The sequence below is a fragment of the Niallia sp. XMNu-256 genome (assembly GCF_036670015.1).
Lineage (GTDB): Bacteria > Bacillota > Bacilli > Bacillales > Cytobacillaceae > Bacillus_BD.
Window position 1 is genome coordinate 3,383,605 of sequence record NZ_CP137636.1, and the last position, 115,343, is coordinate 3,498,947.

The following is a 115,343-nucleotide window of genomic DNA, read 5'->3' on the forward strand; positions in this document are numbered from 1 at the left end:
CGATGTATCATATGTACGAAGGACGAATATGTAATGGACATTTACCTAGTTTTTTGAAAAAAATCTTAAAAAACCTTTCCAATTAATTTGTTAGCGGACAAATTTATGTTATAGTTATCATTGTTGTTTGTACGAGATTAAACTTCAGCAAAGACAACTGTATGAAATTAAGCCTCCGATGGGCCTTTAGTTTTTTAGGCGTAAATCAGGCAGGCGAATTTGATCAATAGGAGTGTTAAATACGTGAAAAAATGGATATTGCCAATTACGATGGCAGTCGGAATCCTCTCTTTAACAGCTTGTAATAATGGAGATGGATCAGATCTCATTGTAGAATCAAAAGCGGGAAATATAACTAAAGATGAATTTTATGCTGAAATGAAGGATATGGCCGGACAACCTGTCTTGCAGCAAATGGTTTATGAAAAGGTTTTAGCAGATAAATATGAGGTTTCAAATAAAGAATTAGATGAAAAAGTTACGGAAATGAAGGAACAGTACGGAGATACATTTTTCCTTCAGTATGGTTTCGAAAGTGAAGAATCCTTTAGAGATGACTATTTAAGACTAAATCTTTTATTAGAGAAAGCCGTTAGTTCAGATATTACAGATAAAGATGTAAAGAAGTATTATGAGGAAGAATACCGTCCTGACATTAAAGCAAGACATATTCTTGTTGAAGATGAAGAGAAGGCTAAAGAAGTTAAATCGAAGCTTGATGCTGGTGAGAAGTTCGAGGATTTAGCAAAGGAATACTCAACAGATGGAACAGCTGAAAAAGGCGGAGATCTTGGTTGGTTTGGACCAGGAGCAATGGTGCCTGAATTTGAAGAAGCCGCTTATGCTTTAGATGTGAATGAAATCAGCGAGCCCGTCCAATCACAATTTGGATTTCACATCATTCAAGTAACGGATAAAAAGGAAAAAGAACCTTTTGAAGAGGTTAAAGGTAAAATGAAAGAAAACCTTTTGAACTCTCGGTTATCGGATATGGAAACCATTCAATCTGTCATTGATCGTGAGCTGAAAGACGCTGGCGTTGAGGTTAAGGATAAAGATCTTCAAGGGATCTTAGGCACTACAGAAGAAAAAGCTGAAGAAAAATAACTTTTTCTATATAATGTCATAAAAAAACACACGACTTCGTGTGTTTTTTTATGATTAAAAGTGAAATCCTTTCAAAGCCAATTTTGCCTTTTCATATGCTTCAGGCGTATCAATGTCAGATAGAATTCCTTCGTCTTCGACTTCAATCGTCATTTGATGAGAAATCTGCTTCATGATCATCTTCCCTCCATGATCTCCTTGAAGACTCGAAAATAATTTTACTTGTAATCTTCCGAAAAATACGGGATGTCCTTTGATGTCATTATATTGAGGACGAATCACAAAAGGCTCGTTGAATATACTAAGTTGTTTCTGTCCCATTTCATAGACCCTTTTAATGGTTGAGCATGAAACAAATGGCAGATCTCCAAGAAAAACCATAACATTACGATCAGTTTCTTTTAAATTCTGGAATCCACATCGTAAGGATGAGCTCTGACCTGATCGATACTCAGTATTCTCCACCCAACGTATACGCTCATCTGTAAACGCTATTCTCCTTTTAATATTTTTGCTTTCATAACCAATTACTACAATAATTTCGGAAAAATCCTCAGCGGTTACTTTATCGATTACATGTTTCAATAAAGGTTTATTGCCAAGTGGCAGAAGTTGCTTTACAGATCCCATTCTTGAAGAGGTTCCTGCGGCAAGAATGATGGCACTAATATTATTCATTAGTTAACTATTCCATGGATTCTCTGAGAACCTTGAAGAAATCCTCCATGATGACCTGTTCTGACAGCAATAATCTCTGCTAGAATACTAATGGCAATCTCTTCAGGTGTCACAGAACCAATATCCAGGCCAATTGGACTATGTAGTTTAGCAAGCTTATTGTCGGAAACCCTGATTCCTTCAGTTTCAATTGCATGAATTAGTTTGTTTCCTCGGGATCGCGGTCCAAGCAGACCTATATATGCAGCGTTTGAAGGTAAAACAAACTTCAATGTTTCAATATCTCTATCAATATGATGATTCATAATTACAATATAGGTGCGATTCGTTATTTTGATTTGTTCGTTAAATTTAGCTGGATTGATAACCAACCTTTTCATACCTGGAAATCGTTCTTCGTTGTTAAATGCAGGACGCTGATCGACCACAACTGTTCTCATCCCTAATGAAACACCTAATTTAGCTACTGGAAGGGCATCATGACCTGCGCCAAAAATCAACAAGGTAACAGGCGGGATATATACATCCAAAAACACAAGAAGTTCCACTCCGTCACTTCTTGTCATTAAAATGCTTTCTGACTTAGGATTCGATTCATTTAATTTAGCTAATCCAATCGTGGCTGCCTTTTCATTTAAGAAGCGATCACCAAGTGAACCAATTGGACTTCCTTCCTTAGGTATAAACATTCTGCCCCCATCAGCATATCCTTCCGTTTGAAGAATGGTTACCAAAACTCCTTCTTCTTGATTTTTTACACAATCAAGCCAACGATTAAAAGATCGACATTCAGTCATTTCATCCCTTGTTGGAACAGGTTCGATATAAATGTCTACGATTCCAGGACACCCAAGACCTAGTCCCCATACAAGATCTTCATCCAAATCATACGTTTTGAGAATAGGTTGTCCGGAAACTATAACCTCTTTTGCTGTTTCTGCAACATCTGATTCAAGGCAACCACCCGAAATCATTCCTGTTGTTTTTTCAGCTCCATCTATAAGCATCATGGCACCTTCACGACGATAAGCAGACCCCTTTACGCTTACAACTGTAGCTAAAGCCGCTTTTATACTAGATTCTTGCGCTTTCTTAATCGCTTCCATCACTAATGCATTTTCAGACATTCCCATTCACCTCGAAATTTATACTCTTTTTGCCTACCTTTGGAAGGATTCAGCCTTATATGCCTCCATAAACAGATCAATATACGGAAGCGCCGCCTTCATCCCTCTCGCCTCTGCTCATATCCTGAAATAGAGAGCAATGGATTCAACCAAATAACATCGGATGAACGATGTTGAATTTCTTTCATGGCCCAATCCATGTTGGATAAGTCCCCTGTATCTAGACCATCACTGAAAATCGTGACGACCGTGTGCGAGTACTTTAGTTAACTCTGTTTTTCCAACTCCTGCAGGTCCCTCAATCAATAAGGGTTTTTGCAAGGCTTGGACAAGGTGCAAGGCGATAACGGTCGGCTGGTCTGTAATATAGCCGTTTTGTTCAAAATTGTCTTGTATGGACCTCCTCATATTAACGTTAATTTCTAATCACCTCTCTTAAGTTTTATGTATTTATGAGTGGATGGAGGTTAAACTCAACGGGCGAATTGGAATAATAATGAAACATGGGGCCAGCTCACTTCACTGGTCCCACATGATTCATTTTCTAAAAACTATTATAAATATTATGAAATTTTATAATAGTACACTACTTAAAGCGCGTTCCGTATACACTTTACATAAATTTTCCCGATATTCTGCTGAAGCAAATAAATCACTGCCCATTTCAGCTCCTTCTGCTGCAAGCTTGGATGCCTCATGAATCAACGCTTGTGTTGGCTTTTGGCCTAAAAGGGTTTGTTCAACAGCTTCTGCACGAAACGCCACATCCCCTACGCCAGTAACCCCGATTTTGACGTAATCAATCGTACCATCTTTATCTACACCCGCTACGGCTGCCACGCCGACAACTGGATAGCCCGAGGCAGGGTGGAAATACTTCAAATAAACCGATTTCGTATGGGATGGAGGGATTTGGAACGATACAGACTTTACGATGCTATCTTCAGGTAAAGCAGTAATAAGCGGCCCAATAATAAAGCTATGGACATCCATTGTGTCTACGCCATCCTCACTAATCATTTCAATTTCCGCATCTAGAGCCACAGCTGCTGCTGGTATGTCTGCTGCCGGGTCTGCATGGGCAATATTTCCTCCGACTGTGCCACGATTACGAATTTGTATATCCCCAATTTGGCGTACGGTATCAGCAAGTACCGGAATATACTCTTTAATGATCGGATCGTTTGCGGCCTCATAATGAGTAGTTAAAGCCCCAACTACGATACGATCTCCTTCCTTATTGATCCCCTTTAGTTCACTAACTCGACTAATATCAATGAGTACACTTGGTTCTGTTAATCTAAATTTCATTAACGGCAATAAGCTATGGCCGCCGGCAATTAACTTGCCCTCTCCGTCACTTTCTTGCAGTAACTTAATCGCTTGTTGGATTGATTCTGCATGTACATAATCAAATTTGACAGGTATCATTCGTTCTCCTCCCCACTTTGAATCACACGCCAAACTTTTTCTGGTGTAATTGGCATTTCAACATCTGTTACATCGTATGGAGCTAATGCATCAATAACAGCATTTGCTACAGCTGCAATAGAAGCCGTTGTGCCTGTTTCACCAACTCCTTTTGACCCGATTGGATTTACTGTTGTAGGAGTTACTGTAAACTCTGACTCAATATGTGGGAAGAAACGTGCTTTTGGTAATGCATAATCCATTAACGTTCCAGTTAACAGCTGTCCTTCTTCACTGAAAATAGCCCCTTCCCATAAAGCTTGCCCAACACCTTGTGCAATTCCTCCATGTACTTGTCCTTCAGCAGTTAAGGGATTAATTACATTTCCTACATCATCCACACATACATAACGTTTTAACTCAATTTCACCTGTTTGCTTATCAATTTCTAGGACAACAATATGTGTACCGAACGGATAAACAAAATTCTCAGGATCAAAGAATGATTGCCCTTCTAGAGAAGGCTCCATCCCTTCGGGTAAATTCCATGCATAGTTAGCACTTCTAGCAACCTCTTGGAATGTACGTTGATGACCTGGCACTCCTTTTAATTGGAAAATTCCATTTTCAAATACAATATCTTCCTCTGCTGCTTCTAATTCATGGGCAGCAATTTTCTTTGCTTTTTCAACAACACGATCCGCAGCATAAGCAATAGCCCCACCTCCGACTGCAGTGGAACGAGAACCATATGTGCCCCATCCCATCGATACTGATTTTGTATCACTGAAAACAAACTCGATATCATCTAATGGGATGCCAAGCTTATCTGCTACGATTTGGCCAAATGTTGTAGCATGTCCTTGACCGTGTGGTGAAGTTCCACAAAAAACAGTTGCTTTTCCAGACGGATGAATCCGAACCGTTGCATTCTCCCAAACACCGCCTTGGAAACCGATAGCCCCTGCCACCTTTGAAGGTCCAAATCCGCATAACTCTACATAGGTTGAAAAGCCAATTCCAATTAATTTCCCTAGTTTCCTTAATTTCTCTTGCTCTTTACGTAAGCTCTCATAATTAATGATGTCTAAAGCTCTTTGCAGCGGCTTTTCATAATCTCCACTGTCATAAAGTAACCCTTGCGCATTTGTATAAGGAAAAGCCTCTTTTTTCACGAAATTCTTTCTTCTAATTTCAACCGGGTCCATAGCTATTTTCTTAGCAAATAAATCAATCATCCTTTCAATTTGATAAGTCGCCTCTGGCTTACCTGCCCCACGATATGCATCAATTGGAGTTGTGTTTGTATAAACACCGATCGTTTCACATGAGGCATGCGGGATATCATAAGCTCCAGTAATCATTAAACCAAAGTCAATCGTCGGACACCCTGGACCAAACGTAGATAAATAAGCACCTAAATTAGCTGTGTTTTTCACCCGAATGGCAGTAAGGGTCCCATCTTTTTTTCCAGCAAGTTCAACGTCAATGATCTCATCCCGTCCAGCATTTGCCGCAATAAAGTTTTCACTTCTAAGCTCAATCCATTTAACTGGTCTGTTAAGATCACGAGCAGCATAACCAACTAACGCTTCATCAGGGTGTACGCCAATTTTACCACCAAACCCTCCCCCCATATCTGGAGCTATTACGCGCAGCTTTGATTCTGGAATGTTCAGTACCTCTGATAATACCATTCTATGAATATGTGGATTTTGGGAAGAGCACCAAAGGGTTAAATCACCACTACCTGCATCATATTGTCCGATTGCGGCACGAGTTTCAATAGCACTAGGAAAAACCCGCTGCAAATTAAAGCTTTCTCGAACAACCACTTCAGCACTTTCAATCAGTTCATCTGCTACTTCACCCGCTTTCCAGTGAAGGGCAATATTATTTTCAATATCCTCATGAATGACTAGTTGATTGTCTTTAATTGCCTCTTTTTGACGGACAACAGCAGGAAGAACTTCATAGTCTACTTCAATTAAATCGACTGCATCACGAACGGTATAACGGTCATCAGCAATAACTAATACAACTCCATCACCAACATAACGCACAGTATCACTAGCTAATGGATAATGTGGTGCCTCTTTTAAATTACAGCCAGGTACACGCCAGGTTGTTGGAATTGGACCGATTTTTCCTTCTAGATCCTTCCCTGTATAGATGGCAACAACGCCTTCTAACCTCAATGCATCGTCGATTAGAATATTTTTAATCTTTGCGTGGGCATGAGGACTTCTTATGACTGTTGCATATAACATACCTGGTAATTGAATATCATCGGCAAATCTTCCATTTCCCGTTAATAGCCGAGGATCTTCTTTTCGTTTTACTGGAGTACCAACTATTTTAGCCATTCATTGATCCCTCCCCAACTAGTGCATTTCCGTTTTGTAATTGGTCTCTTTCAGCCATAATCTTGGCTGCTTTTTGAACAGCACTGACGATAAACTGATAACCTGTACAGCGACAAATGACTCCTTCCATCCCCTCTCGAATCTCTTCCTCTGTCGGATTTGGGTTATCTTTTAATATAGCAATCATGGCCATCATGACTCCCGGTGTACAGTAGCCACATTGTAAACCATGCTCCTCCCAAAAACTTTGCTGCATTGGGTGAAGATTTTCAATCGTTCCTAGTCCTTCGACTGTTGAGATTTTAGCCCCCTCTGTTTGAACCGCAAGCATCGTACATGACTTAACTGCATCTCCATTTACCAAGATCGTACAAGCCCCACATTGGCTTGTGTCACATCCGATATGTGTACCTGTCAATCCTAGATCATCACGTAAATAATGCACAAGTAGTTTCCGGGGCTCCACTTCAGCACTTCGTTCAGCACCATTCACGTTTACGGTTACTTTTTGCTTCTTAATTTCCATCTCTCGAACACCCCCTATAATTTATAAAAATACCTTTAATCAATTCGCTATATCCACCTAAGGCTCATTTCTTTGTAATGGGATTAGACTCCCACTGATCCAGAATTAAATTTAAACTCGCCTCCCAGTTATAGAAGTAAAAAGAATATATTAAATGCAATTAGAGCTTAGCCATTTCTTTCGTTTCTTTTTCAATATCTTTAAAAAACTTGCCTAATACGACCTTAGCCACACCTCCCATAACCCGTTGCCCAACGGATGCAAGTGTACCTGTAACTTTGACTTCTGCCTTACAAGTAAGCGTCGCTCCTTGCTCAGATTCCTCTAGAATCATAGAAGCATCTGCATCAATCTCACCTGGCTTCCCTTTTCCTTGTACAAGCAATCGATATGAATAGGGTTCAATTATATCAACTTGGCGAACGACAGCTGTGAATACCCCCTTGACCGGGCCAATATTAATTCCAAGCTCTGTGTTATAAACCTTTTCCTCTACTTCTTCAAAAACCTTGCAGCCTGGTAAAGATCGTTGTAGACATCCTTGATCCTGAAGGGTTTGCCAAAGCAACTCTCGTGATACATCTTTAAACGTATAAGTTTGTTCAATATTCAATCTGTTTCTCTCCTTTATGAAAAAATGGCTTTTTTATTCTATAAAATATAGGGATCTACTAAACTATGTTTTTAATTGAAGTAATTTCTACTTCAGCAGCATTTAATGCTCGAACAATTGCCTTTGCAAGGATGGGTGCTCCTGGTGTATCCCCATGAATACATACAGTCTGAGCTTCAATTGAAACATCGTTGCCATCATAAGTAAGGACTTTTCCCTCTTTTACCATCCGAACGACTCGTTGTGCCATTTCATCATAATCCTTTATCTCTGAGCCTTTTCTTGTTAAGACAATGGAACCTGTCTCTGTATGTTCTCGATCGGAGTAAACCTCCTTAGCCACAGGAATGCCCATTTTGATCGCCTCTTCATATACCTCGGATTGATTGAGGGCAAAAATAATCATATTTGGACCTGCATCATGTACTGCTTCTAAAATCGATCGCGCAAGCTGTTTATCTTCCATCGCTTTCATAAAAAGAGCGCCATGTGGTTTGCAATGCTGAATTTGTACATCTTGAGCACGACAAAATTCACGTAAAGCGCCAAGTTGGTACGTGACATAATCCCTTACCTCATCAGGAGTACATGTCATATAGCGGCGACCAAACCCTAATAAATCCGGGAAAGCTGGATGGGCGCCTATGCCCACCCCGTATTTTTTGGCAAGAGCCACTGTTTTTTTCATCACATAAGGATCACCACCGTGAAATCCGCAAGCGATATTAGCAGAAGTGATATACTGCATCATTTCCTCGTCATTGCCGATTTCATATAAACCAAAGCTTTCACCCATGTCACAATTTAAGTCGATCTTTACCACGTCATTCACCTCTTATGACTTGATTTCCTTTTTCTCTAATATCTGTGTTGTGTAGTTACCGGATACAAACTGCTTCATTTTCATAATTTGATCTAAGAGGGCAAGGTTCGTTTTAATGCCTTCTACCTCTATTTTGTTAAGTGTGTCAATCATTTTTTTAATGGATTCACTTCTCGTATCAGCGTGTACAATAATTTTTCCAATCATCGCATCATAAAACGGAGAAACAGCACTGCCTTCTTCTACACCAAAATCAAGTCGTACATTCCCATTAGGTAGTTTCAAGGTTGTTAGCTTTCCTGGAGAAGGAAAGAATGTGACAGGGTCTTCCGCATATAGACGACATTCAATGGAATGACCCTTTCGTGTGATTTCATCCTGATTAAGCGGAAGTTTGTCACCAGCAGCAATCATTAATTGCCATTCAACTAAATCAATTCCCGTTATCTCCTCTGTAACGGGATGCTCAACTTGTAATCTTGTATTCATTTCTAAAAAGTAAAAATTATGATTCCCATCAAAAATAAATTCCATCGTTCCGACATTCGTATAACCAATTTCTGCTACCCCTCGGACAGCTGCTTCTAATAATTTGGCTCTTAAAGACTCATCTAAAAATGATGAAGGACTTTCCTCAACCACTTTTTGATTTCTACGTTGAACAGAGCACTCTCTCTCAAATAAATGAACAACATTTCCAAAACGATCAGCTGCTACTTGGACTTCAATATGATGGGAATCGGATATCCACTTTTCTAAAAAGACGGTTCCATCATTAAAAAAGGATTGTGCTTTCTGAATCGTCGTATCATAAGCTTTAATCATTTCTTCTTCATTTTGAACAAGCTGCATGCCAATTCCACCGCCGCCTGCACTCGCTTTAAGCATAAGTGGATAGCCTAGTTTTTCAGCAATGGCAAGGGCCTCGTCTAGTGAACCAAGCTTTCCTGCTGAGCCTGGAACTACTGGGACGCCGGCCGCTTGCATTTGAGTTCTAGCCTCAAGCTTGGAACCCATGATCTTCATAATGTTGGCAGCGGGTCCGATAAAGACAATATTTTCTTGTTCACAACTCTCAACAAAAAGGGGGTTTTCTGATAAAAACCCATAGCCTGGATGAATGGCATCTACTTTTGTTTCTTTAGCTGCTTGGATGATGTTTTCAATATCCAAATAACTTTTTTTAGCTTGTGCAGGGCCAATACAGACCGCCTCGGTTGCTTCACGAACAAAAGGTGCATCGGCATCTGCTTCTGAATAAACCGCGACCGTCTCAATGCCGAGACGATGACAAGTACGGATAATCCTTCTAGCAATCTCTCCTCTGTTTGCAATGAGTACTCTATTGAAATAAGGCATTCTTGTCCTCCTTTATACCAAAATGCTTTTCTACTATTTTATTTTTCTACGATAATGGCTAGCTCTTGACCTGCATCAATCATATCCTCGTTCTCAACGAGAAAACTTTCTAAAACTCCGCTAGCTTCGGCTTTAACCTCATAGAAACTTTTCATTACTTCAATTAATCCGATGACATCCCCCTCATTAACTAAGTCTCCTACATTAACAAACACCTCTTTATCAGGTGCTGGTTTACGGTAAAAAACTCCTGGAATTGGTGATAAAACTTTTTTATTCGTATCTGTCATGAATGATTCCCCCTATACTTGTAGTTCTTGTTTTATTCTTTCTACTTTTTGTTTGTATTCTTTTCGAATCTCTAAGGCTTCTTCAATATTTACTGCTTTAAAGCGGACCTTTTCATTTGTTTTTATTTGTGCCATCTTATTTAAATCCGTCGAGATGATCGTACAAATGGTTGCGTATCCCCCACCAGTCACAGCATCATTTAATAAGGCAATCGGTTCAACACCATCTGGCACTTGAATTGAGCCAATTGGATAACCGAGATCTACTACGTTTGATGGATTGCTTCCTGCACCAAATGGCTGTTCGCGCTCAACAAATTGTAAACGCTCTCCTTTAAAACGGTAGCCTACACGATTAGCCTCAGTAGTAACCGTCCAATCAATGGAGAAGAACCTTTCCTTGCTTTCTTCGGTCAAACGATAACTGCATAGTCCTACAACCACACGGATTTCATTCACCTTTGAGAAGGTTGGAAGATATTCTTCACGGATCCGTGATCCAATCCTCACTGCATTCTTTACATCCTTTCCAATGCCCAAAACATCCCCTTCTTGTAATGCTCTTCCTTCGTGGCCACCGATTCCACATAACGTATAAGTAGAACGGGATTCCATGATCAGTGGGACATCAATTCCTCCTGCTACAGCTAAATACACACGAGCACCTTGCTTAACAAAATCAAAAGAAAGTTCATCTCCAGCCTTAACGGAAATGGTTTCCCACATTGGAACAGATTCACCATTTACTTTTGGTGGAATCTCTCCTCCTGTTATCGCGATCATTGCATCTTGTTGAAATTGAAGAACGGGGCCTATATAAGTAATTTCTAGCGAAGCAGCATTTTCCCCATTTCCAACAAGCAAATTCCCTACTGAATAGGAAAACTTGTCCATGGCTCCAGAGGGAGGCATTCCAACTTCATAATGGCCGATTCTTCCAAAATCTTGAACAGTTGTTTGTAGCCCGGGTTTTATTACTTTAATCATGAGTACAACCTCCTTAACACGTCCTCAGAAAACGCTTTTGGATTGTCCAGCACCTCTTGCGGTTTAAAAGTTATCTCCTTCGTTAAATAACGGAAAGTACCTTCTTCTACTTGTTTTTCGATAGATTGAAATTCATCCATAGTAATACTGCGATAGCGGAAAATATCCCCTTGTCTAGGGAATGTCATCGAATCCTTAAAGTCATATAATCGCTGTTCTTTTTGATAAATCGGTGCTGCAGCAGTTCCAAATAATTGATATCCGCCTGCTCCTTGAACCGGATAAATAACAGCAAAGGCTCCACCAAATCCGAATGCTCTTTCTGGGGTGTATGTACGGGGTCTAACATATTTTGGCACTTCAATTTGTTGTTCACGCGGAACCATTTGATAGCACCATGGCAATCCTGGAACAAAACCAATCATAGATACTAGATAGGGAGAATCGGTAATTGCCTTAATAAGGGCTTCCTTTGAGTCGAACCCATTAATTCTTGCAGCATATTCTAAATCTGTTGAATTTGGATCTTGATGGCGGTCTCTAAACCGCATTAAAGCTTCATTTGTCCACGGGTCATCAAATAAGACTGGAACATCTACAATTCGTGAGGTAATTTCAAAGTTGTCAACCGATACGGTTTGCTCTAGTTCTTTCAACTTTGTAATTAAATCATTAGGATGGATTTCTTCAGGAATAAAGCGGACCATGTAGGAGGCATTTGAGGGACAGACATCTACAATTCCTTGTAAGTTTTCCTCTCTCAACCGCCTTGTAATAGCCATCGCTTGAAAATTAGCTTCAAGACTCATCGACTCAGATAACTCAACGAAAATAAATTCATCGCCACCGTACTCGTAACGTGTCAATAGAATCACCTCGGAAATATAATGATTTTTCAATTATAAATAATGCAATATTCGTGCCAAAGTGTCTGAACTCCAAACAATGGTTAATTAAACGTTTGCAACAATAGTACAAAAACAAAATTTCAATTTTGAAATAAACTTGCAAATTTGAAAGCGCTTATATTTTATGCAGACATTCCAACACAATATAGGAGAAATTTAACATTCCCCACACATCATTCTAAACGGATAAGAAAAGAGGCACCCCAAAAGAAAAACTGTTGACAACTACTATTAGTTGCCAACAGTCTCTCGAGATTGCCCTGTACATTTTATGAAGTTAAACTCCCATTGATTTTTCTACTGACTGCTTTTCCTCGCGTTCTTGTTCTAGACGCTTCATATAAACTTCGCCTTCGCGTTCAATTATCTCATCCTCGATTTGCTTCTCCTCTTTACCGGTTTTATATACCATAAATGCACTAAAGACAATTCCCATTACCACTAAATACATCCAAAAAGGAACATCCATTTCTATCCACCTCACATAATCAATTCGCTCGTCGAATTTGCGCCCGGATTTTTTCACGCTTCAAAACGCCACTTCCTGGGGTTTCGCCTCAGTAGGACATCCTGTCCGTTTCGAGACTCTTGATAAATCTTTAAAAAATCCCAGGCATCCGCCTTGTCCATACATTTTATGAACCGATCGATGGAGTTATGTCACTAAAAGGCAGAAATATGAAATTTACAGACGATGTTCCCTTATTCCGATAGCCTATGATACTGCATTTTCTTTTTCAATTTTGATGATATTTTCCGATTGAAAATGACTTAATAGATGTTCATGACAGGTGAAAAATAGGACTTGATAATCGTCTAGATTAGTTAATAATTGAATTACTCTATGCGTTCGAACACGGTCAAAGTTAACAAAACTATCATCGATGATAATCGGAAACTTAAATTTTTCATATACGGTAAGAGCTAAGGCCAGACGAATGGATATATAGATTTGTTCAGTCGTTGCCTGACTTAACTCATTTGCTTCAAAGAGAAGGTGGTCTTTGCTCTCAATGATAAAGCCGCTGCTATCTTGTTTTGGAAGAATTCGAATATAATTTCCACCTGTGAGAAACTGCAAAAACTCTTCCGCTTTAACAAGCATTTTCGGGAACCAAAGCTCTTTAAAGTTATTAATTGTTCTTTGGAGAATTTCCTTAGCGGCTGCAAACTTAGCCCATTCCAATGCTTCTGATTGGAATTCAGATTTTTGCTGTTTATAACGATGGAGAAGGTCTGCATACGTTCCCCCTTCTTCAATCAGAGAAATTTGATGTCTAACAGAAGCCAACTCCTCATTAAAATGAGTGATTCTCTGCTCGAGAGCTTGCTTTTCAACTTGAATTTCTTCAATTCTCTCATCGATGGTTTGTTCTTCAAACGAATCAATGTCAGTTATATCAATGGTTGATAATTTAAGTTGAATATTTACCTGATTCCATTGCTGTAACAAGTTGTCCTTTATCCCTGCAATCCTTGCCTTCTCTCTAAAGTCTTTTTCATCTTGAACCCCTGCTTTCTGATAAAGCAAATCGATTTCTGCTTGCAGTCCCTTCCATTCAATCCGATCGTTATTCCATTCTCCCTCCAATTCACGATATTGTTCTTGTTTCTCTTTATATTGAATGTGTTTTTCTAATTCTTCTCGTAGACTTCTTTTTAACATAAATACGGCCTCATGATACGAAGGGGCCTTTTGGGAAAGCAAAAAAGATAGTTCTTCAATTGCAGCAACCATTTCTTTCATACTATTTTCAGTGGTTACGATCTCTTTAACAATCAGGTCCTTTTCTAAGGTTACTTTTTTCAGTTCATCAATCATTTGAAAAGCATCCAATAGATGATGGAGCGCGATATTGTCAGGCAGCTTCAGCTCTTTTCCAACCCTTAGTAACTCTTGCCGAAGCCCCGCTTCATTGTGCTCCCATTGTTCAAATAAATCGACAACATGGTTGTACTGGTCCTGCTGTCTTTCAATCATTAAAGATAACTGATTTACTTGATCCCTAATCCCTTGGTCTCTCTCAAACCTCTGACGGATCCCTTCTATTTGATTTGATGGCATATTTAATTCTTGCTCCAATATAGCCTTTTTTTCCTGCAATGTAGTCGATTCCTTTTGCATAGACTCGATATCTTTTGAAAAAGATGCTTTAAAGAATGACCAAAAAATAAAGAGAAGTCCTAAGCCGCCTAAAAATAGAAATGTAAAGGCTTCTGATAGAAGACCCCAAGCACTTAAAGCACTGAAAAGAATTGCTAGTATAAGATGCTGAACTTTATGTTGAGCCTTTCTATTTTTTTCCTTTTGTATTGAAGAGTGCAACCCTGTTAGTCTTTCTTCAAGGTACTCGATTTGAAACAAAATGGTCTCTTTAGCCTTCCAACGGGATAACGCCTCTTCCATTTTATTTTTTTCTTCATCAGAGACTAACTCTTCTTTAAGTTGGATTTCTTTTGATTCTAATTCTTCTAGCCTGTTTTTTTCCTCTTGAAATCGCTCATCCAATTCCAACTTTTTTGCTGTTAAACTTTTTTGTTTGGCAGCTAAATTCGCTACCTTTTCTTTTATAAAAATACTTGTGTTACTATTAATAATATCTTGTTGGGAAAGTGGCAAATGAACTTTATTGTGTAATAACTGTAACTCTTCATCTAACTTTTTTATTTTGATTTGTAGTCCATTGATTTCTTGTTTTGTCCGATCAATTAGAGGCAGACTTTCAACAGCTGCATTAATTTCATGTTCTTTTTCAATCAAGGTAAAGTTTGGTGTTAATTGGTCCAACTCAACCTTTAAGCGTTGTAAACGCTGTTCAGTTGTATGTAGTTTTCGTTGAACTCTGTTCTGCAAACCTGTTAATTGGTCCAGCTTTTCTAACCCTTGTTCAGGAAACGTAATGCGATCGTATTGAGCTAGTTCGTTTTCAAGGACCTCCCTTCTTTTATAAAGCGGTAAAGTTTTTTTCCACTCTTCCCATTTTGCTTGATTACGGCTTAATCCAGTTGCACTTGCTTTTAATTGCTGGATTTCAGCTTGTAACTCTTCTCTTTTCTTTAGTAAAGATACGTATTGTTCGTTATTTCTCTCTGCTTTTCGCAGCTCGCCCCTTAATTGCTGTAATTCCTTTATTTTTATATTTAATAGCGGATTTCTGCCATTATACTTAAAACGGCTTTCAAGCTCTTTAGATAACTTATTTTCAGCTTTTAAAAGTTGATCGGTCCCAACAGTGCCGATTGAAAATAAAAATTTCCCTAAATCCTGTTCTTTGACTAAATGAATATTCTGCAACCCGTGAAGATTAAACGAAAAAATGGAGGTATATAATTGTTTATCAATGGAAGAAAGCAATTCTCCAAGAAGGTCTTCTCCCCCGATTCTTCCACTTTCTAATTTGACGATCACATCTCCAGTTGCCTTCCCTTTTACACGTTCAATAACTACTCTGCCATGATCAGGGAAATATACAATTAATTGCCCTCCATATTTGGCCCCTTTTTTCGGCTCATAGCGCAGCTCAGATTGCTGCTTCGTCGGAAACCCAAATAAGATACTGTGAACAAACGACATGATGGTTGATTTTCCCGCTTCATTGCTACCAAAGAAAATTTGCTTATTTCCTAAATTTGTATATCTAGTGTTTTCAAACTTTCCATAACCATAAATATGAATTTCTTCAATCTTCATCGCTTTACCCTCCCTTCTTTAATAGGGAAACCAATAAGTCTAATGCCTCTTGTTCCATATCCTTCTTTTCTCTGCTGGATAGTGGATCTAAAAACTTTGCGGCAATCGGATGATCATACAATGGTTTAATACTGTCTCCAATTGTTTCGGTGTCATCTACGGTTTGAAACATTTCTTTAAAAAATTGAGATTCTGCTTCCAGCTCGCTTCTTTCCCATTCCATCGAGTGGCCCGTATGGATAGCAATCGGCCAAACAAATGAATCTTCGTCCTTTTCATCATCTTGTAAGGCTTGGAGAAGTTCACCATTTTTGACAGGCAGCCATTCTTTTTCATCCAACCGAATGTTTGATAGTGATATGGTTAATAATACTCCATCGTCTAGGAGACGTTTTTCCTCCATTGTTTTTCGCAGCAGAATATAAAGTTCTTGAAAGCTTTTTAAAGGAGTGCAATCCACTTCAACCGAATCCCAAATAATATCAGCCGTTCTAATAAACTCTATATTTGTTTCTTCTTCTGTCATTTTGACAAGAAAGCAGCCTTTTTCACCAACTTCTTTACTATTTCGACCTTGAATATTTCCCGGGTAAGAAATTATTGGCGAATGGTGAATGATTTGTCGCTTATGTATATGTCCTAACGCCCAATAATCAAAGTTTTTTTCGATTAATTCCTTTGTAGTAAAAGAAGCGTAACGGCTGTGATCGCTATTTCCCTCATAATGACCGTGAAGAATTCCAATATGAAAGTCGGCTCCTTCTTTTTTTGTATACTGTGTTAAATAGTTATTTTCTAAGTGCCGTGTTGGATAACTGAATCCATATAAATGTGCGACTGTATGGTTTTTTGTTGTATGGGGTTTTACTACGACCCGATCTGGAAAAATATAGACATTTTGAGGCATATCTAAATGCACCCATTCACCATTTAGATGATCATGATTCCCATGGATAACATAAACAGCGATCCCCTTTCCCTTCAATCTTTCCATTTCTTTTCGCAGCCTTGTTTGCGCTCGGACACTTCGATCTTGCTCATCAAATAAATCCCCGGCTAAAATGACAAAATCAACTTCGTTTTCAATTGCAGCATCGACTAACCGGGTTAGCGCTGTAAAGGTGCTTTCTTTCAACCGTTCAAAAATCGCTTTTGGTAAATAAGATAGACCTACCATCGGGCTATCTAAATGTAAATCTGCACCATGGATAAAGGATATTTGCTTCATAAAATCTCTCCCAGCTATACTCCATATGAACAGAGTAAGATGATAGTTATATATTACCATCACTAAAAAGCGAATGCACGTTCTATCGAGTAAAGTGAGTAATATCTATAATGAATGAGGTTAAAGTCAGGATATTTGATTCTTTATTGAGGGCATCCACCTAATGTGAAACATTCTTGCTCTTTCGCTTCCTTTCCATTTATCTTCACTTTCACAAAGGAAGCGAACCACGTTTTTCAACAATAGAGTGATTTAAAAAGTCCTTGAGAACACATCTCAAGGACCATTCAAAGACTAGTCTTCTTTTGTTAGCTGCAAGGCTTTTTTAATATCTTTGAAGGAGTTTGATTTTCCATACATCAATACCCCGCCTTTGTACACGCGAGCACCAAAAATGGCAAGAATCACAATTGATACTACTAAAATAACAATCCCTAGAATCGGCTCCCATACTGGAAGATTAAGCATTCCTACACGCATAAACATCAGCATCGGTGTGAAAAATGGAATATATGAACTAATGGTCATAAATGTTGTATCTGGTTGACCAAGTCCAAACATCGCAATCATGAACCCTGCAATCACTAGGAACGTCATCGGGGTAATCATTTGATTAACATCTTCGATGCGACTGACAAGCGAGCCCAGAAATGCTGCTAGTGTCGCATATAGGAAATACCCTAAGATAAAGAAAATAATTGCATAAATGACAGTGGACAGAGGGACATTTTGAAAACCAAGGAATTCAAAAAATCCACCTTGCATTTCCTCTAGATTCCGTTTGACAAAAAAGTACCCGACCCCTAGTAAAAAAGCTAGTTGTGTTAAACTCAATAGCGCAATTCCCAAGATTTTCCCAAACATTTGCTTAACTGGAGAAACACTGGAAATCAAAATCTCCATGACACGGGAGGATTTTTCAGTTGCCACTTCCATTGCAATCATATTTGCATACATGATTACAGCAAAATAAATGACAAATAGCAGGACATACACAAGACCTCTAGCTTCACTTAATTCCTCTAGTGTCTTGGCATTTTCCTTTAAGGCAACTTGTTCAAATGGGACAGGTTCCGATAGTTTTGCTAGTTGGTCTGGTGATAATTGAAGTTGAGTCGCAGCAATTTGACTTTTTATCCCTTGTAGGGCGAATTGTAAATCTGTCTGAATCACATAATCAGCGACACTTAATGATTTATAGGTAGCAATCGGTAAACCTTCATCATCAACATTGATAATAAGCAATCCCTTATAATCTTCATTTTCAACAGCGGCCTCTGCATCTGCTTGTGACCCTGAATATAACTCAACTTGAAGCTCCTGATTAATTGTTTTTAACCCTGCTTCTAACGATGGATATAAGTCGCCAGATTCATCAATAACAGCCACTTTATTTCCTTCATCACTATTAAAAAATTGGATGATATTCGTTAAGTTTGTTAATCCAATCATTAATACAGCCATAATGACCGTTGTTAAAATGAAAGATTTAGTTTTCAATTTACTAGTGAAAGTATGTATTAAAATAATCCAAAAATTATTCATAAGAGGCACCTACCTTTTCAATAAAGATGTCATTTAATGAGGGCTCTTCCAATTCAAATTTGGAAATAAACCCCTTATGAACAATACTCTTTAAAATATCTGAGGCAATGGATTCCTTTTCAATTTGAAGGCGTACCCCTTCAGTTGTTTTCTTGCCACGAATGACACCTGGGAATTGAATTAAGTATTCCAAATCGAAATCACCATGAATGACTAAATTCTTTTTTCCGAAAGCTCGCTTGATTTCTCTTAGCGCTCCATGAACAACAGGCTTTCCTTTATGCATAATGCAAAGATGCTCACACATTTCCTCTACATGCTCCATCCGATGACTTGAAAAAACAATCGTTGTACCACTTTCTTTTAAATCCAATACAGCTTTCTTTAATTGTTCTACATTGACAGGGTCTAAGCCACTGAATGGCTCGTCCAAAATTAACAGTTTCGGTTTATGCAGAACAGCCGCAATAAACTGGATTTTTTGCTGATTTCCTTTTGAAAGTTCCTCTACTTTTTTATCCATGTATTCAGGTACTTTAAATCGAGTTAGCCAATATTCCAGCTCTTTAACCGCCTCGTTTTTATTCATCCCTCTTAATCGAGCTAAATAAACGAGTTGCTCGCGTACCTTTAGCTTTGGGTATAACCCTCTCTCTTCCGGCAGATATCCAATTATCCTGCTTGTTGAATAATCAATCCTATCCCCATCCCACGTAATGTTTCCACTGCTTGGATTCAATAGTCCTAAAATCATTCGAAATGTGGTTGTTTTCCCTGCCCCATTGGCCCCTAAAAAGCCAAACATCTCTTTTTCAGGAATGGAAATGGATAAATCGTCAACTGCCGTAAACTTCCCAAAATTCTTTGTGACATTTTTGATATCTAAAACCATACTTCTCCTCCTTCTTTTAGTCCATATTACGTTATTTAAACGTATAAAGATTCAAATAAAATCGTTTTTTACAAAAAGTTAATAAAAACTCCAAAAAGGGCTCTTGGCAGAGTCCCTTATAATATGATTCTTTATCTCCCTGTATAACTAGGCTTTCGATTCTCCTTTCGTGCCTGACAACATTCTTGATAGTCTCCTCGGTTTGCATCATCCGATAGAGAGCATACTTTTCCAGTTCAAGCATTTTTAATAAGTGTGGGCGATTTTTTTCTCCGAGGATTTTTTTCGTTTTAATCATCGCTAATATTGGTTTAAGAGTCCATTGCTCCACTTTCTGATCGATTGCTTGTTGCAAATTCCCTGAGGCAATTTCGTTTATTAAGTATAATTGTTTAGCATCGATTGCGGACAGTGTTCTTGTTTCCCATATTAAGTGTCTAGCCCTATCCTCACCTAATCTTCTTTCAAGAAAGAAATGAGCGCCACCGACAGGAATGATTCCCTGTTCCAACGTATTTAAAACGATTTGACTTGATTCACTAACAAGAATGTGATCTGTTGCTAACGCCAAACTCAATCCTAGACCAGAAGCTTTGCCATTAATTCCAGCGATTGTAATTTTCGGCATATTATATAAGGTAATAATCAATTCATTAATTAATTCCATTGTATAATAGAAATCGTTTTCATCATTTATCTCATTAAATATACTGTTTTGAAATTCGGTAAAAAAAGCATCTTCTTTACCAGTCACAATGACGATTTGAATGTCATCCGATAGACTGATTTCCTTAAACTTTTGAATCAATTCCTTAAGTATAACCTTTTTGATTCCATGTAAAATGTTTGGTTTATCCCACACTATTTTTGCCACTCGCCCGTTAACCTCAACTGCAACGTATCTTTCAGTTCACTGACCATCCCCTGATTCCTCCTCCAAGTCATCTTAACCGGTTCTATCATACCATGGCAAAACCTCATTTTCAGTGTTTTCAAAAAAGTTTCACAACCGATCACAATAAAAAAACCCCTAAACCAACAAACCATCAGGGGTCAAGGAATAAAGAGGATGTTCAATAACTATGCTATTTTATCAGGCATAACGAGCTGAAAGAACCCCCAACTGATAGAGGTTTTACTTTATGATGTTCAATTTACGTAAAAATTCAATTTGCGGCTGTTTACGAAAATGTTCTTTTACTACATAGGCTACACCATGCTGATTTTGGGAACGTGTGATCCAATCTGCAGCCCGTTTGACCTCAAACGGAGCATTTCCCATTGCCACCCCAAGTCCCGATGCTTGAATCATTTCCATATCGTCCATATCATCCCCAATGGTGACAATTTCATTTCGTTTTATTCCTAGTCTTTCCGCTAAATAAAGCAGACCAGTTAATTTGGAAACTCCGGTTGGAACAAGGTCCATCCTTAAATCATTTATAGGCACACATTCTACTTCATGATACATTTTACTAATGGCTTCTTGAATATCCTTTAGATCTTCCTTAAATTCAAAATACACCTCAATATTTATAGGATTCGCTGATTCATCGGCAATCGCGTCTCCAATCGAATCGACAAACTGTTGGGAATAGACGATGGGATCCCCTGTTGTAAAAACGGTTTTAGACAATAAGTTATGATTTAATTTATACTTATTGGCTAGTGAAAAATGTTCATGAACAAGTCGAATTTGACAAGGAAAACCTTCCAGCAATCGAACGATATCATAAGTGACCGTATCCTTAATTCTTGAAGAATGTACCGGTCTTGAAATTTCTTTAGCTATATAAGCGCCTCTGTGGGTAATTAAATTATTATTAATTTTTAAAGCTTTAGCGATTTTTTTGGCTGATGGGAATGTTCTAGAAGTTACTAAAGTAACATAAATCCCTTTCTGCTGTACATATTCAATCGCTTCACGTGTTGATTTATGAAGTTTTCCATTTGATTGGAGTAAAGTACCGTCAATATTGATTGCAAGCATTCGATAGATCATACTCTTTTGCCCCCTAATCTTGGTGTAAAAATGATTCCATATTAAAGACTATGGAAAAAAGGAGCTGATTAGAACATTAGCTTTTTTAACACGTATATCCGAGGTTATTAAATTTCACAAAAAAGAAAAAGACCTCAATCTGAGATCTTCTCTATCTTTAGTTCATTGAACTATATAGGTCTTCTAGTGGTTTTAAAACAACTTGGTTGATTTGAACGATTACATTGTTTAATGTTTCTTCTGCCTGCATTAATCGGTTAATTAACTCGTTCTTTTGAACATCTGCGACAATGATTTGAGCATTGGCAATTTCTTCTGGACTGATATCTTGACCAGACATTTGTTTCTCTTGCATTTGAATTTGCATATTGCGGAATTTCTCAAATAAACTTTTAGCCGCTGAATCCGCTTGAACTTCAGTATATAGTTTCTTTAGTTCTTTATATTCATCACTATTTTGGATAGCATTTCCTAATTGAACAGCACTTTCGTTAATAGTCATTATTTCACTCCTTTAAATTTTGACAGTCTGTTAACTATAACAAACTATATGCCCGAATGCCACCATTCTATGTGAATTTTTATTAGATCAAAACGGCTATCAAACCTTGGAAAATTCCAATCATGCCTCCTATTAAAGCTCCTAAATAGGTAATCATTCTTAATTCACTACTAATAATGGATAGCAGCATTTGCTCGAGCCGTTCGATTGGGAATCGTTCAACATGTTCTCTAACTATATCTGCAAGTTTTAATTTCTCCATGATCGGTTCAACTTGATTGGATAGGAAAGCACACGCCTTTTCTACTCCTAGAGGAACGATTTTTAAAACTGGTTCTTGAACCGTACTTGCTAATTGTTGTAAAGGCATATTCATAACCTTTTCAAGTCTGATCATTTTGTCTATAGACCTTTTCAATAGGTCGAGAATCGTTTGCTTCTCGAATTTCTCTTCTAGCTTTTCTGCTTGCCAATCGAGAATTTTATCCCATTCTGTTTTTAACACGCCTGTAACCAGCTCTTCGGTTCCTTTATTTTTCAAAAACTTAATGATTTCAGGTTGGATTTTTTCGGTTAAATTGACGTTTCCTAATAACATTTGCAGCATGTTTTTCAGCATACCACTTCTTTGATCAATAAAATCATTCGTTAAACTTTCAATACGCTTTTTCCCTTCTTCACTGGAGAAGTAATCGATTCCTTTTTGCAGAATAAATGCACTTACAAAAGGCAATTTACTTTCAACCTTGGCATTTATTTCGGCGGGTACAAGATCTCGAATAGACTGGTCACGATATTCCCCCATCCATTGATCGTATTTCTCTTCAATTAATCCATGTATTTTGAGCTGTATTTTATCTTGTCCGTCTGTGATTCCCCAACTTTTTAATAAATCATTTATACTTTGTTGGGAGTTGAACAGCTTCAATAATTCATTTTGTATATATGTACTTACTTCTAGTTGAAATTCACTACTCAAAAGTTTTTTTCTAAAACTGTCTGGCGTGAGTAAATAATTCACGACTAGCCTTCCTAATTGTATCGCTAATTCCTGACGCCTTCTGGGGATAAGTCCTGGTGTAAATGGTAGTCGCCAACCTCGAATATAAATCGGATGATAAGGGTGAAATAACATTTTAATCGCTAACCAATTCGTTGCTCCACCAATAATAGCACCAACAGTCACCATAAATAAAATCGTTAAAAATGCTTCCATAATATGATAATCAACCTTCCGTTCAATATTACATTCCTTACTATTATAAATATCTGCAGGAACACTGGCAAATATATTCTTAGGTTAATTAGATTTGTATGTCTTTGTCTATATATAGCTAAACTAAAGAAAGATATTGATGAAAGGGGGGAACTTATTGATGAGGAAAGAAAAGAATGATTTAGAGTATGAAGGTAGGGATGAGGTCTTTTTGGACATTGATCGAATCATCAATGAAGGCTTAGCAGGTGGAACTGTCCACTCCCGAGAAGAACATACGAATATTGAAGAGGCTCGAAATCTTGAGGAAGAGACTCCTCCAAATAAATAAATAAATAGACGTAACACTCGGTGTCCGGCATCTCTACAGATGTCGGATACTTGTTTTTGCACATTGAACTTTACTGTTTTTAGGTAAAAGTTACCTTTATCATTTATCGAATAGGATTTGTGATTTTAACCATAATAATGATTACAAAGCAGCAACCAAGCAAAAAAACACAGCGCAACACCAACAGAAAACACAACTATAAAAAAGTATCTCGCAAAACTTATGGACTATGCATGGTTGCATGGATGAAACTTCCAATTTGGTTCAATCCCAAAATAGTCCACCAAAATTCTAAAATAATGAAGGAGAGTGTTTTCAACATGCCTAACAACAATTCTTCAAACAATTTATTAGTACCTGGAGTAGAACAAGCTTTAGAGCAAATGAAGTATGAAATTGCAAATGAGTTTGGTGTAAACCTAGGAGCAGAAACAACGTCTCGTGCTAACGGATCTGTTGGTGGAGAAATCACAAAACGCCTAGTTCAAATGGCTGAACAACAACTTGGCGGAACTCGATAAGCAGTGTTATTTATATAAGACAACTTAATAATATGGCTTAAGCCCTCCAAATTTTTGGGGGGCTTTTATTTATTCAGATTTTCAGCACTGGAACAATGATCTTCTATTTAAAGACATCCCTTCGACGAATACCTATACATTGGTCTTATACTTCTAGCATCATCAAAAGGCAATCCCTTTAATTGAAACCTCACTTCCTTTTCTAAGTCCCAAAATGAACAAGCATAAGTATGCAGTCCCTAGATAAACCAAAAATCTTACTTATTCACCTACTTTAAATCACCGTTTCTAAAAATATAGTCATAGACAAACTTAAATTATGTCTGTTCAAGAGTCAAAACTTTTGAACGTAAGTCGAACATTTTTTCTTATGAATCGCGTTAGAGAGCCTCATTCAAAAACAAGAATGGAAACATCCTTCTAGATAAATACCAAGCGGGAAACTGGGATCGATTTATCTTTTTTATAACAATTCCCGGACTTTTAACATATAATTTGGATTATATGATTTACTTAATAAATGAAAGGTTATGTTTTTTATTTCTAATATTGCTGTTTAGCATGTCGCTAATTGTTAAATGCAATAACATTACATGATTAAAGGGGATTGGAAGAAATGTTTACCATTAATGTTGACCAGGAAATTCAATTACATTTGTTCCAATTACAAGATAGCGGACCTTTATTTCAATTAGTCCATAGAAATCGAGAGCACTTCCGCCAGTGGCTTCCCTGGATTGATAGTATTTTTTCACCAGCTCAGTTTCAAAGCATTATTTCCGGTTGGCTTAGACAGTATTATGATAAAAACGGCTTTCAATTAGGAATTAGGTATCGTAATCATTTAATTGGAGCAATCGGATTACACTCGATTGATTGGTATAATAAACAAACAACCATTGGCTACTATTTAGCCCAGGGATTTGAAGGAAAGGGAATAATGACAAAATCGGTGCAAGCTTTACTCGATTATATATTTCATTCTCTCAAGCTTCATCGAGTAGAAATTCGCTGTGGGGTTAATAATCACAAGAGCCGGGCAATTCCCATTCGCTTGGGGTTTAAAGAGGAAGGAGTCATTCGTGATGGTGAATTCCTGTACGATCATTATCATGATTTAGTCGTATACGGAATGTTGGCACATGAATGGCATAGCAAAAGTAAAAAGCACCATCTCATATAAGGTGCTTTTTTTTGCTTTTATGTAAAAATGATTATTGAAATTGCCTATGGAGGCGTTTTCAACTCAATTTTGTTTCCAAGCCGTGTCGTTTACTAAGGGCAGCTTAATGATAAAAGTTGTGCCATCATTTGGTTTGGACTCGATTGATATGCTGCCATTATGCTCTGAAATGATTTTTTGACAGACCATTAAGCCAAGGCCGTTTCCTTTCTTCTTTGTAGAAAAGAATGGTTTACCGAGTTGATCTAAATATTCTTCAGGAATGCCACAGCCTTCATCGGTAATTGCAATTTGCACTTCATCCTCTTGTTTAGATAATGAAATCGTAATGATTCCTGGTTTTTCCATAGCCTCAATCCCGTTTTTAACCATATTAATTAAAACTTGTTTTATTTTATTTCGATTACAAAATAACAAGTATGATTGACCGTCTGAAATAAAATGACACTGGATACTTTTTTGTAGTGCTTCTGCTTCCATTAAAAAAACGACTTCTTTAGTAATAACAGTCAAATCATGTAAATCCTCTTCATGGTGTTGTGGTTTTGCCAAGACCAATAATTCACTTGAAATATTCTCTAGCCTTTTAATTTCGCCTTCTATAACTTCCAAGTATTTCCTATTTACGATCGTCTCCGTCTTCATTAATTGAATGAAACCTTTAATGCTTGTTAAAGGATTTTTTATTTCATGAGCAACACCTGCAGCTAACTGACCAGCCACCTTTAATTTTTCGTTATCAAGTAAATTTGAATCAATGATTTTATTATTACTTCCATTCTTTATTATAACGATTGTTTCTTTTATTTCTTGAGAATCTCTAACATGATTAAATATAGCTTCACAGTATAATAAATCCCCTGCTTTATCTCGTAGACGCAACAATGCAGAAAATCCCTCTTCTCTTCCTAAAGGCCAATATCCGCTTATTTTACAATAGTCTTCTCCATACAAAATCTGTCTTAAATGGGTTCCGATTAACTCTTCTGGCTCAAAATCGATGATGTCTTTCGAATTTCGGGATGAAAATGTAATAAAACCATCTATTGAAAGTTTTAAAATTAAGCATTTTTCTGTTCGTTCATCCCACTCACCAAAAAGATTCATTTGGTCCTTGTTTATAATTCCCAACATCATCCCTCCTATCGGTGACCTTTATTTTAATTTTACAGAATATTCTAAAATAATACAATTAATTTTTACTATTTAGATGATTTAAACATTATAATTATAGTAAACTTTAAAAGAGAACTGTGAATATTTAATAAAATAAATACATAGGATTTCATATTTCTTCATATGAATGACTATAATCTTAACGTATAACCATAACGTTTGACTGTATAGTTTGTTCTACTTTATAATTTATAAAAAAGCACACAAGAAATGGAGTGGTTTGATGGGGTATTTTACCGTATTGGGGAATTAGCCAAAGCCGCCAATGTTTCCAAGCGAACAATTGATTATTATACTAGCTTAGGTCTATTACAAGCACAACGGTCAGAAAGTAATTACCGAATTTACGACGAAGAAGCATTAGTCCTTCTAAAACAAATCGAAGAATATAAAAAAATGCATCTACCCTTACATGAAATAAAAAGAAAACTGCAATTGAAGGAAAATAATCAATCCTTGGAGAAAAATGAAGTAGAGAAACAAATGGAAACGGTAACGATCCAAATTAAGCAGTTAAAAAACGATCTATCCGATCTATTACCGATTATCCATCAATACAAAAAAGACCCGATGTCAAAGGAACTAAATGAAGAAGGCGCTGCGCTTATACAATCGCTTTTGAGAATAACAAGTTGACTTCATTCAGCGGAAGTACCTAACTTCTGTAAGCAAATAATTCAACGGAGTATACACCCCTGCTGAATGAAGTCAAGCCACCGGCGGATGCCTCGGATTTTATTATTGGCATTTTAACAAACAGGCACGTCGACGGACAGGACGTCCTAGTTAGGCTAGACATAAGGATGTAGCGGTCTGAGGCGTGAAAAAATCCATGTGCAAACTTGTCGGTGTGAATTTGATTAATTATTTTTATATTATCAGGAGGTGACTCCTTTCCTGTTATCAGGATAAGGAAATCTATTTGGACATATTAAACTTGGTTATTATAGCCATTTTAATTGCTTTAACGGCATTCTTCGTAACTTCTGAATTTGCTATTGTTAAGGTAAGAACGTCAAGAATTGATCAATTAATCGAAGAAGGAAATAAAAAGGCGGTCGCAGCCAAAAAAGTAATTTCAAATTTAGATGAATACCTATCTGCTTGTCAATTAGGGATTACGGTTACGGCTCTAGGAATAGGTGCGCTTGGAGAACCAACATTCGAACACATCCTGCTTCCAATTTTACAATTCTTTCATCTTCCTAGTTCATTAACAACTATCTTATCTGTTGCGATTGCCTTTGCGATCATGACCTTTTTACATGTGGTTGTCGGGGAAATGGCCCCTAAAACAGTAGCAATTCAAAAAGCAGAGATGATGACTTTATTATTATCACGTCCATTAATTGCTTTTTATAAGATGATGTATCCGTTTATTTGGTTATTAAATGGTTCAGCTCGAATGATTACTGGCTTTTTTGGGCTGGAACGTATTTCGGAACATGAAGTAGCACATTCAGAAGAAGAACTTAGAATGATCTTGTCGGACAGCTATAAAAGTGGCGAAATCAACCAATCTGAGTTTAAGTATGTTAACAAAATTTTCGAATTTGATGATCGAATTGCAAAAGAAATTATGGTTCCAAGAACAGAGATCGTTTCCTTTTCAAAGGACCAGACATTAGAAGAGTTTCTTTCGATCGTCCATGTTGAAAAGTTTACTCGATATCCAGTCATTGACGGAGACAAAGACCATATTATTGGATTAATTAATTTAAAAGAAGTATTAACCGATATTTTAAATGTTCAAGACCTAAAGTCAAAAACCCTTCAACCTTATATACGGCCTATTATTAGGGTGATTGAGAGTGCTCCTATCCATGATTTACTTGTTAAGATGCAAAAAGAACGCATCCATATGGCAATTCTAATGGATGAATATGGTGGTACTTCAGGTCTTGTTACTGTCGAAGATATCATTGAAGAAATTGTGGGCGAAATTCGTGATGAATTTGATACAGATGAAATACCGGAAATTCGAAAACTTAAAGATGAGCACTTTATAATCGATTCAAAAGTACTTATCAGTGAGGTAAATGACCTACTTGGCTTAGATATTAATGATGAAGATATTGATACAATCGGCGGTTGGATTTTAACAGAGAACTATGAAGCCAAACAAGGAGATATGATCCAGCTTGGTGACTATTCCTTTAAAATTATTGATATGGAAGAGCATCATATCAAATATGTCGAAGTGACAAGAACGCAAGCACAAGAGGAAAAAGATCATCTATCCATTACGATAAATGGTGATAACAATCTCTCCTCTCATGTTCCATTAGCTCAATCAAAAGCATTTTAATAGATGAAACAACTTGCTGTTGCTAGTATCATGCAAATTCTAATTCTATATGAAAATAGTAAAACCTCCTTTAACCAATATGGTTAAAGGAGGTTTTTTGTTTTTCCTAAGCATGACTCAAAATACACAAAATCAGCATCCGTCAACAATCATCGTCACTTTCTCTACGATTTGCCAAATTTGTAAAAATATATTCGCAAAGTGTTCATAAAGTCGCATGACCTTTTTGCTATAGTAAAGATAGAAAAAATTAAAATTAAAGATTGTAAGGAGGTAAAAAGAAATGGAAAGTCTTATGTTAGCAAGGATACAGTTTGCATCAACAACTATTTTTCACTTCATTTTCGTACCATTATCCATTGGTTTAGCATTCATTATTGCAATTATGCAAACATTGTATCTCGTCAAGAAAAAAGAGGTTTACAAAGAAATGACACAATTTTGGGGGAAATTCTTCCTCATCAACTTTGCTGTCGGAGTTGTAACTGGAATCATCCAAGAGTTTCAATTTGGGATGAACTGGTCCAGCTACTCTAGATTCATGGGGGATGTATTTGGGGCTCCACTCGCCATCGAAGCACTCTTAGCTTTCTTTATTGAATCTACCTTCATTGGACTATGGATTTTCGGCTGGGACAAATTATCTAAAAAGTTACACTTAGCCTGTATATGGCTTGTAGCAATCTCTACAATGCTCTCGGCTTTTTGGATCTTAACAGCAAACTCGTTTATGCAAAATCCAGTTGGCTATGTGATTCAAAACGGACGTGCTGAAACAAATGATTTCTTAGCAATTATAACAAATCCTAAATTATTAGTCGCTTTCCCACACGTTATTTTTGGAGCATTAGGTACTGGGGCGTTTTTTGTTGTCGGAATTAGTGCATGGTATTATTTGAAAAAACGGAATCTTGATTTCTTCAAACGTTCCATGACCATTGGATTAATTGTTGGTATGGTTTCAAGTCTAGGAATCGCCTTTTCTGGACACTCTCAATCAACCTATCTAATGAGCGCACAGCCAATGAAAATGGCTGCAGCTGAGGGTTTATATGAGGATAGTGGCGATCCGGCTGCTTGGACAGTATTTGCCAATATTGATACCGAAAACAAAGAATCATCAATGAAATTAGAAATCCCTTATGCACTGAGCTATTTAGCCTATGGTCAGTTTAAAGGAAAAGTTGAAGGAATGAATTCACTTCAATCCCAATATGAGGAATTATATGGAGAAGGGGATTATATTCCACCAGTAAAAACAACTTTCTGGAGCTTTAGAATTATGGCAGGAATTGGCGGACTCCTCATCTTATTAAGTATCATCGGACTTTATTGGAACAGCCGAGGTACACTTGTTCATAAAAGCACATATTTAAAAATCATGTTTGGAACCTTATTTTTACCATTTATCGCTAATACTTTTGGATGGATTATGTCAGAAATTGGCCGTCAACCATGGATTGTTAATGGATTAATGAAAACAGCAAATGGGGTTTCACCAACAGTCTCAGCGGGTTCTGTTCTCTTTTCACTTGTTGCTTTTTCATTAATTTATACCCTCTTAGCAGCTGCGATGGTTAAATTATTTGTGAAAGTAGTACAAGATGGACCTTATGAAAAACAAAAAGTGGACCATGGCACGACTGATCCATTTAGTACGGGAGGGTTTGAACATGCAACTGAGTGAGTTATGGTTTATTCTTGTCGCTGTCCTATTCATTGGATTTATGTTTTTAGAAGGATTTGATTTTGGGGTAGGAATGAGTACAAAGTTTCTCGCTCAAAATGAACTTGAAAAACGAATACTAATCAATTCGATCGGACCTTTCTGGGATGCGAATGAAGTATGGCTAATTACTGCTGGGGGAGCCATGTTCGCTGCTTTCCCACATTGGTACGCTACTCTTTTCAGTGGTTATTACTTGCCTTTTGTTGTTTTATTACTAGCCCTTATCGCGCGTGGGGTCGCCTTTGAATTTAGAGGAAAGTTAGAATCTTTAAAATGGAAAAAAACTTGGGACTTATCGATCCTTTATGGCAGCCTATTACCACCATTTTTAGTAGGGGTTCTTTGCTCTAGCTTAATTAAGGGTGTACCTATTGATGCCGAAATGAATATGACGGCTGGATTTTTTGATATCGTTAACCTTTACACCGTTGTTGGCGGAATTGCCGTTGTGTTATTAAGCTATATGCATGGCTTAATGTTTATCCAGTTGAAAACTGATGGAGACATTCGAAAACGTGCGAATGACCAAGCGAAAAAAATCTACTTGCCGCTGGGAGCAGTCATTATTTTATTTGTCGTGTTAACTGGCGTTTATACAAATGCCCTTGCTGAAAGAGGAAATATCTTAATTCCACTTTATGGAGTTGCTGTTATTCTATACTTAGCCCTATTCACATTACTAAAGAATAAAAAAGAAGGGTATAGTTTTACAGCTACTGGTTTAATTATTATTCTTGTCACAGCATCGTTCTTTATTGCATTGTTCCCGAATGTCATGATTAGTTCAACAGACATTGCCAATAATATAACGGTTTATAATGCAGCTTCTGGTGAGTATTCACTTAAAATCATGACGATTGTCGCTTTAACAATGGTTCCCATTGTTCTTGCTTATACTATTTGGAGTTACTATGTATTCAGAAAACGCGTAACTCCTAAGGAGCATTTAGAATATTAATGGATAAATATCTTTTTCGCTATAAAGGGATTAAACCTCATATGTTCATCGTTGGAATATTAACGGTGTTACAAGGGATTACCATTATTGCACAAGCCGTATTTTTGGCAAAGGCGATTTCATATATGTTTGATGGGACAGCATCATCTGCTGTCCTTCCCTTATTTCTAGGTTTTGCCTGTTCCTATATCATCCGGCATTTTATTCAATGGATAAAGGAAAGACTGAGCTACCGGTTTGCTGAGAAAACGGCTAGTAATATCCAAGGCCAATTTATTCGCAAATTATTCGAATTAGGGCCGCGTGGAATCCGCGAAAAAGGATCAGGAAACATGATCACCCTTGCTCTAGAGGGAATTCCCGGATTTCGAACCTATTTGGAACTTTTTATTCCAAGGGCCATTTCGATGATGGTCATTCCGATTGCCGTTCTTATTTATGTATTTGCATTTGATGTGCTATCTGGTATTGTTCTCTTGCTGACTATGCCTATTTTAATTGCTTTCTTAATCTTACTCGGTCTTGTTGCACAGAAATACGCGAATGCACAATGGGGTTCCTATCAATTATTGTCACGCCATTTTGTTGATTCTTTACGAGGACTCTTAACGTTAAAATACTTAGGAAGAAGTAAATCACATAAATATGCAATTAAAGCCGTCAGTGAAAAGTACCGAATTGCTACGAATAAATCATTAAGACTTGCCTTTTTATCTTCATTTTCACTTGATTTTTTCACTAGTTTATCTGTTGCGGTCGTAGCAGTAGAACTTGGAATTCGTCTCATTGATGGCGTAATTGGCCTCCAAGCAGCCTTAACGATTCTTATTTTGGCACCTGAATATTTCCAACCAATCCGGGATTTGGGAAATGATTATCACGCCACAATGGATGGGAAAGATGCCGGAAAGCAAATCAACCGAATGTTGTCTGTTCCGGCACAGGGTCAATCATCAAATACAGAGATTCCTCAATGGAATGAAAAAAAGCAAATTAACGGTTCAACAAGCAACTAAACAAGGTGATGAACAAGACAAGTTCATTTTACAGGAGTTAAACTTTGAAGTGCTTGGGAACCAAAAAGTAGGAATTATCGGACCATCTGGTGCAGGAAAATCGACTCTCATCGACCTTTTATCAGGATTTACGAACATGACTAGTGGTTCAATTACAGTAAATGGAACGAACATAGACTCTTTTACAAATCAGAATTGGCAAAACCAACTAACTTACATTCCCCAGCATCCCTATATATTTGCCGGAACGATTGCGGATAATCTCCGTTTATACGCACCTGATGCTAAAGAAGATGAAATGAATCAAGCTATAGGGATAACGGGGCTTTCTACTTTAGTCCAACAATTGCCAAATGGATTAAACGAACGAATTGGTCAAGGCGGAAGAACATTAAGCGGTGGTGAGGAGCAAAGAATTGCCCTGACTCGTTCTCTGCTTTTAAACCGTCCGGTTATGCTTTTTGATGAACCAACTGCACATTTAGATATTGAAACTGAGCATGAAATTAAACGTTTAATCATGCCGCTTATGGCCAATAAGCTCGTCTTCTTTGCAACCCACCGTCTACATTGGATGCGTGAAATGGATGTTATTTTTGTGATTGAAAATGGAAGAATTGTTGAAAAGGGAACACATGAAGAGTTATTAACGAGTAAAGGTGCATATTTCCGGCTCATACAGGCACAGCAAGGAGGGATAATGGAATGAAGCTTTATCAAAATTATATTCTTCCCTATCTTAAACAATATCAAAAATCCATTATACTGGCGATTCTCTTTGGATTTCTAACGGTATTAGGAGCATCATTACTCACCTTTACCTCTGGATACTTAATTTCCCGTGCTGCCGAGCGGCCTGAAAATATTTTAATGGTTTATGTACCGGTTGTCCTTGTGCGCACATTTGGTATTTCTCGTGCGGTCACCCATTATTTTGAACGATTAGCAGGTCATAATGCGGTTTTAAAAATCCTTTCCCAAATGAGGGTGAAATTATATTCAATTATCGAGCCGCAAGCCTTATTTATTCGCTCTCGTTTTCAAACTGGAGATTTACTTGGGACATTATCTGACGATATTGAACACTTGCAGGATGTCTATATACGGACGATTTTCCCAACATTGATCGGATTAAGCCTATATGTAGCCGCGATTATCTCACTAGCCGTATTCGATTGGTTATTTGCGTTATGGATTGCCTTTTGTTTAGGGATTATTGTTTTCCTCTACCCACTGCTATCCCTTTACCTACTTAAAAAGCGACAGATCCAACAAAAACAAAAAAGAGCCAAGCTTTATCAAACGTTAACCGATACGGTCTTAGGTCTGGGTGATTGGATAATTAGCGGTCAAAAAGAGCGCTTTATAAAGCAATTTACTAAAGATACCCAAGAAAATAATGCAATCGACAGAACGATTAGATATTGGAATCAATCTCGTGCTTTTCAATTGCAAGTGATCACAGGGATTATATTAATCTTTATGGGAATTTGGTCAGGAAATCAAGCTCATGCAGGTTTAATTGCCCCAACCTATATTGCGGCATTTACCCTTGTTACAATCCCTATTGCCGAGTCACTAATCCCGATTTCCCATGCGATTGAACGGTTTCCAACTTATACGGAGTCATTAAAGCGAATCGAACAGATTAAGAAATATGTCCCTGAGAGTTCAGACATTGAAGAGAAAGCCCCTGTATCATCAAGTGCTACAATTCAATTAAACGATGTACATTATCGGTATGAAGGAGAACAAAAGGATACTCTCCAACAAATTTCAATAGTGATACCACAAGGCAGGAAAATTGCAATTCTAGGAAAAAGTGGAGCAGGAAAATCAACACTTATTCAATTGTTGTTAGGTGCCCATACTCCTACAAGGGGACGGGTTGATATTAATGGTTATACCCCTAGGCAATATGGCGAAGAGATATTCCAAATGGTGAGTGTGTTAAACCAGAAGCCTTATTTATTTGCAACAACGATTAAAAACAATATTCGATTAGGGAATCAAGATGCAACGAATAAAGAAATCGAACAGGTCATTAAGCAAGTTCAGTTGGATCAATACATTCATTCACTGCCAAGGGGTTACAACACAAATATGGAGGAAAGCGGCCAACGTTTTTCAGGTGGGGAAAGACAAAGAATTGCACTAGCTCGAATCTTATTAAAAAATACACCCATCGTCATTCTTGATGAACCAACCGTCGGGCTTGACCCACAAACAGAAAGACAGTTGCTAGATACCATTTTTACAACACTACAGGATAAAACAATCATCTGGGTGACCCACCATTTAATAGGAATTGAAAAAATGGATGAAGTACTGTTTTTTGACAATGGTCACATCACGATGAAAGGATCTCATGAAGAACTGCTTCAAACAAATGAACGGTATCGTCAACTTTACCAATTGGATAAAGGGATTTAAAAAAAGCTGAGTAGATCCCTCAGCTTTTTTATTTATTTACGACTTTATCTTCTTCCTTATTGGTCACTTCTAATACATCAAGCAAGAAAACAAAAATTGGAATCCCGATGATTAGTCCCCAAACACCAAAGAAATGCTCGCCAAAAATTAAAACAATAAATGTATAAAAGATGGGTAAATCCGTCTTTGAGCTCATCAGTTTAGGGTTTAAAATATAAGCCTCAATGGCATGAATTACGGCTATGGTAAGCAAAACATAAAACACCTGGATAAATCCCCCGATACTATAAGCAATTAAGCTTAGAGGGATAAGTGATATAATGACCCCTGCAACGGGTATAAGTCCAAGGAAAAAAATCATAATTCCTAAACCCAATAATTGAGGAAAATCCATAATCCATAAAGAGATTAATGTTAAAATCGTATTTACGATAGCAATAATAAATTGTGCTTCAATGACCTTGCCAAACGTTCTGACAAATTTTCCTCCAAAGAAGGAAATTTCCTGGTAAAAAGGCGCTAATTTACTATCTTTAAACTGACTTGTAAAGCTCTGTAGTCTAGGCTTTTCTAATAAGAAGAAAAGACTAAGCAGAATGGCTAAAAATAATTGAAGAGCAAAATGGCTAAAGTCTGAAAAATATTTCATGACAAAGGCAAGCCCTTGTTCAATATATTGAGAAATCTGGTTGCCATCAACCAAACTGACGATATAATTAATCACGATATTATCTTCTTGTGGTTGTTGATAAAAAGTTGTAACTTGTTTGATCAATTGGGTAATCTCGTTAATAATCATTGGTAAATATTTCACAATTCCTAAAACTAAAATACCAACAATAATCGTATATAGAAGCAAAACAATGACATTTCGATTAATCGGAATTCTTTTTAAAACGAAGGAAGAAAGTCGATCCATAAGAAAGGTAAAAATAAAAGTAAGGAGGATAAAATCAATCATACTTCTCATGCTATATAATACAAGTGCAATGAGAAGAAAGATAAGTACACGTCTTACCCCTTTATTTTGGAAAAAGTTTGCCAATTCATTCATGATTGATTATACTCTTTTTTCTTCTTAATCTAAAAAGCTTATTATATTAATATTAGCTTATTTCAGCCTGTTAGTATAGGAAAAATAAATGAATAAATGATAACAAAAAAAGAGATGAACCTTTATTTCAGTCCATCCCTGTTCTTAATTTAGATAAATTTCCTCTGAATGTTTTTCCCATCATACGTAAATAATATCGTTCTTTCTTCACTAATCGTTTCCAAATGGATGGCCCTTCCCCAAAGTTGATAAATATAAGGCATTACCTTTTCTAAATAACGTAAATCTAGTTCAATCCCCTCATACCAATGTTTCAAATAAAGCTCTCCACTTTTTATATAATCGCCGTCATTGACGGTTATATATGGAAATCCTCCATTCACACGGGAATTGACGAGCTGATCGCGAACATTTTCCCATGATTTATCAACAATTTTATATTCCTTTCCTTGCTTTTGGAAAAGATACATATCTTCACGCATAACGAGGTCTTTCGTTAAATAGTTACGTAAAAAGGAAATATCCGATTCAATTTCTCGAACTTCAAAGATTTTATCCCGACCAGAGCCTGGTTCTACTCCTCTTAATTTCATCTCTTCTGTTGGATTATTAAAACGCTCTTCAATATCCTCAAAAATTTTCAACCCTAAATAATAGGGGTTAATGCCTGTTTTGGAAGGCTGCACAACCCCCGCATTTAGCTTGGCAAATTCAATGGCTTCATCACTTGTGAGATCCATCGCTCGGAGAATTCGTTGATGCCAATAAGAAGCCCAGCCTTCATTCATAATTTTCGTTTCCAATTGCGGCCAAAAATATAGCATTTCCTCGCGCATCATCGTTAAAATATCTCGTTGCCAATCGTCTAGTTCCCGACTGTATTGTTCAATAAATAATAATATATCTTTTTCAGGTCGTGGCGGGAGCTTTTTAATTCTTTTTTTCTTCTCCGTTTTTTCCGCTCTTTCATCTAAACCCCATAAATCATCATATGGAGATTGCTTTACCTCTTCCTCTTCAAACTCCACATCATTCATATCCCATGCAAGTTTTGGCCTCATTAAAGATGGATCAATATGCTCTTCGATTGCCAACACCGCATCTAAAAAGACTTCTACTTCATGCTTTCCATGTTGGATTTCATATTGACGGATACGGTCAGCCGTTGCAGCCATACTTTCAACCATCTCACGCTTTGTATTTCTAAAACGAGAGTTATTTTTGAAGAAATCACAATGCGCTAACACATGGGCAACAATTAATTTATTCTGAATGAGTGAATTTGAGTCAAGTAAAAATGCATAACATGGATCAGAGTTGATTACCAGTTCATATATTTTTGATAAGCCTAGGTCATAATGAAGCTTCATCTTATGAAATTGCTTTCCAAAACTCCAGTGAGAAAAACGTGTCGGCATTCCATATGCACCAAATGTATAAATAATATCTGCAGGACAGATTTCATAACGCATTGGATAAAAGTCTAACCCAAAATCTGTCGCAATTTCAGTGATTTCATCAATCGCATACTCTAACTTTTTGCGATCTGTCTCATTCATCCACTTCTCCCCCTTCATACTCCCTATCACAATTGTATGAAAAAACAAGTAAAATCATGATAGGAAAAGCGGAAGCATACAGGTAAAACAGTACTTGCCTTAAGATGTGAGGGTAAAAAGCCATTATTCCAATTTAACTTTAGCAATATGACCAACATTTTCACAGTAAGTTTTATGTTAATGGTCATATACTATCTTTAACTCCTTAGAGTAAAGGAGGCAAGTAGATGTTAAAAATGGATTACGATCGGGCTTTGTACTATACACACCGCTCAGAATGGGACAACTTATTAATTCTCATGGTTCGAACAAAAGACCATTTTTTAGCAAAAAAAATTGAGCATTTTCTACACGCTTACAATTTTGAAAAAGATTATCGAGTCATTGAGAAACATTTATATTCTTTACTAAGATACATCGAACATGCAAATGGAATCATAGACCAAGAAATGGGTTATGGTTCTATGTATGAAACCATGTATTAATTTTGAATAAAGTGAAACTTCCATCATTGGAGTGTTTCTTTCATCCCCCACTGATGGAAAGCTTTAGGCCACAGCATGCCGGTCACGCAGACGTTGCCGTAGGCGCACTTAGTCTGTGTTCAACTTCTGGAGCTTTACGGGCAGTTGATTCCCCATCTATCTTCTTTTAATACTAAGACCTTTAGGTGGGAGTAATTACTTCCCGTTAGCCTGATAAATAAAAGGTGTCGGTCACACATTTCTGTGGTACCGACACCTTTTATGTTAATTTGAAAGCTCAGCAATTTTCTGGTCAACCAATTCCATAAATTGACTTTCTACTGTTGCTAACTTCTCCTTACTTTCATTTAGACTCGAACCTGTAACGCTAAAGTAAAACTTCATTTTAGGCTCCGTGCCAGATGGTCTTAAACAAACCCAAGTGCCATCTTCAAAATGGTATTTAATAACATTCGACTTTGGAAGTTCTATTGGCTTCTCTGTTCCATCCATTTCAGTTTTTACACTTGATAAATAATCCTCCACAGCGGTAACCTCCAGACCAGCTAATTGTTGAAGAGGCTGTGCTCGGAATGACGCCAATATTTTTTGAATTAATTCAGCGCCATCCTTCCCTTTTAATGTTAGAGAACGTAACCCTTCTAGGAAATATCCATACTGTTCAAATAGCTCCATTAAAGCATCATAAAGACTTTTGCCTTGTTTCTTGTAATAGGCACTCACCTCTGTTGCCATAATGGCCGCTTGTACTGCATCTTTATCACGGACAAAGTCACCGATTAAATATCCATAGCTCTCCTCATAGCCAAATAAAAATTTATATTCGCCCGTTGTTTCATATTCTTTTATTTTTTCACCAATAAATTTAAATCCTGTTAGAACATCTAAGGTAGTTACACCAAATGAATCCGCTATTTTTCTGCCTAGTTCACTTGTTACGATTGTTTTTATCATCACTCCGTTTTTAGGCAATGTTTCTTTTTCTTGTTTTTGTGTCAAAATATAATGTAATAATAATGCCCCTGTTTGGTTACCAGTTAAAACAACATATTCCCCTTGATCATTTCTCACTGCAATCCCTAGACGATCTGCATCAGGATCAGTCGCAATTAATAAGTCTGCATTAACTTTATGGCCTTCTTGAATGGCTAATTTGAAGGCAGCATGCTCCTCAGGATTCGGACTTTTTACAGTTGAGAACTCGGGATCAGGTAACTCTTGCTCGTTTACAATAAATACATGTTGATATTTTAATGCTTTTAACCCATCACGTACCGGTATATTTCCAGTTCCATGTAATGGAGTAAAGACGACTTTTAGATCCACTTCATCTGAAATCGTTGGGTTTTCAGAGATGGTAGTTAGTTTTTGATTGTAGGCTTGATCGACTTCAGGTCCGATGATTTTAATTAATCCTTTCTCCTTGAGAACCTTCTCATCGAGAACTTCGATTAATAATTCGTTTTCAATTTCGTTTACTTTCGAAATTATGACATCTGCACCTTCAGGCGGTAATTGTCCACCGTCAGAACCGTATACTTTATAACCATTATATTCTGGCGGATTATGACTAGCCGTTATAACAATTCCTGAAAATGCTTGTAAATAACGAACTGCAAATGACAGCTCTGGAGTTGGACGTAAAGAATCAAATACATAAGCTTGAATTCCCTTGGATGCTACTGTTTTCGCAGTCTCCATCGCAAACTCTGGTGAGAAATGACGAGAATCATACGCAATGACAACCCCGCGTTTTTTTGCCTCTTCCCCATTTCCTTCAATATATGAAGCTAAACCTGCTGAAGCTTTACGAATCGTATATATATTCATTCGATTTGTCCCAGCGCCTATTTCACCACGCATGCCACCTGTACCAAACTCTAAATCTTTATAAAAGGCTTCCTCTAAGCTTTTTTCATCATCTTTTATTTGATCTAATTGTTTTTTTACTACTGAATCTATTCCTTCAAACTGAAGCCATCTTTCAGCCTTCTGTTTCCAATTCATCTATGTACTCCTCCTTAAATTAAAGGGATTCTTTAGCTTAAAATATACCGTAAATCTAACAATTAATAAAGGACGTAAGAGCTTATAATCATTTGGATATTAAAAGAAGTTCTAATAGAAGAAAGCTTATTAAACTGTTTTTTAGGTAAATAAAAAATCCCTCTTAAACGGAGGGATTTTTTTAAGTCTTAAACTAATAACTCATTAGCTACTTTTGTGTAGACACTTATATTTTCATTTTTATCCATTCTAGAATCAACAAACTGCTTCAATTCGAATGGGAATTCAACCCCATAGTCTTCTAAAATGGAAATGTTTTTATAATAGGTGTCCATGTATTGACTCACATTGTCACTTTGTAAAACATGAATGATCGTTTGCAAGCTTGCAATGACTTGATAAGCATCTTTCAAAGTATCCATTTGTTGAAATTGATTTGACGAAAAACGAAGGATGTTATCCTTTTCAAATTCTCTAATTTGTTTATCTGTAAAATAATTTGGGAAAACGTCACAATAGATTTGTTTCGTTAACTCCATGATTTTCGTTCTCTGCTCTGGAGTTGAGGCAAATACTACTTTCATTATAACCCACCTTTAAGCCCTTCATAGTTAGTAATAGAATAACATATTTTTGTGTGCTATTATGGTGGTAATTATCACCACAATTATATGCTATAAACGCTTACTTTGATGGAGTTAAAGGAGAATTTATGATTGAAACAAAACGAAATGGGGAATGGTTCCAGATTACGATTCCTAACGAATGGGAAAATTACACCGTTCAAGACTTATTTCGAAAAGTGTGGCAAGCCCCCAAAAAACAAGTACATGCTTTAAGAATGGAAAAAAGAGTGTTCGTAAACGAAAAGGAAGCCGATTGGACACAACTCCTACGCAAAAAGGATACATTGGCGATTCGTTTTTTTCAAAATGAAGCTCTTCCTTATGAAGCAAAGTTTTATGATATCACCATTTTATATGAGGATGATCACCTCTTAGTTGTAAATAAACCAGCTGGAATGGATACTCATCCCAATTCGCCAGAGCAAAACGATAGTCTAGCAAATGCAGTCGCTTATTATTTGCAAAGTAAGGGCGAGTTCCGCGCGTTCAAACATATCCATCGATTGGATCGGGATACAACGGGTGCGGTTTTATTTGCCAAGCACGCTTTTGTTGGCGCTCTTCTAGATAACATGCTTGAAAAAAGAGAAATTAAAAGGACTTATTTAGCCCTAATTCATGGAATCCTCAAGAATAAAAAAGGAACCATCCACAAACCAATTGGCCGTGACCGACATCATGCCACAAGAAGGAGAGTATCATCTAGCGGGCAAGACGCGATTACTCATTATCGATTAGTAAAGGTCGATTCTAAGCGAAACCTATCGCTTGTTCAATGTATGCTTGATACCGGAAGAACCCATCAAATCCGTGTCCATCTAAGTCATATTGGTCATCCACTTGCTGGAGATCTTATATACGGTGGAAAACCGCTTTTTTCTAGGCAAGCTTTACACGCAGTCAAACTCCAATTGACACATCCATTTACACAAGAATCAATTACATGTTTCGCTCCCTTTTCAGATAAACCAGAAATTTTCCCGGATATTGATCCGCATCAACTCCCTTAATTGTCCTTCATCACAACGATGAAGGACTTTTTAATTAATCATTTCAAAAATATTAAAGTTTTATAAAAGTTCAATGGGATCCCTTTAATTATTCATTTTTTTACTTTAATATAATATTTTATCTACACTAACATTCTTAACAATAGAAAAGGAGTAGGTAATCGATTAGAGAGGGGTTTACAGATGTTTTTTAAGAAGAGATATAAATTTTCGCCTTTACTAATGGATATTTCTTTAAATTTAAAGGAAGCCACTCGTTTCTTCTCCGATTTTGAAATTAAAAATATTAGCGACTTAAAAGTATTAGCTGAAACGATGAAGGAATATGAAACAAAAGGGGATACCTATATTCACGAGGTGATTGTTGAGCTCAATCATACATTAATGACACCCATTGATCGCGAAGATATTCTTGCATTAGCAATGGGGATGGACGATATATTAGATGAGTTGGAACATTGCTCTGCTTTATTTGAAATGTATTCTATTACGAAGTTTGATGATTTTATGAAACGTTTCATTGATAGCATTCAAAAATGTACCATTGAAATTGAAATGGCCATCGATTTATTAACCAAAAGAAAACTTGTGCAAATTCGAGATCATGCCATCAAAATTAAAGATTATGAAGCAAAATGTGATGGCATCCAACGTCAATCAATTAAACATCTTTTCTCGATTGAAAAGGACCCGATCGTCCTTATTCAATATAAGGAGATTTATGAGAATTTTGAAAATGTCGCAGATCGCTGTCAGGATGTCGCCAATACATTAGAAACCATAATTATGAAAAATGGATAAGATTTAAGATCAGATTGGATTTATCTCCCACTCATTTTAAATTTAATTTATTACACAATAACTATGTACGGCCATGAGCTGCCTACAAAACTTGAGTGGAGGGATATGGCTATGATGCAACCACAAAATAATATGAACCAAGGGCAAAATATGACTATGACCGGTATGCAACCAACTGATACAAAGCATGGTGGCCATGAATTAATGGATGTTCATGAAGTATTAAGTTGTACCGTATCTACATTAGATCAATATTTACTTTTCGCACAAATGGCGAAAGATCCGGAATTACAGGCGATGATTAATCGTCAGCATCAATTCTTGCTGGATTCATATAATCTTCTTGCGCAATGTTTTAAAACGGGGATGAACCCATCTCACCATACAACAAGATATGCCATGACGCAAAGTAACGACGTTGTGTATGGATTAACAGCTAGTCAACCGAAAAAACCAAAAATGAATGCATCGGAAATCGGTGATCAATGTATTACAAATTATATGCTGGGGTTAATGAAAGCCGATGCACAGGCCTTAACCAAAGGGGCACTTGAAGTGACCAACCCTGTAGTAAGAAGGGTAATGGCGGATTCGGTACCAAACTTTGTAGAAATGGCTTATGAAATCTTCCAATACCAAAATAAACGTGGCTATTACCAAGTAGCCCGATTGGATCAGCAAGATATGGAGACGCTGATCAATAGCTATGCACCAACAAATGCTCCGTTACAATAGGTGTGAAACTTGATGGTTAGTTGAGGCCAGCAACATGCTGGTCACGTAGATGTTGCCAAAGGCATATTTAGGTTCAACGTTCGGAGCTTTACGGTCAGTTGATACCCCGCCTTATTTACAAAATCTAGGTGGCATTCATACTGTCCGTTAAGCCTAAAAAAGAGGCTTTCGATTTAATTCGATCGACAGCCTCTTTTCCTTGAGCAAATATCGGATTATCGAAATGAAAAATGATATACCTTAAAGGCTAGTCCATTAAAGTATTGAATAATCGTTCCGATGGTAAGGACGAGTACAATTGTCCCTGCTCCTATTTTTCCGCCGATGAGAATTCCCATTAAAATAAAAATCCCTTCTAATATCGTTCGAGACATCATTAAATTAATCTTAAACTTTTCACATAACCCTACCATAAGACCATCATACGGCATCGCAGGTAAATTAGCGGTTAAATAAATTCCAACCCCAATTCCAATGAACAAAACACCCATGAGAAAGCAAATCCAACGCAAAAAAGGAGTATGAAGCCATATGGACAAATCACGAAAAATAATTTCTCCCCAAAAATCCACAATCACTCCCCAAATGATCATGGTGATGATGGATTCAAATTGAGGCCTTTTCTTTAGTATTATGGCACCAACAATTAAAAATACAGCTTGTGAAAGGATCACCCAAGTCCCAAAGGTAAGTCCTGTTTTTTCAGCGAAAACTAATAGCACAACATCCTGTGGTCCAGCCCCCGCATTTGACTTAATAATGAATGTGACTCCTAAACAAGCAATTGCAATCCCAATTACATAGAACATTAATTTCTTTCCCATTTACAAAACCTCAACTCTCCATTCAACTGATTTCATTAGAAGATAAAGTAGTTATAATCAGGATATTTACAAACATTTTAATTTCCTCAAAAAAATGATAGGTGTATGGGATCACCTATCATTTTTGTATTAAATTCGCCAGTCGAATTTGCGTCCAGAGTATATCACTCTGCAAAACGCCACCTCCCTCTCCCCCACTTGTAAAAGCAGGGAATGATTGGTGAATGGGTTAAGCATTTTGTTTTGTTTCTTCTTTGTGAAAGAAACTTTTCATCGCGTGGAAAACATCAGCTTTTTGTTTGAGGATATAATGTTTGAAGTGCTCATTTTTAATGTTTTTATAAGCGGACATTAAAGTCGAGTGGCGGTTATATTGGTTGACTTCGCCGTATCCAAACATGCTGGATACTTTAATCAATTCTTCCACTAATTTAACACAGCGAGCATTATCTGAAGTCAAGTTATCTCCATCAGAAAAGTGGAATGGATAGATATTATAGCGATTTGGCTGATATTTTTCCTCAATTAACTCGAGGGCTTTACGATAAGCCGAAGAACAAATCGTTCCACCACTTTCTCCTTTTGTAAAGAATTCTTCCTCCGTAACGACCTTTGCCTCGGTATGATGAGCAATGAATTCAATTTCAACCGTTTCATATTTCGAACGTAAAAATCTTGTCATCCAAAAGAAAAAGCTTCTCGCCATATACTTCTCCCAGACTCCCATTGAACCACTTGTATCCATCATTGCAAGAACTACCGCTTTGGAATCGGGCTTGATAATTTCATTCCAAGTCTTAAATTTCAAATCTTCCTGATAAATCGGATGAAATTTTGGCTTTCCACTCATGGCATTTCGTTTAAATGCTGACATCATTGTTCTTTTCTTATCAATATTCCCCATTAAACCTGTTTTACGAATGTCATTGAACTCAATATCTTCAATAACATCTTCTTGTAATTCTTTACGTTTTAAATTTGGAAGCTCCAACTGTTTGAATAAGGCTTCTTCCAAGTCCATCAATGATACTTCTGCTTCAAAATAATCTTCGCCAGCCTGGTCACCTGCACCCTGCCCTTTACCTGGCCCTTTTTGACCTGGGGATCCATCACGAGCAACAACATCCCCTACTTTACTCTCTCCGTCGCCTTGGCCCACATGTTTGTTCTTATCATAATTATAGCGAATTTTGTACTCATCAAGAGAACGAATCGGAATCTTTACCACTTCTCGACCGTTTGACATCACAATATTTTCCTCTGTAATTAAATCGGGGAGATTATTACGAATCGCTTCTTGAACCTTTTCTTGGTGTCTCTGTTGGTCATCGTGGCCTTTGCGATGGAGGGACCAATCTTCTTTCGAAATTACAAATTGATGTTTATTATTATCAGTCACTTCTACCCCTCCTTAAAATAAATCAAATTAGCTCCAGTGAATTTGCGCCCGAATTTTTATCGAGCTCGCTTTAAGTTTCCTTTAAAAATCCGAGGCATCCGCCGGAGGCTTTTCATTCAACAGTGGTTTAATCATTATTGAATCCGAGAATTTTTTGTATTCAGACTCCACTTTTAGAAACTGATACCCTTCGGTTGAATGAAATCATTTTTATTTGCACACTTCAAGATTAGGAACATAGAATATCTTGAGTGCAAAAAAAGTGAAAAATAATGGATTACTCTATCATATGCAAGAAGACAAAATAGTTTACAAATAATTTCAATATTGAGCCAAATGCCCACTAAAAATAGACAAGCAATATAAAAGCTCGGATCATGTTCCTTTTACCGTCCCTTATAAAAAAACAAAAGGACTATCAGCAAGAATAGTCCTTTTTCGAAAAGATTTATCGGTTTAATAAGCTTCCTACATAACGCAGTAATTCATTGGCCGAAGTCGAATTATACCCATGCTCATCAATTAATCTAGCTACGACTTCATTCACTTTCTTTAATTGCTGTTCATCAGGAGTTTTCGTAGAGGTTGTAATTTTAACCACGTCTTTTAAGTCGGCAAATAGCTTCTTCTGGATCGCTTCACGGAGGCGATCATGAGAATTATAATCAAATCGCTTCCCTTTACGAGCATAAGCAGAAATTCGAATTAAAATTTCTTCACGGAATGCCTTTTTCGCATTTTCAGAAATTCCAATTTGTTCTTCAATGGAACGCATTAACTTTTCATCTGGATTAATTTCTTCCCCTGTAAGTGGGTCGCGAAGCTTATTTTTATTGCAATAGGCTTCAACGTTGTCTAAATAGTTATCCATTAACGTTTTAGCTGATTCTTCATAAGAATAGACAAATGCTTTTTGTACTTCTTTCTTCGCAATATCATCATATTCTTTACGTGCTAACGAAATAAAGTTCAGATAACGTTCACGTAATTCTGCCGTAATCGATGGATGCTGATCAAGCCCTTCTTTTAAGCTGCGGAGAACATCCAAGGCATTAATGCTTGTCATTTCTTTGCGGATGATCGTCGAGGAAATACGATTGATTACATAACGCGGGTCAATTCCACTCATCCCTTCATCTGTGTGTTCCTTTTTCAATTCATCTACATCTGCTTGATTATAACCTTCAACACTTTCACCATCATAAAGACGCATTTTCTTTACTAAGTCAATGTCACCTTTTTTCGGCTCTTTCATTCTAGTTAAAATCGTAAACATTGCCGCTACTCGTAAAGTATGCGGTGCAATATGAACATCCGAGACATCACTTTCATGAATCATTTTTTCATAGATTTTTTCTTCTTGTGTTACTTTTAAATTATATGGAATTGGCATAACAATAATCCGCGAGTGTAAAGCTTCATTTTTCTTATTAGAAATAAATGAACGATATTCAGTTTCATTCGTGTGAGCCACGATTAGTTCATCCGCACTAATAAGTGCAAATCGACCCGCTTTAAAGTTTCCTTCTTGAGTTAATGAAAGCAAGTGCCATAAGAACTTTTCATCACATTTTAACATTTCTTGGAATTCCATCATTCCACGGTTCGCTTTATTTAATTCCCCATCAAAGCGATAGGCACGCGGATCTGACTCTGAACCATATTCTGCAATGGTTGAGAAGTCAATACTACCTGTTAAATCAGCAATGTCCTGTGATTTAGGGTCAGACGGACTAAATGTCCCAATCCCTACTCGGCGATCCTCTGAGAAAAAGACTCTTTCAACCATTACATCTTCTATTCTGCCGTCATACTCCTGTTCAAGTCGCATCATATTTAGTGGGGAAAGATTCCCTTCAATTCGAATTCCATATTCATCATAAAAGTCTTTTCGTAAGTGATGCGGAATTAAATGGAGGGGATCTTCATGCATTGGGCAGCCCTTAATGCCATAAACAGCCCCTCGATCCGTAAATGAGTAGGCTTCCAAACCTCTTTTTAACATGGTGACCAATGTCGATTTACCACCACTAACAGGACCCATTAATAGGAGAATCCGTTTACGTACATCTAATCTTTTCGCAGAAGGGTGAAAATATTCCTCTACTAATCTTTCTAATGCTTCTTCTAGACCAAATAGTTGGTTAGAGAAAAATTTATATCTTTTTTGTCCATTAATTTCCTCTACCCCAGCATCTTTAATCATATTATATACCCGGGAATGTGCTGACTGAGCTACCCACGGTCTCTCTTTAATAATCTCTATATACTCTCCAAATGTCCCTTCCCATTTAAGCATTTCCTCTTCTTGGCGATATAATTGAACTTTTTTTAATATATCCATATGAACCTCCCCTGTAGCTTTATCCCATTTTACTAGCCATAAGGCTCACTCCTGAAGATGTAAAAGATACAATAAAAACAGTAAGCTAGTAATTCCGATATTCATAACAGCCCTAAACGATAGATAACAAATTCGCCCGTCGAATTTCCGTCTGGATTTTTATCACGCTTCAAAACACCATATTCTGATGTCTATCCTAACTAGGACGTCCTGTCCTCGTCGAACTCGCTCGATAAATTTCCCTTAATAATCCAAGACATTCGCCGGAAGCTTAACTTCATTCAGCTGGGATTTTCTCCCTCATTTGTAGAAGGGCTTCTGTACCTGTTTAAACTCTCGGTACAAGAAGAATTTGCTCAATGAAGTTAAAGTAGTAAGGAGCAACTACTAACACGATGACATGGTTGGACTTAGGTGAAACTTATTATTATAATGTATGCTTTATCTTGAATGAACATGTCAAAAAGGATTGTCAACTCCTTTAGGAAATGGAACAGGAAAAGCTATAATAATGATTAATATGAATTAAAAAACAAAATATACCATGTTCTTTCAATTATTTAGCTAATCTCTTTTCAAGGGAAAAGCTTCCCAGTGACATGAGATTAAGGTATAATAAAATAAATATTTAAATTTATCTGTCTATTTGGGAGGCTTGAATAAATGGGGATAATTTTGATTCTAGGAGTAATGGTCGCTTTTCTTACTTGCATCTTTACAGCTGGATATAATGACAAGCCAACAAAATAAAAAGCCGCAATTTGCGGCTTTTTATTTTCCGTTTAATCCATGTTGTTTAATAAATTCATGCATATACATTCTTCGTGGCTGACTAAGCATATTGGCCATTTGACCTGTCCAGGTTTCCTGACGCTTACCACCTGTTCTTTCATTATAGTAATGAGAAATGGTTTCGTTATATTCTTTTAATTGCCCTTTGATAACCGAAACATCCTGCTCATATTCATTTTCATGATAAATATGTGAAAACGGAAGTCGTGGCTTTTTGTCATTTACCTTTTCTGGGTAACCAACAGCCAGTCCAAAAAGTGGAATCACACGTTTTGGTGTTTTTAATAGTTTACAGACTTCCGGAAGATTGTTGCGTAGTCCACCAATATAACAAATTCCTAGACCTAGCGACTCCGCTGCAACCGCTGCATTTTGGGCTGCAAGTGCGGCATCAATGACCATCACCATAAATTTTTCCGTACTTTCCAAAGACTCATCTACATCCGTTTGTTCCATTTCACCAATCAATTCATGGCGATATAAATCTGCACAGAAAACAAAGAAATGTCCATTTTTTGCAACATAACCTTGATTTCCAGCAAGTTCCGCTAGCTTCTGCTTCTTCTCTCCATCGGTTACACCAATAATGGAGTAGGCTTGTATATAACTAGACGTTGATGCTGCTTGAGCACTTTGAACAATGACTTCAATTTGTTCTTTTGACAGTGGCTTATCTTCAAATTGTCTAACCGAACGATGATCTAGAAGAGTTTCAATAATGGAATTCATCGAATCCTTCCCTTCATACATAATTTATTAATTTAATGATAACGAATATCGATGGAAAAATCTAATCATTGTCGTAGACGTTATTTAGTCTGGTTCAACTTTCGCGGCACCTATTCTCTTTGATTGTACTCAGAATCTTGAGGTGGGGCCCTACTGCCAGTTTAGGCTGATAAAGTATAAAAAGGAGTTTAGTATCTCAATGGATACCAAACTCCTTTTTTGGTTATCTTACCTTTTCATCTAATCTAGGGCCCTGTTTAGCTAAGTGCGCATAGTTTTGTTGCCTTAATGCTTCGTATACAAGGATTGCCGCTGTGTTAGAAAGATTTAAGGCCCTGACATTTTCGGTCATTGGGACTCTTAACGCTCGATCTCGATTATTTTCAATCACTTCTTTTGGTAGACCGTTCGTCTCTCTTCCAAAAACGAAATAAATATTTTTTTCTGAATCACTATAATCAAAATCAGAATGAGGTTTCTCCCCATATTTCGTTAAATAATAAAATTCTCCACCTTGATTTTTTTCATAAAATTCATCAAGAGAATCGTAATAATGAATGTCAACGTATTCCCAATAATCGACTCCAGCCCGTTTTAACGCTTTATCATCAGTAGAGAATCCGAGTGGACGAATTAAATGTAAGGATGTATCAGTTGCTGCACAAGTACGTGCGATATTACCTGTATTTGCAGGGATTTCTGGTTGATATAAGACTACATGGATTGCCAATTCTTTCACCTCTAAATGGAAAATCTAACTTTATTATTATACCACTGCGACCATGAAACAAAAACCTAGGCATCATCCACAATGGTAAAAAATTTATACTGGATATTTGGTGTGTAGGCAGTAGAATCCTCATAAGCCCAATAACGCATACGACTGTTGGCTGTATGAGCATTAACAAGCGGCATTCCATTAGCATCTTTTCCGGTGACAATCGTTGTATGATTAAAGCGGCCATCACCCTCAAAGTCATAACAGATGACATCCCCTAGTAACAGCTCCTCAGGACTGGAAACCGCTTTTGCTCTCAACCCTTTCTTAGACGTTCCCAAAAACAAACGGAAAGCATGGGCCACTGACCAACTATAACTCCAATTATTTTTTTGCATCCACCAACCATGACTACGGTTCGGATGCCCTCTCATTGATGCCCCGCCTTGGTGAAGACATTGAGAAATATAGTTGGTACAATCAACTTCAAACTTTTTATAGGCTGGGTTGTAGGAGTTCCACCATCTCTCTGCATATTGGACCGCTTTCTGGCGATCATATTGAAATTCCGCTCGAATGTTATTGTCAGTGAATTCCTCTTGGGGAATTTCTAATTCTCGTGATGTTTCCTCTATTATAAAAGGATTAATCTCACGGTCATCAACTAATACCCCTTTGTAAAACTCTGCTTGTCTCGCTTCTATTTCCTCTTCTAATAATATGAGCCTTTTTTGTTTGATTAAGTATTGGAGATGAACATGGTAATAAACATGCTCAACATCCTCCTGCTTTTTTTCAACTTTATCGATATATCCCTTCGCCTTCACCTTTACCATTTCTGCCTGTCTTTCGTTTAACGAAGCTTTTTTCTTGTATATTTTTTCATCCTGATCCTCTGAATGTCTTGAAAGGGAAATACATTCTTGTACCCGTTTTTTTAAATAATCTTGAAGCTGCTTACGCATGTTGTCACTCCTTCCTTATAGAAATATATGAAAGGAGTGAGAAGATTTTCATGAAAAATTATTTAGGGCTTTTTGTATTTCCGTTTTTACGTCCTCATCAAGCTCGTTATTATAGGCCTGCCGTAAGATGGCAGCTGAATTTTTCCCATTCATTTTTCCAATCGCCCATGCAGCCGTTCCACGTATCATCGGGCGGGGATCATTTCTTAATAACTCTGTCAAATCCTCTAACGTTGATTCATCTTTAAAGTGAGCTAGAGCCATAATGGCATTTCTTTGAATCGGATTTTTCCCTCGCCAAGCTCCAGATACATGACCAAACTTTTCTTTGAATTGTCGATTCGATAATGTAAGAATCGGTTGTAATAAAGGCTTTGCAATCTCAGGCTCCGGCTCGACCTCAGGATGAAGGTGAAAATCCTTCCCTTTATTAACCGGACAAGCGGTTTGACAAGAATCACAGCCATAGAGGCGATTGCCGATTTTGTCACGGAATTCTTCTGGTATGATTTCCTTTGTTTGTGTTAAAAAAGAAATGCAGCGTTTGGCATTAATTTGTCCCCCTTGAATTAAGGCGCCCGTCGGACAAGCATCCAAACATTTTGTACATGTACCACACTGGTCCTCCATTGGGGTATCTGGTTCAAACGGAAGATTGGTTATCATTTCACCTAAATAGACATACGAGCCAAACTCAGGTGTAATAATCGAACAGTTTTTTCCGCTCCACCCTATTCCTGCTCGTTCCGCTACAGCTCGATCTGCTAACTCCCCCGTATCGACCATTGATTTGCATTTGGCCTCCGGAACTTTTTCCTGAATAAAAGTCTCGAGCTTTTTCAATCGTTCACGTAGGACAAGGTGATAATCTTGCCCCCAAGAAGCACGCGAAAAGATGCCTCTCCGTTCCCCCTTTTTACTTGTGACCCGTTCTTTCATTTTTGATGGATATGCGACTGCAATTGAAATAATCGAAGAGGCCCCCTCCATTAACAGACGGGGATTCGTTCTTTTATCAATATCAGGTTCCTCAAAGCCAGATTGATATTGCAACTCTTTTTGTCGTATGAGTCGATTTTTTAATTCATCAAACGGGGAGGCCGTTGTGAATCCAATCTTATCGATACCGATCGTTTGACTGTATTGAATAATTTCCTGCTTTAGTTGGGTAACATTCACAGTAGGTACCCCCTTTCATTTGATAAAAATAGTCATACATGTGATAGTAATATAAAGTGAAACTTCCATCATTGGGAGGGGTTTTTCATCCCCCACTGATGGTTAGCTTTAGGCCACAGCTTGCTGGTCACGCAGACGTTAAAGATTTTATTGGTCAGTGGGAGATGGAAAAATTGGAAATGAAAATAGCATCTGAAATCTATGAGTACATACCAGATTTTAAAATCGGACTTATTAAGTATCATAATATTACAGTTGGAGAATCCCCACAAATGTTAAAAGGACGGCTTCAACTTTTCCAGGAATCGCTCTTTTTTGAAATGGAAGATAAAAAAGCAACTGACTTTCCTAGTATTCAGGAGTGGAGACAAGTATTTAAACAAACAGGTAAAGACCCTAATCGGTATCGCCATTCTGCAGAAGCGTTATACCGTAGAGTTCAAAAACAAGACTATTTGCCGTCCATCCATAGTGCTACAGATTTAAATAATTTCTTCTCTTTACAGTATGGAATCCCGTTTGGCATCTATGATCAAGAAAAGATCCAAGGGGATGTAATCACGGTTCGATTAGGCGAAGATGACGAAGCTTACCTTGGTCTGAATGGTCGCGATAATTCATTGCATCGCCTTCTGTTATCAGCCGATGATGCTGGTCCATTTGGGACCCCGTTTGTTGATTCAGAACGAACCGCCGTTACTAAAAATACGAAACATGCGGTTCAAATTGTTTATTTACAGCCTTCTATGCCATTATCTCAAGCGGAGAAATTAGTTACTGCTGTTGCTGATATGTTTACAGGTATTAATGGTGGAAATAGTATGTGTAAGGTCGTATAGATAAATTGTTATTTTTAAAGTTGTGTTGCGTTTATCGTAGTGATGATAAACGCAATTTTTGTCTGTTTACTCGATTTTTGCTGTTATCAACATTAAGTATTTGTATCAGTAAATTAAAAAACGCAATACTTCGTTCTCTCTGAAACGAAATACTGCGTTGATAGAGTGGTTTTTACTAGAGCGGGTGAAGGGAATCGAACCCTCGACAACAGCTTGGAAGGCTGTGGTTTTACCACTAAACTACACCCGCAATGAATCAATGAATTAATCATAACAAAACATTTACATTAATTCAACAAAAAAAACAAAAAAAATACATAAATCTGTCGAACGATGTCATCATAACGCTTTTAGTGTAAAAAAATATTAATTTTTTCCATTAATAAGTACTCTATCTACATGTTATCCATAAACTTCTATCTTTATCCACGAACTCTAATCTGCATGATGATTTGATTTTATATCTTTATAGACGAATAACGTGACCGAACCCTATCCAACATCATATACAACAATATAATATAAAGTGAACTTCCATCATTGGGGTTTGCTTTCATCCCTCCACTGATGGAAAGCTTTCGGCTACAGCGTACTGGTCACGCAGATGTTGTCGTAGGCGTATAGTATGGTGTTCAACTTAACAATCTAGAAGGAGACAGCTTATGAAAATTCGTAAAGCCATTATCCCTGCCGCAGGACTAGGAACCCGATTTTTACCAGCAACTAAAGCACAACCGAAAGAGATGCTGCCAATAGTAGATAAGCCGACCATTCAATACATTGTCGAGGAAGCTGTGGCCTCCGGGATCGAAGAAATTGTCATTATTATTGGTCGTGGAAAACGCTCGATTGAAGATCATTTTGATAAATCCTATGAATTGGAAGACGCGTTATTACAGAAAAATAAGTTAGACATATTAAAAGAGGTTCAAAAAATATCAGATTTAGCCAGTATCTATTATGTCCGCCAAAAAGAGGCCAAGGGGCTTGGAGATGCGATTCTATGTGCGAAGAGTTTCATAGGAGATGAGCCTTTTGCTATTTTACTAGGAGACGATATTGTCATGAGTGATACCCCTTGTTTAAAGCAACTTATCGATGTTTTTGAGTACTGTAACAGTTCATGTATTGCTGTTCAGACTGTACCAGAATCTGACGTGCATAAATACGGAATCGTAAAACCAAAAAGCGCCAATATCGATCCAAATCTTTTCTACATCGATTCTTTAATTGAGAAGCCAAAAAAGGACTATGCTCCTTCGAGATATGCGATTATGGGGCGTTATGTATTGAGGCCTGAAATATTTGACATTCTTAGCAGGCTTCCTGTTGGTCAAAATGAAGAGCTTCAATTAACAGATGCGATTAATGAATTAAATAAGATACAAGCGGTTCTCGCCTATAAATTTGAAGGAAAGCGCTACGATATTGGCGATAAAATGGGGTTTATCAAAGCAACTTTAGACTTTGCGTTAGAGCGTGAGGATATGAAAGAAGAAGTAATGAGTTACTTGCAGGGAGTCTATGAAAATAGCATGAAAAGAGAGTCTGATAAAAAATGAAAATAGCCGTAATTGGAACTGGTTATGTTGGATTATCAACAGGTGTTGTTTTATCTGAAATTGGCCATAACGTAGTTTGCATTGATGTTGATGAGCAAAAGATTGAGCGATTACAGAATGGTATTTCTCCTATTTATGAACCAGGTTTAGAGCCCTTACTAACCAAAAACATAAAAAATGGACAACTTGTTTTTACTAGTTCTCATAAAATAGGTTTAACAGATTCAGAAGTCATTATTTTAGCGGTTGGGACCCCGCAACAAAACGATGGAAGCGCTGACTTATCGTACCTTATTCAAGCAGCAAAGGACCTGACCCCTCATTTAAAAAATGAAAGCATTGTTATGATTAAAAGCACAGTTCCAGTTGGAACCAATGATTTTATCAAAAAATTGATTGCAGAACATCTTCCACATAACACTTCCTTCTCAATGGTATCAAATCCTGAATTTCTCCGCCAAGGCTCTGCAATAAAGGATACTTTACATCCAGATCGAATTATTATTGGCTCAACTGTTCAAAAAGCCGCTGTTAAAATAGAAGAAATGTATAAACCCCTTAACGCTCCGATCATCCATACGAGTATTGAAAGTGCCGAAATGATTAAATATGCCTCAAATGCCTTTTTAGCGACAAAAATTAGTTTTATTAATGAAATTGCGAATCTCTGTGAAGTTATAGGGGCTAATGTAGAGGATGTTGCTAGAGGAATGGGACTTGATAAGCGGATCGGTGAAGCTTTTCTACAAGCTGGAATCGGCTATGGTGGTTCTTGTTTCCCAAAAGATACAAAAGCTCTTCTCCATTCTGCCAATTTACATGGTCAAGCATTCTCTCAATTACATGAAACCATCGCAGTTAATAACACCCAACCCCTTCTTTTAGTCAAAAAAGCAACTCAACGATTTACCAACTTAAAAGGAAAAAAGTTTGCCTTACTCGGTCTATCCTTTAAACCAGAGACAGATGATATGAGAGAAGCACCATCGATTAAAATTGCAAATGTATTAGTGGAATCCGGTTCTCGAGTGATAGCCTATGATCCAATTGCCACCGATAATGCCAAGAAAGTATTGAAAGATTCTATAGAATATGCAACTTCCATCAATGAAGCCATAAAAGATGCGGACGCCCTTTTCCTTGTCACCGAATGGAATGAATTTAAGCAACTTGATTTAAGCACTGTTACAGAGCTGATGAAACAGCCGATTATTTTTGACGGCCGGAATTGTTTTAAGGAGGATCATATTCATGCTTGTGAAAGTATTGAATATTATCCGGTAGGGAAAAAATCGATTATTAAATAAAACAGGGAACGGTTTCGCACTTTTCACTGCGAGCCATTCCCTCGTTTACATTAATGAATCAGTCCTATTGATACTTTTTAATCAATTCAACAAACGCATCAACGAAAGATTGCATGAATTTAGCCGTATCGTCATTTTTGAAATTGCCATTGTCATCTAATAAATTAAACGAATCTGCCAAGTACACTTCAGGTTGTTGAAGAACAGGCATATTTAAAAATACAAGCGGTTGACGTAAATGGTGATTAGCACCAAATCCACCTAGGTTACCTGGTGATTGACTAATAATTGCTGCTGGCTTTCCGTCCCATGAACTTTGACCATAAGGGCGTGAACCAACATCCAATGCATTTTTGAGTGCTGCTGTAATGGAACGATTATATTCTGGTGTAACGAATAAAATAGCATCCATTTCTTTTAATTTGTTTCGGAACGCTGTGTATTCTGCTGGAGGATTGTCTTGGTCAATATCCTCGTTATATAGTGGAAGATTGCCAATTTCGATTATTTCTGCTTCATATCCAGCAGGGAATAATTTTGCAACGCTCTTTCCAATTTTCGTAGAAACAGATTCTTTACGTAAACTACCTGAAATAATACCAACTTTTGTCATTTTTGCCCACCCTTTTATGTAGTTTTTACTCTTAACTCAAAATAATTATATTCGAAGTAAAATCTTATTTCAAATAATAACCTTATAAAAGCTATAATTCTCTCCCTTTGGAGTGATATTCGAAAATGTGTCAATGAATGACCTAGCAAATTTCCCAAATAAAAATGACACTCACCTTGATTCGGGAGTGTCATTTTTCTAGTACATAGGGACAACTTTTTTCTAAATGAATTTATTTTCACAAAAACGATAACTCTGATTATTTAGTCATTTATGATTATACGGTTTCAGCTGTTTTAGCTTGATTTAAAAACCCAATTACTTGAGCAAGAAATTCCTGTGTTTTTTCAATTTGCACCCAGTGTCCACAGTGTGGGAATACATGTAACTCTGCATCTGGGATTAATTGCGCGATTTTCCAGCTTGTTTCTTCTAAAGGAATCACTTGGTCCTCACGTCCATGAATTAATAGAACCGGATGCTTGATGCTTGCTAATTCTTCATCCGTTAAAGCCATCGCATCTAAATGGCGCTGTCTAGGTGCTGGAAACATGCTTGAGAATGCTTCATGAAATCCTTCCTGGATACTTGATTGGTAACGCATTTCGACTAAATCATCATTTGCCGCACTCGTTTGATCATACGCAAAGATTTTAATTAGTTCTTTCATATTTTCAAAGCTTGGCTCATAGCCCCAAACGGCATCTAGGCCTTTTGAAATCGTTGATTTATTTCCAACGCTGCCCATCAAAATAACTTTATTAACAAGATCTGGACGGCGATGAACTAAGTTAAGGGCAATGGCTCCTCCGAAAGAGTTACCAACAATGGAAACTTTCTTCTCACCGATCGTTTCAATGAAATCAATCATATGATTAACCCAAGCATCAATCGAATATTTAATTCCTGCTGGTCTGTCCGTGTATCCAAATCCAACTACATCTGGCGCATAAACATGAAAGTGTTCTGAAAGAGTTGGCAGAGCTAATCGCCAGTTTGCCCATGCGGATACCCCTGGGCCTGAACCGTGGATTAATAGTAGGGCTTCCCCTTGACCTGCTTCATGATAATGTGTACGAATCCCTTTAACATCAATATACTTTCCATTTTCTAATGTCATGATATATCTCCTCCTAGTAGTTGTCTTATATATAGTAATCCAATGTGCCTTGGCGTATTGGTGCCCAGTTTTTAATCGAGCTAGTTCAATAAACTTCATGCCAGAGGCTTTAACTTCATTCATGCAAGTGTTAGCCCCACTAAGGTAAATTGTTAAAAGCTGAAATATACATCACCACAAAAGTGAGAGACTACTGAATGAAGTTAAGCTGGATTAAAACTCCATTTGATGTAACTCCTGACGCAGCCATGTGACCACATCATTTTTATTATTTTCAGTAATTTCATGTGCTGCAGGGTAAATGGTGTATTTTACTGACCCTGCATTTTCACTTAAATAATCATAGTTTTCTCGACCCACGTTTAAACCAAAAATTGGGTCTGATGCACCCTGGCATAGAAATACATGTAAATGATCCACCGATTTTAATGGATATTCTTGTTTTACAAAATCTGGAATATATCCATGCATTGGTACAATACCCTTAATTGAATCACCTAAAACCAACGCAAGTGTCATACTAAGGATTGCTCCTTGACTAAACCCAATGAGATATTTTTTATCAGAGGCAATTGGATATTGATTTGAAGCATAGTCAATGAAACTTTTTAGTTTCTCAACGCTGCTATCAAATAAATCGCGCTCAGGGTTGCCATATCCTTTTAAATAATAGTACGCATACCCGTTTTCATATGTAAGATCACCTTGTACTCCAATGATTATATAATCCTCTTTTAATTCTGATACTAGATCGAGCATGTATCCCTCGTCATAGCCAATTCCATGAAAGGCAAAAATGACTGGATACTTTTTACCCTCTATCATTTTTTCTGGTAAGTGGATTTGATATGAATAGAGGCTTTTCATCTATTTTTCACCTCCGTTCATCGGGTTCATCATGGAGATCCATGATTGTTCCTACATCTATATCCAGCTCTCCCCAATAAATTAATAGCTTAAGAGATAAATAAATTTGATAGCCCACATCTGGGATATTAATATCGGTTTCTAGCAATTCGTTAATTTTTTGCAAGCGGTATCTGAGACCACTAATTGAAAAGTTCATCGCCCGTGTTGTTTTACTTATGTTACAGCCATTGTTTAAATAGTGATAAAGGGTCTTCGTCAATTCCATGTCTTTTTTCTGATCTTCTTCAATTAATTTTTTTAGCTTTTCTTTGATAAATGTTAGCAGACGCTCATTTTCCATTTGGAAAATAATTCCCTCAATGCCTAAGTATTCAAAGAAAACAACTTTTTGAAAATGGTTGGCAATTTTTAGGGCAGATCTGCTTTCATCATAAAGACGAGAAGCTTCTTCTATTTTCGATGCATTGGAACTAATGCCAAACTTAAAATCAAGAGAAGGATATTTATTTGAAAAATAATCGTACATGGTCTGACAGAACTTTTTCTTATTGCCTTCGCCTTTTAACGTAAAGTCCTCAGATAAAAAGATCAGCATTTTCCCTGATTTTTGCCCTAATAATGCATTGATTTTTCGATCTTTGAGAAATTGAGAAATTTCCTTAATTAAACCATCATTAAACTCCAGTTCATCTTTGAAGCTTAACTCCTGATGATTCGGAGAGATCGCAATCATGAAATAAGGATCTTTTAATTGAAAACCAACATAATACGACCTTTTTAAAAATTCCTCAAGGGTCATTCGATTAGAAAGAATGTCATCTAAAAGGTTGCCTTGCATCCGTAGTTCTGTCTGTACTCGGGTCCGCTCATTAAACAAATAGAGGGAAATCGCTAAGGCTCCTTGTTCGATTATTAACTTGTCTACTTCCTGTAACTTCACATTATCTTTATATATAAAAGAACAGTACGCCACTACGTTTTTTCGAAGGTAAATCGGCGTAATCAGTCTTTGGTAATCGTCAAAATCATGGTAAATTTCCGTACGGTTTAGAGGTGTGAAAGGAGCTTTCTTTCCCTTATTCAATCGTTCTCTAACCTTACTTAAATAATAATCCCCTTCTTTTTCTGATAATCCCGCTATTGTAATCAGTTCAAGGTTTTCACTTTCAATGAGAACGGGTAAACCGGTATGCTGATTAAGTGCTTTTGCAATCCCGTGCAGATCATTCTCTTTTAACAATACGTCCACGAGTTTTTGCTGAACGTCGTATGCTTTACTTAAATTGTCCCGTTCAACTTTTAGCTTTTTAAACGTTTCATTTAATTCATTAATAATCGAATTTTCTTCATAAAATTTTAATTCGTGGTCAATGGCTCCGGCCCATTCATCTACCGTTTGGCAAATGACTTGACAATGATCATGGCCCATTGCTTTACACTTTTTTTCAATGGCAATTACTTTTTTCCCTAGAATATTGGACAAATATCCACTTGCATAACCAATTAATGTATGGCAAACCGGCTCATCACTAAAGCCATATCGCTTAATATGCTCTTCGGCTTCGTAGGAATTTTTCCAAATCGCATCATGATAAAGCGTTCCTTTATGAAAGTCCGCCTCCACTCTGCCACTTATGGCTTCTTCAATATATCCATGGGATGTATGCATTTTAGGACCCGCTAGCAACATCTCATGTCGATCATCCCACGTTAACTCCTTCACCTTTTCGGCGTCATAGACCCCTGTATGCCACCCATATCTTAGAAGGAAACCTTTTGTTCGTTCCAAACCAATGGTTTCAAGAAGCTCATGCCGGAGCAATCCGACTGAAGCTGCTGGGATTGATACCATTCTCTCTTGGGGTTCCTTTTGATTAGACGGACTTAATTTTTTATAAAATAGTTCTAGTTTCAATTCATCAGCCTTCATTTTCCCACCCCGTTGTTGAACTAAATGTACTCTGAGCTGTAGGGTCTTAGGGCTAGAATTTTTTTACCCAATTAATTCCTTAGACGTATCTAATAGAATTTCTAAATTGCCTTTTGGATATGTTTTACAAGCAAGGATAAACCCCTGCTCTCTTTCTTCGTTAGGCAGGACAGCGACTGAACAACGGCCACGTTCAAACTCACCTTTTTCTACCTTAACTTTACACATCCCGCAGCCGCCTCCTTTACAGGCGTATGGGATATTCACCCCGTTCCTTCGCGCTCCATCAAGTACACTTTCAATATCATTGCTGTTCCATTGAACATCAGATTGATCGGTAATCTTTATTGTAAACATCGTATTCCCTCCCTATTTACTGAAAAATGGAAAGGAATTTTGGTAAAAAATATAGCAGAAAGGTATGTTCTATTTAAACATTCTATATTTTTAGACCAAAACCCTCTTTCCTTCCTCAGTTATTTCTATTTGTTAATTGTTTGGCCCATATGTCTGGGGTCAAAATCGCAATCATGAATTAAAGTTTTACCAAGTTGGATGTGCAGGTCCGCCAAATTGCACGCTTCCGTATGAACCCATTGCATCTTCCCAAAGCTGCGTTGGATGGGAAGCAAATGCGATGACATCCCTTACAAATAACTCAACTGGATCTCCTTTGAAAATCGATGTTCCACCTAGTGTTAGAATGGTTTTCAATGCCATTTCTGCTGCCATTTTCGAAGCTTGTGATCGAATCGCAAACAGTTCCATGCGTTCTTCCTCACTTGCGACTGTTTTTCCTTCTTCTTGGAATTGTTGAAGAACTTCAAGATAACGACTCATTAACCCCTCTACCTGTTGACGCTGAATCTTCATCTCAGCTAGCACACGCTGACTACCAGAACCGTTTTTCTCGTTCTTCCCTCCATTAAATACGCGAACGCGTTTTTCGGTACGTTCTTGGAAAATCTCAATTAGACGATCCATAATGCCTAATGATGTAGCAGGGAATGCCGCTAAGAACATCTGCATAAATGGCATACGGTAAATAGGGTCTTGTGGATCATACTGTCCACCCGCCGGTTTTCCCTGGCCAAAAATATCTTTACCACGCAGGATTAGATGTTCAGGGATATATGCACCATCTACATGAACTCCATTACTTCCCGTCGCTCTCATCCCTAATGTATCCCAGTTTTCAACCAATTTAAGATTAGGATCTGAAACCCTTAATACAGGCATAACATACTCAGTTCCTTCTCCTAGATCAGCCATTGCTCCTAGACCAATCCATTCACTCCATAGAACACCGCTTGCAAAGTTCCATTCACCGTATAAACGGTACCCGTCTCCGTCCTTTTCCATACGTCCAATTGGCGCAAAAACATCCGCAATCAATTCATGTTTACCAAGAACTTCTTCTCTCCCTTTTGGAGGGAGATAACCTGGCCATATATCATGTATCGCAAAAAAGTTTGTTAACCATGCTGCAGCCACACTACGACTTGCAACCTTTCTCACAATTTTAGTAAATGGTTCGACACCAATAAATGTACCGCCATATTGTTCCGGACGCATTAATTTATTAATCCCACCTTCTACAATTGCCTCCGCAACCTTTGGTGAGAAACGACCATTTTTATCCGCTTCCAGTGCCTCTGCCTCCGCAACTTTACCGATTTTTTCCGCTACCGCTAACCAGTGCTCCATATCTACCTTTTTTTGTGTTAATTCGCTTACAGTTGTCATTCAACATTCCTCCTCTAATTAATGGATATATAGGGCTTCACAAGATTTCATATACAGGGTCATACTCCTCGTAAAGTTATGATTAAAACTGATATGAGTAATCGTTTTATAAATTGATATACAGCTACTTTTCAAACTATTAAACTATTAAGTAAGTGCTCTTCCAAAGGATTCCACCATTTCTTTTCTATGGTAGAAGATACCTTGTGCGATTTTATCTTCAGTCCAAGTAATCGTAGGGAAGTCTGGATATGTGATATAGCCTCCAGAGTACGCTTCGTTACGGTTTCCAGATGGATCAAAGAAGTAAGTTGTTTCTGCTCTTGTAATCGCATGACGAGTTGGTGTTACTTCAATCGGCACATCAAATCTAGCCAAACGGTCAGCCGCTTTTAACACATCGTACCAACTCTCAACCTTAAAGGCTGCATGGTGTAATTTCGCATCTGGCCCTTTAATGAAGGCAAGATCATGAGCCTTTCCATTCTGGGCATGCATAAAGCTTCCAACTATATCTTCCCCATCCATCGTCTCGATTCTTTCACTTTGGAACATGCCAAGTGCTTCGAGGAAGAAGCGCGTAACCGTTTTCAAATCATTCCCCGTTAAAAGAACATGATCTAAACGATGCGGAGCGATCCCTCTTTGTTCTTCAGGCCAAGGGTGAGGATTGAATGTACCTGTTTCTTTACCTAGAAATTCAATTTCATGGTAAAGTTCCATTTTATGTCCTGTTGGGAGTGTAACACGAAGTGCTTCTCCTTCAGCAATTCGGGTTCCCTTTGTTATTCGTTCAACCGTACAACCGAACTGTTCGACCTTTTTCTCGTAATAGGCAAGATCATCATCGTTTTGTACTTTTAAACCAAAATGGTCAAGTCCTGGTGAGTCTGCCTCTTGTAACACAAGGCTATGGTGATCAAACTCATCCCAAGCCTTTAAATATACCCTGCCTTCACTTCTACCCACTACATCTAATCCAATAATATTTGTATAATATTTAACTGCTTCCTCAAGATCTAGTACTCTTAATTCAGCTCTACCGATTCGCATAATTGACATGTTCTACAACTCCTTGTTCTATTAGAATGACTGGAATTTCTTTCACTGTATACAGTTTACTATTTATAATTTTCAGAATATACACTGAAAACTGCTAACTTTTTATTAAATTACACATTTTTTTAGTATGTTTTATACTAATGATTAGACAACACATATGATTTAAGGCTATAAACGAGTCGTTTATAGCCTTAAAATGCGGTTAGAATTATTCCTTTTTCTCCTTATTTTCGGCGCGCAAAGTCAACGAATCGAAATTTGTCTGGACGATGGCGAGATTCTGTATATTGGAACAAGCTTGCATCATCTAAGTAGACATAGTTTTTGACCACCACGATACTGTGAAACCCGTCTAGGTCTAGATAGCGTCGATCCTCTTCAGTAGGTTCTTCTATAGTAATTTCCTTTTTAGCAAACGAAATTGTTAGTCCTACGACTTCCTCGATATATTCATAAATCGAGTCTTGGCAAATCTCTTTTGTTAATGAAGGGGCATATTTTTCAATAAGTGTATCTTTATCAAGGATGATCTTTTCTCCATCAATCTCTCGAACACGAAACACTTGCCATATCCTTTCTGCTTCGTCCAACTTTAACTTTTTCCCCAGATCCGGAGAAACTGTTTTTTTCACAAATTCTACTACATGGGGTTTTTGTCCTGCCACCCATTTTTTGGGCTAACTCTTTAAAGCTCACCAACCCTGAAATTGGAAAATCAAATTTTGATACATCTAGTACAATTGAACCTTTCCCTTGCACTTTATGAATATATCCATCCTCAGACAGCATGTTCAATGCTTTACGGATCGTTTCCCTTGAAGCTGAATACATATCTACTAATTCATTTTCTGAAGGTAACAAATCACCCTCTTGAAAATGACGGTTTCTAATTTTTTCAGCAAGATCTTCTTTTATTTTTAAAAATTTATTTTTCCTCATCATAATCACCACCTCCATTATACCTATAATCTTGGATGATGAAACATCTGATTTTTCTTAAAAACCATTGATTAAAATAAACAAAATCATAAAATTACACTCAAAAAATGATAGAAATAACCAGCTAAGATGAAACGGGTGAACTAGTGTTAAATTTCAATATCATGAAAGAGAATCAAAAAAGGGATATAGAAAGAATTGAAGGCAACATCCCTCCTCTTGTTTCAAAAAAAGACAAACTGCATATAGTATATAAATTGTTTTTTTGATAAGGGGGGATTATTTTGCATTCGAAAAAATATAAATTTAAGCGCAGAAATGTGAATGGAGAATTTAAGGTTGAAGGGCATTGCATTCCTTATGAAGCGCCTTGTCATGATTGCAGCGATGATCATGATCATAATAATCACCGTTTAAATCTTGCAGGGTTGAAGGATCATTTAAATTATAAATTATTAACAATGAGTGATTGTGAGTTGGTTATTCATACAACGATAGGCACCCATACACATCAGGAAAAAGGGAAAATATATAATGTAGGAATTGATTTTATCGAAATTAAAAACCATAACGATCAGATTATCACGATTTTAAAAGATAAAATTAGTCATATTACAGTAGAAGAAGATTGCAAATACGACGATGAAGATAAATAAGGCGCTTGTTTAAAGTGAGAAGAAATTCTCACTTTTTTTGTTGCTGCTAAATTACCCTCCTTTAATAACACCAAAAAAGACCTTCTCCCTATTTTTTAAAAAATGTGCAGATGACTAACACTTTTATTGAAAATTAATACAATACATTGATGAAGGTTTTGTTTTGAGAAGGAGGACTATAAAATGGATGAAGCAATTTTACCTGAAAACCAATTGTTTAAAGATATGCTTGGGAGAGAAATTTTACTTGTGACTAAAAGTAAACAATTAAATATACTTGGTCAAACATTTCGGCCTATTTTTACCGGGACTGTTTCAGAGGTAACCAATGGATATATTACGTTAAATCCAGTCATTATTAAAATGCATAATGCGCAATTTTTTCACTTTCCAACCCCACTTAGTTTTCCAATTGAACAAATTTCAATTTTTACTGAATTTGATCCTAAACGAAGGATCCCAATTGTTTAAAAGGATTTTTATCAAGCATGCTCAACGACTATAGGATATTCTAGTCAGGCTAGATATCAGGATGTTGCGGCTGAAATATGATAAAAATTCATACACAAATTCAACAGGGTGATTTGATTAAGCTTCAAAAATATAGGTAAGGTGAGGGTGAGACAATGAACTCTTCTGAGATGAAAGCTTTAGCCGAACAGTTTGGAATGGAAGGAACAAATATTCATGCGATTCGCAGGGCTGTAGTAAGTCAAACTTTTCAACAGAACAAAAAAAATAGAGCACTGATTTTAATTGCTCCTTATCCCTTTTTAGTCATTGGAAAAATTAAAAAAGTTGAAAGTGACTATCTTGTCATTGAAGGTGAAGTAACCAATATTAACGAATTAGATGGCGAAACTTTTCGTATTCATATCGATGAAATTGAAGTTTTTTATATTGAACGAGATGGTAAACCAATTCCAGACATAAGGGATGGTAAATATGATTAGAAGATTTCATATTGTTGCTATTCCCATCAGGATTGTTGTAAACCGATTTGGCGATCACGATCCTAATGGAATGATTTATGTATTAAAAGAAAATGAAAGCATGATTAAAAGAAAGGTAGAACTCAATCCCTATACACCTGTCGATTTAGTGGAACCATTAGTTATTCGGGCAAATGTGGGAGATACGATTGAAGTCTTATTTGAAAATCAATTACGTTTTCCAACATCGATGCATATTCAAGATGCTGAATACGATGTTCTTCGTTCGGACGGTGCTTTTGTAGGATATAATCCGAACACAACTGTACAACCTGGTAAAACAATCATGTACAAATGGCATGTAGATCATGAAGGGATTCACTTCTTTTCAGATATGGGAAATACGTTATCAAGTGAAGCAGGATCACATGTACATGGACTCTTTGGTGCCTTATTTGTTGAACCAAGAGGATCCTGGTGGACAGATCCTATAACCGGCAAACCAATAAATAGTGGAAATTTCGCGGATATTCACAACCCATTGCTTCCGTCTTTTAGAGAATTTGGTTGGTTTTTCCATGATGAAATGGAAGTTGATGATTTAACTGGGAACCCCCCTATTAATCCTCATACTCTCCAACCAGAAGCAACCCATCTTATCAATTATCGTGCGGACCCCATGCGAAACAGAATGAAGCTTATCCACGAAGGAGTTGTATGCCCTGACTGCGCAGGAGAAGAAGTTCATCACGACTCATGGGTTTTTGGGGATCCAGACACACCTATTTTACGCACCTATGTAGGAGATCCCATTAAAATTCGCCTGATTAATGCAGGGGTTAAAGAGACCCACTCGTTCCATTACCATGTTCATCAATGGCTGTTTGAGCCTACGGACCAAGATTCTGAAATTCTTGATGTGCAGGCCATTTCTCCACAAACCCAATTTACAGTTACTCCCGCTTATGGTGCAGGAAGTTTACAAGGGGCCTTCGGTGATTCTGTTATTCACTGTCACCTTTATCCACATTTTCATGAAGGGATGTGGGGAATCCAACGGAATTTTGATACCCTCCAGGATGGAAGCCAATGTTACCCAAATGGGGTTCAAATTAAGGCACTGAAACCTTTGCCTGGAAGACCATTGCCGCCAAAACCAACACTTGAGCGTCCAGGTTATCCTAACTTTATTCCCGGAATTCCTGGCAAAAAGGCACCCCGTCCACCTTTGGCAATTATTGGCGGTAGAGAAGCCACAGAAATTGAAAGAAATCATTTTGCGCCAAATGCACGACCTGGTGCTGTGTTTGTTAATCCTGCAACTCCTGGCGTGACTCCGGAACGGGAATTTCATGTTGTCCTTATCCAAATGCCCATTGTCTATAACGAGCATGGGTGGCATGATCCAGAAGGACGTCTATATGTATTGGCTGAGGATGAAGAAGCTGTATGTTCAGGCAGGAAAAAGCCTGAGCCCCTTGTACTCCGTGCGAATGCAGGAGAAGTCATCCGCTTTAAATTTACCAATAAGTTACCTGAGACCATTGGAGGAAATGCTTTTCAATTAGTTAACCGAACTTATGAAGCAGGCATGCATGTACACTTTGTTAAATTTGATCCACTTGTCTCAGACGGTTCAAATGTAGGCTGGAATTATGATGCAAGCGTCCTTCCAGGTGAAACGATTCAATACCAATGGTTTGCAGACGTTGAATTAAAAGCCACCTTTTGGCATGATCATTTATTTGCCAATGAACATCAGCAGCATGGTGTGTTTGCCAGTATCAATATTCAACCGAGGGGGTCTGAGTTCTTAGATTCTCGAACAGGCAAAAAATTAAAATCTGGTACTCAAGCTACAATCGTTAATCCATTAATACCAGATTACCGTGAATTTACTTTATTTGTTCATGACTTTGCCTTGTTGTTTGATAAAGATGGCTGTCCGTTAAATCCACCACCATTTCCAGGATCCCATGATGACCCAGGTGTTATTGGAATTAATTACCGAAATGAACCCATTCAATACCGTTTAAAAGAACCTGACCATGATCCTGCCTATGTATTCAGCTCATGGATACATGGAGATCCCGTTACACCACTTTTAGAAACTTATAATGGCGATCCTGTTCGAATCCGCCTGCTCCAAGGGGCACATGAAGATTCACACAGCTTTAACTTGCACCGACAACGTTGGCGTCGGGAACGTCCGGATTTAGATTCAGAAATCGATCAACATCAACATATCGCGATTGCAGAATCCTTTACCTTTGAATTTGACATTGAGGGTGAAGGTGATTTTGATATGCTCTATCATTTTGGTACTGTCGATGATATTTGGCTTGGCAATTGGGGAATCCTTCGCAGTTATGAAAAAAGAGTAAAACATTTAATTCCATTATTAGATCGACAGCCACCTGAAAAAAGAAAAGAACCCTTACCGAAACCAACTGGAAAGAAACCACCAATGGCGAAGGTACCGGATATCATTCTCCCACATCATGGAAAGGTTCAAAAATTTGATATTGTGGCCCTTGATGGGAAAATTTTTTATAACAAATACAAGGATCATGATCCTTATGGCATTGTATTTGCCCATAAAAAAGACGTAGCTGATATTATATCTGGAAAATTAAACCCCGAGCCTTTGATCATTCGTGCTAACCATGGGGATTATGTAGAAATCACTTTAACCAATAGATTAACAGGGCACTTCTATCACGATAAAGAACATGGTTATCCTTTCGTACCTGTTGATGCACCATTCCCACCATCAAAGCGAATTTCACTTCATACTCAATTAGCAGCTTACGATGTTAGATACTCTGACGGGGCAACAGTTGGATTCAACCTTGATCAAACGGTGGGACCCGGTGAGAGCATAACTTATCGCTGGTATATCGATCAGGACTTCGGATCTGCAAACCTTTGGGATATGGCTGATATTCGAAATCATCGTCATCATGGAGCTTTTGGTCTATTAATCTCTGAACCCCGAGGATCTAAATATTTAAATACACTAAACAGAGATCCTTTAAAAATAGCTGGGAACCAGATCATTATCTCCAATCCGATTTTACCAGAGTTTAGAGAATTTGCCTTAATGATGCATGACGGAATAAGGCTGCTCGATAAGGATGGCAAACTCATCATTGATCCTCGACCTCTCTTTTCAAGTATGGATGAGGATGGATTACCTGATCCTGAGGAACAAGGGTCTAGAGCCTTTAACTATCGGAATGAACGATTCAGCCATCGGATTGACAATATTGAGGAAGTTTATTCTGTATTTAGTTCAATTAAACATGGAGACCCAAGCACTCCAATCTTTTTAGCACATGCTGGTGACCCTGTAACCATAAGATTTATAACACCTGCTGACAAACCAAGAGCCCATGCATTTGCCCTCCATGGACATCGATGGATGCGGAGTCAAAATGATATCAATTCTTCCCTAATATCGGTTAAAGGTCAAAATATTTCAGGCAGTAATGATGATTTCTTCTTAATCCATGGTGCGGGCAGCCTATTTAACAAACCGGGTGACTATATGTACCGGTCTGGAAATATTCGCTGGGATATCGAATTAGGGATGTGGGGAATTATGAGGGTTCTTGAAAAAAGTAACCACTTAATCGCTCCTCTAAAATCCCATTCAACCTTTCATGTGAATGGAGGGGATCCGAATGAGTAAAAAGAACAAAAAAAGATATACCTATACGAAAAAAAAGCATAAAAATACTGCAAAAAAGGGGGGCCATAGACATTCTTGCGCGCATTGTACAGACAATTATTTCTGCTCTCCCTTTAAATGTCAAGAGTCTATTTCGACACCACGCTACACATCGCCAAACAGCCGGCTAAACCAAGAGCAACTGGAACATTTACAACATTGGATTGAAGCAGCCAACCATCTGCTCCTATCACTAGGTACAGATAGCGATCCAAATAATAGACGTCAACTCCAGTTACACTTTCTTAAGCTTAAAGGGGCACATGTAAAAGCCAAAGTAAGATGTGGACCAATCGAATCAGATGATACACACGCTAAATTTAACAATGGTGAGAAATCCAAAACTCAGCTTTTACTGAAAGACGGAATACTAGCAACGGCTGGGAGCAACTTCATACAAATTAACCAAACTGGAAGTTTTGTATTTATTTTGTTTGATAAGCTCCTATCGATCTTAAGTGAAGAATGTGAACATATTAGAATGCACGAACCCCATTTTCTCCATGCTGACTGTTCAACTAGAAGAGAGCTGACCCTAAACTTCGGAGAATTTGTAGCGAAAAAGCCTGAATTAGTAAATTTATTTTTTGGTCTCCCACTCTATAAAATGCTGCATCTTTACTTAGGTAAAGATATTAACGTAAAAACGAGTGAGCATCCATCGTTACGATCTGGAGTATTAACCAAGGTGGAAGAAGGAAAACTGCAAATGGAGACCCAAAACGGGCAAGTAGATGTTGAACTTGAACATGTTTGTTTTTTGGAGATTGTGAATTTGAGATAAAAGGGTGAGAGGTCGGAGTGATTAACTCCCAACCTCTCATGTCTCTATGGCTCTGAAGTTCACCATGTTGGAACACCCACATAAAAAAACACTCACAAAATAATTTGTGAGTGTTTTTTTATAGTACCGGTGGTCGGGATCGAACCGACACTCCGTGAGGAACACGATTTTGAGTCGTGCGCGTCTGCCAATTCCGCCACACCGGCATATCCGCTTAATTATATGATGCCGAGAACCGGAATCGAACCGGTACGGTAGTCACCTACCGCAGGATTTTAAGTCCTGTGCGTCTGCCAGTTCCGCCACCCCGGCACATCTATATGTAAAAAAATAAAAATCATTATGGAGGCGGCAACCGGATTTGAACCGGTGAATAAAGGTTTTGCAGACCTTGGCCTTACCACTTGGCTATGCCGCCGTATAAATTAATGGAGCGGAAGACGGGATTCGAACCCGCGACCCCCACCTTGGCAAGGTGGTGTTCTACCACTGAACTACTTCCGCAGGGGGAATTAGTAATTATTTTCTGAAGTTATTCTGAGGTCGTGTGCGCCAAAAGCCTCCGCTTTTATTGCAGATTGAGACTCTTCGAGTCGGTCAATCTTCTACCACTGAACTACTTCCGCAGTAGGACTTGGTATCGTTATATTTTTCTATATACTAAATTTATATGAGAGTTTAAGTAAATTATGCAGAGTATTGAAATTAAATTATCTATATGGCTGGGCTAGCAGGATTCGAACCTACGAATGACGGAGTCAAAGTCCGTTGCCTTACCACTTGGCTATAGCCCACTAATAATATATGCTATTGTTTAAGATTTGTGAATGGGGCGGCTGATGGGAATTGAACCCACGAATGTCGGAACCACAATCCGATGCGTTAACCACTTCGCCACAACCGCCATAGAGTGTGACAGGGGTAGTAGGAATCGAACCCACACTGGAGGTTTTGGAGACCTCTGTTCTACCGTTAAACTATACCCCTAAAGAAAATGGTGGAGGGGGACGGATTCGAACCGCCGAACCCGAAGGAGCGGATTTACAGTCCGCCGCGTTTAGCCACTTCGCTACCCCTCCAAAAAAGAAGGTGGCTCAGGACGGAATCGAACCGCCGACACATGGATTTTCAGTCCATTGCTCTACCGACTGAGCTACTGAGCCACATATATTAATTATTAAAAATGGCGGTCCGGACGGGACTCGAACCCGCGACCTCCTGCGTGACAGGCAGGCATTCTAACCAACTGAACTACCGGACCAAATTGCGGGGACAGGATTTGAACCTGCGACCTTCGGGTTATGAGCCCGACGAGCTACCGGACTGCTCCACCCCGCGACAATAATATTTAAAGTGACATTTACAATGCCCTTATAGAGTAACTGTCCCGATCTCAGAAGCCTTATTCAAGAAGCAACTCGATCGGTACAACTCGCAGTATATTCAATGAAGGAACGCTTTGTTGCTCCACCCCGCGATAATAAAAGATGATATTTTTCGCTAACGAAAATTTTAATGGTGGAGGATGACGGGCTCGAACCGCCGACCCTCTGCTTGTAAGGCAGATGCTCTCCCAGCTGAGCTAATCCTCCGACGTACAAGATGTACAAGTGCATGCCTTGCGACAAGACGTCGCTTACTTAGCAGGCCTTCTTTTTATAATGGTGACCCGTACGGGATTCGAACCCGTGTTACCGCCGTGAAAGGGCGGTGTCTTAACCGCTTGACCAACGGGCCAGATTAAGTATATGGCGGAGAGCAAGGGATTTGAACCCTTGAGACGGTTGCCCGCCTACACGATTTCCAATCGTGCTCCTTCGGCCACTCGGACAGCTCTCCTGATGGCTCCGCAGGTAGGATTCGAACCTACGACCGATCGGTTAACAGCCGATTGCTCTACCACTGAGCTACTGCGGAATAATAATTTTAAAGACATATTTCATTATATTTTTTTCAAGAGATATGATTTAATTATACTCCTAAAACGAAAAAACGTGAATTATCTAACTTTTTTTATAAGCGACTTTATTAATTTATCATATATAATAATGTATGTCAACACTACTTTAAATAAACCTTTATGTCGCTGCGAAACCTGTGTTTCGCAGCGACAAATATTAATATATCAAGAAACCTAGTAAAGGTCAATGTTTTTAATTATTTTTCTGCAATAACTTTTCGGCCAATTTATAATGACGCTGATAGATCCCTTGTTCTTGTGTCTCTATATGAACCACTTCAATATAATGTTTTTCAATTAAATATTCAAAAAGTGTTTCAAAATAAGCCTCATATAATTTTAAGGAAGGATGCTTTAATACTTCATCAATTGTCCACATGTCTTTACGTTTTAAAACATCAAATAAATAACTTGTTCCTTCTTCGACCCTAGAATGAATCAGAAAATCACTAGCTAAGAATAATAGCTCAAGCCGCTTTCCGAGTTCTTCCTCACTATTTACTAATTCATTATACAATTGATAAACTTCGGGCTCGATATGCTTTACCTGGCTCCATACCGTCATTTCCGGATGCAAGCCTTTATCTATTAAAGACAATCGACCTAAATGATGCAAAGAACGAACAATATGACTATAAGCATCTAAATATTGTTGATCTTCGAAATAAATTTTTCCATCCATATAGCAGCAAATAAGTTTGCTAAACTCAATACCCATTTTAAATTTCCGATCATTAGCAGGATATTCCATTAAAGTGTTTTTTAAATCACTCATAAACTCATTTCGATCAAATAAAACTTTCCCTTTAACAAGCCATTGGATCAGTTTTCGATTCGTCCCAGATCGTAACCATTCATTTAATTGTAATTTCGTAATGGTATGTAGTGCTGCATTCTTCTCTTGATAGGTGTAATGTTTAACAGTAACCGGATACTCAGCTTCTTTTACGACGATAAGTAATATAGCGTCGGATGTGTCAGAAAGCGAGGCGAATTGATCATTTTTTTTAATTAATAAAACTCCTAACGTGTTTACCTGACTTGCCCACTCCTGATAGATCGGTCGAAGTATATCTTCCACTATACAGCCCCCTATATACACTAACTTATTGCTTAGCTAGGATACCTATATCTAGCTGTTCTCTAGTCTACTATTTTCGACGATAAAATAATAAATTCCTTCTCCTTTAAAGGGAATTAAAAATTCAGTTAATATTGCCTTTATTAACAGACAAATTGATTTATTTTTTAGAATATATAGTATATAGTTTGCATTAGGGGGAGTGACGATGGCTAAAAAATATTCAAGCAAAATCAATAAGATCCGCACATTTGCACTAAGCTTAATTTTTGCCGGTTTCTTCGTGATGTATTTCGGCATATTTTTCAGGAATTCACCTATAGCTATGACCATTTTTATGTTACTCGGTTTACTGTTTATTGTTGCCAGTACAGTGGTTTATTTCTGGATTGGAATGCTCTCGACGAAAGCGGTTCGAGTATCATGTCCCAGCTGTGAAAAACAAACAAAAATTCTCGGCCGTGTTGATATATGCATGCATTGCAATGAACCACTCACACTTGATCCTAATCTAGAAGGAAAAGAATTTGACGAAAAATATAATCAGAAAAAGACCGTTACTTAATTAAAGGTAACACGAAAAAACCGATAGCCTTATCGCTATCGGTTTTTAATGAACTTCTTTTTTTGTACATTCTGGACACGATCCATATACTTCCATACGGTGATGACTAATTTTAAATCCAGTTACATGACTTGCCAACTGCTCTACTTCATCCAAACCTGGATAATGGAAGTCTACAATTTTTCCGCAACCTTCACAAATTACATGGTAATGCTGTGTCGTAACAAAATCAAACCGACTTGATGAATCACCATATGTCAATTCTTTAACAAGCCCAACCTCACGAAATACTCTTAAATTATTATAAACTGTTGCAACACTCATGTTGGGAAATTTTCCTTCTAATGCCTTATATATATCATCTGCTGTTGGGTGTGACATTGAGTTTATTAAATATTCGAGTATCGCATGACGTTGTGGAGTGATCCGTACTTTTGTTTCTTTTAATGTTTCAAGGGCATCTTTTAAAAGATTTTGATCCACCGTCATACACCTCTTTCCTTCTTCACATCATTCGATAAGTATTATTTATTTAGAATTGTTATAATTAGTTTACATTGATTTTATAATATTGTCAATATATCTACCTTCACAACATAGTTTATGTATTTCATTGCCTTTTTACCACAGATAAATCGAAATCAAGATTGCTCTACCGGCTGAATGAAAGTTAATCAAAATCCTATATATAATACCGATTATTTTACGAATTGTCATTTTCTTTTTTTCTGTAAATAACTTCCCATTATTGAACAAGTTTTATTCCCAACAGGAATAGAGCCTTTAAGACAAAAAAAACAGACTGTATTAACAGCCTGTTCATGTATTCTGAGGAGGTATGCCCTAATATAACATATTCTAAACAGGATAATTGGAATGGACAGATGTCACTCTTTTTTTAAAAATAATCATATAATTTCAATAAATTTTAAACTTCGCCTCGTTGAATAGTATTAAACGTTTGCATTGTATTGCTTATAATCAAATAAAGGTGATTTGTAAACATTATTTTTATCTAAGGAATAATCCCGAAGTTTTCCTTCATAAACTAATTCAAGTCGGGTTATTTTTGTAATATCCTCAGGAGTAACTAATTCAACATATTTTTCAAAATGATGAATTCCACTCGTTACTAGCATGGATGCAACAAATTGCGAGCATGTAAAGGCATTTTTTCTAATGAGTCTTTTATTCACTACGATTGCCATAATCCCAAGTAAATTGTATCGATATTGATCTTTTAAACTATTAAACCGGCCTATATTATTTGTCAGCCTTTCATACTGCGTTTCACTCACTACCAGCTTGTAAACCGTGCATTTCGTATCCTTCTTATAGAAAAACACCCCATGATTTACGCCTTCTTTAACAAAACCTGCAGATAATGGGTTATAGTAAACTTTTCGGCCAAAGCTATACATCTCTTCTAACTTTTCATCTAGAGAAATAGATGCATGATTGTAAGGAGCCTTTGTATATATCTTAATCATTCGCGAAAACCATGTTCCTGTATCTGTTAAGAGGATATAAATATTTCTTTCACTCATGTTATCACCATACAAAAGATTTAATAAGCAGACAATAAAAAAGGCGTTGGCACAAAGAAAAGAGCCACTATACTCAGCTACATTGTATCATGGCTCTTTTCATACAAAAAGGTTTAATTCTTACTAATTATTGAACTAAATTTTCTTGAATGAATTGATATACTTCATCCATATGGTTCTTTACCCTAACTTTTCGCCATTCTTTTACGATCTTGCCCTCTTTATCCAAGATAAACGTACTCCGTTCAATTCCCATATATTCCTTGCCAAAGTTTTTCTTTAATTTCCACACATCAAAGGCATTCGCTAATTCTTTTTCCTCATCTGCTAATAGCAAAAATGGCAATTGATGTTTCTCGATAAATTTCTCATGCTTTGAAATGGGATCCGGGCTAACACCGATGATTACTGTATTTAAGTCAGAAAAATCATTATGTCGATCACGAAAATCACATGCCTGCGTTGTACAACCTGGTGTCATATCTTTTGGATAAAAATATAGAACTACATTTTTTCCTTTAAAATCAGAAAGTTTCACACTTTCTCCGTTGCTTGCTGGTAATGTGATATCAGGTGCCGTTTGGCCTGTAAGTGTTGACATATTCCATTCCTCCTCAAGTAGTCTTGTCTCCTTTCAGATTATCTTATTCTCCCCTTAAACACAATACAAAGGCATTAAACCAAATGTACTTCACTCACGTTCATTCTCTATAAAGGCCTTGGCAACAAACGCTGCTGGAATCGTATAACCAATTAACGCTTCAATCATGGCGATCATTCTCCCCACTCCAATAGGTGCAATGTCGCCATATCCAACTGAAAACAGGGTAACTGCACTAAAATAAATATAGGTTTCTAATCGCTCAAAAAAGCTTTCAGTTGGCAATGGATAGGCCTCGACCATCACTTCATAGCCCTTTGTTTCAAGTAAAATGTAGATCAGTCCAAACCCAATTAGAATGGTAATATATACAAAAGCTAAATATAGAAAGTTTTCCACAGACACAAGCTTCCCCTTTATCGCATTTGGGATGAAAATGGTTCTGATACTCATAACAATGCAGTAAAGTGTAAAAGCAAAAATAGTAATATATAACATAAAGGTTCCCCTCTTCTCTCGAAAAGCGTAAACACAAAGTTTTTTAAAAAAACGGATAAATAAACTCCCATAGGCTGCTGCCCTCTGGATTAAGACCTCCATTAAGAATGGTTTGTTGGCGTTTTAATTTATTGGTATTTCGATATTCTATCTATATGCACCCATCCTAAAATCAACCACCCGAAACTGGGACAATCATAGAATAAGATTCTCCGTTCGCATTTTAATAGGCAACCTTTCATACTTTTAATGGTAAAATGAAAAATGAGGAGGTTGTTTAGAATGAAGTTTACAAATTCAGAAGTAATACATAATGAAGCATTGGAACATATCGTTGGTGGAGTAAATAGTCCATCACGTTCTTATAAAGCGGTCGGTGGTGGTTCTCCGGTTGTGATGGCACGTGGAGATGGTGCTTATTTCTATGATGTGGACGGAAATAAATACATCGATTATTTGTCTGCATATGGACCGATTATTACAGGGTTTAATCATCCTCATATTGTTGATGCCATCAAAAAAGCAGCAGAAACCGGTGTTTTATTTGGCACTCCTACAGAACATGAAGTGAAGTTTGCGAAAATGTTAAAAGAAGCCATGCCCGCTTTAGATAAGGTGCGTTTTGTCAATTCAGGGACTGAGGCTGTCATGACGACGATTCGGGTTGCACGTGCCTATACTGGAAGGGATAAAATTATCAAATTTGCAGGGTGTTATCACGGTCACTCCGATCTTGTTCTTGTGGCAGCAGGCTCAGGCCCATCTACACTTGGTACACCTGATTCTGCCGGCGTTCCAAAGAGCATCGCTCAGGAAGTCATCACCGTTCCTTTTAATACGATTGAACCGCTTAAAGAGGCGCTTGATAAGTGGGGCAATGAAGTGGCAGCTGTATTGGTTGAGCCAATTGTAGGTAACTTTGGGATTGTTGAACCACATCCAGGTTTCCTTGAGAAAGTAAATGAACTTGCCCATGCTGCAGGCGCGTTAGTGATTTACGATGAGGTCATTACCGCATTCCGTTTTATGTACGGAGGTGCTCAAGATTTACTTGGCGTGACTCCTGATTTAACGGCATTTGGAAAAATTATTGGCGGCGGTCTGCCAATCGGCGCTTATGGCGGCAGAAAAGATATTATGGAAGAAGTTGCCCCGCTTGGCCCTGCCTATCAAGCTGGAACGATGGCTGGAAATCCGGCTTCGATGTTAGCCGGAATTGCTTGTCTTGAAGTCTTAAAACAAGAAGGAACGTATGAATACTTAGATAGATTAGGCGCTCGACTGGAAGAAGGGATTCTGCAAGGGGCTGCAAAACATGGAGTTCCAATTACAGTTAATCGCTTAAAAGGCGCTTTAACCGTTTATTTTACAAATGAAAAGGTCGAGAATTATGAACAGGCTGAAAATACGGATGGAGAAATGTTTGCGAAGTTCTTTAAACTTATGCTAAACCAAGGCATTAACCTTGCCCCTTCGAAATATGAAGCCTGGTTTTTAACCATTGCTCATACAGAAGAGGATATTGAAACAACGATTATCGCAGCTGAACATGCGTTTAAGGAGCTTGCGAGAGCATAATAGTAGGAAGGGAAGCTTTGATAGCTTCCCTTTTGTGTTTTTAAACAGGGATTACTAACGGTTTCCTCTCTTCTTAACTATTTAGGTATATTTGACTGGAATACTACCAAGTTTCTCTACTTCAACTCTTTTTTGCTAGTATTAGCTCCAAATACCACCCATTATCTCGCTTTCAACACTTTTTCATAAATATCAGCTCGCAATTTTAACTCACTTCTATTGTTGTCATTTACCCATGATACGATAATTTTCCTGCTAATATGTAGCGTTGTTGTTTTACGCTAAACAAAGTGGTTTAATAAGTAAAGAAAAATGCACTTAACTTTATCATGTTCAGAAAGGATATCAAAACCGATATGAAACTAGGAGCTCGCATTTTAAAAACAGGAATTGCAATTGTTTTATCTTTATTGCTAGCTCAATTCATCGGATTGCCATCACCTGTTTTTGCTGGAATTGCAGCCATTTTTGCAGTTCAACCAACCATTTATCGGTCTTATTTATCGATTGTCGAGCAAATTCAAGGGAATACGATCGGAGCCCTCATTGCAACGATTTTCGTCTTGTTATTTGGTAATGATGTGTTTATCATTGGACTCGCTGCGATCATTGTTCTAGCCTTGCACCTAAAATTAAAACTGGAAAATGCGATCGGCTTATCCTTGGTGACATTAGTTGCCATCATGGAATCACCGAGTGATAGCTTTATCGTATTTGCGGTTATTCGTTTTTTAACGGTTATGCTCGGGGTTTTATCAGCCTTTATCGTTAACCTTGTCTTTATTCCACCTAAATATGAACAAAAGCTTTATCACCAATTATCAGAAACGACAAACGAGATAACGAAATGGATTCGCTTGAGCATCCGAAAGGCTTCAGAGCATAAGTTTTTGAAAGATGAAATTGAAAAATTAAAAGACACGCTAATCAAAAGCGATCAGTTATATATCATGTATAAAGAGGAAAGGAACTACTTAAAAAAAGAAACCATTGTTAAAACAAGGAAGTTAGTGATTTATCGACAAATGATCTCCACTTTAAAGAAAGCGCTGGAAATCCTTAAAAAACTTCACCGTTTTGAAAACGAAATTGCTCACCTTCCTGGTGATTTTCAAAACATCATCCAACAGCAGCTCGACCTTTTGATCCATCAACACGAGCATTTGATGCTGAAATTGATTGGCAAAGTCAGACCCCATGTCGAGTTTGAAGAAGGGGATATTCGATTGAACCGGAAAGAACTCTTTGAACTGTTTTTAACCTATCAAACGCAAATGGAAGGAATAGAAGGACTTAACCAGTATCACCTCATGCAAATTATTTCAGCCATTGTCGATTATGATGAATATATCGAACATCTTGATGTACTGATTACTAGTTTTCAATCTTATCATAAAGAGGAAAGTAAGATGGAAATAGTGGAGGAACAATAAAAGGCAACTGAGAGTTTCCCCAGTTGCTTTTTTCTAATGTTCAAGCTGTTGCACTTGAAACAATTTATAGTAATGGCCTTTTAAAGCCATTAATTCTTCATGGCTTCCCATTTCGACAATCCCCCCATGTTCGATTAGAACGATGCGGTCGGCATGTGTAATTGTAGATAGCCGATGGGCGACAATAAAGGTTGTCCGATCTTTTGCAAGTTTATCAAGCGCCTCTTGGATTAAATGTTCACTTTCTAAGTCTAGGGCAGATGTGGCTTCATCAAGGACAAGGATCGGTGGATTTTTCAAAACGACTCGGGCAATTGCAATTCTTTGCTTTTGTCCGCCAGAAAGCTTTACACCTCGCTCCCCCACTTTCGTGTCATAGCCCTCAGGGAGATTCAAAATAAACTCATGGGCATTCGCAGCTTTTGCGGCTGCGATTACTTCCTCATCACTTGCCGCTGGGTTCCCGAGTAGTATGTTTTCTTTTACGGATTCACTAAATAAAATACTATCTTGGAGAACCATCCCGATTTTATCTCGTAACGTTCGAACTTTAAATTGGCGAATATCAGTTCCATCTAATAAAATTCTACCACTGGTTACGTCATAGAACCTTGGTATTAAACTAACTAGAGAGGACTTCCCACCGCCGCTCATTCCGACTAGCGCGACTTTCTCCCCTTTTTTCACATCTAAATTAACATTTTTCAAAACTTCGTCCCCGTCATTGTAAGCAAAATCAACATTGTCAAACACAATATGACCCTTCACATCTTTACATTCGATCGAATTTGGTTTATCTTCAATATCGTATTTTACATCAATAAATTCGAACACACGGTCCATCGAGGCAAAGGACTGTGTTAATGTGGTCGAGGAATTTACCAATCGTCTTAATGGATTATATAGGCGGTCAATGTAAGCAATGAATGCCACCATTGCACCAACGGTTAAGTCGCCTTGCAATACTAGATAACCGGATACACCAATCACTAGAAGCGGAGCTATATCCGTAATCGTGTTGACGACCGCAAAGGATTTGGCATTCCATTTTGTGTGGTCAATGGCTTTTGTTAAAAAGTTCTTATTCACATCATCAAACTTAGTTTGTTCAAAATCTTCAATCGCAAAACTTTTAATCACAGGCATTCCAGCAACCCGTTCATGTAAATAACTTTGTACCTCTGCTAAGGCTTGCGAACGCTTTTTTGTTAGACTTCGTAAATTACCGAAAAAATACTTAATAGAAAAGATATAAAATGGCATTAAAATAAGCGAGACAAAAGTTAACTTAACATCCATCGTAAACATAATCGCAATCGCAATAATGATCGTTGCTAAATCAAGCCAGACATTCATTAAGCCAGTTACAACAAAGGTCTTCGTTTGCTCAACATCATTAATGACTCGCGAAATCACTTCGCCTGTTTTTGTATTAGAGTAAAATTTAAAGCTGAGCTTTTGAATATGGGTGAAAAGTCGATCACGAATATCGTACAAAATTTTACTTGACGTCCATTGTGCATAATATTGACGATAATATTCAATCGGTGGTCGCAAAACCACAAAAATAAAAAGCATAATAGAAATGATCCATACCAATCCATCAATTTTATCGCTTTTAGTTAAAGCATCGTTGTCGATAATGTCATCCAAAACGTATTTGATCAACAAGGGAATCAATAAGGGAATGGCAAATTTGATCACCCCGATGATGACGGTTACAATGATTTGGAGGCGGTATGGTTTAACAAAATGTAGATAACGTTTAATACTATCCAAGTTTCCCCCCACCTAACATAGTTTCTAATATTAGTGTATATCTAAAAAGATCTTACGACAAATAAAAAGAAGCTGTCCCATAAGGCATCTGGCGTCTACAATATCTAGCGTTTATTAGACACAGATATTGCCTAACAGCGGCCTGACACCTCTACCTTTGAGACAGCCTCTTTAAAGGAAACAACTTGCTCTCTACATTTAACTTCTATAAGTTAAGTACCTTTCATACCAAATATCAATAAAGTCTGCTGCAAAAGGACCTTTTCGCTGACGAATCCATTGAATTAAGGTATCAACATTGGCTTTTAGTATCGAATCAATCACGTCAGGATAATTCATTTCTATTCGATGCCGTTCATACTCATCTTCATCAAGTAAATGAAAGGTCATGTCAGGAAATACTTTAATGTCTAAATCATAATCAATGTATTTGATGGCTTCCCCATCATAAATAAATGGCGAACTCAAATTACAATAATAGTAAATCCCATCTTCACGTAACATTCCAATAATATTAAACCAATGTTGGGAATGGAAATAAGTAATAGCCGGTTCTCTCGTTACCCACGTTCTCCCATCTGATTCAGTAACAACCGTGCGGTCATTTCCGCCAATTACTAAATTTTGTGTTCCCTTTAACACCATGGTTTCGTCCCAAACGCGATGAATATGCCCATTATGTTTAAAGCTATGAATTTGTACTGGTTCACCTTCGATGGGTACGCCCATTTTTTCCCCTACTTTCGTTTCCGGACACTTTGCAACCTAAGCATTGTTTGTATATAATTGAATTCACCTGCCGAATTTACGCCCGGATTAATCCTCGCGCTCGCACGATAAAAATCCGTGGCATCCGCCGCAGGCTCCACTTTATTCAGACAAGGTTTCATACCGCCGAATCAACCCTTTAACATCCATCTTCTTTTTTATAGAAGAAAGGGACTCTTTCTGAATGAAGTGAAAAAATTACTCCTCTTATTATAGGTAACAAAGAACAATTCCTATTGATATTATATATTATAACGGTTTATGCTGAATTTTAAAACAAAACAACCATTGAAATTCTATCAATGGTTGCTTATTAAGCAATAAACTCATGATTATCCAGTTGTTACACCAATTCCCTGGTAAGAACGAATAACCTCTTCCGTCTGGATTTCAAATTTCTGTTGAATATCTTTTAATTCTTCTCTCATCTTTAAAATCTCAAGTTGGACATTTTCCGCTTGGGAGGCCTGTTGTAATTCTTGTAGCTGTTTCTGAATTTCCTCGCATCTTTCTAATTCACTCTGCAAAAATAAGAGCCGATCCATTGTTCTTATTTGTTCTGCCACTAAACGATTGAATTCTTGCAACCATACCACCGCCTATATAAGATCAAGTTCGCCCGTCGAATTTGTGTCCGGATTTTTATCACGCTCATGGAGCCACATCCTGTGGCTTCGCCTGACTAGGACGTCCTGTCCGTCGTCGAGGTCGCTCGATAAAGTGAAACTTCCATCAGTGGGGGTTTTCTTTCATCCCCCACTGATGGTTAGTTGAGGCCAGCAGCATGCTGGTCACGCAGACGTTACCGTAGGCGTATTTAGTCTGTGTTCAGCTTTCGGAGCTTTACGGGCAGTTGATCCCCCACCTATCTTCTTTTATTTTTTTCAGAATCTTGAGGTGGGGGTCTTACTGCCCGTTAAGCCTGATAAATTACCCCTAAAAAAATCCCAGACATCCGCGGAGGCTTAACTTCATTCAGCCTGGGTTTGAACCCCCACCGAATCGAAGAGTAATTTGCACTCATCACTTACTTTTAAAAGTGGAGGATACATGCTGAATGAGGTTAAAAAGGAAAGGCGCCTTGTAAGTTGGCGCAAAGGAGCTAGGTTCCCCCAACCTCCAATAAGTATGTGATTAATTTATTTTTATTTTAAAATTGCTTTATTATGTATTCGTCCTCTTTCGTTCACTTTCCTTTGATGAAAAAAAAGAACTTTTGTCGAAATTGAATCTTTTTTTAAAATCAGTTTATTTCCCATTAACTTTATCACTTTTTAAACACAGAGAAGGCACCCTTCCGATTAAAGAGTGCCTTCACCATGAATCTTGTTATTGTTGTTGTTGTCCGCCAAATTGACCAGAGTTTTTCGCTTTGTTCGCTTCAGCTTGTTGGTTTTGTTGTCTTACTTCTTGAACATCTGTTTCACTAGCAAATTCAGTGCCAAATTGTCCAGATTGACCAACTTGACCTTGACGTGCAGATTGAGCGTTTTGACGTCTCACTTCTTGAACGTTTGTTTCGCTAGCAAATTCAGTTCCGAATTGTCCAGCACCCGCAGATTGAGCGTTTTGTTGTCTTACTGTCTGAATGTTAGTTCCAGTTTGAGTTTGTCTGTTTGCCATTGTAATCACCTCCACGAACTTAATTTGTCCTAGCTCGCGGAAAACTATCCTAGCAAAAATATTTTTATTTATTGGAACTATTTAAACTAATAATGAAATTCCACCATCTACAATTATCGTTTGCCCCCGAATCATACTTGCCTTGTCCGATAATAAAAACATGATCGTATTAACCATATCATCTATCGAGACCATTCGACCTGCTGGTGTATTTTGAGCCGCCTCAGCAAGTAGCTCTTTCCGATTTGGAAAATGCTTGAGTGCTTCCGTGTCAACAACACCACCGGAAACCGCGTTTACAACAATATTTTTACTAGCTAATTCCACAGCTAAATATCGTGTTAAAGCTTCCAATGCTGCTTTGGATACACCTACAACCGTGTAATTTTCAATATAACGAATAGAGCCTAGAGAGCTGATGCTGACAATTTTTCCTCCTTGATCCATTAATTTAGCTGCTTCCTGGGCACAAAATAAAAGCGCCTTGCTGTTAATATTCATCGTCCAATCCCAATGTGATTCTTCTAGTTCCATAATTGGCCGTTGAACCCCTGATGCGGCATTATTAACAAATACATCTAATCGGCCAAACTCTCTCTTTATTTCTTGGAACAGATGTTTAATTTTATCGACATCTCCAACATTAGCTTTAACAATAAAGGCTCTTCTTCCTAGTGCTTCGATTTCAGCTGCAGTTTCCTGTGCTTTTGATTTGCTGCGTGCATAGTTGATAACGACGTCGTATCCTTCTTTTGCCAAACAAAGAGCAGTCGCTTTGCCAATTCCACGGCTTGAACCTGTTACTAGCGCAACTTTTTGAGTCATGATTTAATCCCTCTTTACTATAAAGTGAAACTTCCATCAGTGGGGGTTTTCTTTCTTCCCCCACTGATGGTTAGTTGAAGCCAGCAGCATGCTGGTCACGCAGACGTTGCCGTAGGCGTATTTAGTCTGTGTTCAACTTTCGGAGCTTTACGGGCAGTTGATCCCCCACCTATCTTCTTTTATTTTACTCAGAATCTTGAGGTGGGTGTCTTACTGCCCGTTATGCCAGATAAATTCCATTCATTTTAACTTTTTCATGTATAGATGACAATGAGGTTAAGGAAAATAAGGATGAATCTATGTATGATAGAGAAAGGAAGAAAAAACATGTATACCGGTAGAGACATGACAGAACTTTCTATGATGGCCAAATCAGATTGGCAAGACAATGAGTTAACCTATTTTCACCATTCATTTCAACAAACTTTGCCCTATTTAAATGTGGAAGGACAGTCGATTTACAGAGAGATTGTTGAAGAAATTACCAATCGTGGTGGTTTGAAAGCAACAGAAGCAAGCCTGCTTGAGGGACCGACAATGGTCGAAGGCGATATATTATAAAGAAGACCTTTAGTAACTAATTTCACAGGATTTTGGTCTTCATTAGGGCTATGAAGACCTTTTATTCTGGGCTTACCCCCGTTTGTGGTCTTCATCAGAGCTATGAAGACCTTTTATTCTGAGCTTACCCACAGTTTGGGTCTTCATTAGAGCTATGAAGACCTTTTATTCTGAGCTTACCCACAGTTTGGGTCTTCATCAGAGCTATGAAGACCTTTTATTCTGGGCTTACCCCCAGTTTTGGTCTTCATCAGAGCATTGAAGACCTTTTATTCTGAGTTTTACCTCAGTTTTGGTCTTCATCAGAGCTATGAAGACCTTTTATTCAGGGCTTACCCCAGCTTTTGGTTTTCATATGCCTTATGAAGACCTTTTATTCCTAGTCTTCATCCGTTATGGGTCTTTACCAGCTTGATCAAGTCCCTTTTTACACCTCTATTAAGCAATTTGAGTCTTAGCATTCTTTATAAAGCTGTTCTGTCATCCGATTTTTTACAGAATAACTCCCCACAGGATCAATCTATAATCTCATTTTCGTAATATTCTTTCATGATCTTGTTATGGGATACCGGAAATGGAAATTGTTTAATTTCCTCAGAATCAACCAATTTCAAGTCATCGCGCTCTTCCAACAAAGAAAGCAATTCCCCTTCATACACATGAATTTTCCAAATTAAATGGGAAAATACATGATCGATTTCACCGACCATCTTTCCAAACTCTACCTCGGCTCCATACTCTGTCCGTAACATTTCCTCTAACTGCTTTTTCTCCGATTCAAAAGGTAACAGGATTTCCATATTAGGAAATTCCCATAGATTTGCTAACAAACCTGTATCCGCCCGCTTATGAATCAGCGTTCGACCTTGACTATCTTTTAGCACAACAGCAGCCATTAACTGTGCGCGTTGTTTTTTTCCTTTAGTTTTTACAGGTAGCTCGTTCTGTACCCCTTCATCAAAACCAATACAATGATCCCGAACAGGGCATAGTAAACAAGATGGAGAAGTTGGTGTACAAACAATCGCTCCAAGTTCCATTAAAGCCTGGTTAAAAAAGGACGGATTTTCACGAGAAATTAATTCACGGACTGCTTCCTCAAAGGTCTTTCGAGTGGCCGCTTTGGCGATATCCTCAGTAATATAAAGAATCCGTGACAACACACGCATAACATTCCCATCAACAGCAGGTTCTGGAATTCCATAAGCTATACTTAAAATCGCACCAGCCGTATAAGGTCCTACCCCTTTTAAGGAAGATATTTCTTTCGGATTATCAGGAACTTGGCCTCCATACCTTTCTTGAACTTCTTTAACAGCACTGTGTAAATTCCGTGCTCGTGAATAATACCCAAGACCTTCCCAAGCTTTTAACACTTTTTCTTCTTCAGCAGAAGATAAAGCTTCTATCGTAGGGAATTGTTCGATAAAGCGATTAAAATAAGGGATCACCGTGTCTACTCGGGTTTGTTGCAGCATGATTTCAGAAACCCACACTTTGTATGGGTCTTGATCTTTTCGCCATGGTAAATCTCGTTGTTCTTCTTGGAACCATCCGATTAAATCATGTCTAAATTGTTGTTTGTTTATATACTTAAGATGTTTCAAGCTATCTTTTGCCAATTATAAGCCCTCCATGGTCGTCCAAACATTTTCATAAAAAATACATATTTTATACAGTAATTAATGGGAATTTTTGTTATAATAAACATGAGTATAATGTTAGTTATTAAAGTCATAAATAATGATGAGACATTTCACTCGGAAAATCCAACGTTAAGGAGGTCCTTCTTTGGACACTGGTACACACGTCGTTATGGGTCTTGCCCTTGGTGGTCTGGCAACTCTTGATCCGGTTGTCGCCCAAGATTCAACCACTGCAACAGCTGTATTGATTTCTGTTATCGTTGGCTCACAAGCTCCAGACATTGACACTATTTTAAAATTAAAAAATAATGCGGTTTATATTAGAAATCACCGTGGGATTACTCATTCCATTCCCGCAGTCATTCTATGGCCTCTTGTTATTACTGGTGTCGTTTACGCTTTTCTACCAGAAGCAAACTTATTGCATTTGTGGTTATGGACATTCCTAGCTGTGTTTCTCCATGTGTTTGTAGATATATTTAACGCATACGGAACGCAAGCACTAAGGCCCTTCTCCCATAAATGGGTGGCATTAGGGGTCATTAATACATTTGATCCGATTATTTTCGGACTACATGTTGTTGGTTTATTATTATGGGGATTCGGAGCAGATCCTGGGTATACATTTATCGCGGTGTATGCAGTATTAGTTGCTTATTATATCATACGATTCATCGCAAGAAATAAAGTATACAAACAGATTAAAATTTTAATTCCGGATGCAACGGAAATTATTATATCGCCTACATTAAGATTTCATCAATGGAAAATTGCTGTCATGAACGACCAACAATTTTTCGTTGGACGATCGGAAAATAATCAAGTGCAAATTCTTGATCAATTTAACCGAGTGGCAATTCCAGAAACACCTGTATTAGAAGCGGCTAAAAAGGACAATAATTTGTCCGCATTCCTCTCTTTTTCACCTGTTTATCGCTGGGAAGTAGATGAATTTGATCACTCTTATGAAGTTCGCTTTATTGACTTAAGATATCGAAGCAAAGATTACTATCCATTTGTTGCTGTTGTTCAATTGGATTCTAAGTTAAATATTATTAATTCCTATACTGGCTGGATATTCAGTGAGGAAAAATTGCGAAGAAAATTAGATATACTGCCTAACTAAATGATGTCTTTCAGGACATCATTTTTTTTTGCCAGTAGTTCACATTCGTTCCAAATAATAAACTTCATTTTTCAACATAGGTTTTTATAAAGAAACCTATACTATCTTTACATGGTCATTAAAGTAAATAGACTTTCATGATCATGATTCATTTATTACCGCATATAGGAGGTCTCAATTCATGCGAAATAAAGTAACCAATTTCCCTAACCAAAGTGGTCAAAAATTTGAGGGAGAACCTCGTGCAAAAGCGGAATATGCATCACGAAGAGCGGATGGAACAATCAATACACACCCACAAGAAAGAATGCGCGCGTCAACTAATCGTGAAAGTGACACATCCGAATTATTTTAACTTCATTCAGCAAAAGTTCTCCACTGCTATTAACGGTGGTTAGGAGTTATGGATCTAACTCCCTGCTGAATGAGTTAAGCATCCGGCGAGCCTTGAAGTTTTTCGAGTATTTTATCTGGAAGCTCAGGCAAATGGACAAGACAGGCTAGTCAGGCTAGAGATAAAGGAGTTTCAAAAGTAAAATTTGGACGCAAAGTCCTCAGGGCGATTTTATAATGATTAAATCCGTCTATACCGAGAATTCCACCAAACATAAATGAGGAGGGCCCAAAGGGACCCCTCCTCATTTTTTCAATTCTTTTAACAGTGAAATCGGTAGAGCCTCTTCTTCTTCACCATTTCGTAAGCGATGCCCCCATGCAAATACACCATTAAGGTATTTGATTTCAAAATAAGCACCTGGATCTCCTTCTATTCCGTAAATTTCTCCTGGTTTAAAATCATCCGGATTCAATAAATAAGCTTTGGCCATGGCCGCTTTTCTTTCTAAAACTGCAAACTCATTAACCATTCCCATTTGCTCTGCTTTTCGCGCCTGTTCATGTAATTTGCCAATTTCCTGCTTTAATTCATACTCACTGCATTCACTGTATCTTTTTACTTCCTCCATCATCCACCATCTCCTTATTCCCTAGTATAAGGAAAGATTTCACCATTGAAAAGAAAATCGCACGCAGCTGGCATTATTCTCGTTCATCGATATTTTCACGAAGATAATCGTCAATCAGATCGAGTGAAAAACCCTTTCGATATAGAGCTGCCTTTATCTTTTGTTTGTAGTTAAAACCTGCCTCATGAGCATATTTTCGTTTGAATTTTTCCCCATGATATTGTATAGCTTGAAGAACCTCATCCTCATTTTTCACTTCTAGCTTGGAAGTAACATCCGTGATCATATGCAATGGATAGCCTTTACGAGTCAGCTTCTGTTCAAGCTTTTTCTTTATTACGAGCTCGGAATCCTTTTTATTTTTGGCCGTCTCTTTTTGACAAATCTTTTCAGCTTTATGGTATTGCTCATCGTAGGTGTATTCCTTGATTGCTTCATCAATAAGAGTTTTTTTTACTCCCTTTTCAAGTAATTCTCTTCTGATGACGAGCGGGCCTTTATCATTCGTATTTTTTTGCGTTCGAACGTAAGATATTGCGTACTGCTCATCATTTAGAAATTGAAATTCATAAAGCTTTAAGATGACCTCCTGGATAACCGGTTCATTAACTTCTTTCTCCTTTAAGTAAATGCGGATCTCATGTTCCGTTCGTATAATTCTCGATAAATACTTAACCGCCATATTATAAGCTTTCCGAATTTCATCTTCATATTGAATTTCTGTTAAGAAAAAGTCATCTAATTCCATGCCTTTTCTTAATTGGAATTTAACTAAAACACCTTCATCCACACTAAAGGCATATTTTTCACCTGTACCATCATCCGTAAAAATATTGTACCGTTCTTTATTTTTTTGCTGAGTAGTGATTTTCGTAATAATCGACATCCACTTCACCTCCACTCTAATTTAGCATAATTACAAGAAAAATCGACAATAAAGTGAAACTTCTATCAGTAGGGGTTTTCTTTCGTCCCTTACGGATGGTTGGTCACGCAGAGCCTGATTGATTTATCTAATGGTTAAAAGCCCAAAGATCAATCTTATTTCACCAATCAGAGTTTTACGCACAGGTGACCCCTACCTATCTTCTTTTATTTTACTCAGAATCTTGAGGTGGGGGGCTTACTGACCATTTTGCTTGAGAAAGGATAATAAATGATCCAAAAAAAGTATGTTTTACCGTGAATAGGGGAAAATGGGAATGATACATATTCTTGAAAGGCAGGATGATTTTAATGGGAAAAAAAACCGATAAAGAAAAAAGTGCGTTAACAAGTATGCAGGCGGTTACTTATCAACGAGACTTTAAGATGGCAGACAGAGCTGCAGGATTCATGGATCGTAAAGGTAGAAAATAAGCTCTTTTTTCACTGTAAAGGGCTCTTTTCTCAGACATTGTTGCTTATAGTATGAAAAATAGGATGTTTAATCCATTTTTATATTGTGTTTCAAGTTTTATCAGATGAGAAAAGAGCTGCATACTGAATTCAAAGCCCGGAAAAAGCTATGTCCACGTTAAAATCGTTTTAACAACAAACTTTACGAAAACAGCCTTATAAAAATAATATTCCCTTTCAGCTTGAGCATAATAAGGTATGGAGTTTTTTCTCCATACTTTTTTTTATTGAGAGGGGTACCGTAAATGGGCCGTGCACAAGGACATCAAACACGCGATCGAAATAAAAACTCTTTACCGCAAGTACCAAAAAACATGAAAACCGATCGTATGAGTGAAGAATATGCGGAGGAATTACAGAATCAATTAAGTCGAGAAGAACAAGCCTTAGCAAATGCAGCAAACCAACGTAATCAAGGTTAACCTGATAAAAGTAAAAATTCCATCAGTAGGGTTTTCTATCATCCCCCTCTGATGGAAAGCTTTAAACCAGCAGCATGCTGGTCACACAGGCATTGCCGAGGTGTATTTAGTCTGTGTTCATTATTTCGATCTTTACACGCGGTTGCCCCCTACCTATCTTCTTTTATTTACTCAGATTCTTGCGGTCGGGGTCTTACTGCCGGTTAAGCATGATAAAAATACTTGACCTTTAAACGGAGGGATTTACAGATGGCTAAAAGAAAGAAGCAAAATAATATCGAGCCGGCTGGTCTAGATATTGAGTTTTCTCAAGAACTTGCTGATCAAGATGACTTAGAAGCACAAGCAAGAGCTAAAGCTGCAGATGAGCGGGCCAAAGCACGGAATAAAAATAAATAAACTCTACCGTAAAATTTATTAACTGACCTTGTGTGAATAAATTATCCACATTGTTGTTAACAATGTGGATAATTCTTTAAAACAACTGTGAATCAAGGATTTCATTGTCCACATCGTTTGTGAGTAACTATCCCCATTTTTAGGGTGTAATTCTGTGGATAATGTGGATAAACCTGTGGAGTACTTGAAATAAAGGAATTTTAGTTGTTGATAACTTTAAATGGTGCTGGGAACCTAATGAGTGACTTCATATAATAAAAATTCTTTCGTAAATAGTGATTCGAACTCACATGCTGGTACTGGCTTGCTGATTAAATACCCTTGAACCCCGTTACAGTCATTTTCTAATAGAAATTGGGCTTGATCGATTGTTTCTACCCCTTCCGCAAGTAATTCTAACTGTAAATGATGGCCTAACGAAATGATGGTACCAACAATCGCCTTATGTGCTGGGTCTGTTGATAAACTGCGAATAAAGGATTGATCAATTTTTAATTGATCGACTGGAAATTGATAAAGCTTACTGAATGAACTATATCCTGTGCCAAAATCATCAATCGAGATTCTAACCCCTAGATTCTTTAATCTTTTCAACATGACAATCGCTCGATCTACATCCATTGTCATACTCTCGGTGATTTCTAATTCCAGATATTCAGGTTCTAAGGTTGATTGCTCAAGAGCCTGTGCCACCACATCAAGTAAATCTTCTTGAAAGAACTGCCGCATGGATAAATTAACAGAAACCCGCTGGCAATCATAACCTTGATAATGCCATTCTTTCAGTTGCCTGCACGCTTCACCAATTACCCATGTACCAATCCCAACCATTAAACCTGTTTCTTCGGCGAGTGGAATAAATTTTCCAGGGGGAATCAGACCTTTTTCCGGGTACTCCCACCGCACTAATGCCTCAACCCCTATCAACTTCCCTGTCACTAAATGAACTTGCGGTTGATAATAGAGTACCAATTGACGATCAACAATTGCTTTTCTCAAATCATTTTCTAACAATAATTTATTGTAGAACTTTTGATCAGTAGCCTCATAGTAAAATAAGTAAGGGAGATGTTTACTTTTTGCCTCATGAACAGCAATCGTTGCTTTTTGGAAAAATTGGTCGGCAGTCTTGATGTCGTGATTATAAAGGCATATTCCGATCGATCCCTCAATTTGAATTTTAAAGCTTTTCACCCCAAGGGGCTGCTGAATCAAACGATACATATTTTTCGCATGCTCTTCAACGCTCTCATTGTTTCCATTGTTGACATCAATAATCGCAAACTCATCCCCCACCATTCTTGCAACAGTTAATTTATGAGCTTCTCCATATCTTTTCAAGCGATTAGCGATTGTTTCAATAAATGTATTTCCAATATCCGTTCCTAAGGAATCATTAATCGTTCGGAATCGATTTAAATTGACGAGAAGAATGGCTACACTTTGATGCTTGTCCATATGATCGAGAATTCTCTTTAACATTTCTTTTAAAAAGTAGCGGTTATGAAGTCCTGTTAGCTCATCAAAATAGGCAAGTGATTAATCTTATCTTGCGCTTTCATTAAGTCTGTAATATCGCTTAATGAGTAGATGGTATTTTTCAACTTCCCATCTTCTACTAGATTCGTAGAGTTAATTGATAAATAGACTTTCTCCCCATCTCTCCGCGTGAAAAGGTAAAAGCGATCATCATGATTTGGATTCATCACTTGATAATAGTTAACATAATATGGAAATAATTGGGCATCTATTTGTTGAACATGGCCGTTTGTTTCATGAATCGATTTATTCAACATCACGTATTTTTTATAACCTAACATCGTTTCGACAGCATTGTTGGCATATTGAATGATCCCTTTTGAGTCAGAAATTATAATTCCATTAGGAACGGTCTGGATCAGTGTATTCAACTTTCTCTCACTATTAATGAGTGCTGCCCGCATTTCATTTCTTTTAATATAAGGTTCTTCAATCGTTGACGAATAAAGCGCTTTCATAAGAAAGTAATAACCAACTAGCTTATATATATGACCTAGAAAATTATCAATATCATGCACACTTTGATAGAAAGTAAAAAGAATCTCACCAAGCAGCGAAAAACCTACTCCTATAATCAGCATTAAATGTGAGGCTTGCTTGTGTTTACGATATTGCCCAATTAAAACAATGATTAAACAAAAAAAGATGAAACTTACTAAATACTCCAACCCTTTCTTTAAAGGGGTGACCCCAGATCCTTCGATAACTAAAACTGGTAAAAGGTCACCCCATCGATAAACTAGAAAGGCTACAACTAAAACGGAAAGGAATGAAAGTAGAAATACATATGAACGATACTGTCTTTCAATGGCACGATCCTTTTGCATCAAGATGATGAAAAGACCAACGGCCAACAAATATCGAGACACTAACCAAAAATAGGTTGGCCGCTCAACCGAATTTTCCATAATAAAATAAGGCATTCCATTATAAGAAAGAACATGTAGGATATCAATAAGTGCAATACTAAAAAACAAGGCTCCAATGAATAAACGATATCTTGACATCGTATAAGTAAAATACATCCAACCTTGAAGAGCAATCGCAAAAGCAATCGATATGGCCACCAATTCAAGTAAAACATGATAAGACAAATGATTATTTGTGTTATATAATCCCTCGATAGAACCTTTAAAGTAATGAATGTAGAGGAGAAATAGTAACCCTATTAGTAAAATACCGGCCGTTTGCAATTCTCTTTTTCTGTCCACCCGACTAACCCCATTCAGTTTCTTTTCTACAAAATATGACTACATTTTTCAAAAATATCTAAATTCATTATACTTTTAAAATAGTAAAAAAGATATATTTTGTCAATGAACAGAACGCGACATTCGAATGACGCCAAAGGCCCTTCTCCTTAAGTGGTAAGTCCTTTTTCACTAGGAACTTTTACAAGCATAGAAATAACAACAAAGGTAATCAACGAGAATACTACAGGCAGAACAACAGTATGCATCCCTAATGCATTCGGATACAGCCTGTCAAAAAGAATATAGGATCCCATTCCAACAAGCATAGAGGAAATTGCTCCGTACTTATTACCTCTACTCCAATACAACCCTAAAACGATCGGCCAAATAAAGACAGACTCTAAACCACCAAATGAAAAGAGGTTCAGCCATACTAATAAATCTGGCGGGCTAAGCGCAAAGATAAAAACAGCGAATCCAATGAGGATCGTAACAACAAAACTCATCGTTTTAATTTGCTTTTCCTTTGCATCTGGCTTAATGAAGTTTAAATAAATATCCTTCACAACAGATGAGCTGACGAGTATTAATAATGATGAAACAGTTGACATAATAGCTGCCATTGGAGCGGATAAAACTAACCCTGCCAAAATCGGCGGTAAAATCTCGAGGGTTAAAGTTGGCATAACTTTATCCCCAATCTCAATTCCAGGAAGGACTCCTCTAGCTAATACTCCAATCAGATGCATTCCAAACATGATCGTCCCTACCACAACGGTACCAATGATAATCGCCCGGTGCATCGATTTTGCATTTTTATAAGACATTGCCCTTACTGCGATTTGGGGTAATCCAACAACTCCTACCCCAACCAAAATCCAAAAACTAGACACATACAATGGAGTCAATTCTCGTTGGGCACCATAGGGTGAAATTAAATTAGGATTTTCAGCGGCCAGACTTTGCATAATCACTTCGAGCCCACCACCCGCCGCAATTGTGGCAACTAATAAAATGAGAGTTCCGACTAACATAATCATTCCTTGAACGGTGTCGGTCAGCACAACTGCCCTGAATCCACCAATAACCACATAGACAGCTACGGACAGAACAAAAATGAGCAAAGAGGTTTGATAAGATAACCCTGTTAGGGATTCGATTAGTCTGCCTCCTCCAACCCATTGAGCGGTCATCGATGAAAATAGAAAAATAATAATACTGATCGCAGAAATAAAGACAATCGTTTTGCTTTGATATCGATCTTTCAAAAAGTCAATTACGGTTATGTAATTATTTTTTTTCGCTATAATTGCAAATTTTTTCCCTAAGACCATCAGAACAAAGTACCCGGTAGGCAGCTGGGCCATCGATAACAGCACCCATCCAAGTCCTGTCGTATAGGCAACACCTGGTCCACCAATAAAGCTGGAGGCACTTCCATAAGTAGCAATCATCGTCATGGCAAGAACAAAACCGCCTAATTCCCTGCCACCGAGAAAGTACTCTTGTAAAAAACTATTCGATGATTTCACATAACGATTTGCCCAAATTCCGATTAAGAAAAAGACGACTAGAAAAAAGAGCATAGGTATAATCACGGAGATATTCATGATTGCCCCTCCTTATTCTCATCCTCGTCCTCATCATAGGAAACCTCTTTGAAGAGAAACTTTACGGCAAAAGTAACAAGAATCGTCATGACAATAAATCCAACGAAACAGCTATAAAAGAACCATGCCGGCATTCCGAGAATGTATTGATAGTCTTTTGGATCACCGTTTCCGAGTCCATAGGCAAAGCCATACCACCAAATAAAATTGATGATGACAAGAATCACTCCGATGATCGCCTCCCGATTAGCAATTTTAAACCGCTTATCTTTCAAGGCAAATTCCTCCTTTTTTGTAAAATTAGCTTACCCCTATTTGTTCATTTCAATTTTTATCACAAAATCTGACACCATATTATACCATTAATTCCAAATTGATGGATAATTCTAAAACCAAGCTGATTTATGTCCGTTAAATATTTCTAATGCTCTTACATAAAAAAACATCAACTAACGAAGAATATTGATAAATTGGGAGGGAGTTTAGTGTGAAAAAAAAGTTAATAAAAAAACTATTTCAACACAACAGCAAAAAAACAACATATAAAGAAGAATCAAACTCCTATGAGATTGAATTAAAAAAGTTAGATATTTGGAGTAACCATGATGATAATCTTTCACTATTTAAATCTATCTACAGAGTTCCAGATAATGCAGATGTCAAAGTTCGCGAACTGACGATCCGCTCTGGCAGCCGCCGTGCCTTTATCATATACATTGGGACAATGGCTGATACTCAAAACATTCAAGATGGAATCGTTGGAAAGCTCCTTGAAAAAGAGGATCCATCAGGGAAGATTGAAAATATTGTTTCCTATCCAATTTTCAAAACATCCTCTAATATCGGGGAAATTATAACAGATATAAATAGCGGAAACACTGCAATGTTTGTGGAAGGGGATCAACAATGCTATTTATTTGAAACAACGAAAATACGTGGCAGAGGGATTGAGTCATCCCCCAATGAAGTAATTGTAAAGGGTGCCAAAGAGGCATTTGGAGAAAAACTAATTGATAACCTTGCCTTGATTCGCAAAAAAATCAAGAATGAAAGTTTGATGGTTGAGTCAAAGGTTATATCGCAACGGGCAAATAATAGTTTATTTATTATTTATGAAAATGATCTCGTTAATGGTGAGTTGCTGGAAGAGATTAAAAATAAACTAGACTCTCTTGATGCAGATGTAATACCCGACTTGAGCATCCTTGAACAATATATTGAGGAAAGACCAAGATCATTTTTTCCTACCCTTCTATATACAGAACGTCCTGACCGGGCAGCCTCGTATATAGAAGAAGGACATATTGTTTTATTAATGGAAAATTCCCCTGGCTGTCTTATTTTGCCGGCTACTTTTTGGAGCTTATTTCATTCACCGGAGGATCATTATCTTCGGACTCCTTATGGAAACTTTATAAGGATTTTAAGGTTTGTTGCCTTATTTATTGCATTATTTACATCATCTTTTTATCTTGCAGGAACAACTTTTCATATAGGGATGATTCCACCTGATTTGTTAATGGCAATTGCCGGCTCAAGGGAGAGGGTGCCATTCCCATCTATTATAGAAGTGTTTATCATGGAACTAGCTTTTGAATTGATTAGAGAAGCAGGGTTACGCGTTCCCTCTCCCATTGGCCCAACGATCGGAATTGTTGGGGCGCTCATATTAGGGCAAGCTGCGGTTCAAGCCAATATTATTAGCCCGATTATCATTATCGTCATTGCCTTAAGTGGTCTTAGTTCTTTTATTATTAGTGATGTGAGTATGAACTTTGCAATACGGATGACCCGCTTTTTATTTATTCTAGCATCAGGTTTTTTGGGAATTTATGGTCTTACGGCCCTGTTAACTTGCGGATTATTTTACTTAGTGACATTAAAATCTTTTGGAACACCCTATTTTGCACCCATGACACCATATTATCCATCATCAAAGGATACGACGATCCGTCATGTTCCGATGAAGGAAAGGTTTCGTCCGGGATACATCAAATCAAAAGATATGGTAAGACAAGGGAAGGATTGACAACTATATGAAACAACAGCCGCGAAAAATAAAAATTCGTGAATTTATAGCGATCATGATATCAGTAATTGGGGCCAAAGCAACGGAGGATACTCCTGTTGGCATCTACAATCAGGTTCAAAACGCTGCGTGGATGATACCGATCCTTACTGGAATCCTTTTTATCCTTCCCCTGTTTTTATTGCTAAAAACATTATCCCTATTTGAGGGCAAAGGTTTATTCCAAGGAATTCAATTAATATTTGGAAAGTCCATTGGCTTTGTCGTCTGCCTTATCGTGTTTTTCATGCATACATCGGTTGTTTCATTCGATGCTAGAACATATTCCGATATTATTCGATCTTTTTATTTTCCGACTACACCCTATCTCGTTATTTCAGGAATCCTGATGTTCGTTTGTGCTTATGGAGCAAAAAAAGGAATAGAGCATATTGGTTCAGTTGCCTACTTAGTCGTATTTTATTTAATGATTTCACTCAGTGTTGCCTGGATGTTAAGTCTTCAAGATACAAGTCTTGATGCAATTTTCCCTTTATTGGGAACAGGAGGAATGGAAATTTTAAAAACGAGTACCCTTCGATTTAACTTATATGTTGAATTTATAGTAGCTGCACTCTTAATCCCATATATGGCATCGATGAAAGAGTTTAAAAAAGGAACTTGGTTTACTTTGTTTTTTATGATAATCCTACTTAGCTCTTCAATATTGGTTTATGTTTGTTTGTTTGATCGGTCTATTGATGCAATCGGTTTTCCCTTTCATACATTGATTCGCTATATATCGCTTGGAAATTTTCTAAGCAATGTTGAAGTCCTATTTTTTCCTGTCTGGATCATCGGATCATTTATTCGTTTCTCAGTTGCTATCTATTTCGGTGCCCTTATGTTTGGTCAAATTTTTAAAATAAAGGATTTTGAATACTTGATTCCTGCACTTACCCTCATCTATTTATTAATAGGATTTATCCCGGAAGCACCCGCTGATGTTTCAGTTGACTACAAGCCCATCATACGGGATATAGCGGGATACACATACGTCACCTTGGCATTCCTTATATGGATAGTAGCACTGTTAAAAGGAGATTTTAAACATGCTAAAAAGAAAACTAGTTTGTAAAATGATCCTTCTCCTCCTATTAACAGGGAGTTTAACAGGTTGTTGGGATAGGGAGGAACTTGAAGACCGAGCCTATGTCATTGGTCTTGGAATTGACCCTTCAAAGGAAAAAGGAAAAATAAAAATAACTATGCTGTTTGCTAACCCAGAAGTTGGAACCATGCAGGGTGGCGGAGGATCAATTGAAGAGCCACGTGAAATTATTACCTTTGACGCATTGGACTTTGTGACAGCTAAAGGAACGGCCAATGCCATCATTTCTCGAGATGTAAGTTATGATTTATTAAAAGTTATTGTTGTATCAGAAGAGTTTGCAAAAGATCCTAGGTTTATTCCAACCATGTTTGATGCACGAAGGGACAAAGAAATCCGCATGGATAGTTACTTGGCCGTCTCCAAAGAAAAAGCTTACAAGTATTTTGTTAAAAATAAACCGAAAATGGAAACAAGACCTCATAAGTATTTTCAATTTATGATTAACCATGGAATTGAGAATGGAATGATCCCTGATTCAACTCTTTTCCGTTTTTTTACAACCATAGATCGAGATGCAGATTTATTTTTGGCGATGTACACTTCGGCGGAAAGAAAAAAAAATGCCCCCATTAGTGGGGAGGATGATTTCACGGCAGGGGAATTAAACGCAACAGGTGAACTTGATGAAACTCAATTTATCGGATCAGCTGTTTTTAGAAATGGAAAAATGGTCCATACATTAACTGGTTTGGAGACTCGAGTTGTGAATATATTGGATGACACAACGGAAATTAAGGATATTCTTACTAATCTTCCTGATCCATTTTCAAATAAGTTAGACGAGCTGATGGCCATTAGAATTATTAAAAGAGAAAATAATAAGATTAAGATGAATCCCCAAGCCTCTAAGCTCAAAATCGATATTACAGTCCCTTTACAGTTTGAGGTCATGACAAACCCTTCCATGGTAAACCTAGCGAAGAGTGATAAAAACCAAAAGATATTAAAAGAGAAGATTGAAAAACATATTATTGAAACCTTTGAACGGTTTCTCCATAAAACACAAGCAGAGCTAAAAGGTTCTCCGTATCCGTTATCCATCCATGCAAGAAAAGACTTTACAACCATGCAAGAGTTTGATGAATTCAATTGGAAGAAAAAATATCCCGATGCGGATATTTCAGTCAACTTGGATCTACGGGTGATCGACTACAATGCCCAAAATAAAAAACCAACGTTTATGGAGGATTAAGTGATGCAAATCTTGTTTTTTTTAATAATCATTTGGATCTTTATTTATACGTTTGGCTTTGCGGTCACCCTATGGAAAGAAAAACAAAAATTCGGGGCACTTGCCATCATGAGCTTGTGCCTTGTACTTTTGGTTCTTCCGTTTTTTTCAAACTATAAATAACCTGAATTTGGTTAACGTAAAGGAACCTTTTGGCAAAACTTTTTGACCTTTACGTTAATCTTCTATATTATTTTTATTTCGTTAGCCGATTTGTTAATTGTCCATATACCCAATATACAAGCAAGGCAACCACTAAAGGTAAACAAGCAAATAAAGCAGGATTCCAAAAACCAAAAAACTGTACCAACCCTATTTTTTCATATAGAGCCACTACGATCCCATCAACTAAGTACATGCCAATAAACCAGAACCATCCCCATTTCCGTTGAATCATAAAGCTAACAACAATCGAGTGAATAAAAATAAACAGAGCCTCAATAAATACAGAATCACGAACAGGGTCTTGGAAAACACCAATATGGAATAGATGGCTTTTCGCCACAGTTTTAAGTAGATAAACAATGGTATTGCTGATAAATACTAATATCAGATAAATATTTACCCAATCGACCCATTGTTTTCGATTTAGCATCAACCCATCCCACCATCGGGCAAGATAGAATCCAATAAAGGTAAAAGTTCCAGTATATATCGTTTTCCACCAATGGTGTACATAGATATCAAGCCTTAAAAATAACATTTCAATTCCCATTAAAAGCAAACAAAAACCGATTACCCACAACACATTTAACCGGAAAGAAACTATACACATCGCTATCGTTGGAACCGCAATTCCCTGCGAAACAACCGCACCGAATATGGAATCATACCATTTATTGTTAAAAATATAGGGATAATAGTCATATGAGTTGAATAGAACTTTAATCACAAATTCAAATATATAAGATAATCCACAGGTAAACAAAAAAACATACAGGGTCCTTGCTCTTGGAATGAATGATTTCCATAACGTAAAAATAAACAAAAGAACAGAACCTGATGTTAAAATTAAATACCAAGTAATATTTGGCATTAAAATATCCCCTCAAAGACTCATTTTTCCTTTTATTTTCTCCAATTTCAATAAGATATAAACGCTTTATATCTTAAAGTTTCCATCCCTAACATTCTATGTTTCGCTATGTATCTAATTAATCTAAAGAATTACTATTATCGAATAATAAAGGTATTTGGTCCTATTATTGTGGTATTATTTACATAAAGAAAGTTAAAGGAGGATACTCCATGTTTTTTAAGAAAAAAAAACATGCAACAACCAGTTGGAGTTATCAATCAGGGGTCGGAAAAATAGATATTAGGAGAGATAGTGATATTGATAGACAAATTAAAATCACTGGACTTACTGAGAAAGATCTCGATATCATTCATGCTTTACGACCTTTTATTATCGCGAGATTGGATGAAATTGTTGAAAACTTCTACACCAATCTTGAAAAGGAAACTTTATTATTAAAAATAATTAATGACCATAGTTCAACCGATCGTTTGAAAAGGACTTTGAAGCAGCATCTCACAGAGACCTTTTCAGGGGTGATTGATAGAGAGTATATTGATAAGAGAAAACGAATTGCTCACATGCATGTCCGGATTGAATTGCCCACCAAATGGTATATGGCTTCCTTTCAAATCTTACTCTCATCATTGGCCTCCATCATTGACCAAAATGTAGAAAATAAAGAAGATCGTATAACAGCATTTCTCGCTACTTCAAAAATAATCAATTTTGAACAACAGCTTGTTCTTGATGCTTATGAAGAAGAAGTGAATCGCATCAAAACCTTTGCTGAAGAACAAAAACGTTCCATTCGTGAACAAGTAACTGTAGCTTCACAAAATTTGGCAGCGATTTCACAAGAGACGGATGCCTCTTATCAACATCTTTGCAATCAATCAAATGACATTGTCGAGCTTGCCAATAGAGGATCATCGCTTTCGAAACTAGCAGAAGATCGAGCTTTAAAAGGCAAAGAACAATTACACAAGCAAACAGTAAATCTATCAAACATTCAAAACTCAGTTCATGAAATCTCAAATGATGTTCGGGTCCTTCTCGATATTTCTAAACAAACTCAGGAAATCGTTGAAATTGTTACAGGGATTGCCGATCAGACGAATCTCCTCTCCTTAAATGCAGCAATTGAAGCCGCAAGAGCAGGTGAACATGGACGAGGTTTCTCTGTTGTCGCTGATGAAGTAAGAAAGCTTTCAGAGGAAACGAAGAAATCTGTGACAACGGTTTCAACGCTCACATTAAATACAAATACACAAATAGAAAAACTGAAGAAATCCCTTGAAATGATCAAAAGTGCTGTCTCTAGTGAAAACAATACGATGATAGAAACCGAAAAGTCGTTCCAAGAAATTCTTAGTGCATTGGATCAAGCAAAAGTTCAAAATCATAAAATAGAGGAAGAATTAACCTCTTTCGTTAATCGAACCTTTGAGCTGGGGGATGCTTTTAAAGAGGTCGCCAGTTCTGCTACAGATTTAACACTCGTTTCGCAGGATATGAAGTAAGGAGTAGATGAGAGAAAAAGAAACTGGGAGACCCTGTCTCCCACCATTACCTCGATATTGAAAATATTATGAGGAAATCTTACCGTTTTACCGACAAGAAATCCCATGCAGTACTCTCTGGCCCCTCTTTAGACATGGGATAGAATTGCGGTTAGCTCTAGCCGTGGGAGTGTCAGAGGCTTTTATGTAAGATTTCCAACACTTGACGTAATTCAGCTACTGGGATTTGACCAGGAGCGGATGCTTCTTTGCCTGCCCCAAATGTAAATGCAGAACCAAATACTTCACCTGCTAGTCGACTGATGACTCCAGTTCCACCCATAGACATTGTAATGATTGGACGATCTCCATATTGGGTTTTCATGGTATTTGTCGCATCCAATAATGTAATCACATCCCTAACTGAATTTGGCATGACCGCAATTTTGGGAATATCTGCACCATACTCCTGCATTTTCACTAAACGTGATAAGATTTCCTCTTTACTTGGTGTTTTCTCGAAATCATGATTAGACATGACAACAAACACACTTTTTTCTTTTGCAAGGGATAGAATTGCGTTCACATATTTTTCACCTGTAAATAGCTCAACATCAATTAAATCGATATCTCCCGTCGTAATGGCTGTTTGATTTAATTCAACATAGTATTCTTCACTTATGATTTTGCTTCCGCCTTCTTTATGGGTACGAAATGTAAAAAGCAATAATTCTTTGTCAAATGTGGCTTTTAATACTGAAATTAGTTGTTTTACTAGTTCTAAATTTTCCACACCCTCGTAAAGATCAACACGCCATTCAACTACATCTGGTTTGAGTTCCTTCACTAATTGCGCTTCCTGTATGATCTCCTTTTTCGTTGTACCTACTAGAGGGACAATAATTTTTGGTGCACCTTCACCGATTTTTACATGTTTGATTTGTAGTGTACTCATCTAATCCTCCTTGATAAGACCGTTTTATTTTATTAAGAATCATTTTATCTCATTCTTTTTTTCTATCAATAGAAAGGGTTAAAATAATAGTAGGGCATAGAAAAATCAAAAGATTCAGGATTATTTTCGACATATTTGTGAACAATCGAACATTTCCTAGACAGTTTGGAAATCTATGCATAAAATCTTAAGTAAAGGGTATTTTGTAGACATACTCATAATATTTCTCTATGAGAGGAGATTTTATGAACTTTACTCAACTTCAATACTTTTGTGTTCTAGCGAAAACAGAACATTACACAAAAGCAGCAAAACTATTATCGATCACTCAACCAAGTCTCACTCATTCAATTAAAGAACTTGAAAAAGATCTTGGTGTCTCTTTATTTAATAAACATGGCCGAAATATAAAAATTAATCAATACGGAGAGTTTCTCTATGCACAAGTGACCCCCATCCTTGATGATCTAGAAAAGGTAAAAAAGGATATTCAACTGTTAATTGATCCAAAAAAGGGGACGATTCATTTGTCCTTTTTACATTCCTTATCACAAGATTTTATTCCGAAAGTGATTAGTCAATTTGTCCATTTTGAAGAAAATAAACACATTCATTTTATATTGGATCAAGGGACGACAACAGATATTAAAAGAGACTTTCTTGAAAATAAAGTAGACATTGCCTTTACTTCATTTATTGAGGAGGAGAATATTACTTCCATCCCAGTCCTAGATCAGGAGCTGTACTTAGCTGTTTCTTTAGATCATCCATTATCCACTAACGATGAAATTGATTTAATAGAAGCAGCAGACTATCCCTTTATTTTTTATAATGAAAAAAGTGGATTCCGATCAGTGATTGATGATTTATTTAAACAAATCAATATTACACCGAAAATTACGTATGAATTGGCAGATGACGGGACCATATGTAGTTTTGTTTCAGCTAATTTAGGGATTGCAATCATCCCTAATATATTCGGAATCAAACATTTTCCGATTAAATTAATTAAAATAAAGAATCCTGCTTACGAACGGAAAATATACTTGAGTTTTCATACCCATAAATTCATGTCCCCACCAGTAAGCAAGTTCAAAGACTTTATTTTAGCTAATTATTCAACAGGGAATACACACGACTCCATTTAACACCACTCAGACACCTTATATGAGAATAAAGGCTGCCTAGTTAAGCCTGTAATGACTTTGGATGGACAGCCTTCTCACTTTTTAATCTTCTTCCGTATTTTCCTTTTCTTTAATCATCACCTTGACTTGCAAAATCCGCTTTTCACTTGTTTTTTCAACAGTGAACTGAACATTATTATATTCAACAGTTGGCTTCCCCTCACCAATTGGGATATAACCTAGTAAATTAATTAAAAATCCGCTTAAAGTATCAAACTCTTGGGTTGGCAAATCTCGCTTAATGACATCCTCTGCATCATAAAGATTCACCGTTCCGTCAATTAAATAAGTATTTTCCTCTAGTTCGATGATGCCTGGTTCATCTTCATAGGGCTCATCGTATTCATCAAAAATATTTCCGACAATTTCTTCAATAATATCTTCAATGGTAACAATTCCGTCAGTGCCACCGTATTCATCAAGGACAATGGCAAGATGGGTATTATTTTGTTGCATTTCTTTAAATAAATGGTCCACTTTTGTTGATTCAAGAACAAAATAAGGGTCACGTACCATATTCCGTAAGTCGAATTCTTTCGCTTCTGTAACATGCTCTTCTAAAAATTGAATTAAATCTTTTGAATGTAGAATTCCGAAGATATGATCGATATCTTCCGAATAGACTGGATATCTTGTGTATTTCTCGGTATTGACCGTTTGTACGGTTTCTTTAAGAGTTGCATCGATTGCAATCGCCACAATATTCGTTCGATGTGTCATAATATCTGAAACGTGTTTGATATCAAAGTCAAAGATATTATTAATCATTTCCTTCTCAGTTAGTTGAATCGTTCCTCTTTCCTCTCCAGCATCCACCATCATCCGGATTTCCTCTTCTGTTACCTGGTTATCATCTGCGTTGGGATCGATTCCAAAAAGACGGACCGTTACGTTCATGGAAAAGGTTAACAATTTAACAAAGGGAGACGTAATTTTTGACAAAATCGTCAGTGGTCGAACGGCAATATTGGCAATCGGTTCTGGCCTTGTCATAGCGATTTGCTTTGGAACCAATTCCCCAAATACAAGTGTGAAGTAGGATAGTAATAATGTAATAATGATTACAGAAATCGTATTCAGTAAATCTAATGCAACCGGAACTCCAATATTATAGAGAAAAGCTGATAAACGACTAGCAAAGCTATCTGCAGCAAACGCACTTGCTAAAAATCCGGCAAGCGTAATCCCGATTTGAATCGTAGCTAGAAACCGGCTTGGCTGTGAAATGAGTTGATGAATCATCTTTGACTTTTTGTCGCCTGCATCAGCCATCATTTTTACTTTATTATCATTTAATGATATAAGAGCAATTTCCGACGCCGCAAAAAAAGCGTTTAATAAAATTAGTATAATCAGTACGATTATGCCTGTTGCCAAAAGAACCCAACCTCCAAACAGAGTAGCTCGCAATCGTCTACTTTATGAAATTTTTTCCTATTTTTATCATATCACTTTTTAAATCTAACCGTATATTTTAGTATTCCTAATGTACCCTCTAATCATGCTAAAAAGAAAGAGCCTGTTAGTCGGGAACTAACCGCTCTTTCTTAAGTCAGGCATTATTTTACAAAGATGGTTTTATAGAGCTGCATCACAACTAATGGCATTAATGATAGTCCATAAATTGTCCCTAATTCTCCTAATGTTAATGGAGCAACTTCAAAAACTCCTTGAAGCCCTGGAACTAAGAGGACGAGATGTAAAAGAATGAACCCAGCGATAACAGCAAACCAAAGATATTTATTCGTGAATAAGCCGATTTTAAAAATTGATTCATTTGCTCTTGTGTTAAAACCATGCAACAGCCTTGATAGACAGAGGGTAGCAAACGACATTGTCATTGCGACTTCATGTCCATCTTGAAGCCCGATTGTGAAGGCAGCAATGGTTGAAATCCCAATTAACAGTCCGCCCAAGCCTACTTTTCTTAAAAATCCTCGATTTAATAATGGGGTATGCACATCCCTTGGTTTTTCCTTCATAACATGTTTGTTATGTGGTTCAAGACCAAGGGCAATCGCCGGCAAACTGTCCGTCAACAAGTTAATGAATAATAAGTGAACAGGCGCAAATGGAACGGGCAGCGCCAATAAGGTCGCATATAGTACGGTTAAAATGGCAGCCGTATTCCCTGAGAGTAAAAAGCGGATCGCGTTGTTAATATTGGTATAGATGCTTCTTCCATTTCCAACTGCTTTTACAATTGTTGAAAAGTTATCATCCGTTAACACCATTGAAGCCGCATCTTTTGCAACTTCTGTTCCAGTAATTCCCATCGCAATTCCAATATCTGCTTGCTTCAGTGCTGGAGCATCATTCACTCCATCTCCTGTCATCGCAACAATATTGCCTTTTCCCTGCCATGCTTTTACAATCCGAATTTTATGTTCTGGTGATACACGGGCATAAACAGAAATATCTTTGACCTTTTCTTTTAACTGCTCATCCGACCATTTTTCAATCTCAACACCTTCAACTGCTTCTGATTCATCTCTTAAGATCCCAATTTGTTTGGCAATCGCCGCTGCCGTGATTTTATGGTCCCCTGTAATCATTACTGGTTTAATGCCGGCACTTATACAGTTTTCTACCGCATCTTTGGATTCTGGTCTTGGTGGATCCATCATGGCTGTTAATCCAACAAAGATTAAATCATTTTCATCTTGAACATTGATGACTTGATTTTTTCCTATTTCTTTATAAGCAAAGGCTAATAAGCGTAAACCTTGCTTTGAAAATTCACCATTCACATCAGTGATTTTTTTCATATCTGCTTCAGTAATATTAGCGATTCCATTGGCCGTTTCAATTTTGGCTAATCGATTTAATAAAACATCAGGTGCCCCTTTAGTAATCATAAGGGTCCGACCATTAATTTTGTGAACGGTACTCATTAATTTACGATCTGAATCAAATGGAATTTCTCCATATCGTGGATATTCATCACGAACGACCAACTCGTCTAATTGATATTCTTCCCCTAAGTTCGTTAGGGCGACTTCAGTTGGATCCCCGATCTCCTTATTATCGGTAGTTATTGAGTCGTTACATAATAGTGACATAAGTAAAAATTTCTTTTCTAACGGTGTTTCTAAGTTTAATCCATCATGTGGAATGGCACGATTATCGACGTACACTTGCTGAACCGTCATTTTGTTCATTGTTAAAGTACCGGTTTTATCCGAACAGATAACCGATATACTCCCAAGGCTTTCAACTGCATGAAGCTTCCGCATGATGGCATTTTCTTTTGCCATTTTCTGTGTACCAAACGCTAGAACAATCGTAACAATCGAACTTAAGGCTTCTGGAATCGCAGCAACAGCTAAAGAAACAGCAAACATAAACGAATCTACTATAGCACGGCCCCGAAGAATATCTAGTCCGAAAATTAGAATCGCAATAATAATGATAATAACCGCTAATTTTTTTCCGAACTGATCAAGGGTAACTTGTAATGGTGTTTTCTTTTCTCCCGCAGATTCTAGAAGGTTAGCAATTTTTCCTATCTCAGTTTCCATCCCAATGCTTGTAACGACCACAGTGGCACGACCATAAGTTACAAAGCTTCCGGAGAAAACCATGTTTTTCTGATCCCCAAGCGATACTTCTGGATCTGTAATCGGATCAAGTTCCTTTGTTACTGCTAATGACTCACCTGTTAATGAGCTCTCATTAACTTGCAAGCTGGCATTTTCAATAATTCTTCCGTCAGCTGGAATATAATCTCCCGCATCTAAAAAGAGAATATCACCTACAACAACTTCTTTAGAGGGAATTTCAACTTTTTGTCCATTTCGTAACACCTTTGCCGTCGGTGAGGATAAGGCTTTTAAGCTATTGAGTGATTGTTCAGCCTTTACGTGTTGAACCGTTCCAAGGATGGCATTAATGATAATGACAACCAAAATAACAATCGTACTTTCAATTTCACCTAAAAATGCGGAAATGAGAGCTGCTGCAATCAGGATAATGACCAAGAAATCCTTAAATTGTTCAAAAAATACTTGGATGGTACTTTTCTTTTTTCCTTCTGCCAGTTCGTTATATCCATATTTTTCTCTTCGTTGTTGAATGTCCGAATCATTTAATCCCTTTCGATTGACCTCTAGGGACTCTAATGTTTCATCCGAGGTTTTTCGGTAAAATTCACTCATACTGAGATCTCCTTTCAATACAAAAACGAATTTCCAAATGGTCTTTTTATTATCTTTCAATCATGGTAAGTTTATTTATTAAATAAGCTCTGGTTAATTATGTATTTGGGATAGATTGAAAAAATAATAAAATAAAAAAAAGACTCTTATAGCAGGATTTATTCCTAAGCTATAGAGTCTCACTTAACTAAAAGTTAGTCTTCAAAGCCGGGATTATTGAATCCGAGTGACGACTTTGAACCCTGTATAAACAGGTTAGTTACTCCCTCTACCATATATTTCCTTATGTGATAATAGTAACATGATTTAGGAGTTTTTTCAACTTTCTTGTAACTTTTGTTTTTGAAAGACCCACATTTTGCTTCCTGCATATGTAATAACCACCCCTGCACTTGTAGCTGCTATCTTACTTAAGAGCAAGGAAAATCCAATTCCCTCATATAATATTGTAAGTAGGAAATTTATAGACATTAATGAAAGCAGATTTATAAGGGTAAACTTAATAACCTCGCTTGCTTTTATTTTTTCACCCATTCGAAACGTCCATTTACGATTCCAAATAAAGCTATTGATCATACCAGCTATAAAGGATATGACTTGTGATACCAAGTAAGGAACGCCCAAACGGATCAACAGAAAAAATACTGCAAAATCAATCACTGTATTACTTACCCCTACTGTACAAAAACGAAACCATATTAAAAGGTGTGAGACTCTTTTTTTCATATATAACTCCTATCATGTGGCTTATATACTCCTTTGGATTATTTCCCACATTGCCAGCATTATTCTACTTTTAATATTGTTAAGTGTTTCACAAAGATATCATAAGTTTCGCTTATTCTCCCTCCTATCGTTTGGGTAAAAATGTTAAACTTTAATTAACAATAAGCTTGATCAGTACTGAGCAATTGAAACATAAAGATATAAACATTTCCCAATACATCTCTCACATTTCATAGAAGGGACATGGTTTTAATGAATTTGAAACAGCTTTATTACTTCAGTACTTTAGCTAAACTTGAACATTACACAAAAGCTGCTGCAATTTTATCAATCACCCAACCTAGTCTTAGCCATGCCATTTCTGAATTAGAAAAAGAATTAGGAGCAAACCTATTTGAGAAGCATGGTAGAAACATCCGTTTAACAAAGTACGGCAGATTATTTTTGCATTATGTCGACCGCGCCTTACATGAAATTGAAACAGGTCAAAAAAAGCTTCGTGATTTGGCGTCTCCGTCACAAGGTATTATTGAATTAGCCTTTATCTACTCCCTAGGGCCTCACTTTGTGCCAAATTTAATTCAAGCCTTTTCATCCCAAGAAAAATTTAAAGACGTTTCTTTTACCTTTTCACAAGGGACTACAAGCGAGATGATGAAAGGTTTAAAGGATGGAAAATTTGATTTGGCTTTTAGTTTACCTGTTGATGATGAGCCAGAGATCGAGTTTACACCATTAATTCATCAAGAAATGGTCCTCATTGCACCGTATGACCATCCACTTGCTGTAAACAATAGCGTTGATCTAAAAGATACCGTCCAATATCCTTATATTCTTTTCAATGAGAAAAATGATTTTCGACGAGTGACAAATCAACTATTTGATCATGTTGGGATCATTCCCAAAATTGCTTGCGAAGTTGAAGAAGATAATACAATTGCTGGTCTAGTGACCGTTAATTATGGAATTGCCATCATGCCACGAATTTTGTCATTAAAGCACCTTAATGTGAAGATGCTCCATATACAGAATCAGTTGCCTGAGCAATATATTTCTTTGGCTCGAATGAAGAATCGTTATCTCTGTCCAACGACAGAGTTTTTTCAGGAGTTTGCCCTTCAATACAGCAAACATTCCTTTGTATTGGCTTTACAATAGAAAACACCATTCATTGGTTGAATGGTGTTTTTGGCTGTATGGGAGTTCTTCTCTTATTATTTCTATGTTGATGAAAGCATCGGCATGCAATTATGATACTGACTTTTTCTTATCCTGATTAAGGTTTGCCTGATGGGCTGGTTTTAGTACTGTTTTATTTAGAAGGCCAATTTTTTCACGTAGATAGGATACAAAGGTAGAACTGCCTAACCAGAAAATAAGGCCTAGTACGATGCTTAACATCCAGTTATTGGTTATTTGAAGACTTGTCCAAACGGTTACAACACAAATGGCGCAACCAATCATCCCATAAATCGAACCACTTGCTATTTTTGCTGCATTTTTCGATCCTGATGAGATCCCGACCATTAGAACAGCCGTGATCATGACCGCCGGAAAAGCAGCAAAAATTCCGCCAAGGATTTCCCAAGGTGATACAACGGTTACTAAATAACTTATGGCAACCGCACTTCCACCTAATATGAATCGGATCAGTAAATCTTTACTGTTCATTATAAACACCTTTTCTATGTTATTTCTAATTCTATGGATGTCGTCCCATTCCTTATGAAGTAAACGTTACGACGATAAAGGAAATGATAAACCAACATCCGAGCGCTTCTGTTAATTCACGTTTCCAACCGAATTTTGGAATAAGGTAGCCAGCGATCATCGCCATGATAATATTTATAACCATTCCAACGATCGCTCCTTGTGATAAGAGAATGGAGTAGGAAATCAATTCATCCCCATTAAAGTCAAGACTAGCGGTAAGTAAAGCCGCTAAGTATACCGCTGGAAAGGCAGCAAAGATTCCTCCCGCCTTTTCTCCTAACCTTTTAGAGACAATGGTCGCTAACACAACCGCTAATCCACCTATAACGAAACGGATTAATAAGGCACTAATTGAAAGCCCCGTCATATTTTTCACCTTCTTATTATGACTGTATGTGTACATTCAATATGTTTGATCTTTATTTCATTCACATATGTTCATTGTATCGCATTTTCAGACAGATCCTTGTGAACATTCCTTTAACGTTTATGAAGCGCTTTCCTCAAGAGGCTAATTCTGCAAAAAAAGACATCAAAAAAAAAGAGGCTAAAGGGCCTCTTTTTTTGATGATCATTTGAATTGCTTATTATATTAATCGTCATATACTCATAGTTATTTGAATGAACGGAGACTTATTCTAAGTTTCCTAATAGGGAGATACTAGGTCTCTATTAACCTGGAAGATTCACTTTACTAAAAGGAATAGTGTTAATAAAATATGAATGTGGTTTTTCTGCCTTTAATTGATCTAATTCAAAAAATAACTTTTTATATTCAGCAATTGAGATTTCGCCAGAAACATATCTTCTTTGTACAAAGTCCAATAATTCATTTACATGTAAAGGATCGTAATTTTTCACTAAATTAAAGCGTCGAGTTAAATCTTCCAATAACATTTTAACATCTCTCCTTCATTCGTTTTTACAATTTTACATGGATACGCTTTCATATGCTACGAAATAAATTATAACATAAACCTTGTGTTTAACTACTTATTTGAATTTTCAGACTAACGACATATTCCTACAAAAATGTAGTTTTTTATATTTTTAGATTTGAATATACAGAAAGCAAAACACTTATAAATCGTTAAGAGTGTGAAATATCTATTTATATGTGTTTTCTTGTCGAAGAAAAAATGAGGAGTTTATCATTCTAATCATCTTTAATATAAATGATAAAATAAAAAAAAGCGGAGTTCCCGCCCCGCACATTCTTTATCCAGGTATATTAAAAGTGTTAAATGGTGTATTTTTGATAATATAAACCTCTGGTTTTTCAGCGTTTTGTTTATCTAATTCGCTAAAGAAACCTTTGTATTCCGTAATTGTTAATTCACCTTGAATATAGCACACCTGGATAAAATCTAGTAATTCATTTACATGTGACGGATTGCGTTTTTTAGCATTATTAAAGCGTTGGGTTAAGATCTCTAACATTTTTCTTCACTCCTTCATTGGTTATTAAAACTCTTTGCCTTAAAAAAATTATATCATGCTATTTCTTGGATAATAATTTTCTAACATTTCAAACTAACGACAAATTTCCACAAACAATTCACAAATTTGCATTGACAAGCCGCTTGATTCCGTGTAGTTCAAACAGAAAAGGCGAAAAAATTGTTGGTTTTTAGGATTATTTGTAAAAAGGTTTTTTGAAATTTGCTATGGTTTCCAAAAATATTTCTATAATTGTAAAAATTTTAAAAATTATTTACTTTATATTGTTAATTTTTTTACTCTGTGAATGTATGTATAATACGATATTAATACTATTTAAAGAGAATATAAGAAAAACTACACTAAAAACGGGGGTTGAATGATATGAAGCCTTTTACAAAGAACGTTATTAAAATTATCCAATCGATTCCTAAGGGGCGGATTATGACATATGGACAAATCGCTGCAATCGGTGGAAGTCCTAGAGGGGCTCGGCAAGTTGTACGAATACTTCATTCAATGAGTCGTGCATACGGATTGCCTTGGCATCGAGTTGTAAATGCAAAAGGAGAAATTGCTATTAAAGATGATGAAGGCCATTTTGTCCAAGTTGCGTTGTTAAAAGAAGAAGGAATTGTCGTTGATGAGAAAGATCGTATTGATGTGGAGAAGTATCGGTGGGAACCGGAGACTTTTTAAATAGAAATAAGCTGCCCTTTTAAGGAGTTAATTCGGCAATGTGTTGAACCTTTTTGGTCTTCTTTGTCTGAACTCGGTTCTTTTTCTGACTATGGTTGCGTTACTTTCTTGGCTCCTCCTGTCTGAACCTCCCTGCTTCGAACTCTGCCTACACTTACTTGATCACCAGCCCTATCCAAATTAATCAGCCCCGTATGGCAGCCAACGACGCAAAAAGAGCCTGGGATTCTTAATCCCAAACTCTTTAACTCTAATCAACTGCAGCTTAAGCCTGGTTCACTTTTCTAGTTGCGGCTTTCATTTCTTTAACAAACTCAACGACATGAGGCACACACTTTTCTCCATATTGACCAATGATTTTTACAATGGCACTTCCGACAATGACCCCATCAGAAATTTCCGCCATTTGTGCTGCTTGTTCAGGGTTTGAGATTCCAAAGCCAATCGCACAAGGGATGTCTTTAACCTCTTTTACTAACTTAATCATGTTGGCAACATCACTACTAATTTCACTGCGCACACCCGTAACCCCCATTGAGGATACGCAATAAATGAACCCTTCTGCTTCCCTTGCGATTGTTTGAATACGGTCTTGAGAAGTTGGAGCAATCATGGAAATTAAGGTTATCCCGTATTTTTCACAATAAGGTTGCAACTCGGCTTTTTCATCAAACGGAACATCGGGAACGATAATTGCTTCAACACCGACTTCTTGACAGTTTTTCATGAACCGTTCAGTCCCATAAGTAAAAATTGGGTTAATGTAAGTCATAAAAGCGAGTGGAACATCAGAAGTTTTGCGAATCCGACTGACCATGTCAAATATTTTATCAGTCGTCACCCCGACGGAAAGGGCGCGAATGTCTGCTTCCTGAATAACAGGACCTTCTGCTATCGGATCAGAAAAAGGGATTCCAAGCTCAATTAAATCCGCTCCCGCTTTAGCCATTTCAACGACTAGCTGTTCAGTTACTTCAAGTGATGGATCTCCTGCAGTAATAAACGGAATAAACGCCTTTCCATCGGCAAAAATTCTTTCAATTTTATTCATCGATTTGTACCCCCCTGTAACGTGCGATTGCCGCTACGTCTTTATCGCCTCGACCTGAAAGACAGATCACCAAGATTTCATCTTGACTCATTGTTGGTGCCAACTTCCGCGCATAGGCTACAGCATGTGCACTTTCAATCGCCGGAATGATTCCTTCTACACGTGAAAGATACTCAAATGCGTCAACCGCTTCAGCGTCCGTAACTGGAACGTATTCAGCACGCCCTGTGTCATGGAGGTTCGCATGTTCAGGACCGACACCAGGATAATCCAAGCCCGCTGAAATCGAATAGACCGGAGCAATCTGCCCGTATTCATCTTGGCAAAAATAAGATTTCATACCGTGGAAAATACCTACTGAGCCTGTTGCCATTGTAGCCGCGGTTTTATCTGTTTCCACTCCATGACCTGCAGCCTCACAGCCTATTAAACGAACCTCTGCATTTTCAATAAAATCATAAAACATCCCCATCGCATTGCTTCCGCCACCAACACATGCTAGAACTGCATCAGGAAGTCTGCCTTCTAATTCCATCACCTGCTGTTTTGTTTCACGACCAATTACACTTTGAAAGTCACGGACAATCGTTGGGAATGGATGTGGTCCCATCACTGAACCGAGGACATAATGAGTATCATGAACCCGGCTGCTCCATTCACGCATTGTTTCATTTACCGCATCTTTCAATGTTTGCGTTCCACTTGTCACCGCATGTACTTTGGCGCCTAGCAATTCCATTCGATACACATTAAGAGCCTGTCTTTCTGTATCTTCTTTGCCCATGAAAACTTCACATTCCATCCCAAGAAGGGCTGCTGCAGTTGCTGTGGCAACCCCATGCTGTCCCGCACCTGTTTCGGCAATCACGCGTGTTTTTCCCATCCGCTTTGCCAGCAGGACTTGACCTAGTACATTATTAATCTTGTGTGAACCGGTATGATTTAGATCCTCACGTTTTAAGTAGATTTTTGCACCGCCGAGGTCCTTTGTCATTTTGTCCGCATAATAAAGCCGTGATGGCCGCCCTGCATAGTTGTTGAATAGGTCTGACAACTCTGCAATAAACTCTGGGTCATTCTTATAATGGGTATAAGCTTCTTCCAGTTCAATAATTGCATT

The 115,343-nt window shown here is 37.4% G+C and carries 106 protein-coding genes, 16 tRNA genes and 2 pseudogenes (1 of these 124 running past the window's edge); 39 read left to right on the forward strand and 85 right to left on the reverse strand.

Annotation, left to right across the window (positions count from 1 at the left end):
* Positions 1 to 243 precede the first annotated feature (243 nt).
* Entirely contained in the window at positions 244 to 1,107 is an 864-nt protein-coding gene (locus R4Z10_RS17175) for a peptidylprolyl isomerase (protein WP_338470512.1), read from the forward strand.
* 54 nt (positions 1,108 to 1,161) lie between these two features.
* Here the strand turns inward: R4Z10_RS17175 and R4Z10_RS17180 are convergent, their stop codons facing one another.
* The 21 genes from R4Z10_RS17180 to R4Z10_RS17280 all read right to left on the reverse strand — a co-directional run bounded on the left by R4Z10_RS17180 (position 1,162) and on the right by R4Z10_RS17280 (position 23,270).
* Positions 1,162 to 1,785 carry a nucleotidyltransferase family protein gene (locus tag R4Z10_RS17180; protein ID WP_338470513.1) on the reverse strand — a complete coding sequence of 208 codons (624 nt, stop codon included), beginning with the start codon at positions 1,783 to 1,785 and terminating at the stop codon, positions 1,162 to 1,164.
* On the reverse strand, positions 1,785 to 2,912 hold the full coding sequence (locus R4Z10_RS17185; RefSeq protein WP_338470514.1) for an XdhC/CoxI family protein: 1,128 nt from the start codon (positions 2,910 to 2,912) through the stop codon (positions 1,785 to 1,787). Before R4Z10_RS17185 ends, R4Z10_RS17180 begins: the two co-directional genes overlap by 1 nt.
* Positions 2,913 to 3,140: 228 nt before the next feature.
* Positions 3,141 to 3,320, reverse strand: a complete 180-nt coding sequence (locus tag R4Z10_RS17190; RefSeq protein ID WP_338470515.1) for a hypothetical protein — start codon at positions 3,318 to 3,320, stop codon at positions 3,141 to 3,143.
* Positions 3,321 to 3,485: 165 nt separating this feature from the next.
* Positions 3,486 to 4,343: a xanthine dehydrogenase family protein subunit M gene (locus R4Z10_RS17195; RefSeq protein WP_338470516.1), complete on the reverse strand. Its 858-nt coding sequence runs from the start codon at positions 4,341 to 4,343 to the stop codon at positions 3,486 to 3,488.
* Positions 4,340 to 6,688 (reverse strand): molybdopterin cofactor-binding domain-containing protein, encoded by a 2,349-nt coding sequence (locus R4Z10_RS17200; protein ID WP_338470517.1) that lies wholly within the window; start codon positions 6,686 to 6,688, stop codon positions 4,340 to 4,342. Before R4Z10_RS17200 ends, R4Z10_RS17195 begins: the two co-directional genes overlap by 4 nt.
* Positions 6,681 to 7,214 (reverse strand): (2Fe-2S)-binding protein, encoded by a 534-nt coding sequence (locus R4Z10_RS17205; protein WP_338470518.1) that lies wholly within the window; start codon positions 7,212 to 7,214, stop codon positions 6,681 to 6,683. Before R4Z10_RS17205 ends, R4Z10_RS17200 begins: the two co-directional genes overlap by 8 nt.
* A 160-nt stretch (positions 7,215 to 7,374) precedes the next feature.
* The gene (locus R4Z10_RS17210) at positions 7,375 to 7,827 is read right to left on the reverse strand and encodes a carbon monoxide dehydrogenase subunit G (protein WP_338470519.1); all 453 of its coding nucleotides are present in this window, start codon (positions 7,825 to 7,827) and stop codon (positions 7,375 to 7,377) included.
* A 58-nt stretch (positions 7,828 to 7,885) separates the two neighbouring features.
* On the reverse strand, positions 7,886 to 8,650 hold the full coding sequence (locus R4Z10_RS17215; RefSeq protein ID WP_338470520.1) for a 5-oxoprolinase subunit PxpA: 765 nt from the start codon (positions 8,648 to 8,650) through the stop codon (positions 7,886 to 7,888).
* A 12-nt stretch (positions 8,651 to 8,662) separates the two neighbouring features.
* Entirely contained in the window at positions 8,663 to 10,009 is a 1,347-nt protein-coding gene (locus R4Z10_RS17220; protein WP_338470521.1) for an acetyl-CoA carboxylase biotin carboxylase subunit, read from the reverse strand.
* 38 nt (positions 10,010 to 10,047) lie between these two features.
* Complete coding sequence (locus tag R4Z10_RS17225) at positions 10,048 to 10,299, reverse strand: acetyl-CoA carboxylase (RefSeq protein ID WP_338470522.1); 252 nt, start codon at positions 10,297 to 10,299, stop codon at positions 10,048 to 10,050.
* 12 nt (positions 10,300 to 10,311) lie between these two features.
* Positions 10,312 to 11,286, reverse strand: coding sequence for a biotin-dependent carboxyltransferase family protein (locus tag R4Z10_RS17230; RefSeq protein ID WP_338470523.1), 975 nt, complete (start codon positions 11,284 to 11,286; stop codon positions 10,312 to 10,314).
* Positions 11,283 to 12,185 carry an allophanate hydrolase subunit 1 gene (locus R4Z10_RS17235; protein WP_338470524.1) on the reverse strand — a complete coding sequence of 301 codons (903 nt, stop codon included), beginning with the start codon at positions 12,183 to 12,185 and terminating at the stop codon, positions 11,283 to 11,285. Before R4Z10_RS17235 ends, R4Z10_RS17230 begins: the two co-directional genes overlap by 4 nt.
* 286 nt (positions 12,186 to 12,471) lie before the next feature.
* Positions 12,472 to 12,663 carry a sporulation YhaL family protein gene (locus tag R4Z10_RS17240; protein WP_338470525.1) on the reverse strand — a complete coding sequence of 64 codons (192 nt, stop codon included), beginning with the start codon at positions 12,661 to 12,663 and terminating at the stop codon, positions 12,472 to 12,474.
* A 246-nt stretch (positions 12,664 to 12,909) separates the two neighbouring features.
* Positions 12,910 to 15,885, reverse strand: coding sequence for an AAA family ATPase (locus R4Z10_RS17245; protein WP_338470526.1), 2,976 nt, complete (start codon positions 15,883 to 15,885; stop codon positions 12,910 to 12,912).
* Positions 15,886 to 15,889: 4 nt separating this feature from the next.
* On the reverse strand, positions 15,890 to 17,113 hold the full coding sequence (locus tag R4Z10_RS17250) for a DNA repair exonuclease (protein WP_338470527.1): 1,224 nt from the start codon (positions 17,111 to 17,113) through the stop codon (positions 15,890 to 15,892).
* Positions 17,114 to 17,407: 294 nt separating this feature from the next.
* Positions 17,408 to 18,658 (reverse strand): ABC transporter permease, encoded by a 1,251-nt coding sequence (locus R4Z10_RS17255; protein WP_338470528.1) that lies wholly within the window; start codon positions 18,656 to 18,658, stop codon positions 17,408 to 17,410.
* Positions 18,651 to 19,550 (reverse strand): ABC transporter ATP-binding protein, encoded by a 900-nt coding sequence (locus tag R4Z10_RS17260; RefSeq protein ID WP_338470529.1) that lies wholly within the window; start codon positions 19,548 to 19,550, stop codon positions 18,651 to 18,653. The genes R4Z10_RS17255 and R4Z10_RS17260 overlap by 8 nt, the downstream gene beginning before the upstream one ends.
* A gap of 31 nt (positions 19,551 to 19,581) precedes the next feature.
* Positions 19,582 to 20,424, reverse strand: coding sequence for an enoyl-CoA hydratase-related protein (locus tag R4Z10_RS17265; RefSeq protein WP_338470530.1), 843 nt, complete (start codon positions 20,422 to 20,424; stop codon positions 19,582 to 19,584).
* 261 nt (positions 20,425 to 20,685) lie between these two features.
* Positions 20,686 to 21,552 (reverse strand): Cof-type HAD-IIB family hydrolase, encoded by an 867-nt coding sequence (locus R4Z10_RS17270; RefSeq protein ID WP_338470531.1) that lies wholly within the window; start codon positions 21,550 to 21,552, stop codon positions 20,686 to 20,688.
* A gap of 157 nt (positions 21,553 to 21,709) precedes the next feature.
* Entirely contained in the window at positions 21,710 to 22,054 is a 345-nt protein-coding gene (locus tag R4Z10_RS17275) for a YlbF family regulator (RefSeq protein ID WP_338470532.1), read from the reverse strand.
* A gap of 82 nt (positions 22,055 to 22,136) precedes the next feature.
* On the reverse strand, positions 22,137 to 23,270 hold the full coding sequence (locus R4Z10_RS17280; protein WP_338470533.1) for a DUF445 family protein: 1,134 nt from the start codon (positions 23,268 to 23,270) through the stop codon (positions 22,137 to 22,139).
* 160 nt (positions 23,271 to 23,430) lie between these two features.
* Between R4Z10_RS17280 and R4Z10_RS17285 the strand changes: the two genes are divergently transcribed.
* From R4Z10_RS17285 to R4Z10_RS17295, 3 genes are all read left to right on the forward strand, one after another.
* On the forward strand, positions 23,431 to 23,601 hold the full coding sequence (locus R4Z10_RS17285; protein ID WP_338470534.1) for a hypothetical protein: 171 nt from the start codon (positions 23,431 to 23,433) through the stop codon (positions 23,599 to 23,601).
* 320 nt (positions 23,602 to 23,921) lie between these two features.
* On the forward strand, positions 23,922 to 24,122 hold the full coding sequence (locus R4Z10_RS17290) for an alpha/beta-type small acid-soluble spore protein (protein WP_338470535.1): 201 nt from the start codon (positions 23,922 to 23,924) through the stop codon (positions 24,120 to 24,122).
* 616 nt (positions 24,123 to 24,738) lie between these two features.
* Positions 24,739 to 25,305, forward strand: a complete 567-nt coding sequence (locus R4Z10_RS17295; protein WP_338470536.1) for a GNAT family protein — start codon at positions 24,739 to 24,741, stop codon at positions 25,303 to 25,305.
* A 63-nt stretch (positions 25,306 to 25,368) separates the two neighbouring features.
* Here the strand turns inward: R4Z10_RS17295 and R4Z10_RS17300 are convergent, their stop codons facing one another.
* Positions 25,369 to 26,436 carry an ATP-binding protein gene (locus R4Z10_RS17300; RefSeq protein ID WP_338470537.1) on the reverse strand — a complete coding sequence of 356 codons (1,068 nt, stop codon included), beginning with the start codon at positions 26,434 to 26,436 and terminating at the stop codon, positions 25,369 to 25,371.
* Between the two features lie 255 nt (positions 26,437 to 26,691).
* Between R4Z10_RS17300 and R4Z10_RS17305 the strand changes: the two genes are divergently transcribed.
* From R4Z10_RS17305 to cydC, 6 genes and pseudogenes are all read left to right on the forward strand, one after another.
* Positions 26,692 to 27,117: a MerR family transcriptional regulator gene (locus R4Z10_RS17305; RefSeq protein ID WP_338470538.1), complete on the forward strand. Its 426-nt coding sequence runs from the start codon at positions 26,692 to 26,694 to the stop codon at positions 27,115 to 27,117.
* Positions 27,118 to 27,403: 286 nt separating this feature from the next.
* Positions 27,404 to 28,789, forward strand: a complete 1,386-nt coding sequence (locus tag R4Z10_RS17310; RefSeq protein WP_338470539.1) for a hemolysin family protein — start codon at positions 27,404 to 27,406, stop codon at positions 28,787 to 28,789.
* A 283-nt stretch (positions 28,790 to 29,072) separates the two neighbouring features.
* Complete coding sequence (locus R4Z10_RS17315; RefSeq protein WP_338470540.1) at positions 29,073 to 30,476, forward strand: cytochrome ubiquinol oxidase subunit I; 1,404 nt, start codon at positions 29,073 to 29,075, stop codon at positions 30,474 to 30,476.
* On the forward strand, positions 30,463 to 31,476 hold the full coding sequence (cydB, locus tag R4Z10_RS17320; RefSeq protein WP_338470541.1) for a cytochrome d ubiquinol oxidase subunit II: 1,014 nt from the start codon (positions 30,463 to 30,465) through the stop codon (positions 31,474 to 31,476). The genes R4Z10_RS17315 and cydB overlap by 14 nt, the downstream gene beginning before the upstream one ends.
* Positions 31,476 to 33,201, forward strand: a pseudogene (cydD, locus tag R4Z10_RS17325) (thiol reductant ABC exporter subunit CydD). The gene cydB and the pseudogene cydD overlap by 1 nt, the downstream one beginning before the upstream one ends.
* On the forward strand, positions 33,198 to 34,925 hold the full coding sequence (gene cydC / locus R4Z10_RS17330) for a thiol reductant ABC exporter subunit CydC (protein WP_338470542.1): 1,728 nt from the start codon (positions 33,198 to 33,200) through the stop codon (positions 34,923 to 34,925). Before cydD ends, cydC begins: the two are co-directional and overlap by 4 nt.
* A gap of 28 nt (positions 34,926 to 34,953) precedes the next feature.
* Here the strand turns inward: cydC and R4Z10_RS17335 are convergent, their stop codons facing one another.
* Positions 34,954 to 35,979, reverse strand: a complete 1,026-nt coding sequence (locus R4Z10_RS17335; protein ID WP_338470543.1) for an AI-2E family transporter — start codon at positions 35,977 to 35,979, stop codon at positions 34,954 to 34,956.
* A 149-nt stretch (positions 35,980 to 36,128) separates the two neighbouring features.
* The gene (locus R4Z10_RS17340) at positions 36,129 to 37,538 is read right to left on the reverse strand and encodes a SpoVR family protein (RefSeq protein WP_338470544.1); all 1,410 of its coding nucleotides are present in this window, start codon (positions 37,536 to 37,538) and stop codon (positions 36,129 to 36,131) included.
* A 227-nt stretch (positions 37,539 to 37,765) separates the two neighbouring features.
* Between R4Z10_RS17340 and R4Z10_RS17345 the strand changes: the two genes are divergently transcribed.
* Entirely contained in the window at positions 37,766 to 38,023 is a 258-nt protein-coding gene (locus R4Z10_RS17345) for a YhdB family protein (RefSeq protein WP_338470545.1), read from the forward strand.
* A gap of 264 nt (positions 38,024 to 38,287) precedes the next feature.
* On the opposite strand, the gene R4Z10_RS17350 is transcribed toward R4Z10_RS17345, so the two are convergent.
* Both R4Z10_RS17350 and R4Z10_RS17355 read right to left on the reverse strand, forming a co-directional pair.
* Complete coding sequence (locus tag R4Z10_RS17350; RefSeq protein WP_338470546.1) at positions 38,288 to 40,030, reverse strand: phospho-sugar mutase; 1,743 nt, start codon at positions 40,028 to 40,030, stop codon at positions 38,288 to 38,290.
* A gap of 188 nt (positions 40,031 to 40,218) precedes the next feature.
* Positions 40,219 to 40,614 (reverse strand): DUF5365 family protein, encoded by a 396-nt coding sequence (locus R4Z10_RS17355; RefSeq protein ID WP_338470547.1) that lies wholly within the window; start codon positions 40,612 to 40,614, stop codon positions 40,219 to 40,221.
* Between the two features lie 128 nt (positions 40,615 to 40,742).
* Between R4Z10_RS17355 and R4Z10_RS17360 the strand changes: the two genes are divergently transcribed.
* The 3 genes from R4Z10_RS17360 (at position 40,743) to R4Z10_RS17370 (ending at position 43,202) form a co-directional block, all read left to right on the forward strand.
* On the forward strand, positions 40,743 to 41,666 hold the full coding sequence (locus tag R4Z10_RS17360) for an RluA family pseudouridine synthase (protein ID WP_338470548.1): 924 nt from the start codon (positions 40,743 to 40,745) through the stop codon (positions 41,664 to 41,666).
* Between the two features lie 183 nt (positions 41,667 to 41,849).
* A complete protein-coding gene (locus tag R4Z10_RS17365; RefSeq protein ID WP_338470549.1) occupies positions 41,850 to 42,467 on the forward strand; it encodes a DUF47 domain-containing protein in 618 nt (205 codons plus the stop codon).
* A gap of 111 nt (positions 42,468 to 42,578) precedes the next feature.
* Positions 42,579 to 43,202 carry a spore coat protein gene (locus R4Z10_RS17370; protein WP_338470550.1) on the forward strand — a complete coding sequence of 208 codons (624 nt, stop codon included), beginning with the start codon at positions 42,579 to 42,581 and terminating at the stop codon, positions 43,200 to 43,202.
* 215 nt (positions 43,203 to 43,417) lie between these two features.
* On the opposite strand, the gene R4Z10_RS17375 is transcribed toward R4Z10_RS17370, so the two are convergent.
* The 7 genes from R4Z10_RS17375 to queG all read right to left on the reverse strand — a co-directional run bounded on the left by R4Z10_RS17375 (position 43,418) and on the right by queG (position 52,152).
* Positions 43,418 to 44,026 carry a YitT family protein gene (locus R4Z10_RS17375; protein WP_338470551.1) on the reverse strand — a complete coding sequence of 203 codons (609 nt, stop codon included), beginning with the start codon at positions 44,024 to 44,026 and terminating at the stop codon, positions 43,418 to 43,420.
* A gap of 229 nt (positions 44,027 to 44,255) precedes the next feature.
* Positions 44,256 to 45,425, reverse strand: a complete 1,170-nt coding sequence (yhbH, locus tag R4Z10_RS17380; RefSeq protein ID WP_338470552.1) for a sporulation protein YhbH — start codon at positions 45,423 to 45,425, stop codon at positions 44,256 to 44,258.
* A 448-nt stretch (positions 45,426 to 45,873) separates the two neighbouring features.
* The gene (locus tag R4Z10_RS17385) at positions 45,874 to 47,769 is read right to left on the reverse strand and encodes a PrkA family serine protein kinase (protein ID WP_338470553.1); all 1,896 of its coding nucleotides are present in this window, start codon (positions 47,767 to 47,769) and stop codon (positions 45,874 to 45,876) included.
* A 771-nt stretch (positions 47,770 to 48,540) separates the two neighbouring features.
* Complete coding sequence (gene nfsA, locus R4Z10_RS17390; protein WP_338470554.1) at positions 48,541 to 49,290, reverse strand: oxygen-insensitive NADPH nitroreductase; 750 nt, start codon at positions 49,288 to 49,290, stop codon at positions 48,541 to 48,543.
* Positions 49,291 to 49,513: 223 nt separating this feature from the next.
* A complete protein-coding gene (gene trmL / locus R4Z10_RS17395; RefSeq protein ID WP_338470555.1) occupies positions 49,514 to 50,020 on the reverse strand; it encodes a tRNA (uridine(34)/cytosine(34)/5-carboxymethylaminomethyluridine(34)-2'-O)-methyltransferase TrmL in 507 nt (168 codons plus the stop codon).
* 65 nt (positions 50,021 to 50,085) lie between these two features.
* Positions 50,086 to 50,973, reverse strand: coding sequence for an amidase domain-containing protein (locus R4Z10_RS17400; protein ID WP_338470556.1), 888 nt, complete (start codon positions 50,971 to 50,973; stop codon positions 50,086 to 50,088).
* A gap of 48 nt (positions 50,974 to 51,021) precedes the next feature.
* Entirely contained in the window at positions 51,022 to 52,152 is a 1,131-nt protein-coding gene (gene queG, locus R4Z10_RS17405; RefSeq protein WP_338470557.1) for a tRNA epoxyqueuosine(34) reductase QueG, read from the reverse strand.
* A gap of 173 nt (positions 52,153 to 52,325) precedes the next feature.
* On the opposite strand from queG, the gene R4Z10_RS17410 reads away from it, so the two are divergent.
* On the forward strand, positions 52,326 to 52,991 hold the full coding sequence (locus tag R4Z10_RS17410) for a phenylalanine--tRNA ligase beta subunit-related protein (RefSeq protein ID WP_338473270.1): 666 nt from the start codon (positions 52,326 to 52,328) through the stop codon (positions 52,989 to 52,991).
* Between the two features lie 179 nt (positions 52,992 to 53,170).
* On the opposite strand, the gene R4Z10_RS17415 is transcribed toward R4Z10_RS17410, so the two are convergent.
* Positions 53,171 to 53,241 (reverse strand) — tRNA-Gly (locus tag R4Z10_RS17415).
* Positions 53,242 to 53,653: 412 nt separating this feature from the next.
* On the opposite strand from R4Z10_RS17415, the gene galU reads away from it, so the two are divergent.
* Positions 53,654 to 54,553 (forward strand): UTP--glucose-1-phosphate uridylyltransferase GalU, encoded by a 900-nt coding sequence (gene galU, locus R4Z10_RS17420; RefSeq protein ID WP_338470558.1) that lies wholly within the window; start codon positions 53,654 to 53,656, stop codon positions 54,551 to 54,553.
* On the forward strand, positions 54,550 to 55,860 hold the full coding sequence (locus R4Z10_RS17425; RefSeq protein ID WP_338470559.1) for a UDP-glucose/GDP-mannose dehydrogenase family protein: 1,311 nt from the start codon (positions 54,550 to 54,552) through the stop codon (positions 55,858 to 55,860). Before galU ends, R4Z10_RS17425 begins: the two co-directional genes overlap by 4 nt.
* Positions 55,861 to 55,924: 64 nt before the next feature.
* Here the strand turns inward: R4Z10_RS17425 and R4Z10_RS17430 are convergent, their stop codons facing one another.
* The 8 genes and pseudogenes from R4Z10_RS17430 to treR all read right to left on the reverse strand — a co-directional run bounded on the left by R4Z10_RS17430 (position 55,925) and on the right by treR (position 64,140).
* Entirely contained in the window at positions 55,925 to 56,473 is a 549-nt protein-coding gene (locus tag R4Z10_RS17430; RefSeq protein ID WP_338470560.1) for an NAD(P)H-dependent oxidoreductase, read from the reverse strand.
* 277 nt (positions 56,474 to 56,750) lie between these two features.
* Complete coding sequence (locus tag R4Z10_RS17435) at positions 56,751 to 57,593, reverse strand: alpha/beta hydrolase (protein WP_338470561.1); 843 nt, start codon at positions 57,591 to 57,593, stop codon at positions 56,751 to 56,753.
* A gap of 213 nt (positions 57,594 to 57,806) precedes the next feature.
* Positions 57,807 to 58,460 (reverse strand): alpha/beta hydrolase-fold protein, encoded by a 654-nt coding sequence (locus R4Z10_RS17440; RefSeq protein ID WP_338470562.1) that lies wholly within the window; start codon positions 58,458 to 58,460, stop codon positions 57,807 to 57,809.
* A gap of 7 nt (positions 58,461 to 58,467) precedes the next feature.
* Complete coding sequence (locus tag R4Z10_RS17445) at positions 58,468 to 60,393, reverse strand: XylR N-terminal domain-containing protein (RefSeq protein ID WP_338470563.1); 1,926 nt, start codon at positions 60,391 to 60,393, stop codon at positions 58,468 to 58,470.
* A gap of 63 nt (positions 60,394 to 60,456) precedes the next feature.
* Positions 60,457 to 60,750, reverse strand: coding sequence for a 2Fe-2S iron-sulfur cluster-binding protein (locus tag R4Z10_RS17450; RefSeq protein ID WP_338470564.1), 294 nt, complete (start codon positions 60,748 to 60,750; stop codon positions 60,457 to 60,459).
* 186 nt (positions 60,751 to 60,936) lie between these two features.
* Positions 60,937 to 62,139: an acyl-CoA dehydrogenase gene (locus R4Z10_RS17455; protein WP_338470565.1), complete on the reverse strand. Its 1,203-nt coding sequence runs from the start codon at positions 62,137 to 62,139 to the stop codon at positions 60,937 to 60,939.
* 147 nt (positions 62,140 to 62,286) lie between these two features.
* Positions 62,287 to 63,201: a catechol 2,3-dioxygenase gene (locus R4Z10_RS17460; protein ID WP_338470566.1), complete on the reverse strand. Its 915-nt coding sequence runs from the start codon at positions 63,199 to 63,201 to the stop codon at positions 62,287 to 62,289.
* A gap of 224 nt (positions 63,202 to 63,425) precedes the next feature.
* Positions 63,426 to 64,140, reverse strand: a pseudogene (gene treR, locus R4Z10_RS17465) (trehalose operon repressor).
* 284 nt (positions 64,141 to 64,424) lie between these two features.
* On the opposite strand from treR, the gene R4Z10_RS17470 reads away from it, so the two are divergent.
* From R4Z10_RS17470 to R4Z10_RS17490, 5 genes are all read left to right on the forward strand, one after another.
* Positions 64,425 to 64,796 carry a hypothetical protein gene (locus tag R4Z10_RS17470; RefSeq protein ID WP_338470567.1) on the forward strand — a complete coding sequence of 124 codons (372 nt, stop codon included), beginning with the start codon at positions 64,425 to 64,427 and terminating at the stop codon, positions 64,794 to 64,796.
* Between the two features lie 183 nt (positions 64,797 to 64,979).
* Positions 64,980 to 65,267 carry a hypothetical protein gene (locus tag R4Z10_RS17475; RefSeq protein WP_338470568.1) on the forward strand — a complete coding sequence of 96 codons (288 nt, stop codon included), beginning with the start codon at positions 64,980 to 64,982 and terminating at the stop codon, positions 65,265 to 65,267.
* A gap of 155 nt (positions 65,268 to 65,422) precedes the next feature.
* A complete protein-coding gene (locus R4Z10_RS17480) occupies positions 65,423 to 65,749 on the forward strand; it encodes a hypothetical protein (RefSeq protein WP_338470569.1) in 327 nt (108 codons plus the stop codon).
* Positions 65,742 to 69,422, forward strand: a complete 3,681-nt coding sequence (locus tag R4Z10_RS17485) for a multicopper oxidase domain-containing protein (RefSeq protein WP_338470570.1) — start codon at positions 65,742 to 65,744, stop codon at positions 69,420 to 69,422. The genes R4Z10_RS17480 and R4Z10_RS17485 overlap by 8 nt, the downstream gene beginning before the upstream one ends.
* Positions 69,415 to 70,245 carry a hypothetical protein gene (locus tag R4Z10_RS17490; RefSeq protein ID WP_338470571.1) on the forward strand — a complete coding sequence of 277 codons (831 nt, stop codon included), beginning with the start codon at positions 69,415 to 69,417 and terminating at the stop codon, positions 70,243 to 70,245. Before R4Z10_RS17485 ends, R4Z10_RS17490 begins: the two co-directional genes overlap by 8 nt.
* Positions 70,246 to 70,369: 124 nt before the next feature.
* On the opposite strand, the gene R4Z10_RS17495 is transcribed toward R4Z10_RS17490, so the two are convergent.
* From R4Z10_RS17495 to R4Z10_RS17570, 16 genes are all read right to left on the reverse strand, one after another.
* Positions 70,370 to 70,451, reverse strand: a tRNA-Leu gene (locus R4Z10_RS17495).
* 20 nt (positions 70,452 to 70,471) lie between these two features.
* Positions 70,472 to 70,557, reverse strand: a tRNA-Leu gene (locus tag R4Z10_RS17500).
* Between the two features lie 31 nt (positions 70,558 to 70,588).
* A tRNA-Cys gene (locus tag R4Z10_RS17505) sits at positions 70,589 to 70,663 on the reverse strand.
* An 11-nt stretch (positions 70,664 to 70,674) separates the two neighbouring features.
* Positions 70,675 to 70,749 (reverse strand) — tRNA-Gly (locus tag R4Z10_RS17510).
* A gap of 215 nt (positions 70,750 to 70,964) precedes the next feature.
* Positions 70,965 to 71,039: transfer RNA gene (locus tag R4Z10_RS17515), tRNA-Gln, on the reverse strand.
* 34 nt (positions 71,040 to 71,073) lie between these two features.
* Positions 71,074 to 71,149, reverse strand: a tRNA-His gene (locus R4Z10_RS17520).
* A gap of 12 nt (positions 71,150 to 71,161) precedes the next feature.
* Positions 71,162 to 71,232: transfer RNA gene (locus R4Z10_RS17525), tRNA-Trp, on the reverse strand.
* 8 nt (positions 71,233 to 71,240) lie between these two features.
* Positions 71,241 to 71,324: transfer RNA gene (locus R4Z10_RS17530), tRNA-Tyr, on the reverse strand.
* Between the two features lie 11 nt (positions 71,325 to 71,335).
* A tRNA-Phe gene (locus R4Z10_RS17535) sits at positions 71,336 to 71,408 on the reverse strand.
* Between the two features lie 21 nt (positions 71,409 to 71,429).
* Positions 71,430 to 71,506, reverse strand: a tRNA-Asp gene (locus R4Z10_RS17540).
* A gap of 3 nt (positions 71,507 to 71,509) precedes the next feature.
* Positions 71,510 to 71,583, reverse strand: a tRNA-Met gene (locus tag R4Z10_RS17545).
* A gap of 178 nt (positions 71,584 to 71,761) precedes the next feature.
* Positions 71,762 to 71,837, reverse strand: a tRNA-Val gene (locus R4Z10_RS17550).
* Positions 71,838 to 71,907: 70 nt separating this feature from the next.
* Positions 71,908 to 71,982 (reverse strand) — tRNA-Glu (locus R4Z10_RS17555).
* Between the two features lie 12 nt (positions 71,983 to 71,994).
* A tRNA-Ser gene (locus tag R4Z10_RS17560) sits at positions 71,995 to 72,084 on the reverse strand.
* Positions 72,085 to 72,087: 3 nt separating this feature from the next.
* Positions 72,088 to 72,162: transfer RNA gene (locus R4Z10_RS17565), tRNA-Asn, on the reverse strand.
* A 236-nt stretch (positions 72,163 to 72,398) separates the two neighbouring features.
* Positions 72,399 to 73,286 (reverse strand): nucleotidyltransferase-like protein, encoded by an 888-nt coding sequence (locus tag R4Z10_RS17570; RefSeq protein WP_338470572.1) that lies wholly within the window; start codon positions 73,284 to 73,286, stop codon positions 72,399 to 72,401.
* A gap of 208 nt (positions 73,287 to 73,494) precedes the next feature.
* Here R4Z10_RS17570 and R4Z10_RS17575 point away from each other — a divergent pair, with 208 nt between their 5' ends.
* Positions 73,495 to 73,851, forward strand: a complete 357-nt coding sequence (locus R4Z10_RS17575) for a YgzB family protein (RefSeq protein WP_338470573.1) — start codon at positions 73,495 to 73,497, stop codon at positions 73,849 to 73,851.
* A 45-nt stretch (positions 73,852 to 73,896) separates the two neighbouring features.
* Here the strand turns inward: R4Z10_RS17575 and perR are convergent, their stop codons facing one another.
* The 4 genes from perR to R4Z10_RS17595 all read right to left on the reverse strand — a co-directional run bounded on the left by perR (position 73,897) and on the right by R4Z10_RS17595 (position 76,497).
* Positions 73,897 to 74,334, reverse strand: coding sequence for a peroxide-responsive transcriptional repressor PerR (gene perR, locus R4Z10_RS17580; RefSeq protein ID WP_338470574.1), 438 nt, complete (start codon positions 74,332 to 74,334; stop codon positions 73,897 to 73,899).
* Between the two features lie 470 nt (positions 74,335 to 74,804).
* Positions 74,805 to 75,398 (reverse strand): hypothetical protein, encoded by a 594-nt coding sequence (locus R4Z10_RS17585; RefSeq protein WP_338470575.1) that lies wholly within the window; start codon positions 75,396 to 75,398, stop codon positions 74,805 to 74,807.
* A gap of 127 nt (positions 75,399 to 75,525) precedes the next feature.
* Complete coding sequence (gene bcp / locus R4Z10_RS17590) at positions 75,526 to 75,999, reverse strand: thioredoxin-dependent thiol peroxidase (RefSeq protein WP_338470576.1); 474 nt, start codon at positions 75,997 to 75,999, stop codon at positions 75,526 to 75,528.
* A gap of 90 nt (positions 76,000 to 76,089) precedes the next feature.
* Positions 76,090 to 76,497 (reverse strand): ion channel, encoded by a 408-nt coding sequence (locus R4Z10_RS17595; RefSeq protein WP_338470577.1) that lies wholly within the window; start codon positions 76,495 to 76,497, stop codon positions 76,090 to 76,092.
* Between the two features lie 282 nt (positions 76,498 to 76,779).
* On the opposite strand from R4Z10_RS17595, the gene R4Z10_RS17600 reads away from it, so the two are divergent.
* Positions 76,780 to 78,075, forward strand: coding sequence for a glutamate-1-semialdehyde 2,1-aminomutase (locus R4Z10_RS17600; protein WP_338470578.1), 1,296 nt, complete (start codon positions 76,780 to 76,782; stop codon positions 78,073 to 78,075).
* Between the two features lie 356 nt (positions 78,076 to 78,431).
* Positions 78,432 to 79,508, forward strand: a complete 1,077-nt coding sequence (locus tag R4Z10_RS17605; protein ID WP_338473271.1) for an aromatic acid exporter family protein — start codon at positions 78,432 to 78,434, stop codon at positions 79,506 to 79,508.
* 33 nt (positions 79,509 to 79,541) lie between these two features.
* Here the strand turns inward: R4Z10_RS17605 and R4Z10_RS17610 are convergent, their stop codons facing one another.
* From R4Z10_RS17610 to fabL, 5 genes are all read right to left on the reverse strand, one after another.
* Complete coding sequence (locus R4Z10_RS17610; RefSeq protein WP_338470579.1) at positions 79,542 to 81,287, reverse strand: ABC transporter ATP-binding protein; 1,746 nt, start codon at positions 81,285 to 81,287, stop codon at positions 79,542 to 79,544.
* Positions 81,288 to 81,485: 198 nt separating this feature from the next.
* A complete protein-coding gene (locus tag R4Z10_RS17615) occupies positions 81,486 to 82,016 on the reverse strand; it encodes a DUF402 domain-containing protein (RefSeq protein ID WP_338470580.1) in 531 nt (176 codons plus the stop codon).
* Between the two features lie 371 nt (positions 82,017 to 82,387).
* Entirely contained in the window at positions 82,388 to 82,642 is a 255-nt protein-coding gene (locus R4Z10_RS17620; protein ID WP_338473272.1) for a YgaB family protein, read from the reverse strand.
* Positions 82,643 to 83,384: 742 nt separating this feature from the next.
* On the reverse strand, positions 83,385 to 83,678 hold the full coding sequence (locus tag R4Z10_RS17625) for a gamma-type small acid-soluble spore protein (protein ID WP_338470581.1): 294 nt from the start codon (positions 83,676 to 83,678) through the stop codon (positions 83,385 to 83,387).
* An 81-nt stretch (positions 83,679 to 83,759) separates the two neighbouring features.
* The gene (gene fabL, locus R4Z10_RS17630; protein ID WP_338470582.1) at positions 83,760 to 84,503 is read right to left on the reverse strand and encodes an enoyl-[acyl-carrier-protein] reductase FabL; all 744 of its coding nucleotides are present in this window, start codon (positions 84,501 to 84,503) and stop codon (positions 83,760 to 83,762) included.
* 327 nt (positions 84,504 to 84,830) lie between these two features.
* Between fabL and R4Z10_RS17635 the strand changes: the two genes are divergently transcribed.
* A complete protein-coding gene (locus R4Z10_RS17635) occupies positions 84,831 to 85,064 on the forward strand; it encodes a hypothetical protein (RefSeq protein ID WP_338470583.1) in 234 nt (77 codons plus the stop codon).
* Between the two features lie 515 nt (positions 85,065 to 85,579).
* Here the strand turns inward: R4Z10_RS17635 and mutY are convergent.
* On the reverse strand, positions 85,580 to 86,686 hold the full coding sequence (mutY, locus tag R4Z10_RS17640; RefSeq protein WP_338470584.1) for an A/G-specific adenine glycosylase: 1,107 nt from the start codon (positions 86,684 to 86,686) through the stop codon (positions 85,580 to 85,582).
* A gap of 169 nt (positions 86,687 to 86,855) precedes the next feature.
* On the opposite strand from mutY, the gene R4Z10_RS17645 reads away from it, so the two are divergent.
* Together R4Z10_RS17645 and R4Z10_RS17650 are read left to right on the forward strand one after the other, a co-directional pair.
* The gene (locus R4Z10_RS17645) at positions 86,856 to 87,836 is read left to right on the forward strand and encodes a metal-dependent hydrolase (protein WP_338470585.1); all 981 of its coding nucleotides are present in this window, start codon (positions 86,856 to 86,858) and stop codon (positions 87,834 to 87,836) included.
* A 181-nt stretch (positions 87,837 to 88,017) separates the two neighbouring features.
* Entirely contained in the window at positions 88,018 to 88,191 is a 174-nt protein-coding gene (locus R4Z10_RS17650; RefSeq protein WP_338470586.1) for a small, acid-soluble spore protein K, read from the forward strand.
* 283 nt (positions 88,192 to 88,474) lie between these two features.
* On the opposite strand, the gene R4Z10_RS17655 is transcribed toward R4Z10_RS17650, so the two are convergent.
* Complete coding sequence (locus tag R4Z10_RS17655; protein WP_338470587.1) at positions 88,475 to 88,801, reverse strand: YfhH family protein; 327 nt, start codon at positions 88,799 to 88,801, stop codon at positions 88,475 to 88,477.
* Positions 88,802 to 88,874: 73 nt separating this feature from the next.
* Positions 88,875 to 89,687, reverse strand: a complete 813-nt coding sequence (gene recX / locus R4Z10_RS17660; RefSeq protein WP_338470588.1) for a recombination regulator RecX — start codon at positions 89,685 to 89,687, stop codon at positions 88,875 to 88,877.
* 341 nt (positions 89,688 to 90,028) lie between these two features.
* Between recX and R4Z10_RS17665 the strand changes: the two genes are divergently transcribed.
* From R4Z10_RS17665 to R4Z10_RS17675, 3 genes are all read left to right on the forward strand, one after another.
* A complete protein-coding gene (locus R4Z10_RS17665) occupies positions 90,029 to 90,160 on the forward strand; it encodes a YfhE family protein (RefSeq protein WP_338470589.1) in 132 nt (43 codons plus the stop codon).
* Positions 90,161 to 90,444: 284 nt separating this feature from the next.
* Positions 90,445 to 90,621 carry a YfhD family protein gene (locus tag R4Z10_RS17670; RefSeq protein ID WP_338470590.1) on the forward strand — a complete coding sequence of 59 codons (177 nt, stop codon included), beginning with the start codon at positions 90,445 to 90,447 and terminating at the stop codon, positions 90,619 to 90,621.
* Positions 90,622 to 90,870: 249 nt separating this feature from the next.
* On the forward strand, positions 90,871 to 91,020 hold the full coding sequence (locus R4Z10_RS17675; protein WP_338470591.1) for a YfhD family protein: 150 nt from the start codon (positions 90,871 to 90,873) through the stop codon (positions 91,018 to 91,020).
* A gap of 234 nt (positions 91,021 to 91,254) precedes the next feature.
* On the opposite strand, the gene R4Z10_RS17680 is transcribed toward R4Z10_RS17675, so the two are convergent.
* From R4Z10_RS17680 to R4Z10_RS17695, 4 genes are all read right to left on the reverse strand, one after another.
* On the reverse strand, positions 91,255 to 92,502 hold the full coding sequence (locus R4Z10_RS17680) for a bifunctional diguanylate cyclase/phosphodiesterase (RefSeq protein ID WP_338470592.1): 1,248 nt from the start codon (positions 92,500 to 92,502) through the stop codon (positions 91,255 to 91,257).
* Between the two features lie 32 nt (positions 92,503 to 92,534).
* Positions 92,535 to 93,770: an MASE3 domain-containing protein gene (locus tag R4Z10_RS17685; RefSeq protein WP_338470593.1), complete on the reverse strand. Its 1,236-nt coding sequence runs from the start codon at positions 93,768 to 93,770 to the stop codon at positions 92,535 to 92,537.
* A 149-nt stretch (positions 93,771 to 93,919) separates the two neighbouring features.
* Complete coding sequence (panF, locus tag R4Z10_RS17690) at positions 93,920 to 95,362, reverse strand: sodium/pantothenate symporter (protein WP_338470594.1); 1,443 nt, start codon at positions 95,360 to 95,362, stop codon at positions 93,920 to 93,922.
* Entirely contained in the window at positions 95,359 to 95,637 is a 279-nt protein-coding gene (locus R4Z10_RS17695; protein WP_338470595.1) for a YhdT family protein, read from the reverse strand. The genes panF and R4Z10_RS17695 overlap by 4 nt, the downstream gene beginning before the upstream one ends.
* Positions 95,638 to 95,849: 212 nt before the next feature.
* Between R4Z10_RS17695 and R4Z10_RS17700 the strand changes: the two genes are divergently transcribed.
* From R4Z10_RS17700 to R4Z10_RS17715, 4 genes are read left to right on the forward strand one after another with little or no spacing between them, the layout of a single operon-like run.
* The gene (locus R4Z10_RS17700; protein ID WP_338470596.1) at positions 95,850 to 97,391 is read left to right on the forward strand and encodes a spore germination protein; all 1,542 of its coding nucleotides are present in this window, start codon (positions 95,850 to 95,852) and stop codon (positions 97,389 to 97,391) included.
* 7 nt (positions 97,392 to 97,398) lie between these two features.
* The gene (locus tag R4Z10_RS17705; protein ID WP_338470597.1) at positions 97,399 to 98,508 is read left to right on the forward strand and encodes a GerAB/ArcD/ProY family transporter; all 1,110 of its coding nucleotides are present in this window, start codon (positions 97,399 to 97,401) and stop codon (positions 98,506 to 98,508) included.
* Positions 98,483 to 99,736, forward strand: a complete 1,254-nt coding sequence (locus R4Z10_RS17710; protein ID WP_338470598.1) for a Ger(x)C family spore germination protein — start codon at positions 98,483 to 98,485, stop codon at positions 99,734 to 99,736. The genes R4Z10_RS17705 and R4Z10_RS17710 overlap by 26 nt, the downstream gene beginning before the upstream one ends.
* A gap of 3 nt (positions 99,737 to 99,739) precedes the next feature.
* Complete coding sequence (locus R4Z10_RS17715) at positions 99,740 to 99,898, forward strand: hypothetical protein (protein ID WP_338470599.1); 159 nt, start codon at positions 99,740 to 99,742, stop codon at positions 99,896 to 99,898.
* 73 nt (positions 99,899 to 99,971) lie between these two features.
* Here the strand turns inward: R4Z10_RS17715 and R4Z10_RS17720 are convergent, their stop codons facing one another.
* Complete coding sequence (locus R4Z10_RS17720; RefSeq protein ID WP_338470600.1) at positions 99,972 to 100,811, reverse strand: hypothetical protein; 840 nt, start codon at positions 100,809 to 100,811, stop codon at positions 99,972 to 99,974.
* A gap of 212 nt (positions 100,812 to 101,023) precedes the next feature.
* Here R4Z10_RS17720 and R4Z10_RS17725 point away from each other — a divergent pair, with 212 nt between their 5' ends.
* Positions 101,024 to 102,316: a globin-coupled sensor protein gene (locus tag R4Z10_RS17725; RefSeq protein ID WP_338470601.1), complete on the forward strand. Its 1,293-nt coding sequence runs from the start codon at positions 101,024 to 101,026 to the stop codon at positions 102,314 to 102,316.
* A gap of 172 nt (positions 102,317 to 102,488) precedes the next feature.
* Here the strand turns inward: R4Z10_RS17725 and aroD are convergent, their stop codons facing one another.
* A complete protein-coding gene (gene aroD, locus R4Z10_RS17730; RefSeq protein ID WP_338470602.1) occupies positions 102,489 to 103,250 on the reverse strand; it encodes a type I 3-dehydroquinate dehydratase in 762 nt (253 codons plus the stop codon).
* A 245-nt stretch (positions 103,251 to 103,495) separates the two neighbouring features.
* Here aroD and R4Z10_RS17735 point away from each other — a divergent pair, with 245 nt between their 5' ends.
* Positions 103,496 to 104,398, forward strand: a complete 903-nt coding sequence (locus R4Z10_RS17735) for a LysR family transcriptional regulator (RefSeq protein WP_338470603.1) — start codon at positions 103,496 to 103,498, stop codon at positions 104,396 to 104,398.
* Between the two features lie 81 nt (positions 104,399 to 104,479).
* On the opposite strand, the gene R4Z10_RS17740 is transcribed toward R4Z10_RS17735, so the two are convergent.
* The 3 genes from R4Z10_RS17740 to R4Z10_RS17750 form a co-directional block, all read right to left on the reverse strand.
* A complete protein-coding gene (locus R4Z10_RS17740; protein ID WP_338470604.1) occupies positions 104,480 to 105,814 on the reverse strand; it encodes a hemolysin family protein in 1,335 nt (444 codons plus the stop codon).
* Positions 105,815 to 105,996: 182 nt separating this feature from the next.
* Positions 105,997 to 108,594, reverse strand: a complete 2,598-nt coding sequence (locus R4Z10_RS17745) for a calcium-translocating P-type ATPase, PMCA-type (protein ID WP_338470605.1) — start codon at positions 108,592 to 108,594, stop codon at positions 105,997 to 105,999.
* A 318-nt stretch (positions 108,595 to 108,912) separates the two neighbouring features.
* Positions 108,913 to 109,320, reverse strand: coding sequence for a GtrA family protein (locus R4Z10_RS17750; RefSeq protein ID WP_338470606.1), 408 nt, complete (start codon positions 109,318 to 109,320; stop codon positions 108,913 to 108,915).
* A 252-nt stretch (positions 109,321 to 109,572) separates the two neighbouring features.
* On the opposite strand from R4Z10_RS17750, the gene R4Z10_RS17755 reads away from it, so the two are divergent.
* Entirely contained in the window at positions 109,573 to 110,478 is a 906-nt protein-coding gene (locus R4Z10_RS17755; protein WP_338470607.1) for a LysR family transcriptional regulator, read from the forward strand.
* Between the two features lie 90 nt (positions 110,479 to 110,568).
* Here R4Z10_RS17755 and R4Z10_RS17760 read toward each other — a convergent pair whose 3' ends face one another.
* The 4 genes from R4Z10_RS17760 to yppF (R4Z10_RS17775) all read right to left on the reverse strand — a co-directional run bounded on the left by R4Z10_RS17760 (position 110,569) and on the right by yppF (R4Z10_RS17775) (position 112,473).
* A complete protein-coding gene (locus R4Z10_RS17760; protein WP_338470608.1) occupies positions 110,569 to 110,991 on the reverse strand; it encodes a DUF3147 family protein in 423 nt (140 codons plus the stop codon).
* A 52-nt stretch (positions 110,992 to 111,043) separates the two neighbouring features.
* The gene (locus tag R4Z10_RS17765) at positions 111,044 to 111,400 is read right to left on the reverse strand and encodes a DUF3147 family protein (protein ID WP_338470609.1); all 357 of its coding nucleotides are present in this window, start codon (positions 111,398 to 111,400) and stop codon (positions 111,044 to 111,046) included.
* 305 nt (positions 111,401 to 111,705) lie between these two features.
* The gene (yppF, locus tag R4Z10_RS17770) at positions 111,706 to 111,930 is read right to left on the reverse strand and encodes a YppF family protein (RefSeq protein WP_338470610.1); all 225 of its coding nucleotides are present in this window, start codon (positions 111,928 to 111,930) and stop codon (positions 111,706 to 111,708) included.
* A gap of 321 nt (positions 111,931 to 112,251) precedes the next feature.
* Positions 112,252 to 112,473: a YppF family protein gene (gene yppF, locus R4Z10_RS17775; protein WP_338470611.1), complete on the reverse strand. Its 222-nt coding sequence runs from the start codon at positions 112,471 to 112,473 to the stop codon at positions 112,252 to 112,254.
* A gap of 384 nt (positions 112,474 to 112,857) precedes the next feature.
* On the opposite strand from yppF (R4Z10_RS17775), the gene R4Z10_RS17780 reads away from it, so the two are divergent.
* Positions 112,858 to 113,172 carry an MGMT family protein gene (locus tag R4Z10_RS17780; RefSeq protein WP_338470612.1) on the forward strand — a complete coding sequence of 105 codons (315 nt, stop codon included), beginning with the start codon at positions 112,858 to 112,860 and terminating at the stop codon, positions 113,170 to 113,172.
* Positions 113,173 to 113,437: 265 nt separating this feature from the next.
* Here the strand turns inward: R4Z10_RS17780 and trpA are convergent, their stop codons facing one another.
* Both trpA and trpB read right to left on the reverse strand, forming a co-directional pair.
* The gene (gene trpA, locus R4Z10_RS17785; RefSeq protein WP_338470613.1) at positions 113,438 to 114,223 is read right to left on the reverse strand and encodes a tryptophan synthase subunit alpha; all 786 of its coding nucleotides are present in this window, start codon (positions 114,221 to 114,223) and stop codon (positions 113,438 to 113,440) included.
* Positions 114,216 to 115,343: the 3' portion of a tryptophan synthase subunit beta gene (trpB, locus tag R4Z10_RS17790; protein ID WP_338470614.1), read on the reverse strand. It continues 57 nt past the right edge of the window; 1,128 of the gene's 1,185 nt are visible here — the last part of the coding sequence; its start codon lies off the right edge, out of view; it ends in the stop codon at positions 114,216 to 114,218. Before trpB ends, trpA begins: the two co-directional genes overlap by 8 nt.

What these genes read in the sequence shown, in the direction of transcription:
- fabL (WP_338470582.1), bottom strand. Translation starts at nt 84,503, where the DNA reads ATGACTCAAAAAGTTGCGCTAGTAACAGGTTCAAGCCGTGGAATTGGC.
- R4Z10_RS17365 (WP_338470549.1), top strand. Translation starts at nt 41,850, where the DNA reads ATGTTTTTTAAGAAGAGATATAAATTTTCGCCTTTACTAATGGATATT.
- R4Z10_RS17205 (WP_338470518.1), bottom strand. Translation starts at nt 7,214, where the DNA reads ATGGAAATTAAGAAGCAAAAAGTAACCGTAAACGTGAATGGTGCTGAA.
- R4Z10_RS17245 (WP_338470526.1), bottom strand. Translation starts at nt 15,885, where the DNA reads ATGAAGATTGAAGAAATTCATATTTATGGTTATGGAAAGTTTGAAAAC.
- R4Z10_RS17275 (WP_338470532.1), bottom strand. Translation starts at nt 22,054, where the DNA reads ATGACTATTAACGAAAGTGCTGTTCAATTAGGAAATGCTATCCAAAAT.
- R4Z10_RS17780 (WP_338470612.1), top strand. Translation starts at nt 112,858, where the DNA reads ATGAAGCCTTTTACAAAGAACGTTATTAAAATTATCCAATCGATTCCT.
- R4Z10_RS17715 (WP_338470599.1), top strand. Translation starts at nt 99,740, where the DNA reads ATGCAAATCTTGTTTTTTTTAATAATCATTTGGATCTTTATTTATACG.
- R4Z10_RS17430 (WP_338470560.1), bottom strand. Translation starts at nt 56,473, where the DNA reads ATGACAAAAGTTGGTATTATTTCAGGTAGTTTACGTAAAGAATCTGTT.
- R4Z10_RS17295 (WP_338470536.1), top strand. Translation starts at nt 24,739, where the DNA reads ATGTTTACCATTAATGTTGACCAGGAAATTCAATTACATTTGTTCCAA.
- R4Z10_RS17735 (WP_338470603.1), top strand. Translation starts at nt 103,496, where the DNA reads ATGAACTTTACTCAACTTCAATACTTTTGTGTTCTAGCGAAAACAGAA.
- R4Z10_RS17750 (WP_338470606.1), bottom strand. Translation starts at nt 109,320, where the DNA reads ATGAAAAAAAGAGTCTCACACCTTTTAATATGGTTTCGTTTTTGTACA.
- R4Z10_RS17575 (WP_338470573.1), top strand. Translation starts at nt 73,495, where the DNA reads ATGGCTAAAAAATATTCAAGCAAAATCAATAAGATCCGCACATTTGCA.
- R4Z10_RS17625 (WP_338470581.1), bottom strand. Translation starts at nt 83,678, where the DNA reads ATGGCAAACAGACAAACTCAAACTGGAACTAACATTCAGACAGTAAGA.
- recX (WP_338470588.1), bottom strand. Translation starts at nt 89,687, where the DNA reads ATGTCGATTATTACGAAAATCACTACTCAGCAAAAAAATAAAGAACGG.
- R4Z10_RS17675 (WP_338470591.1), top strand. Translation starts at nt 90,871, where the DNA reads ATGGCTAAAAGAAAGAAGCAAAATAATATCGAGCCGGCTGGTCTAGAT.
- R4Z10_RS17260 (WP_338470529.1), bottom strand. Translation starts at nt 19,550, where the DNA reads ATGGTTTTAGATATCAAAAATGTCACAAAGAATTTTGGGAAGTTTACG.
- R4Z10_RS17585 (WP_338470575.1), bottom strand. Translation starts at nt 75,398, where the DNA reads ATGAGTGAAAGAAATATTTATATCCTCTTAACAGATACAGGAACATGG.
- R4Z10_RS17680 (WP_338470592.1), bottom strand. Translation starts at nt 92,502, where the DNA reads ATGTTAAAGAGAATTCTCGATCATATGGACAAGCATCAAAGTGTAGCC.
- yppF (WP_338470610.1), bottom strand. Translation starts at nt 111,930, where the DNA reads ATGTTATTGGAAGATTTAACTCGACGCTTTAATTTAGTGAAAAATTAC.
- R4Z10_RS17225 (WP_338470522.1), bottom strand. Translation starts at nt 10,299, where the DNA reads ATGACAGATACGAATAAAAAAGTTTTATCACCAATTCCAGGAGTTTTT.
- R4Z10_RS17180 (WP_338470513.1), bottom strand. Translation starts at nt 1,785, where the DNA reads ATGAATAATATTAGTGCCATCATTCTTGCCGCAGGAACCTCTTCAAGA.
- R4Z10_RS17475 (WP_338470568.1), top strand. Translation starts at nt 64,980, where the DNA reads ATGGATGAAGCAATTTTACCTGAAAACCAATTGTTTAAAGATATGCTT.
- R4Z10_RS17350 (WP_338470546.1), bottom strand. Translation starts at nt 40,030, where the DNA reads ATGAATTGGAAACAGAAGGCTGAAAGATGGCTTCAGTTTGAAGGAATA.
- R4Z10_RS17760 (WP_338470608.1), bottom strand. Translation starts at nt 110,991, where the DNA reads ATGAACAGTAAAGATTTACTGATCCGATTCATATTAGGTGGAAGTGCG.
- R4Z10_RS17720 (WP_338470600.1), bottom strand. Translation starts at nt 100,811, where the DNA reads ATGCCAAATATTACTTGGTATTTAATTTTAACATCAGGTTCTGTTCTT.
- R4Z10_RS17765 (WP_338470609.1), bottom strand. Translation starts at nt 111,400, where the DNA reads ATGACGGGGCTTTCAATTAGTGCCTTATTAATCCGTTTCGTTATAGGT.
- R4Z10_RS17455 (WP_338470565.1), bottom strand. Translation starts at nt 62,139, where the DNA reads ATGACAACTGTAAGCGAATTAACACAAAAAAAGGTAGATATGGAGCAC.
- R4Z10_RS17445 (WP_338470563.1), bottom strand. Translation starts at nt 60,393, where the DNA reads ATGAAGGCTGATGAATTGAAACTAGAACTATTTTATAAAAAATTAAGT.
- R4Z10_RS17370 (WP_338470550.1), top strand. Translation starts at nt 42,579, where the DNA reads ATGATGCAACCACAAAATAATATGAACCAAGGGCAAAATATGACTATG.
- R4Z10_RS17240 (WP_338470525.1), bottom strand. Translation starts at nt 12,663, where the DNA reads ATGGATGTTCCTTTTTGGATGTATTTAGTGGTAATGGGAATTGTCTTT.
- R4Z10_RS17255 (WP_338470528.1), bottom strand. Translation starts at nt 18,658, where the DNA reads ATGAATAATTTTTGGATTATTTTAATACATACTTTCACTAGTAAATTG.
- R4Z10_RS17480 (WP_338470569.1), top strand. Translation starts at nt 65,423, where the DNA reads ATGAACTCTTCTGAGATGAAAGCTTTAGCCGAACAGTTTGGAATGGAA.
- galU (WP_338470558.1), top strand. Translation starts at nt 53,654, where the DNA reads ATGAAAATTCGTAAAGCCATTATCCCTGCCGCAGGACTAGGAACCCGA.
- R4Z10_RS17230 (WP_338470523.1), bottom strand. Translation starts at nt 11,286, where the DNA reads ATGATTAAAGTAATAAAACCCGGGCTACAAACAACTGTTCAAGATTTT.
- R4Z10_RS17665 (WP_338470589.1), top strand. Translation starts at nt 90,029, where the DNA reads ATGATTTTAATGGGAAAAAAAACCGATAAAGAAAAAAGTGCGTTAACA.
- R4Z10_RS17655 (WP_338470587.1), bottom strand. Translation starts at nt 88,801, where the DNA reads ATGGAGGAAGTAAAAAGATACAGTGAATGCAGTGAGTATGAATTAAAG.
- R4Z10_RS17285 (WP_338470534.1), top strand. Translation starts at nt 23,431, where the DNA reads ATGAGGAAAGAAAAGAATGATTTAGAGTATGAAGGTAGGGATGAGGTC.
- R4Z10_RS17725 (WP_338470601.1), top strand. Translation starts at nt 101,024, where the DNA reads ATGTTTTTTAAGAAAAAAAAACATGCAACAACCAGTTGGAGTTATCAA.
- R4Z10_RS17360 (WP_338470548.1), top strand. Translation starts at nt 40,743, where the DNA reads ATGATTGAAACAAAACGAAATGGGGAATGGTTCCAGATTACGATTCCT.
- R4Z10_RS17650 (WP_338470586.1), top strand. Translation starts at nt 88,018, where the DNA reads ATGCGAAATAAAGTAACCAATTTCCCTAACCAAAGTGGTCAAAAATTT.
- aroD (WP_338470602.1), bottom strand. Translation starts at nt 103,250, where the DNA reads ATGAGTACACTACAAATCAAACATGTAAAAATCGGTGAAGGTGCACCA.
- R4Z10_RS17745 (WP_338470605.1), bottom strand. Translation starts at nt 108,594, where the DNA reads ATGAGTGAATTTTACCGAAAAACCTCGGATGAAACATTAGAGTCCCTA.
- R4Z10_RS17270 (WP_338470531.1), bottom strand. Translation starts at nt 21,552, where the DNA reads ATGATCTATCGAATGCTTGCAATCAATATTGACGGTACTTTACTCCAA.
- R4Z10_RS17670 (WP_338470590.1), top strand. Translation starts at nt 90,445, where the DNA reads ATGGGCCGTGCACAAGGACATCAAACACGCGATCGAAATAAAAACTCT.
- R4Z10_RS17460 (WP_338470566.1), bottom strand. Translation starts at nt 63,201, where the DNA reads ATGTCAATTATGCGAATCGGTAGAGCTGAATTAAGAGTACTAGATCTT.
- R4Z10_RS17595 (WP_338470577.1), bottom strand. Translation starts at nt 76,497, where the DNA reads ATGTTATATATTACTATTTTTGCTTTTACACTTTACTGCATTGTTATG.
- R4Z10_RS17190 (WP_338470515.1), bottom strand. Translation starts at nt 3,320, where the DNA reads ATGAGGAGGTCCATACAAGACAATTTTGAACAAAACGGCTATATTACA.
- cydB (WP_338470541.1), top strand. Translation starts at nt 30,463, where the DNA reads ATGCAACTGAGTGAGTTATGGTTTATTCTTGTCGCTGTCCTATTCATT.
- R4Z10_RS17335 (WP_338470543.1), bottom strand. Translation starts at nt 35,979, where the DNA reads ATGAATGAATTGGCAAACTTTTTCCAAAATAAAGGGGTAAGACGTGTA.
- R4Z10_RS17440 (WP_338470562.1), bottom strand. Translation starts at nt 58,460, where the DNA reads ATGAAAAGCCTCTATTCATATCAAATCCACTTACCAGAAAAAATGATA.
- R4Z10_RS17600 (WP_338470578.1), top strand. Translation starts at nt 76,780, where the DNA reads ATGAAGTTTACAAATTCAGAAGTAATACATAATGAAGCATTGGAACAT.
- R4Z10_RS17355 (WP_338470547.1), bottom strand. Translation starts at nt 40,614, where the DNA reads ATGAAAGTAGTATTTGCCTCAACTCCAGAGCAGAGAACGAAAATCATG.
- R4Z10_RS17485 (WP_338470570.1), top strand. Translation starts at nt 65,742, where the DNA reads ATGATTAGAAGATTTCATATTGTTGCTATTCCCATCAGGATTGTTGTA.
- R4Z10_RS17345 (WP_338470545.1), top strand. Translation starts at nt 37,766, where the DNA reads ATGTTAAAAATGGATTACGATCGGGCTTTGTACTATACACACCGCTCA.
- R4Z10_RS17290 (WP_338470535.1), top strand. Translation starts at nt 23,922, where the DNA reads ATGCCTAACAACAATTCTTCAAACAATTTATTAGTACCTGGAGTAGAA.
- trpA (WP_338470613.1), bottom strand. Translation starts at nt 114,223, where the DNA reads ATGAATAAAATTGAAAGAATTTTTGCCGATGGAAAGGCGTTTATTCCG.
- R4Z10_RS17400 (WP_338470556.1), bottom strand. Translation starts at nt 50,973, where the DNA reads ATGCGTAAGCAGCTTCAAGATTATTTAAAAAAACGGGTACAAGAATGT.
- cydC (WP_338470542.1), top strand. Translation starts at nt 33,198, where the DNA reads ATGAAGCTTTATCAAAATTATATTCTTCCCTATCTTAAACAATATCAA.
- R4Z10_RS17315 (WP_338470540.1), top strand. Translation starts at nt 29,073, where the DNA reads ATGGAAAGTCTTATGTTAGCAAGGATACAGTTTGCATCAACAACTATT.
- R4Z10_RS17250 (WP_338470527.1), bottom strand. Translation starts at nt 17,113, where the DNA reads ATGAAGCAAATATCCTTTATCCATGGTGCAGATTTACATTTAGATAGC.
- R4Z10_RS17340 (WP_338470544.1), bottom strand. Translation starts at nt 37,538, where the DNA reads ATGAATGAGACAGATCGCAAAAAGTTAGAGTATGCGATTGATGAAATC.
- R4Z10_RS17200 (WP_338470517.1), bottom strand. Translation starts at nt 6,688, where the DNA reads ATGGCTAAAATAGTTGGTACTCCAGTAAAACGAAAAGAAGATCCTCGG.
- R4Z10_RS17305 (WP_338470538.1), top strand. Translation starts at nt 26,692, where the DNA reads ATGGAGTGGTTTGATGGGGTATTTTACCGTATTGGGGAATTAGCCAAA.
- R4Z10_RS17375 (WP_338470551.1), bottom strand. Translation starts at nt 44,026, where the DNA reads ATGGGAAAGAAATTAATGTTCTATGTAATTGGGATTGCAATTGCTTGT.
- R4Z10_RS17605 (WP_338473271.1), top strand. Translation starts at nt 78,432, where the DNA reads ATGAAACTAGGAGCTCGCATTTTAAAAACAGGAATTGCAATTGTTTTA.
- R4Z10_RS17425 (WP_338470559.1), top strand. Translation starts at nt 54,550, where the DNA reads ATGAAAATAGCCGTAATTGGAACTGGTTATGTTGGATTATCAACAGGT.
- bcp (WP_338470576.1), bottom strand. Translation starts at nt 75,999, where the DNA reads ATGTCAACACTTACAGGCCAAACGGCACCTGATATCACATTACCAGCA.
- R4Z10_RS17220 (WP_338470521.1), bottom strand. Translation starts at nt 10,009, where the DNA reads ATGCCTTATTTCAATAGAGTACTCATTGCAAACAGAGGAGAGATTGCT.
- R4Z10_RS17755 (WP_338470607.1), top strand. Translation starts at nt 109,573, where the DNA reads ATGAATTTGAAACAGCTTTATTACTTCAGTACTTTAGCTAAACTTGAA.
- R4Z10_RS17710 (WP_338470598.1), top strand. Translation starts at nt 98,483, where the DNA reads ATGCTAAAAAGAAAACTAGTTTGTAAAATGATCCTTCTCCTCCTATTA.
- R4Z10_RS17635 (WP_338470583.1), top strand. Translation starts at nt 84,831, where the DNA reads ATGTATACCGGTAGAGACATGACAGAACTTTCTATGATGGCCAAATCA.
- R4Z10_RS17435 (WP_338470561.1), bottom strand. Translation starts at nt 57,593, where the DNA reads ATGACATTAGAAAATGGAAAGTATATTGATGTTAAAGGGATTCGTACA.
- R4Z10_RS17615 (WP_338470580.1), bottom strand. Translation starts at nt 82,016, where the DNA reads ATGGGCGTACCCATCGAAGGTGAACCAGTACAAATTCATAGCTTTAAA.
- panF (WP_338470594.1), bottom strand. Translation starts at nt 95,362, where the DNA reads ATGAATATCTCCGTGATTATACCTATGCTCTTTTTTCTAGTCGTCTTT.
- R4Z10_RS17705 (WP_338470597.1), top strand. Translation starts at nt 97,399, where the DNA reads ATGAAACAACAGCCGCGAAAAATAAAAATTCGTGAATTTATAGCGATC.
- R4Z10_RS17195 (WP_338470516.1), bottom strand. Translation starts at nt 4,343, where the DNA reads ATGATACCTGTCAAATTTGATTATGTACATGCAGAATCAATCCAACAA.
- yppF (WP_338470611.1), bottom strand. Translation starts at nt 112,473, where the DNA reads ATGTTAGAGATCTTAACCCAACGCTTTAATAATGCTAAAAAACGCAAT.
- nfsA (WP_338470554.1), bottom strand. Translation starts at nt 49,290, where the DNA reads ATGAATTCCATTATTGAAACTCTTCTAGATCATCGTTCGGTTAGACAA.
- R4Z10_RS17185 (WP_338470514.1), bottom strand. Translation starts at nt 2,912, where the DNA reads ATGTCTGAAAATGCATTAGTGATGGAAGCGATTAAGAAAGCGCAAGAA.
- R4Z10_RS17450 (WP_338470564.1), bottom strand. Translation starts at nt 60,750, where the DNA reads ATGTTTACAATAAAGATTACCGATCAATCTGATGTTCAATGGAACAGC.
- R4Z10_RS17490 (WP_338470571.1), top strand. Translation starts at nt 69,415, where the DNA reads ATGAGTAAAAAGAACAAAAAAAGATATACCTATACGAAAAAAAAGCAT.
- R4Z10_RS17280 (WP_338470533.1), bottom strand. Translation starts at nt 23,270, where the DNA reads ATGGAAGCATTTTTAACGATTTTATTTATGGTGACTGTTGGTGCTATT.
- R4Z10_RS17385 (WP_338470553.1), bottom strand. Translation starts at nt 47,769, where the DNA reads ATGGATATATTAAAAAAAGTTCAATTATATCGCCAAGAAGAGGAAATG.